Raw genomic sequence first — 115,343 nt, 5'->3', positions numbered from 1 at the left:
TAAGCCCGCCTGAAGGCGGGCTGTTAAAGCGAAGTAACGATAATTCTGTTACTTAGCGCCTTTACACATCGCGTGCATACGGCTGTCGCCGACTTTACGCCATACGCCCCATTCACCGTCTGCGCCTGGCTGGTTATTCTGCGTCCACCAGCCGTTCATCCATTCGGCGCCGTTCCAGGTCACTTTATTACATGGCGTGGCATACGTTTTATTTTTATCCCATGAGCCACCTGGCTGCTCAACCACCTCTTTCTTCGCGTTCAGTACCAGCGTAGTTTCACCGCTGTTATTCTCCGGGTCGGTGGCTTTCAGCTGCACAACCACATCGAAATCTTCGGTTGCCGCTGCTTTCAGACGCACACGCGTGGCGATGCCACGGTCGCTTTCCAGCTCCACCTTGTCGGCGTTACGCTCGACGGACCACACGAAGTCCAGCTGGTGCACCGGGGTACCATCCGCATCCTGTGACTGATCCGCACCCAGGTTAACCCAGTTATTATGCGTGATGGTGGTGGTAGAAGGCGTGATGACCGCCAGTGGCGGCGTGCCAGTTCCCGGTTTTTCAACCGCTTTAACATCAATGGTGTAGTTGTAATTTTTGCTCTTATCAATGGCATACACGTTGTAGTTATTTTTCACCGAGGTGATTTTAACCTGACCGTTTTCCAGCGTATCGCCAATCTTCACCGGCATATTTTGCTGGTTAACTTTGCGAGCAAGATCATACAGCCAGTTGGCCGCAGAACCCCATTGATCCTCGGCGATCTCATGGGTGAAATCGCCTGCCGAGTCGCCATTGCTGAACAGGCGGAAGGTAACCTTATCACCCGCTTTCAGATTCTGCTGCGCCTGCACACCGTTGCCAATCGCGCCCCAACCCTGCTCAGGATTTTCGCTGCCCTGGATATCCACGTCACTACAGGAGACAAAGTTTTCGCTGGTACCATGTGAGCGGGCTACCGGCCACATTGATACAATGGTGTGCTTGCCGCTGGTCCCCTGTGGTAATTTAACCGTTTCACGCCACTGCACAAACTCGCCATTGCCAGGCTGCGCGACCGCAGGATAGTGGGCTATCTCGACCAGATCGCTCCATTTGATCGCCTGCATATTGTCCGTTTCGTTTTTGGTGATGTAGTAACGAATATGGTCAGTCGTATGATGGCGGGTGAAATAGTAAATAATCGGGATTTCGCCGTTTTCATTTGGTGTTATCGCCTTACGCGCCCAGTAGTTAGCCGGCAGATCCAGTTTGGTGTTCGCCGCATTGGCGCTACAGATACGACCATCCGGTAAAGAGCGAGTATAATCCTGGTAATCATTGAAATTAACATAGACGTTCTGCTGTGGAGTGGTGATGGCGCTGCTCTGATTGTTATCTCTTAGCGCATCACATCCCTGTGAGTTATCGGTTTGACACAAAAATCCACGTGCAGGCGGATCCATTAAATAACCATGAGCAGAGGCAATCTGTACATGAGCAGCGCTGCCTGCCAGAGCCATGAGTACAAGTAATGTCTTTTTCTTAAAAGAACGCATAATTTATCCAGTTGCTATGAAATATCACATAAAGTTGAAGTGTTTTATTGGCGCGAGCGGGCGCGGAAATAAAAACGCACTTATCGCGAAGTGAGTAAATTCCACCCGGGAATTTGTATCGCGAAGTGGGGGATATCATAATTACTGCATAATGCATTAGAATCGGAAGATTCTTGTCGCCGCTAAGAGCGCTCTTTTTAATCTGCCCGTTATTGGCGGGGTTTTTCTGTGACGGTAATTATTGTTCTTAATCAGCAGCAGAATTGTCCGCTGTTAAATAATCCTCTGCTATACGATTATTTATTCCGTGATGTTAAATATGTTATTTACAGGGGCCTGTTAATGAAGGTTAAATTTATTTTATTATTACTGGTATCAACCATTTCTTCACTGTCATTTGCCCATGAAGGACATGACGAGAGTGAAAATACCGAACTACATGTGTTTCATACCGCAGAAGGACAGCAGCCGGAAAATAGCGACGATGAGCAGTCGCAAGCCGATGCGGCCCATAATTGTGACGGTGCCGGGTCTGCTGATGAGCAGCAGGAGTCGCTAGATTAGCCACCGCTAAGCAGTCGTCAGGAGATAACCCATTGATAATAATCAGTGGGTTATCTCCGTGCCGGCTGCGCTGCAAAGTGAATAATCACAGTTTAATATCAAACAGGCCGGAGCGGCTGAGCAGAAAATAGAGCTGACAGTCGCTCTCTACCGCCAGTTTATCCATCGCCCGCAGTTTATGGGCGCTGACCGTCTTGATGCTCAGATTCATCCTGCCAGCGATTTTGGTTAAACTTAGTCCCTGGCATAACAGGCGCAATACTTCAGACTCCTTCGGTGAGATCTCGTTAGTATTATTATTGGCATTAAGCAGGCTGCGCATTAAGTCATTTTCCACATAGACTTCGTTGTTCAGCACGCTGCTCATCACGCGCTCCAGCGTTTTTTCACAAATATCCATACTGATATAACCGGAAATGCCGGAACCGAGCATCATGCGCACCAGACTGGCATGACGGTGCGGTGACATCACCACAATTTTGATATGCGGATATTTGTTACGCAACCACTTCACCAGGTTATAACCGTCCATCGAAGCCAGTGGGCTGCTTTTACGCTCATCCGTATTGAGCGTATATCCCAGTAACAGCAGATCGATATGATTGCTGTTTAAGGTGCTTACCAGCTCGGCTGGAGTGGAAACATCATTAATAATCGAATAGCTGGCATCATCATCCCCGGTAGAAAGTTTTTTCCCGGTCATATTTTTAATCAGCGATTTAATACCGCAGCGAATCAGCTTATGTTCATGGGCAATAGCAATATTAATGGTCATTCGGTCTGTCCTGATAAAATTGAGTGATGAGTAAACAGGGCGGATAATAACCATAAATCTGTTGCGTCAGCGAGAAAACTCTTGCTGATTAAGAAAAACTCATTTTATAAAAAAATTGTTATCGGGGGGAGGAGATTTTCTGACCAGTCAGATTTAATTGCGCAGGCTTTGCCGTTAAGATTTATCTCGTGAATTAACGATATTTTACCTGTAAATTTTCCGGGGACGAAGATGAGAGCGGGATTTAAAAAAATTAATGCTTTTCTTACCGTTGTCGATACCGGCAGTTTTGAAGAAGCGGCACGGCAACTCTATATTACACCTTCAGCTGTATCATTGCGTTTAAGCTCACTGGAAGATGAGATGGGCGAGAAACTGGTGGTGCGTCGCCGCCCCTGCATTCCAACCGCGAAAGGCAAAATATTCTATCAGCACGCCCTTGAGCTGCAGAATGTGAAAACCCAGTTAGAGCGCGCTTTTGCGCAATAATTACTCAGATATTACCCGCTGCACCGCACCGGCAGCGGTGCGGCTGGATCCTCTTCCACTTTAAACTGCCAGTCGGCATAGCTGGCCGCCTGTTTAAAACGGCTATACGGTTCACTGAAACCCTGCTGTTTAAGTGGTCTGCCGCTGCCTTTACTGTAAACCCCGATCCAGCGTTGCTGTTCATCATAGATCATCCCCCATTCACGCTGCTGGCTAAACGGATCGGGATAGATCTGTCGCAGCAGGTGCTGCACCTGGTTACCGCGCGTATCACTGATCAACTGCCGGAAAGCGGTCGGAAAGCATTTATTGCCCGCCGGGTTTTCCCGATACTGGCGGATTGCCTGACGAATCTGATCGCCAGCGAACAGCAGCTGCTCTTCGCGCTCCTGCCGCCACTGGGTCTGACGGTGGTCATAACTACGCAGCAGCAGCAGCGACAGCACACTTAACCACGCCAGTAGCAGCAGGTAGCTGAAGCCCGCCTGGCGATTACCAGTCGGCATAGGGCACTCCATCCAGCGATGTCTGCGGCGAACCACTGCGAATATCAATAATCTGCCCATGCTCGTCCTGGCGGCTGACCCAGCTATTGTACTTATCCGTCAGCGGATCGAGCGGCAACTGACGCAGATAGCCTTTTTCCACCAGTTCCTGCAACCGCGCCGGGCCCTCAATATGGTCGTGGCGATAGTGATCAAGCGAAACCCGCAACGTATTCAGATTGTGTTTTAGCACCACCTCTTTGGCGCGCTCGGTTTGCTGGAAATAGCGCGGCGCCACCATTGTCACCAGCGTGGCGATAATCGCCATTACCACCAGCAGCTCAATCAGGGTAAAGCCTTTTTCACCATTGCGCATAAGGCACCCCGTTTAATCCGCGGGCTTCGCTAAACGAGGCCACATCATAGATATCCCCTTTGCGGGTAAAATTACCCGGTTCACTATTACTGCTGCGGATGCGCCAGCTCTCATGGTCGGCTTTGCCGGCGCAATCACACATCGGATCGCGCGGAATACGCCGCAGAAAATAGATTTTGCGCTGATTCGGCGAGGTTTTATCCACCACCCCGTCGGTCAGCGCCTGTAACGTTGGCGGATAGCCGGATTCATCGCTGCGCTTCTCAATCAGCCCCTGCTGGCTGGCGTGCTGATAGCGATCCAGCGCCTGGCGGATCTGACGCAGCGCCTGTTGCAGCTGCTCCTCTTTATTGCGCTGTGCCTGTTTCTCAATTAGCGGCAGCGAGGCCGCCGCCAGCGAAGCCAGCAGGCTGAGCGTCACCATCATCTCCACCAGGGTAAAACCCTGTTGCCGCCGCTGACTCATGGCGCGCTTCTTGCGGCATTATCATGGGCCGGATTGGGTGACGGCAGTTCACCACGCTGCTGCGGGAAGTGCGCTGGTGGCGCCAGCGGTGGCGCCACTGCGGCTTCTTTGCCGACCTGGATGCGGCCCGCTGCGCGCAAACGCATATCCTGATCGCCAGGCAGATCTTCGGTCCCTACAGCGATCGCATTGATATGAGATCCCGGCAGATCGATGCTGCGGGCAATACGCGGTGTGATCAGTAACACCACTTCGGTGCGCTTCTTCTCTTTGTCCGAGGTGCTGAACAGTGATCCGATTAAGGGCAGATTGCTGAGTCCTGGTATGCCGCTTTTGTCATTTTTCTGGTTCATGCTGATCAATCCGGCCAGCATCTGGGTTTCGCCATCGAGGCTACTGAGGATGGTTTTCGCCATCCGGTTGTTGGTGCTGTAATATTTCAGGCCATCCTTGCTCTCCTGTGCGAGGCCAAGACTGCTGAGGCTGAACTCCACATCCATGCTGATCTCACCGTCGAGACTGATCTCTGGCGTCACCTGCAACTTCAGGCCAACGTCCTGATACTCCACCTTCTGATTGGTCACGCCGTCATTGGTGGTATTGGTTAATACCGGTAGTTTTTCGCCAATTTCGATCAGCGCCTGCTTGCTGTTTTTCACATGAATGCGTGGATTGGCCAGCACTTTGGCATGACTGCGGATTTTACTGATATCGAGTTTAAGTCCGCGACTGCTGCCAAGGTTGATAAACATATTGTCGCGACCAAAAGCATTCAGCGGGATATTGCTGGATGCGTCGGCGCCGCCGTTAAAGCCAATACCGATCTCACCCGGATAACGAATACCCAGTTTGGTGGCGTCATTGCTGTTGATCTCCAGCACTTCCACTTCCAGCGTGACTTCCGCTTCCGGGCGATCCAGCGTCATCAGCAGGCGTTCAATCATCTCGATACTTTCACGCGGACTGCGCACTGTCAGTGAGTTAGTACGTTCGTCGACGTGAATATCTTTTATCTTCATCAGGTTACGCAGCGCCACGTTGACATCTTTCGCTTTGGCGTAACCGAGGAAAAAGGTTTTCACCATAATGTCGCGGTAGATTTTCTCTTTGTTCTGGCTGGCCGGATAGATCAGCAGGGTGTTGCCATTCAGCACCTTTTTCCGCAGCTGATTGGAGATCAACAGCAAGTTGATCGCGTCTTCCGCCGTGGTTTTGTTGGCAATAATGCTGGTGGAGATATTACGTGACACATCGTTATCAAAGATAAAATTCACGCCGGTGATCTTCGAAATGGTATTGAAGATCTCCATCAGATTATGCGAGCGGAAATTGAGTGATACCGGCTTTTGCAGCTCAGCGCTCATCCGCTGCGATGGCTGGGTGCTGGACGACAGCTGGCGCAGCAGATGATCGCGCAGCGCGGTGGCCTGCGGCCAGCCCGGCTCCTCTTCCAGCACTTTCTGGATTTTTTCCAGCGCCGCCTGCGGGTTGTTAGCTGCCAGCTTGCTGGCCTGCTGATACATCATATCCAGTGAACGCCAGGCATTGATGCGACGCAGCCCCTGCTGGGCGCGCATATTGCCCGGCTGATATTGCAGAGCGGTGCGCCACAGACGTGCCGCGTCCTGATGGTTATTCTGTGCGACGGCGCGTTCCGCTTGTTTCAGGTACAGGTCTACCAGCTGGCTGCTCTCCAGCTGTTCACGGCTTTTCAGTGTCAGATCCTGCGGGTCGGCCAGACGCTGTTGTTTCAGCTTATCCAGCGAGTGGATAAGCTGCTGTTGATGATCTTGCGGCTGCTCGTCAGAGCCAGGTGACTGCTGATTAGCACAGCCTGCCAGCAGCAAAGCGGCGATTAATACAGACAGCTTTTTTTTAGTAAACATAGTCAATATCGTTAGAATTTAGGTTTTGATGTCATATCGCCCAGCGACAGGCGCTGGTCGTTTTCCAGTGGCAGCCAGCGGAAAACCAGATGGTCAGGTTCGATCGCTTTTAACTGCCAGTTCTCATTTAATTTTTCGCCGCTGCGGATACTGTCGGCGATCCTGCACTGATTGCACACGATCCAGCTTTGCTTGCCATCACTCAGCACCAGATAGCGCTGGTTATGGTTCCACCAGGCGCCCACCAGCTTAAACGGCAGACTGGGCGCTTTTGGCGCCGCCGCCGGTTTTGGCGGTGGCGGTGGTGGCGATGGGGCAACCTGCGGTCCCTGAAAGGGAAACAGATTGCTTTCGCTATGGCCGAACGCCGCCGTGACTAAGGAGTCGGTGTTGTGACTGGTAATGCTGGCCGCTGGCTGTTGCTGCGGCAGCAGATCCTGCTGTACGGGCGTCTCATAGGGCTCGCTAAACTGACTCCACAGCACCAGTGCGCCGGTTACACCGAGCGCCAGCTGTAAGTAACGCGGCAGTTTCATGGTGCTTCTCCCGCCAGCGTGACGCGCAGCGACATGCTTAACTGGGTGGTGGCAGGGGTTGTGCGCGCCATCGCCAGCGACTCAAATTGCAGTGGCAGGCTGGCTGTCATTTCACGCAGCGCGTTTTGCAAATTCATATATTCGCCCACTAGCGGAATATCGAGCATCAGCTGAACGCGCTGTGCGCTGCTACTGTCGGTCAGTTGCTGGTAACGGCTCTCCCTGGCCTGCAAGCCATGCTTTTTCAGGATGGCGAACAGCGCTTTAACCTGCTCATATTCAGTCACGCTCAGCGCGCTCTCCGCCGTCTCCTGCTCCGGTGAGATAATCGGCAACGGTACCGCCAGCTGCTGGTGAATCGCCTGCTGACGCTGACTATCAGCAACCAGCGCCGGTCGCAGCTGAGCGCAAAGGTAAAACAGCAGCGTCAGCCACAGCGCGGCAATCAGCAGCGGCAGAGGGCCAAGCAGCTCATAGCACTGACTGGCATACCAGCGCAGACGGGGTTGCCACTCATTCAGCGAGGACAAAATGCCTGAATTAAGGTGCATCGGCGTACTCCAGATTTAACGTGGCGCGAATCTTCCATGTTTCGGGCATAGTCGTTTCCGTTTGATGACTTTCCAGACCGACCCTGGCCGGAAGCCGTTGTAAGCGTGAGACAAAGTCCAGCAATGCATCCAGCGAGCGGCTTAGCACCTCAATGCGCATCCGTTGCTGGCGGGCATCTTTTTCCAGCGACAGCAGGGCAATATCGTCGTGCAGCGCAGGGGCGATCAGCGCCAGCCCATTTAGCTGCGAGGATTCCAGCTGCTGCGGTGCTTTGTCGAAAGCGCGTTGTTTAACGCTAATCGCTTCCGCTGCCTGGCGGTGGGCCTGTAACAGCTTCATCTCCTGCGTCAGCACCTGTGTCAGCTGCTGGTGCTGTTGCCGGGTGATAGCGATCGTCACCAGCGTCGGTGCAATCAGTACCACCAGCAGGGTGAGGCTTATCGTCAGCCGCCCGCGCGTGATAAATTGATGACGATTGATCATGGTGGCGTTTCTCCTGCGGCACGCCGGCCAGGCGGCGTGTCCGGCAGACAATGCAATACATAGCGTTGCAGCGTCGGCAGATTCGCCAGGCGGTTAGCGGTTTCCAGTTGTTGTCTTAATTCGCTGTGTGGCAGATGCAGACTAAATACGCTGTGCCACTGCTGCTGGAAGCGGCAGGCAAAGCTGCTTTGCTGCGGGCCAATACAGGCGAACAGCGCGTTTTCCGGCAGCTGGCGGCCAAAACTGCTCAGCATATTGCTGAATGGCGTGCTGCAACTGTGTAGCCGCAGGCGCTGATCCTTTGCTACTTGTTGCAGCTCGCCCAGCAGTGTCTGGGGCAACAGCGCGGCAAAGGCGTTGCCGCCATAGCCACTGTGCAAAAAGCTCACCGCCATCGGCTGCTGTTCATCCTGCTGCTGCGCCAGTAACAGCGCGGCATACTGGCGCAGTTCCGCCGGTCGCGTGATGCCGTTGCTCCATGGCACCAGCAAATAGCTGAGGTGGGGCGTATCGACCACAAACTCCAGCGTGTCGCGCCAGCGCGGCGCGGGCGGCAGATTAGCGAACAACTGCGCCAGCTGATCCGTCAGCGGCAGCTGCGGCTGCCAGCTGCACTGATATTGCAGCCGGTTATTGAGCCACAGCTGCAGATGCTGCTGTTGCAGGCGGCAACACCAGCGCTTAATTGAGGGAAATAACACGTTTCACCTCCTGCAAACTGGTCAGCCCTTTGCTGGCCGCGTTAATGGCGATCTGCTGCAATGGCATAAAGCCTTCCGCCAGCGCGACTTCACGTAGCTGGCGCAGCGGCGCGCGCGCCAGCAGCGCCTCTTTCATGGCGTCGCTGAAATGCAGTACTTCCGCCAGCGCCAGTCGTCCGTGATAGCCGCTGTGACGGCAGTGATGACAACCCGCGCCCCGGCTCCAGCTGGCCGCGCTCAGCAGTTGCCGATCAAGCTGCCAGTCGGCAATCTCTTCCGCTGTCGGCTGATAAGCCTGCTGACACTGCGGGCAGATCTGGCGCACCAGACGCTGGGCGACAACCCCGTTAAGCGCAGTGATCAGACTCGCTGGTTCTACCTGCATATAGAGAAAACGTTCCAGCACGCTGAACACGCTGTTGGCATGCACCGATGAGAGCACAACGTGTCCGGTCAGCGCGGCCTGCACCGCAATACCGGCGGTCTCACCGTCACGAATTTCTCCCACCAGAATGATATCGGGGTCGTGACGCAGGATGGCGCGCAGGCCACGGGCAAAGCTCAACCCTTTCTTATCGTTGACCGGGATTTGCAGTACGCCTTCCAGCTGATACTCCACCGGGTCTTCAATGGTGATGATCTTGCTTTCACCACTGTTCAGCTCGCTGAGCGCGGAGTAGAGGGTGGTGGATTTACCGCTACCGGTTGGCCCGGTTACCAGCACCATGCCGTGGGGAATCTGTGTCAGCTTGCGTATCGCCTGCAGCGTCGGCACATCAAAGCCGAGTGTTTCCAGCCGCAGCTTTTTATCATGGGATTTATCCAGCACGCGCAGTACTGCATCCTCACCGTGGATGCTGGGCATAATCGAGACGCGGAAATCGACATCGCGCTGCTGAATATGCGCTTTAAAACGGCCATCCTGCGGGACACGACGCTCAGAGATATCCATGCTGCCAAGCACCTTCAGACGCGAGATAATCTGCTCAGCATTCTGCCAGCCGTTGCAGCGCGTAATATTGTGCAGCACACCATCAATGCGGTATTTCACCACCAGGCCATCAGGCACGCTCTCCAGATGAATATCGCTGGCGCGGCTTTGCAGGGCGTCGTACAGCGTGGAGTCGACCAGCCTGATCACCGAGCTTTGCTCCTGATCGATGGTGACCAGCGAGATCTCCAGCGTTGTCTCTTCGCCCTGGCTGGCGAAATCCTGATGATCGATCTGCTCCATGGTGCGCTGCTGACGCGACAGATTATCCAGCTGATCATTGACCCAGCCCGGACGACAGAGCGCCAGACGCTCGGTGTGGCGCTGCGCCCACTGGCGCAGTGGCAGGCTGAAGGGATCGGCCAGCAGCAACCACTCTTTACCGCCCAGCAGGATCGGCAACAGGCGGCGCGCCAGCGCCTGCGGCAGGCTGATACGGCTAAAGTCCAGTTCCGCCGCCGCGAGCTGATCTTCCTGCAGCGGCCAGAGGCCCAGTTCAGTAGCCAGTGACTCCAGCTGCTGCGGCTTTGCGGCCAGCAGCTGCTCCAGCCAGGCAGCACGCTGTTCCGCTGCCAGGCTCTGCCATGCAGAATCTGGCATTTCGCGATGATCGTGAGTCATCAGGCTAACCCTCCCGCCATTTCAAAAATGGGCATATAAAGCAGAAACACCACCAGCCCAACCAGGCCGCCGACGATCAGCATCAGCAACGGTTCAAACACTTTGCTGAAGGTCTCAATCGCGCGTTCCAGGCTCTCGTCATAAAAAGCGGCGATGCGCTCGCACATGGCTGGCAGTTCGCCTCCGCGTTCGCCTACTACCAGCAGACGGCTGGCGACCGGTGTGGTCAGCCCTTGCGCGGTCAGGCAGTGTGATAACGCTTTACCCGCTTGCACTTCCGCCAGAATCTGGCGCAGCCGTGGCTGATAAGTGGCTGGTAACAGGCAGCCGGTCAGCTGCAACGCCTCAACCGCGGCCATGCCTCCCTGCAACAGCAGGCCGAGGGTGCGATAGAAACGCACCAGGATCGCCAGCTGATACTGTTGTTTCAGTTGCGGGATGCACAGCAGCTGTTTAAAACCCGCCTGACGCAGTGCTTTATTGCGCAGCGCGGCAATAATCAGGGCGATCGCACCGGCAGTCAGCAACAGCAGCAGCGGGCCGGAGCTGCTGGTCAGTTCGCCCCACCAGACAATAAAGCGCGCGCTGGCGTTCAGGTTTTGCATGCCGTTAAACACCACGGCAAAGCGCGGAATAATAAATCCCAGCAGAAAGAACAGAATCAGGCAGCCAACGCCAATCACCACGCTGGGGTAGAGCAGGGTGCTGCGAATGCGTTTACGCAGGGTTTCCATGCGTTTTTCGTAATGCAGGAAACGTCCCAGCGCCACCGGCAACTGGCCCGTCTGTTCCGATGAGGCGACGGTGCTGACCAGCAGCGGCGGAAACAGCGCTGGCTGGGCAGCGAGCGCTTGCGACAGCTGCTGTCCACGATAGAGCTCGCGCAGAATGTCACCCAGTACCCGACGCTGCTCTGCCTCACGGCAGCTTTCATTCAGCGCTTCGATGGCTTCGACAATCACCAGTCCGGCCTCCAGCAGGGCAATCAGCTCCTGAATAAATAGCGTCAGGGGAAACGGGCGCGCGCGGCGCAGCCTGGTTTTGGCCCTCACTTCTAATACCAGCGCATCGCTGGCGACTTGCGCTTTTGCTTGTTCGACGCTGTTGGCACAGACCTGCTGCACGCTGCGGACACCGTTGCGCAATAACGTTATCTGATAATTTTTCATCGCTCTTTATTGCTCAGCCGTGCGGCTCTCGTTTTTCAGCCGCGTATAGTGGGGGTGTACGCGCTGGATATAGCGCTGCCGTAAATGTCCCCGGTCCGCCGCATTACCGGCGTTGTAAGCGCCTACTGCTTCCCAGCTATAGCCATAGCTGCGCATAAAGCCCGCCAGCACCCAGGCGCCAGTCATTACGCTCAGGCAGGGGTTGTCGAGCAACGCGCTTTCAGAGATCTGAAAGTTGCGCAGCAGTGGCAGGTGGCGGCTGTTAATTTGCATCAGGCCAATGTCGTAACTGCCGTCACGGTTCTGATTACGTGCTGAACTCTGCAGGTTGGACTCAACGATGGCGATGGCCTGCAACAGCTCCGGCTCGATACCATAGCGTTGGCCAGCCTGTTGCCAGCAGGTCGCCTGTACCGGTAGCTGAATAAGACCCAGCAACAGAAAACAGAGAAATGCACGCACGATCAGAATCCGTAACTCACCGGCTGGTCGCCATTGCCGGTCGCCAGCAGCTCGACTTCATACACCGTATTTTTATTACGCGTCGGGTTATGCCACTGGAACGGGTTGCCCCAGGGATCAGCAGGCACAGCTTTACTCAGGTACGGACCGCGCCAGCTTTTGACGCCATTCGGGCGTTCATTCAGCGCTTTTAGCCCCTGTGCTTCGCTGGGATACTGGCCAACATCAAGACGATACTGACCCAGGGCCTCAGACAGGATTTTCATCTGACTGATAGCGGTTTTCTCTTTTGCCTGGTCCACCTGAGAAAACAGGCGCGGGCCGACAAATCCGGCCAGCAGCGCAATAATCATTAATACCACCAGCAGTTCGAGCAGCGTAAAACCCTGCTGATGACGGTTACGGGGTAATAAGGTCTTTTTCATGATGTTCTCACGGTTATTTCACGACAGCGGTTGGGTAATTGATATGAATATTCTTAAATAACCCCTGAGCAATAAACAGGCTATTGCTCTATGGTTAATTAAGAATTAATGCCAGGCGATCGGGAATTTTCTATATTTAGCACAGGCGGGAATTTATGATGGTATGGCGGGTTATTATCTGACGTGCAATATCTGATAGCCGTAATATATATACTGAGAATATCCTGAACCAGGGTTAAATGAGAGTGTAAATGGAGATGATATGGGCTGCGTTAGCAGGCGCAGTGATTGGCAGTTTCCTTAATGTGGTGATTTACCGCCTGCCGCTCATTATGGCGGGTGAAGCATGTACGTTAAGTTTCCCCGCCTCACACTGCCCCAGCTGTAAGGCGCCAGTGCGCTGGCGCCACAATCTGCCGCTGCTTGGCTGGTTGTTGTTGCGGGGGCATTGTGCCGATTGTCATCAACCTGTCAGCTGGCGCTACCCGCTGGTGGAAGCCGTGATGGCACTGTTGTTTATGCTGGTGGTTTTTCGCTACGGGATGACATGGCAGAGCGGGTTTAATCTTGCGGCGATTTGTCTGCTGCTAGCCCTGGCGGTGATTGACTGGCGCACCATGCTGCTGCCGGATCGTCTGGTATTGCCGCTGTGGGCGCTGGGGATGACAGCGGCGTTGCTGAAGATTAATGCGGTCAGCTGGCGCGATGCGCTCATCGCTTCGCTTATCGGTTTTGCTCTGCCGTGGCTGCTGGATCGTCTGCATTATCTGCTGCGTGGCACCGCCGGAATGGGGATGGGCGATATGAAGCTGTTTGCCGCGCTGGGCGCCTGCTTTGGTGTGGAAACCCTCTGCCATATTATGTTGTTTGCTCCTCTGCTGGCGCTGTTTAGCGCAGTGCTGTTGCTGCGGGTAAAAGCGGGCGAGGCTTTTGCTTTTGGTCCTTATCCGGTGATAGTGGCGATATTCTTCCTGATAGTTGATCCTCGCTATTATCACTTTTAATTATTGCCGGGAATATTCTCAACCATAGCGGGAAGCTGCTGCTGGTTTTTATCGGACAAAGAAAATAGTTTCCTGCGAATAATGATTTTTGTTAATGCGAAATATTACCTGTGAAAAAGCAACTTAAAATAAACCTGATAACGGCATCACTATTGTTGGTGGGCACCCTGAGCAGTGCGATGCTGAGTGCTGCTACATTTGATACGGCGGATAGTTTCCCGGATATCAGTAATAAAAAGATTATGGTGGGCTACTGGCATAACTGGGCGAGTCAATCCGATGGTTTTCAGCAGGGGACTGCCGCCAATATCGATCTGACTGAGATTCCGGCAGAATATAATGTGATTACCGTGGCCTTTATGACCGGCAGCGGCATTCCGACGTTTCAGCCTTATAATATGAGCGATGCCGGGTTTCGTCAGAAAGTGGCCACGCTTAACGGCGAAGGACGCCCGGTATTGATTTCACTGGGAGGCGCGGATGCCCATATTGAGCTGGCGCCCGATGACGGGCAAAAGTTTGCCAGTGAAATTATTCACCTGGCAGACACTTACGGTTTTGACGGCCTGGATATCCATCTGGCAGGCAGTGCGATTGCCGCTGGCGCCAATCAGACGGAAATCCCTGCTGCGCTGAAACGGGTTAAAGCGCAATACCCCAAATTTATTATTAGTCTGTCGCCTGAGTTTCCTGATCTGCGCGATAAAGGCGGCGCATGGAAAAAATTGATCGAAAATCTTGAGGGCTACTACGACTTTATCTCTCCACAGTTTTACAACCAGAACGACGATGGCGTGGAGGGAGAAAATGGCTGGTATGCGCAAAATGATGACAGCAAAAAAGCGGAATTTTTATATACCCTGACCGATTCACTGGTACACGGCACGCATGGTTATCTCTCTGTTCCGGCAGACAAACTTGTTATAGGTCTGCCCAGCAACGAGGATGCTGCTGCTAATGGTTATGTCAAAAATGAAGCTGATGTGCGTAGCGCCTGGGAGCGTCTGGCGGCCCAGGGAACGGCAGTCCGGGGGCTGATGGCCTGGTCGGTTAACTGGGATGCTGGCTATAACAAAAGTGGTAATGCGTATGGCAACGCGTTTATTGAGCGTTTTGCTCAGCTGATTAACGAAGATCTGCCAGGCGCCCCGGATCATGAAGCTCCCGGCCAGCCTGCCAAGCCAGACCTCACCGTGTCAGAGGGGCGGGTGATGCTGTCCTGGCTGCCTGCCAGCGATAATGTTGGGGTGTCACACTACAGTATCTGGCGTAACGGCGCTGAGATTGCCCAGTCGCTGCTGCCGGAGTGGATCGACACGGAGGTAAGCGCCGGCAATCACTATGAGTACCATATTGTGGTGGCAGATAAAGCGGGAAATCTCTCCATGCCTGGGGAGTCCTCTTCAATCCTCGTTGAGGAGGAAGCGCTGGCAGAAGGGAGTGAGAAGCCAGCTACCCCCTCAGAACTGGTCGCTTCTGAGGTGGGTAGCGATCGACTGACGCTGAGCTGGCATGCCGCCGCCACGGATAATATGGCAGTAAAACACTTCCGAATTTATCGCAACGGGGAGTTTATCAGCGAAGCGGCGGAGACCCGCTATACCGATAGCGGACTGGTGGCAGGAAGCATTTATGAATATCAGGTGGCGGCAGTGGGGGCAGCGGAGATGTTCTCGGATAAGAGTCAGCCGCTGATAGTGAAAACCGCTACTGCCATCACCTCGGCATCAGGCAATCCGCAGTAAAGTCAGTCAGGGTGACCGCGACAGCGGTCACTCTTCATTGGCGCGTACGCGATTAGAAGGCTGGACAAACAGCGAGCGATCTTCCCAGCGCAGCAGCGTCAGGGTGCCGCCCCAGCAACATCCGGTATCCAGTCCAATAATCCCTTCCGGCGTGCCGCGTCCTTCCAGTGAGGCCCAGTGGCCAAAGACAATGGTGTAGTCGCGGGCGACAGGACCGGGAATGGCGAACCAGGGTTTAAGCGGCGGCGGGGCTGATTCCGGTGACTCTTTGGCAATCATATCCAGCTGGCCGTTAGGGAAGCAGAAACGCATGCGCGTCAGCGCGTTGGTACTGAAACGCAGACGGGATAGTCCGCTCAGTTCCGGCGTCCAGTTATTCGGCATATCGCCATACATCGCATTAAGAAACAACGGATAGCTGTCGCTGGACAGCACTGCTTCAACTTCGCGCGCGCACATTTTCGCCGTGGCGATATCCCATTGCGGCGTGATGCCGGCGTGGGCCATCACCAGCTTCTTTTCTTCATCAACCTGTAACAGCGGCTGACGGCGTAGCCAGTTAATCAGCTCGTCAGCATCAGGAGCAGTCAGCAGTGGGGTAATGCGATCTTTGGGTTTGTTACGGCTGATACCGGCGTAGACCGCCAGCAAATGCAGATCGTGATTGCCCAGCACCAGGCGTACGCAGTCGCCGAGTGAACGCACAAAGCGCAGCACCTCCAGCGAGCCGGGGCCACGGGCAACCAGATCGCCAGTCAGCCACAGGGTATCTTTCTCTGGATTAAAGGCGACCTGCGCCAGCAATGATTGCAACTCATCATAGCAACCATGAATGTCGCCAATAAGGTATGTACTCATTACGTTTTTTTCTTAGTGAATATGGGTCGGGATGGCAAGGCGGAACACCGGAATATCAACATGAAAGGTTTCCCCTTGTTGATCAACCATCACGTAGTGACCTTGCATGGTGCCCATCGGCGTTTCGAGGATCGCCCCACTGGTATACTGGAATTCGTTGCCAGGCTCGATCAGTGGCTGTTCGCCAACCACACCTTCGCCCTGGACTTCAGTTTCCCGACCGTTACCGTTGGTAATCAACCAGTAACGGCCAAGAAGCTGCACAGGATTGCGCCCCAGATTGCGAATGGTAATGGTATAGGCAAAAACATAGCGATCGTCATGAGGTGCGGATTGCGACTCAATATAGACACTCTGCACCTGTACACATACTCGGGGCGAATCAATCATGCGTTTAGCTCTCCTGCGACTCAGGATGCGCAGTTAACCAGTTAGCTAACTGGCAATATTGTGCGACAGAGATGTTTTCTGCGCGCAGTGTATTGTCGATGCCCAGCTCGGCCAGCGTCTCCAGCGAGAAAATATGGCCCAGGCTGTTACGCAGCGTCTTTCTGCGCTTGCCAAAGGCTTCAGTGGTGATGCGACTCAGGGTGCGAATCTCATCCACCGGGTTCTGCATCTTAGCATGCGGCACCAGGCGCACCACGGCTGAATCCACTTTAGGCGCAGGTGTAAACGATTCTGGCGGCACTTCCAGCACCGGAATGATATTACAGTAATACTGCGCCATCACGCTCAGACGACCATAAGCTTTGCTGCCCGGGCCTGCCACCAGACGGTTAACCACCTCTTTTTGCAGCATAAAGTGCATATCTTTGATGGCACTAGTATAGCTGAAAAGATGGAACATCAGTGGCGTCGAGATATTGTACGGCAGATTGCCAAACACGCGCAGCGACTGACCTTTCTGCTCGGCCAGCTCGGCAAAGTTAAAGGTCATCGCATCCTGCTGAAAAATGGTCAGCTTCGGGCCAAGGAACGGATGCGTTTGCAAACGTGCCGCCAGATCGCGGTCAAGCTCAATGACGGTCAGGGCATCGAGTCGTTCACCTACCGGTTCGGTCAGGGCGCCAAGGCCGGGACCGATCTCCACCAGCGCCTCGCCGGGCTGAGGATGGATAGCGGAAACAATGCTTTCGATGATGTACTGGTCGTTGAGGAAGTTCTGTCCAAAACGTTTGCGGGCAAAATGGCCCTGGTGGACGCGATTATTCATTACTGCTCTTGATCATGGTAATGGCGAGATTAAGCGCCGTGATAAAGCTGCCCGCATCGGCTGTTCCCTGTCCCGCCAGTTCAAGCGCGGTGCCGTGGTCAACAGACGTACGGATAAATGGCAGGCCGAGGGTGATATTCACCGCGCGGCCAAATCCCTGATATTTTAGCACCGGAAGCCCCTGATCGTGATACATCGCCAGCACCGCATCGGCATGTTGCAGATATTTGGGCTGGAACAAGGTATCGGCCGGCAATGGGCCGGTCAGCTGAATCCCTTGCAGGCGTAGCTCGTTCAGGGCCGGGATAATGGTATCAATTTCTTCACGGCCCATATGGCCGCTTTCGCCCGCATGCGGATTAAGGCCGCAGACGAAGATATGAGGGGTGGCAAGGCCAAACCTGGTTTGCAGTTCGCGATGCAGAATACCAATCACTTCATGCAGGCTGTCACGGGTGATAGCCTCCGCGACATCTTTTAGCGGCAGATGAGTGGTGGCCAGCGCCACGCGCAGTTCTTCCGTCGCCAGCATCATCACCACGCGATCGCATGCTGCACGCTCGGCAAAGAATTCAGTGTGACCGGTAAACGGGATGCCCGCATCGTTGATCACCCCTTTATGCACCGGTCCGGTAATCAGCGCGGCAAACTCGCCGTTCAGACAGCCGTCACAGGCGCGCGCCAGGGTTTCCAGCACGTAAGAGCCGTTAGCGACGCAAAGTTCACCGGCTGTCACTGGCTGCGCTGTTGCTATCTCCAGCAGCGTCAGGCTGCCCGCCTGCTGCGGCTGAGCGGCAACGCCGGGCTGATACTCGCGCAGCGTGAGCGGCAGACCGAGTTTCGCCGCGCGCTGGCGCAGCAGTTCGGCGGAGGCGCATACCACCAGTTCAACGGGCCAGTCGCGCTGGGCCAGCTGAACGCAGAGATCGGGACCAATCCCGGCGGGTTCGCCGGGAGTGATCACTACACGCTGATTACTTAGCATTGCTATCCAGAATTTTCACATAAGCACTGGCGCGTTGTTCCTGCATCCAGGTTTGTGCTTCTTCAGCAAACTTACGATTGAACAGCAGACGATAAGCACGCTCTTTCTGCGCCGCATCGGTTTTATCAACCTGGCGGGTATCCAGCAGCTGAATCAGATGCCAGCCGAAAGAGGAGTGGACCGGCTGACTGACCTGGCCTTTATTCAGCTTCAGCAACGCATCACGGAATGCCGGGTCAAACACCTCGGCTGATGTCCAGCCCAGATCGCCGCCCTGATTGGCCGAGCCAGGATCGTCAGAAAGCTGTTTCGCCGCAGTGGCAAAATCAGTTTTTCCGCTCTTGATATCGGCAGCAACCTGCTCCAGCTTCTGGCGTGCCTGCGCATCAGTCAGAATCGGTGACGGTTTCAGCAGAATATGGCGTGAATGCACCTCGGTGACCGAAATATTTTGCGACTCACCGCGCAGATCGTTCACTTTCAGGATATGGAAACCGACGCCGGAACGAATCGGACCGACGATATCGCCTTTTTTCGCCGTGCTCAGCGCCTGCGAGAACAGGGTAGGCAACTCTTCAATTTTACCCCAACCCATATTGCCGCCTTTCAGCGCCTGAGAGTCAGCAGAGTAAGTGACCGCCAGTTTACCGAAGTCAGCGCCGCCTTTGATCTCACCGACCAGCTGTTTTGCCAGGTTTTCCTGCTCATCAACCTGTTGCTGCGTCGGGTTTTCCGGCAGCGGCAGCAGGATATGGCTGAGGTTCAGTTCGGTGCCACGATTGTTCTGGGCGCTAACCTGGGTTGCCAGCGTATCCACTTCCTGCGGCAGGATGGTGACACGACGGCGCACTTCGTTATTACGCACTTCTGCAATCTGCATCTCTTTACGGATCTGCTCGCGGTAGGTGCTGTAATTGACACCGTCATAAGCCAGACGGCTACGCATCTGATCCATCGATATCTTATTCTGCGCCGCAATATTGGCAATCGCCTGATCAAGTTGCTGATCGGTGACCTGCACGCCCATCTGTTTGCCCATCTGCAGCAGGATATTATCCATAATCAGACGTTCAACAATCTGATGGCGCAGGGTACGATCGTCAGGCAGCTGTTGTCCGGCCTGCTGCGCCTGGGCTTTCACCGACTGCATCATGCCATCAACATCACTCTCTAATACCACACCGTTGTTTACGACGGCGGCAACTTTATCAACCACTTGTGGTGCTGCAAACGCGGTATTGGCTGCCAGGGCCACACCAAGAATCAGCGTTCTCCAGTTCTTCATACTTTTTCCATTCTTCTTTCCGCACTGCGGGTTTGCATGCCAAACATTACAACATCAGAAAGCGCGCTGGTAAGGCAGAATACCCTGACGCAGCATTTGACCGGTTCCTAAGCCGTAGTTAGAGCTCAGGCCACGCAGTTCAATGTTGAACGAGATTTGGTTGTCATATTTACTGCTTTCGTTTTCCCAACCGTTGATTTTGCGCTCGTAACCCAGGCGAATGGCATAACAGCATGAGCTGTATTGCAGGCCAACCAGCTGATCGGCAGGCTGTTTAGATTTGGTGTCGTAGTAATACGCCCCCACAACCGACCAGGCATCAGCAATCGGCCAGCTTGCCGTCATCCCAACCTGAGAGATGCCATCTTTATAGATCTCGTTGGTAGAAATATCACGCTGCAGAGCAGACGCCACATACTCCGGGCTGCTGTAACGGTAGTTAAGCTGCACCATGCGGTCAGCGTCACGACGATACTCCAGCACCGCATTCCCCTGCGAAACGTTATCCAGTCGCGTATCGTACTGAATGCCGCCGCGCGTGCTCCAGCGATCGCTAATTTTCCAGTATGTATCACCGGCCCACACCAGGCTGCCAGTGTCATCTTCATCGCTCGTTGTTTCCAGTCCGGTGCGAGAAGGGGTAAACGAGTAGATTTGACCCACAGAAACGTTAAAACGTTCAACCAGATCGGTATCATAAATTCGCGAAGTGACACCGGTGGTCATCTGATTGGCGGATGCGATGCGATCCAGACCGCTATAGGTGCGATCGCGGAACAGTCCGGTGTAGTCAGATTGCAGCAGTGTGGAGTCATACGCGTTGATATGGCTCTGGTCGCGATACGGGATATACAGGTACTGCGTACGCGGTTCCAGCGTCTGGGTATAACCCTCCGCCCAGTTCATATCGCGTTCAAACACCATTTTGCCATCAACTTTAAATTGTGGCATTACGCGGTTGACCGACTCTTTCAGCTGGTTAGTTTTATCGGTATCGACGCTGGTATTGTAATACTCCACATCACTCTGCTGATAGTGGGTTGCCAGCAGCTTCGCTTCGGTATTCAGGCTGCCCCAACCATTGGCCAATGGCAGATTAATGGTTGGTTCAAGATGCAGACGCGTCGCTTCAGGATAGCGGGAGTCGACGTTGGTAAACTTCACCGCCTGACCATACAGGTGGGTATCAAACGGCCCGACATCGTTCTGATAGTAGTTAACATCCAGCTGCGGCTGCGCACGATAGACATTACGCACCGAGAACACCTGGAAGTCTTTACTCGACAGGGTGGCGTTCCAGTTGCTTTCCGCATAGCCGACGCTGAATTTCTGCGTCAGATAACCATCCGTCGACGAGTAGTACGGCGAATCGAGGTCGTTAAAATAGTAATTGTCGCTGACTTTCGAGTAGTCAGCATTGAAGCGCCAGTTCTGATCGTAGACGCCAGCATGGCGCCAGTAGAAGAACCAGCGATTCGAATCTTTCTCTTCAGGATGATCTTTATTGAACTGATCGTCTGATGCCAGATAGTCGAACTCCACCAGACCGGTACCCGCGGTGGTCAGATAGCGGAACTCATTCTGATACTGGATGCCGCGCTTGCTCATATAGTGCGGCGTCAGGGTAGCGTCAAAGTTCGGCGCAATATTCCAGTAATACGGCAGAATAAATTCAAAGCCGTTGTTACTGCCATACTTGGCATTCGGGATCAGGAAACCAGAACGACGGCGATCGCCGATTGGCAATTGCAGATACGGGCTGTAAAACACTGGCACCGCACCAATCTTAAAGCGCGCATTCCAGATCTCAGCCACCTCTTCCTCGCGATCCTGAATCACTTCAGAACCGACTACGCTCCAGCTGTTATCGCCGGGCAGACAGGAGGTAAAGGTGCCATTTTCCAGAATGGTGTAACGATTTTCACCGCGCAGCTTCATCTGATCGGCGACGCCACGCCCCTGGCGGCCGACCATTTGATAGTCACCGTTCCAGACGTTAGTGTCTTTGGTATTCAGATTCGACCAGCCTTTCGGACCTTTCAGGATGACCTGATTGTCGTCATAGTGCACATTACCCAGCGCATCAACCGTACGGGTAGGTACAGTTTGCCCAGGCATGGTTTTCTGATGCAGCTGAACTTCATCAGATTGCAGGCGGCTGTTACCCTGTTGCACATCGACATTGCCGCTGAAAACCGCATCGTCGGGGTAGTTGCCTTTCGCGTTATCAGCGTTAATCGTTACCGGCAGTTGATTGGTTTGTCCCTGGACCAGAGGTCGGTTATAACTCGGCACGCCAAGCATGCACTGCGACATTAAATCGTCGGCAAGCACATGCTGACTGTAAAGTGCTGAACCAATCAGAGTGGCCAGCAAAGTAGGAATATGTTTTTTCATACGCGGTATCGAGAATTCCGTGATAACTGGCATCATGCCGACAAACGGTCAGAGACTAACTTACTCAACTGCGTTGCGCTAGTGTTAATCCTGCTCGTTTACCCGCGTTGCCGTTAGGCTCTGAGATAAATGACAGGTATGATAATGCAATTTTTAGCCTTCAGCATGGCGAATTGAGGAGTATATGCGCTATTGGGGAAAAGTACTTGGCCTTGTGCTGGGTTTGTTGTCTGGAGCAGGCTTCTGGGGCCTGGCGATTGGCCTGATTATTGGTCATATGGTTGATAAGATTCGCGGCGCGCAGGGGCGGGGCTATTTCGCTAATCAACAAACGCGGCAGACGCTGTTTTTTCGCACGACTTTTCAGGTGATGGGGCATCTGACCAAATCGAAAGGGCGTGTGACCAATGCTGATATTCAGATGGCTTCGCTGCTGATGGAGCGGATGCAGCTGCATGGCGTGGCGCGTACTGCGGCGCAGCAGGCGTTTCGTGAAGGTAAGCAGGGTGAATATCCGCTGCGCAGCAAGCTGCGTGAACTGCGTAGCGCCTGTTTCGGCCGTTTCGATCTGATTCGGATGTTTCTGGAAATTCAGATCCAGGCGGCGTTTGCCGATGGTTCACTGCATCCCAATGAGCGCCAGGTACTGTATGTGATTGCTGAAGAGCTGGGTATTTCCCACGGCCAGTTCGATCAGTTCTTACGTATGATGCAGAGCGGTCAGCAGTTTGGCGGCGGCGGTCAGTCGTGGAACGGCTCATCTTCGCAGGGTGGTTTCCAGCAGGCGCCGCGTGGGCCGACGCTGGAAGATGCCTGTAGCGTACTGGGGGTGAAAAGCAGTGACGATGCGGTCACCATTAAGCGCGCCTATCGCAAGCTGATGAGTGAACACCATCCCGATAAGCTGGTGGCGAAAGGTTTACCGCCGGAAATGATGGAGATGGCGAAGCAAAAAGCGCAGGAAATCCAGTCGGCATATGATTTGATTAAGCGCGAAAAGAATTTTAAATAGCCGTGAATTGAAAAAGGGCGGCTCGCCGCCCGTGCCGATGATTGGCACCGCGCCGCCATTCATAACGGGAGCCGAAAACGGCTCCCCGACAAAAAAATCAGTGTTTCCGTTAGGGTCGGCGTACTCGCCGCCCGCTGCAAAATTAAAAATCCGCCGGCTGACGAAAGGTCATTGGCGTTTTATATTGCGGATGGGTAATTGTCAGCATCTCTGCATGCAGCTGCAACCTTGGCGCCATGGCTCTGGCTTCATCATGGGCATAAAAGCGGTCGCCGAGAATTGGATGGCCCAGCGCCAGCATATGTACGCGCAGCTGATGCGAACGTCCGGTAATCGGCTTTAAACGGATGCGCGCGCTGTTATCAGCGGCATACTCCAGCACTTCATAGCCGGTCTGCGCCGCTTTGCCGGTTTCAAAACAGACTTTCTGCTTTGGCCGGTTCGGCCAGTCACAAATCAGCGGTAAATCGACCAGTCCGGTCTCCGGCTGCGGATGTCCCCAGACGCGCGCCACATAGGTCTTTTGCGGCTCGCGTTCGCGAAACTGCCGCTTAAGCTCACGTTCCGCGGCTTTGTTCAACGCCACAACCATCACACCGCTGGTTGCCATATCCAGCCGGTGTACCGATTCGGCCAGCGGGTAATCACGCTGAACGCGCGTCATCACACTGTCTTTATGCTCTTCCAGACGACCAGGCACCGACAATAAACCACTCGGCTTGTTGACCACCATAATATGCTCATCCTGATACAGGATATGCAGCCAGGGATCTTGTGGGGGATTGTAGGGTTCCATCATATGTCCAACGGGTACTCAGGCAATACCCGCCACCACTAAAGTGGCGGCGGGCTGGGGTGGGGAAGCAACGATTAACGCTTACTGGTGCGTCACCACAATCAGGCGCAGCGCATCAAGACGCCAGCCCGCATCGTTAAGGCTGGCCAGTACCTGCGCACGATTGCTCTCCAGCGCATCGACCTCGTCATCACGAATATTCGGATTGACCGCTTTCAGCGCTTCCAGACGCGACAGCTCAGCGCTCAGCTTCTCATCCGCTTCCTGACGTGCCGCATCAATCACCAGACGCGCTTCCGCCGCGGCCTGCTCTTCGGATAATTTCAGGATCTCATGCACATCCTGCTGTACCGCATTGACCAGCTTGCTGCCGGTATGGCGGTTCACCGCGTTCAGCTGACGGTTAAAGCTTTCAAATTCGACTTTGCCCGCCAGGTTGGTGCCTTTACGATCAACCAGCATGCGGATTGGTGTCGGCGGCAGGAAGCGGGTCAGCTGCAGGTGCTTCGGCGCCTGCGCTTCCACCACGTAAATCATCTCCACCAGCAGGGTGCCGACGGGCAACGCTTTATTTTTCAGCAGCGACAGCGCACAGCTACCGGTATCGCCGGAGAGGATCAGATCCAGACCGTTGCGAATGATCGGATGCTCCCAGGTGACATACTGGGCATCTTCGCGCGACAGCGCCAGCGCACGATCAAAGGTAATGGTGCAGCCATCTTCCGGCAGACCCGGGAAGTCAGGCACCAGCATATGATCGCCTGGCGTCAGCACGATCATATTATCACTGCGATCTTCCTGATTGATGCCGACAATATCGAACAGGTTCAGCGCAAAGTTAACCAGTTCGATATCACTATCCTGCTCGCCAATCAGTTCGGCCAGCGCCTGGGCCTGCTCGCCGCCATTGGAGTTCAGCTCCAGCAGACGGTCGCGACCCTGCTCCAGCTGGCTTTTCAGCGCATCATGCTGGCTGCGGCACTGATGGATAAACTCCTCCAGCCCTTGCGGATTCTCCGGCGCCGCCAGGTACTCAATCAGCTGCTGATAAACGCTGTCATAGATGGCGCGGCCGGTCGGGCAGGTATGTTCAAACGCGTCCAGACCTTCGTGATACCAGCTGACCAGCACTGCCTGCGCGGTTTTTTCCAGGTAAGGCACCATAATCTGAATGTCGTGCGCCTGACCGATACGATCGAGACGGCCAATACGCTGCTCCAGCAGATCCGGGTTAAACGGCAGATCGAACATCACCAGACGGCTGGCGAACTGGAAGTTACGGCCTTCGGAGCCGATTTCCGAGCACAGCAGCACCTGGGCGCCGCCCTCTTCGGTGGCAAAGTAGGCCGCCGCACGGTCGCGCTCAATAATTGACAGACCTTCATGGAACACCGCGGCGCGAATACCTTCACGCTCGCGCAGCACCTGCTCAAGTTGCAGGGCTGTGGCGGCTTTGGCGCAGATCACCAGCACCTTCTCGTCGCGGTTGCTGGTCAGATAACCCAACAGCCATTCAACGCGGGGATCGAAGTTCCACCAGGTGCCGCTGTCGCCTTCAAATTCCTGATAAATCTGCTCCGGGTAGAGCATATCGCGTGCGCGCTCATCGGCGGATTTACGTGCGCTCATAATCCCGGAGACTTTAATCGCTGTCTGATATTGCAACGGCAGCGGCAGGCGAATCTGGTGCAGTTCGCGTTTCGGGAAGCCTTTCACGCCGTTACGGGTGTTACGGAACAGCACACGGCTGGTGCCATGGCGATCCATCAGCATGCTGATCAGCTCCTGACGCGCCTGCTGCTTGCCTTCACGGTTGCTGTTAGCCACCTGCAGCAGCGGCTCGATATCCTGCTCGCCCACCAGGTCGTTCAGCATATTCATCTCATTCGTGGAGATGGTTTTATCTGCCAGCAGCATGGTAACGGCATCGGCGATCGGGCGGAAATTCTGTTGTTCTTCCACAAACTGGGCGAAATCGTGGAAACGATCCGGATCCAGCAGGCGCAGACGGGCAAAGTGGCTCTCCATACCGAGCTGTTCCGGCGTGGCGGTCAACAGCAGCACGCCCGGGATCTGCTCAGCAAGTTGCTCAATCACCTGATATTCGCGGCTTGGCTCGCCTTCGCTCCACGCCAGGTGGTGGGCCTCATCGACAATCAGCAGATCCCACTCGGCCTCGGCCATTTTCTCCAGGCGCTGCTTATTGCGGCGCACAAAGTCCAGCGAGCAGATCACCAGCTGTTCGGTTTCAAAGGCGTTGTCGCTGTCATGCTGCGCTTCGGCATAGCGGTCGTCGTCAAACAGCGCAAAGCGCAGGTTAAAGCGACGCAGCATCTCGACCAGCCACTGGTGTTGCAGGGTTTCCGGCACCACGATTAATACGCGTTCGGCACGGCCTGCCAGCAACTGCTGATGGATAATCATGCCTGCTTCGATGGTTTTGCCCAGACCGACTTCATCGGCCAGCAATACGCGCGGCGCATGACGACGGCCAACATCATGGGCAATATGCAGCTGGTGAGGGATAAGGTTGGTGCGCATGCCGCGCAGGCCGCTGATCGCCAGACGATACTGTTCACTGTGATATTTGCGTGCGCGGAAGCGCAGGGCAAAACGATCCATACGATCGAGCTGACCGGCAAACAGGCGATCCTGCGGTTTGCTGAACACCAGTTTGCTGTCCAGCATCATTTCGCGCAGCGTCACGCCACTCTCGTCGCTGTCCAGACGCTTACCGACATAGGTCATCAGACCTTTATCGCTGAGGGCTTCTTCGACTTCCAGCTGCCAGCCTTCATGACTGGTCACAGTGTCGCCCGGATTAAAGATAACGCGGGTAATTGGAGAATCATTTCTGGCATAGAGACGGTTTTCACCCGTGGCGGGGAACAGCACTGTCACCATACGTGCATCCAGTGCAACAATGGTTCCCAATCCCAGTTCGCTTTCCGTATCGCTGATCCAGCGTTGACCAAGTGTAAAAGGCATAGATAGTTGGCTCGATTCTCGTAAAAATGTTTTTTTGAACGCGCTCCAGGCAATAGCATTGCGGCCGGACAACAAGAGAGTGTCTGGCTGAAGGTGCGGAGCGCTGAAGTTCAGGAAGGGCGCTATGGTACTGGAAGGTAACGCGTTCGTCACCTGTCAAAACAGCCCTAACTGTCCTGTTATCAGTGTAGCAAAGTCATCCTGCATAAATGGCAGAATGCCGTCCGCCACCGGTTGCAGCTGACGTGAGAGATAGTGATCATAGTCGAGGGGCGTGATTCTCGCCTCCAGCGGTTCCGGGCCTGAGGTCGCCATCACATAGCGAATATAACCGCCGTTCTGGTACTGCAATGGACGGCCCAGCTTGCGGTTGTGCTCATCGGCCAGCCGCGCGGCGCGCACATGGGGCGGTACATTACGCTCATACTCTTTCAGTGGTCGGCGTAACCGCTTTTTAAATACCAGCCGATCGTCAAGTTCGCCGTCCAGCAGCTGACGCACGGTTTCACGAATAAAATCCTGATAAGGCTGGCGCTGAAAAATGCGCTGATAAAGTTCCTGCTGAAACTGCTGCGCCAGCGGCGTCCAGTCGGTGCGCACGGTTTCCAGCCCTTTAAACACCATGCGCTGCTGACCGTCCTCGGTAATTAAACCGGCATAGCGCTTTTTGCTGCCCTGTTCGGCGCCGCGAATGGTTGGCATTAAAAAACGGCTGAAATGGGTTTCATATTCCAGTTCCAGCGCGCTTTCCAGACCATATTGCTGGCTGAGATGCTGCTGCCACCAGAGGTTAACTTTCTCCACCAGCCGCTGGCCAATCTCCCTGGCCTGCGCGTCATCGTGCGGTGATTTCAGCCAGACAAAGGTGGAGTCGGTGTCGCCGTAAATCACATCATAGCCTTCCGCTTCAATCAGTTCGCGAGTCTGGCGCATAATTTCGTGGCCGCGCAGGGTGATCGAAGAGGCGAGGCGGGGATCAAAGAAGCGACAGGCGCTGGTGCCAAGCACGCCATAAAAGGCATTCATAATAATTTTCAGCGCCTGTGACAGCGGCTTATTACCCTGCTTTTTCGCCGCTTCACGTCCCAGCCAGATCTGCTTAACGATTTCCGGCAGGCAGTGTTCGCTGCGCGAGAAGCGCGCATGGCGGAATCCGGGCACGGAGTGCTGGTCGTCAGGGGTTGCCAGCCCGGCCACCAGACCGACCGGATCGATCAGAAAGGTGCGGATAATCGACGGATAAAGGCTTTTATAATCCAGCACCAGCACCGAGTCATACAGACCGGGACGTGAATCCATTACATAACCGCCCGGGCTGGCTTCCGGGGCGATTTCGCCGAGATTCGGTGCCACATAGCCAGCGCGATGCATACGCGGCAGGTAGAGATGGCTGAAGGCGGCGACAGATCCACCATGGCGATCCACCGCCAGGCCATTGACCGAGGCGCGTTCCAGTAAAAACGGCATCAGTTCGGTGTGCTGGAAAATGCGCGTCACCAGTTCGCAATCTTTCAGGTTGTAGCGCGCCAGCGCCGGTTTGTCGTTGGCAAAGCGTTCATTGATCTCTTCCATACGCTGCCATGGATTATTAATCGCTTTGCCTTCACCCAGCAGCTCGCGCGATACCGCTTCAAGGCTGAACGAGGAGAAGTTCCAGAAGGCGGACTTTAGCGCTTCAATGCCGTCAATAATCAGCCGTCCGGCAGCTTGCGCGAAAAATACGCCAGGTTTAAATCCATGCTCGCGCCACTCCAGCGGCTGGCGGTCACGACCCAGACGCAGCGGTATGCCATAACGGTCGGCATGTTTTTGCAGCACGCGCAGATCAAACTGCACCACGCTCCAGCCGATCACCACATCGGGATCGTGCTGCTGGAACCAGGCGTTCAGTTTTTCCAGTAGTTGCGGACGGCTGCTGACATACTCCAGATTAAAATCCAGCTGGCTGGCATCGCCATTTTCCGGGCCGAGCATAAATACGTCGCGCTGACCGCAGCCCTCAAGACCAATGCAGTAAAGTTCACCATGCTGGGTGGTCTCGATATCCAGTGATACCCACTTTAGCGGCGGCCGATAGTCAGGATGCGGCTTCAGGCGGGCATTGATCAGGCTGTCACCGGCAGGCTGGCCGCTGAACCATACCGGCGCAGTAATAAAGCGCTCCATTAAAAAGCGCTCCGGTGGCCGGATATCGGCCTCGTACAGAGGGATCTGCTGTTCACTTAGCCGCTTTTCGAGCCGCTGTAGCTGGCGATACTGCCGGCAATAGAGCGCAAACACCGGGCGATGACGAAAGTCTTTCAGTTCGAGGGGCGTAATACGGCAGTGCTGTTCAGCGGCCAGCAGCTGTTCTGTTTGTTGCTGATATTGCTGCGGAATAAAGGCCACCGACTCCTGCTCCGGCAGTACCAGCCGTTGCGGCCCGGTATCGGTTGCCAGCCACAGCACCACTTCCGTGCCGTTCGCGGTGTCCCGCCAGTGGCGAGTAAGTAAAAAGCCTGCGCGTGCGTTGTCCACCCGGAACCCTTATTGCGTTAACTGTAATCAATAATAGCATGTTTATTTATACAGTTCTTGCGTAGCGATTAGCGCGATTTTAATTCAGCTGCTAAACCTTTTGGGTAGCATAAAACGTCATCGATGACCTGTGCCAGGCTGGCGCTGTAACAACTAAAAGGATGTTTCCATGGATCGTGTAATCGTAGCCCATACCCCACTGGGTGATGGTCAGCTGCTGTTCAAATCACTGAGCGGCACTGAACAGCTCTCCGCACTCTACGCTTTTGAAGTCGAACTACTTAGCCACAACAATAATATTGCGCTAAAAACTTTACTTGGTGGTGATCTGGCGGTTGAGTTAAAAGATCAGCAGGCGCCATCGCGTTATTTAACCGGGAAAATTACGCAAATCACCCATGCCGGGCAGGCCACCGGCGCTGAACGCTACACCCTCTATCGCGCCATTATCCGACCCGCAGTATGGTACCTGACGCAAAATCGTGATTTCCGTATCTGGCAGGAAAAAACGGTGCCTGAAATCCTGCATGATGTGTTTAAAGCCCACCATATTTTGTATGAAAACCGGCTGAGCTGGCGTTATCGCCAGTGGGATTACTGCGTCCAGTACCAGGAGAGCGATTTCGATTTTATTAGTCGCCTGATGGAGCATGAGGGGATTTATTACTATTTTTCGCATCAGGCGGATGGGCAGGTGTTAATTCTGGCCGACGGGCCGCAGGCGCATAGCGTCCTGGCGGGCCATGAAAATATTCCGTGGAGCACTGATGAGCATCACTCCGCAGGGATTAGCGGCTGGAGTGCTACCGACAGCATTACCCCGGCGCTTTACAGTATGGATGACTACGACTTCCGTCAGCCACGCGCGCGGCTGCTGGAGGCGCGGCAAAATCCCCATTCCGGCGCCATCGGCAGAGCAGAAGTCTTCGACTGGCCGGGCCGTTTTAACGACCGTCAGCAGGGGGAGTTTTATACACGCGTACGCCAACAGGAGTTTGCAGCGCAGCATCAGCAGATGGCCGGCAGCGCCAGCGCCTGCGGAATCGCGCCCGGTTATCTGTTTCGTCTTTGCGGCGCGCCGCGTCGTGAGGATGAGCGGCAATATCTTACCGTTAGCACCAGCTGGTTGCTCAGCGCCAGCCCCTACAATAGCGGCGCAGCAGGCGGAGGCGATCGGCTGGTAAGCTTTACCCTGGTGCCGGATGATATCAACTGGCGCCCGCTGCGGCAGACGCGCTGGCCAAAGACCCATGGCCCGCAAACTGCCGAGGTGGTTGGACCGTATGGCGAAACGATCTGGACCGATAAATATGGCCGGGTAAAGCTAAAGTTCCGCTGGGATCGCCATGGCTGCGGCGATGACAGCAGTTCGTGCTGGGTACGCGTCTCCAGCAGCTGGGCAGGCTGGAAATATGGCGCCTTGCAGGTGCCGCGCGTTGGTGAAGAGGTGGTGGTGGATTTTATTAATGGCGACCCGGATCGACCGATTATCACCGGGCGTGTCTATAACCAGCAGAGTATGCCACCCTGGGATCTGCCCAGCGCCGCCACCCGCATGGGCTTTATGTCGCGCAGTAGCGGCGGCACCATGGACAACGCCAGCTATCTGTTTCTCGACGATGCCGCCGGTAACGAATCTTTTACCATGCATGCTGAACGCGATATGACGATTTCGGTGGAGAATGATCTCCATATGCGGGTTGGCGGCAACAGGCAGGAGCATACCGGAGGGGATCTGATGGTTTCGGTTGATGGCCGCTGGCAGCAGCAAGTGACCGGCGGTGAAATCCTGATCTCGTCGCCACATAAAATTACGCTGAAAAGTGATACCACTATTGAAATGGATGCCCCGGTCAGTACCGTCAATGCACGCAGTCACGCTTATACCACCACCGGTTTTAATGTCAGCATCAACGGGCTGGATATTAAGATGAACGCCATGTCCGTGGGCACCACCATCTCCAGTAATGAAATTAAGAGTCTGGCCTGTACTTTTACCGGATTAAGTCTGTCGAAAACCGGCATTACCATGCAAACCAATACCATCAAATACAGCGGAACGCAGCTGATGGTCGATCTTTCGACCGTGCGTACTTTGATGAGTGGTCTGTTTTTATATATGTGATAACGACGGGCTAAAGGCCATCGGCTGCTGACATTGACATAAACCCAACACTCCCATACAAAACAAGCCTTGACGCTGTTGTGACGGGTCAGGACAATCCAGCATTCGAAATACCAGAATGGAACGTTATGGAAGCCTGGCTGGAACAATTAATTACGCAATCGCTGGCGTGGTCGCTGTTTGCGGTGATGCTGGTGGCTTTTCTGGAGTCGCTGGCGCTGGTGGGACTGTTATTACCCGGCACGGTGCTGATGGCGACACTCGGCGCGCTAATCGGTAGCGGCCAGATGGGACTCTATCCGGCCTGGGGGGCAGGGATTATCGGTTGCCTGCTGGGCGACTGGATCTCCTACTATATTGGCTGGCAGTTTAAAGGGCCGCTGCATCGCTGGTCCTTCCTGCAACGGCACAAGTCGATGCTGGATAAAACCGAGCATGCCCTGCATCAGCACAGTATGTTTACCATTCTGGTCGGCCGCTTTATTGGTCCGACCCGTCCGCTGATCCCGATGGTTGCCGGTATGCTGGAGCTGCCGATAAAGAAGTTTCTGCCGCCTAATATTATTGGTTGCCTGCTATGGCCGCCGCTCTACTTTATGCCGGGCATTCTGGCGGGTGTGGCGATTGATGTGCCGAAGGATGCGGAGAGCGGCATGTTTAAATGGCTGCTGCTGGCGGTGGCGCTACTGCTGTGGCTGGGCATCTGGTTATGCTGGCGCTGGAAGCGCGCCGCGAAGCAGAATGACTGGGCGACGCCCATGTTGCCGGTCAGTCGTCTGCGCTGGCTGGCACCGACTGCGTTTGTGATCGGTGTCGGCAGCTTTATTGCCATCCAGTTCCACCCGATGATGCCGATATTTCGTCATTTGCTGTGGCAGGTGTTTGTCGGGCGTTAAGCCTCGGCAAATCACCGGCGGCGAGAACGCCGCCCCTACAGTTGTCTGAGGCTTTTCCCAGGGGCGGCGGGTTTAACCTCAACCCCCAGAATTGCCGCTTCCTGTATTTCTCCCCTGGCCAGCGACACAGTCGCGCCATCCCAGTAAACCCGCCCGTCGACAATCAGCACGCTGCGTGCGGCGATCTGCTGCGCATCTTCGAGGCTGTGCGACACCATCAGTAAGGTGATTTGCCGCTCGCGACAGACTTCATCGACCAGCTGCAGCATCTCTTTGCGCAGCGCCGGGTCGAGGGCGGAAAACGGCTCATCCAGCAGCAGCAGCGGCTGTTGCCGCACCAGGCAGCGCGCCAGCGCGGCACGCTGGCGCTGGCCGCCGGAGAGTTGTGATGGCAGGCGTTCGAGATACTCACTGAGGCCGACGCGTTGCGCGATAGCGTTAATGGTCTGTTTCTGCTGCGCACTGAGTTTTAAGCCGGGATGCAGACCCAGCCCGATATTTTGCGCCACGCTCAGATGGGGAAACAGATTGTTTTCCTGAAACAGCATCGACACCGGGCGTTGCGCCGGGGCGCTGTAGGTATGGTCATCGCCGTTAAGCGCGATGTTGCCGCTACTGGCAGGCAGAAAACCGGCAATCAGACTCAGCAGCGTGCTTTTACCGGCGCCGCTCGGGCCAAGAATTGCCAGCCGCTCGCCCGCCTGCATCGACAGAGAAAAGCGCATCGGCAGATGCTGATAGAGATAGGTTAAATTATTCAGCGTAAGCATGGCGTCCCGGCAGTTTTTCAATCACAGTGAACAACAGAAAACAGAGTAATAACAATAGCAACGCGGTGACGGCTCCCTGTTCGCTGCGATAAGAGCCAATCTGCTGATAAAGCCAGAAGGGCAGGGTGCGGAAATCTTCATTGCCAAACAGCGCGACTACGCCAAAATCGCCAATCGATAATACACAGGCAAAGGCCAGCGCCTGGGCCAGCGGGCGCTTCAGCGCTTTCAGTTCAATCAGTTTCAGCCGGTTCCAGCCCTTAATATCCAGCGACAGACACAGCAGATTGTAGCGCTCGGCAATATCCCGCAGCGGGTTTTCCAGTACCTTCATCGCATAGGGAATGGCCATCAGCGCATTGGTGAACATCACCAGACCCTCTGCCGACTGTGGTAAACCGATGGTGCTGTTGAATAACAGGAAGAAACCGGTGGCCAGCACAATGCCCGGCATGGCGAGGATCAGCATGCCGCTGAGTTCCAGCATCTGGCCCGCCAGCTGTCGCTGACGCAGACGCAGTTCGCGGCTGGTCCACAGCAGCATGGTGGTCAGCACCACGCACAGCAGACCGGCTCCCAGCGCGATGCGCAGCGACGTGGCGGTTGCCTGCCAGAGCGCCGGTTGCATCAGTACGCTACTGAAACCCTGATTAATGCCATCAACCACTACCGCCAGCAGCGGCGGCAATAACAGGATTAACGCCAGAGCGATGATCAGGGTATCGGTGAAGCGTGCCTGCAGGCTCTGTTGCGGATTACGCCAGCCGCCCAGCGTGGCGTTGCCCGCCGGAATCACTTTGCTTAAACGCTGGCTAAGCATCACCAGTCCGAGACAACAGACCATCTGTAGCAGCGCCAGCAGCGCCGCCCGGCCAGGATCGTAGTCGTAACTAAGCGCCTGGAAGATGGCCAGCTCAATGGTGGTGGCTTGCGGTCCGCCGCCCAGCGACAGCACGGTGGCAAAGCTGGCGAAGCAGAGCATAAAAATCAGCGCGCCGGCGGGCAGGATCTGCCGCCGCAACCACGGCCACTCCAGCAGGCGAAAGTGATACCAGCCGCCCATACCCAGCTGTGCTGCCAGCTGACGCTGTTCAGTGGGAATATTCTCCAGCGCCTGCAACAGCAGGCGGGTGGCGAGCGGCAGATTAAAGAACACATGCGCCAGCAGAATGCCCTGCAGGCCATAGGGCGAGAAACGGTAGTCAATGCCAATCAGCTGACAGAGATGCGCCAGCCAGCCTTCGCGACCATAGACGCTCAGGATGCCAAATACCGCCACCAGAACCGGCAGCACCAGCGTCATGGCGCACAGGCGTAGCAGCGCGCGACGTCCGGGGAAGCGGCGACGCCAGAGCGCGCGCGCCAGCGGGATTGCCGGGATCACGGACAGCAGCGCCGATAACAACGCCTGCCAGAACGAGAAGCCCAGCACATGCCAGAGATAGCTATCCTGCCAGATCGCGCGCCAGTCGGTTGCCGGCGCGTTAAACCATAATGCGGCAAACGCCAGCAGCGCCACGGCGACCAGCAGCAGGGCCGCCAGGCCGCCGGGGACCATCCAGCCGGCAATTAGCGGCTGACGGCGCGTTGCCATTCACTGATCCACTGACTGCGTTTATCGGCGACTTGCTGCGGGCTGAACTCCAGCGCGGTTTTCGGTACGCTAAGGGTACTGAAGCCGTCCGGCAGTTTGCTGTCGATCACCGGATACATCCAGTTGCCGGTCGGAATGGTCTGCTGGAATGGCTGGCTGACAATAAACTGCATAAAGCGCTGCGCCAGTTGCGGTTGTTTACTGCTGGCGAGCTGACCGGCGACTTCTACCTGCATATAGTGGCCTTCGGCAAAGTCGGCGGCGGCATACTGATCTTTTTTCTCTTCAATCAGATGATAAGCCGGGGAGGTGGTGTAACTCAGCACCAGATCGCTTTCGCCTTTCAGGAACAGGCCGTAGGCTTCGCTCCAGCCTTTAGTCACGGTAACGGTTTTCTTCGCCAGCTTCTGCCAGGCTTGCGGCGCATCAGCGCCATACACTTTCTGCATCCACAGCAGCAGGCCGAGGCCCGGGGTGCTGGTGCGCGGATCCTGATAGATCACTTTCCAGTTTTGATCGCTGTCGACCAGTTCTTTCAGGCTTTTCGGCGGATTTTTCACTTTGGTCTTGTCATAGACAAAGGCGAAGTAGCCGTAGTCGTACGGTACAAAGGTGCTGTTATGCCAGCCACCCGGAATGTCCAGCGTGCTGGTATCCACCTTACTCGGGCTGAACAGGCCGGTTTTTTCCGCAGCCTGTAGCAGATTGTTATCGAGGCCAAGCACCACATCGGCTTTACTGTTTTTGCCTTCCATCCGCAGACGATTAAGCAGCGATACGCCATCTTCCAGCGCGACGAATTTCAGTTCGCAATTGCAGTCGGCTTCAAACGCTTTTTTGATCGCCGGGCCCGGACCCCACTCCGCAGAGAAAGAGTCATAGGTATAGACCGTCAGGGTGGGTTTCGCTGCAAAAGCTGGTGCAGCCAGCAGCAGTAAAAAGGGCAGGGTTTTCTTTAACACTTTGCGCTCTCCTGGAGAGAAATTTTATCAGTCGCAAAGGATCTGAGTGATGCGCAATCTCAAATCCCTACGCCGGTATAAGCCGGATCAGGTTCGACGGGTTTTTCTCAGCGGAAAAACTTGCTGCGCTGCATTGATCCTGCGTCGGGCAGTGCTCACACTCCTCACATACTTATGTATGCTGCGGGTGTTGCGCGCTGGCCGACTTCGGCTGAATGCTTGCTCGCGGCGTTTTTACATTGGCGCCACATAAGATTTTTCCGCACCCCGTTGAGAACTGCCTATTCTAGTGATTTATGCTACATAGCGAAAGCATCACGACTCGGGTGGCGCAAACCAGGCGGATTTAAAATCAAACCAGCCGAGGGTATTCATCCGCACCCCGCGCATACTGCGCTGACCTTCCAGCAATAACCAGTGATGGAACAACGGATGCAGGCTGTAACTGTCGACCAGCTGTTTACTCCAGTCCGCCAGCGACAGTTGTTGCTGACGCCACAGTTGCGCATCGCCTTCCCAGTCAATCTCCACGCAGTGATGGATCAGCGGAATTTCATACAATAACGAAAACAACGAGAACTCTAATGGCAAGGTGAAATTGGCGCTGCCCAGCCAGATATCACTCTCGGCTTCACCGCGATACCAGCTGTTGTAATCCACCTCCTGGGTCACCAGTTTTACGCCATGGGCCGCCAGAATCGGCTCCAGCGCATTGGCAATGCCCTGATGCTCAATATGATCGCTGTACCAGGTGAGGGTTAATGTTTCCAGCCCTTCGGGTTTGCTGGCTGGCGTCATATTGCGCCGGTGATGCCAGCGCGGCAGCAACCCATAAGCGGGGAACCAGTAGCGCTGATAGCCAATGCCGGAGTGGTTAAGCATCGCAATCGGGTTAAAGATGGTGCTGATCCAGCGCCGCACCTGCTCGTTGCGTCCCTGTTCCGAGCGCTGGTCGAAGAGCAGAAAATAGCAGCCCTCCTCAAGGCGGCTCTCTTCCGAGGTTTCATCCTGCTTTCCCCCCTGCAGTTTGACGCCGGAATAGACCAGTTCGTCAGAGATCTCCGGCAGTACCCAGATTGCCACTTCATCGATTAGCGCGCGGTAACCAAAGTAGGCGTCAAATGCCTCAATCTTTAACTGTGACTGCTGATTGCGTACCACCGAATAGGGACCGGTGCCAATCGGCTCGCGCGCGAAGTCCGCCAGCGTTGACCATTCACGCGGCAGGATCATGGCGCTGACACTGCCCAGTAACCACGGCAGCCAGTTATCCGGCTGGCTGAGATGGATATCGAGCGCCCAGGGTGTCGGGGATTCAATACGCGTCAGATGGCTGAACAGCGGCTGAGCGTTAAGGCGTTGCAGGGTGCTGATAACATCTTCCATCTCCAGTTCGCGACCGTGATGAAAATGGATCGCCGGACGCAGATAGAAGCGCCAGTGGCTGGCGGAAATCTGCTGCCAGTGATGAGCAATATCGGGTTCCAGTTCCCCGTTTGCCTCATTTATGCGGGTCAGGCTGCTGAATATCTGTCTGGCGAGGTGGGTTTCGGAGCGGCGCAGCGGTGAACCGGGCAGTAAATTCAGCAGCGGGCGGTAATAGAGCACGCGCAGGATATGTTTCCCCTGACGAAAACTGCGCCCGAGGTGCGAGCTAATCATCTGACGCACCTGATTTTTATCACCAACCAGCTGCACCAGCTGGTCGATGCGATCCTGCTCCAGCAAGTCTTCGGCACGCTGCTGCTGGAGCGCGAGGCCGGTATAGAGGAAACTCAGCGTCGAGCGCTTGCCACGGCCGGCTTCCGACTGCCACTGCAGCCAACCTTCAGCCTGCATGGCATTCAGCAGGTTACGCATATGTCGCCGCGAGCAGCTGAGCTGCAGCGCCAGCTCATTAAGGGTGGTTTCTTGTGGCTGGCCGTTACAGCTCTGCCACAGCCGAATAAATTGCTGCCGCAAGCGGGGAGAGGACATAAAAGGGGAACTCCGCAGTGAAAGCCATCAGTTTTTCATTTCCTGTATTATGGCGATAATAGCGGCAGATGGAAGAGCGGGAGGCATCGTTATGATGCGCTTAACCATCCTTAATTTCACGCAATGACCTGGCTCACTGGTGATTTTCCCCCCGGGCAGTGCTCAGAATCCTCACGTACTTTAGTACGCTGCGGTTCTTCCGCGCTGTCCGGGAGCAAACTCACTGCGCCGCCAGACGGTCATTGGTTGAAATTAGCTTTCTGAGTATGGTGCTTTCACCAGCCAGCGGATTAATGTCTGCTGGCTTTTTTCTTTTCCCTGTGGTTTCTTCTACGCTTCTTACTCTGTCGACTTTTCGATGACTCCTTTTTCATCCTGCAAGGATTAAGGCATGAAATCGCTGCTTACCCGCCGTCGCCGTATCAATCCGGTTTATATCGCCTTTATGGCGGTCTCTTTTATGGTTGGCGTGGCCGGTGCGCTCCAGGCGCCAACGCTGAGTCTGTTTTTATCGCGTGAAGTGGCGGTGCGTCCGTTCTGGGTTGGGTTGTTTTATACCGTTAATGCGATTGCCGGAATTGTGGTGAGTCTGCTGCTGGCGAAACGTTCCGACAGCCGTGGCGATCGGCGGATGCTGATTCTGTTCTGCTGTGTGATGGCGCTGCTGAACGCGCTGCTGTTTGCTTTTAACCGAGATTATCTGACGCTGATTACGCTTGGAGTGTTTCTCTCGGCGCTGGCCAGCGTGGCGATGCCGCAGATTTTCGCGCTGGCGCGTGAGTATGCCGACAGTTCAGCGCGCGAAGTGGTGATGTTCAGTTCGGTGATGCGTGCGCAGCTGTCGCTGGCGTGGGTTATCGGGCCGCCGCTGTCGTTTGCACTGGCGCTGAACTATGGTTTCACCACTATGTTTCTGGTGGCCGCCGGGCTGTTTGTCGTCTGTCTGGGGCTCATCTGGCTGGCTTTGCCTTCGGTGCCGCGCGTTGAGCAGTCGCCGGAAGTGCTGCTGACGCAAATCAGCGCATGGAAAAATCGCGACGTGCGCATGCTGTTTTTCGCCTCAATGATTATGTGGACCTGCAACACCATGTATATCATTGATATGCCGCTGTATATCAGCAGCGTACTTGGCTTACCGGACCGGCTGGCGGGGTTGCTGATGGGAACCGCCGCCGGACTGGAGATCCCGGCGATGCTGCTGGCCGGGCATTACGTGAAGCGTTTCGGTAAACGCAATATGATGCTGTTCGCGATTGCTTCCGGGGTGCTGTTTTATCTTGGACTGGTGCTGTTCCAGTCGCGCACTGCGCTGATGCTGATTCAGATTTTTAATGCTATTTTTATCGGCATTATTGCCGGGATTGGCATGCTCTATTTTCAGGATTTGATGCCGGGGCGTCCGGGGGCGGCCACCACACTGTTTACTAACAGTATCTCTACCGGGGTGATCCTTGCCGGGGTGTTGCAGGGGGCGCTGTCGGAAACCTGGGGGCACTATGCGGTGTACTGGCTGGCGTTATTGTTATCGATAGTGGCGCTGGGGCTGTCGCTAAAAGTTAAAGATGTCTGAATAAAAAGGGCGGCGATAACGCCGCCCCTACAGGATAATGGCGGCGTTATTGCCGCCCGAATTCCTCTGTTACAGGAATGTCGGCTGCCGACTCTCAAAAGCGTCAATATCAGCAGCATGCTCAAGCGTCAGGCCAATGCTGTCGAGGCCATTCAGCATGCAGTGGCGACGGAAACTGTCCAGTTCAAAGCTATAGCGCTTATCGCCGGCTATCACTGCCATATTCTCCAGATCAACGGTAAAGCGGATACCTGGCTCGGCGGCCACAATCGCAAACAGCTCATCAACCTGCTGCTCGCTGAGGGTGACCGGCAGCAGCTGATTATTAAATGAGTTACCGTAAAAGATATCGGCAAAACTCGGCGCAATCACCGCCTGAATACCGTAATCGGTAATCGCCCAGGGCGCGTGCTCGCGTGACGATCCACAACCAAAGTTTTCACGCGCCAGTAAAATACTGGCGCCCTGAAATACCGGTTTGTTCAGGATAAATTCCGCATTCGACTGCGTGCCTGCCGCGTCCAGATAGCGCCAGTCATGGAACAGATGCACACCGAAACCGGTACGTGTCACTTTCTGCAGAAACTGCTTTGGCAGGATAGCGTCGGTATCGACATTGGCCGCATCGATCGGCACCACCACTCCGCTATGCCGGGTAAATTTTTTAGCCATAATCTTGTCCTTAATGCAGTTCGCGAATGTCAGCGAAGTGACCACTGATGGCTGCTGCTGCTGCCATTGCCGGGCTCAGCAGATGCGTACGTCCATCGCGTCCCTGACGGCCTTCAAAGTTACGGTTGCTGGTGGAAGCGCAACGTTCGCCAGGATTCAGACGGTCATTGTTCATCGCCAGACACATCGAGCAGCCAGGCAGACGCCATTCAAAACCGGCATCGAGAAAGATCTTATCCAGACCTTCCGCTTCCGCCTGCGCTTTTACCGGGCCGGAGCCGGGCACCACAATCGCCTGCACGCCCTGCGCCACTTTACGCCCTTTGGCGATGGCGGCGGCGGCGCGCAGATCTTCAATACGTGAGTTGGTGCAGGAGCCAATAAACACCTTATCAATGCGCACATCGGTCATTTTGATGCCGGGCTTTAAGTCCATATAAGCCAGCGCTTTCTCGGCGGAAGCGCGCTCAACTGGATCGCTAAATGAGGCCGGTTCCGGGATCAGCTGATTGACCGCAATCACCTGGCCTGGATTGGTGCCCCAGGTTACCTGTGGCGCGACATCGGCGGCATCAAGGGTCACCACGCGATCAAACTGCGCATCGCTGTCGGATTTCAGGCTGCGCCAGTATTCCAGCGCCTGCTGCCATTTTTCCCCTTTCGGCGCAAACTGACGACCTTGCAGATAAGCAAAGGTGGTGTCGTCCGGCGCCACCAGACCGGCTTTCGCCCCCATCTCAATCGCCATATTGCACAGCGTCATGCGGCCTTCCATGCTCAGCGCTTCAACCGCTGCGCCACAGAATTCCACCACATGACCGGTGCCGCCGGCGCTACCGGTTTTGCCAATTACCGCCAGCACGATATCTTTGGCGGTGATACCGGGCGCAGCAGTGCCGGTGACTTCGATTTTCATCGCTTTGGCGCGGCTCTGTTTCAGGGTCTGGGTCGCCAGCACATGTTCCACTTCCGAGGTGCCGATGCCAAACGCCAGCGCACCAAAGGCGCCATGGGTCGAGGTATGGGAGTCGCCGCACACTAGCGTGGTGCCCGGCAGGGTCAGCCCCTGTTCCGGGCCGACCACATGCACGATGCCCTGAAACGGGTGGTTCAGATCATACAGCTGCACGCCAAATTCGGCGCAGTTCTTGATCAGTTCCTGCATCTGAATGCGTGCCATTTCGCCGGACGCATTGATATCTTTGGTCTGGGTCGAGACATTATGATCCATAGTGGCGAAAGTCTTTGACGGCTGGCGTAGCGGACGACCGTGCGCGCGCAGGCCATCAAACGCCTGTGGCGAAGTGACTTCATGCACTAAATGGCGATCGATATACAGCAGCGGCGTCTCGTTCGGCGCTTCGCGTACCACATGAGCATCAAATAATTTCTGGTATAATGTCTTACCCATTTTCTACTTTTCCTCAGTGATAAAGCGGGCAATGATCGAGCCCATCTCATCGGTACTGATTGCCTGTCCGTCACCGGCTAAATCACTGGTGCGGAAACCTTCTTCCAGCGCCCGGTTAATTGCGCGCTCAATGGCGTCAGCCGCCTCATCTGCTTCCAGGCTGTAACGCAGCAGCAGCGTCAGCGAGAGAATCTGGGCAATCGGGTTAGCGATATTTTTACCGGCAATATCTGGCGCGGAGCCGCCTGCCGGTTCATACAGACCAAAACCCTGTTCATTCAGGCTGGCGGAAGGCAGCATGCCCATGGAGCCGGTGATCATCGCGCACTCATCGGACAGAATGTCACCAAAAAGATTAGAGCAAAGCAGTACGTCAAACTGTGACGGATCTTTAATCAGCTGCATGGTGGCGTTGTCGATATACATATGGCTCAGCGCCACATCCGGGTACTCTTTGCCGATTTCGCTCACGATTTCACGCCACATCACCGAGGTCGCCAGCACATTGGCTTTATCGATGGAGGTCACTTTGCTGCGACGCTTGCGCGCTGATTCAAAGGCGATACGCGCAATGCGCTCAATCTCGAAACGATGATACACCTCGGTATCAAATGCCCGTTCATGCATACCGCTGCCTTCGCGTCCCTTCGGCTGGCCGAAATAGATGCCGCCGGTCAGTTCGCGCACGCAGAGGATATCGAAACCGCGGTCTGCGATATCGCGACGCAGAGGACAATATGCCTCCAGACCTTTATACAGGCTGGCCGGACGCAGGTTACTGAACAGTTTGAAATGCTTGCGCAGTGGCAGCAGCGCACCGCGCTCAGGCTGTTCGGCAGGCGGTAAATGTTCCCATTTCGGACCGCCAACCGAGCCAAACAGAATCGCATCCGCCTGCTCACAGCCGGCAATAGTCGCGGCGGGCAAGGGCACGCCGTGACGATCGATGGCGATACCACCAATGTCATATTCGCTGGTGGTAATCCGCATCGCAAAACGCTGGCGAATCGCATCCAGCACTTTGGCTGCCTGCGCCATCACTTCCGGGCCAATTCCGTCACCCGGCAACACCGCGATATGATAAGTTTTCGACATGATTACACCGTTTCCTTCTGGTCTTTATTCTTGAATTTGCGTTGCAGTTCTTGCTCAACCTGACGGGCGCGCCAGATATTGTTCAGCGCGTTTATCATCGCTTTGGCGGAAGACTCAACGATATCGGTCGCCAGACCGACGCCGTGGAATTTGCGGCCATTATAGTTGACCACGATATCCACCTGACCCAGCGCATCTTTGCCGTGGCCTTTGGCGGTCAGCTGGTATGTCACCAGTTCGGTATCAAACTCGGTGATACGGTTAATCGCCTGATAAACCGCATCCACCGGGCCGTTACCGGTTGCCGCTTCTGATTTCTGCTCTTCGCCGCAGTGCAGATGAACTGAGGCGGTGGCGGTGATGCTGGAACCCGACTGCACATTGAAATCCTGCAGCTGGAAGTGTTCCGGCTCTTCATTCTGTTTGTTGATAAACGCCAGCGCTTCCAGGTCGTAATCGAATACCTGGCCTTTCTTGTCGGCCAGCTTCAGGAAGGCGTCATACAGCGCATCCAGACTGTAGTCGGTCTCTTTGTAACCCATCTCTTCCATACGGTGTTTCACCGCCGCGCGGCCAGAACGGGACGTCAGGTTCAGCTGGATTTTATGCAGGCCGATTGATTCCGGCGTCAGGATTTCGTAGTTTTCGCGGTTTTTCAGCACGCCATCCTGGTGAATGCCGGAGGAGTGGGCAAAGGCGTTGGAACCGACAATCGCTTTATTGGCCGGAATCGGCATATTGCAGATCTGGCTGACAATCTGGCTGGTGCGGTAGATTTCCTGATGCTGAATGTTGGTATGCACATTCATTATCTGGCTGCGGGTTTTAATCGCCATAATCACTTCTTCCAGCGCACAGTTACCGGCGCGCTCGCCCAGACCATTCAGCGTGCCTTCTACCTGGCGAGCGCCAGCCTGAACGGCAGCGATTGAGTTGCCAACCGCCATCCCCAGGTCATCATGGGTATGGACTGACAGAATAGCTTTATCGATATTCGGTACGCGGGCAATCAGCTGCGAGATAATATTGCTGTATTCATCCGGCAGCGTGTAGCCAACGGTGTCCGGGATATTGATGGTGGTGGCGCCGGCGTTAATCGCCGCTTCAACCACGCGACACAGATCGTCAATCGGCGTGCGTCCGCCATCTTCGCAGGAGAATTCCACATCGTCGGTATAGTTACGCGCACGTTTGACCATGCGTACCGCACGCTCAATCACTTCCGGCAGGGTGCTGCGCAGTTTTGTGGCGATATGCATTGGCGAGGTAGCGAGGAAGGTGTGGATACGATAGGCATCAGCAACGCGCAGCGCTTCATAAGCGGCGTCGATATCTTTCTCGACGCAGCGCGCCAGTGCACAGACGCGGCTGTTTTTAATCTGGCGCGCAATGGTCTGCACCGATTCAAAGTCACCCGGTGAGGAGATCGGGAATCCGACTTCCATCACGTCAACACCCATGCGCTCCAGCGCCAGCGCGATTTGCAGTTTTTCTTTCACACTCAGGCTGGCCTGTAACGCCTGTTCGCCATCACGCAGAGTGGTATCGAAAATAAATACTTGTGAGCTCATCGTTATCGTCCTTCCCGTTAGTGCTATATCAGCGCCTGTTCCGCGAGCATAAAAAAACCCGCGCATCGGCGCGGGTTTCTTTAGTTTTGCGAGTCTGAATCAGTGATTGATTCCGCCCACAAGCCTACCGCGCAAATAAGATGCGTTTAGTAGTAGACCGAGTAGACGGAAGTTGCCAATCATTGAATCAAACCCCATAAAATTTCTGTTGCCAATATTGATACGTGTTTCAGCCAGCGTTGTCAACCTTGATACCCGCATCAACCGGCAGGCTTATGTTTCAAACCTTCCGGCTTAATTTTAATAACTATCAGATCACTCTGTTGATGGGGATTCAGACAGAATAAACCGCTTTTATTTCGCCGCTCACTCAGTGAATTTGTCGAAGCTAATCCCACTGCTCCAGATGCTTAATTTTAGCTGTTAATCGCGAAGCTGCGTTTGTCGTTTGCCTGCCAACTTTTTCGCGGTTATGGTAAATACACAACTCTAACGAGAAATTAGCAAGGGCATTACTTCCCCTGTACCTGGGTTGTGGAAATGATTTCCATAACCTGAGCATAAAACCCAAAGGTCTGCCTTCTGATGGCATCGTCTGTGCGACGCTTTACGTTGTTGCGCAGCGCAAATGGCAAGCGAACAGAGTCAGCAGAATCAGTACCTTAAGCCTGGAGGCAAAGATGGAGATGTTGTCAGGAGCCGAGATGGTCGTCCGGTCGTTAATCGATCAGGGCGTAAAGCATGTGTTCGGTTATCCGGGCGGAGCGGTACTCGATATTTATGACGCTCTGCAAACGGTCGGCGGCGTCGACCATGTGCTGGTGCGTCACGAGCAGGGCGCGGTGCATATGGCTGATGGCTATGCGCGCGCAACTGGTGAAGTCGGCGTGGTGCTGGTGACTTCCGGTCCGGGCGCCACCAATGCGATTACCGGTATTGCCACCGCTTATATGGATTCGATCCCGATGGTGGTGTTGTCCGGGCAGGTGGCTTCATCGCTGATTGGTTACGATGCGTTCCAGGAGTGCGACATGGTGGGGATCTCCCGCCCGGTGGTCAAACACAGCTTCCTGGTGAAGCATACCGAAGATATTCCTGGCGTGATTAAGAAAGCCTTCTGGCTGGCGGCCAGCGGTCGTCCGGGGCCGGTGGTGATCGATCTGCCAAAAGATATCCTCAATCCGGCGAATAAACTGCCGTACGCCTGGCCGGAGTCGGTGAGCATGCGCTCATATAATCCGACCACCCAGGGACATAAAGGCCAGATTAAACGTGCGTTGCAAACGCTGTTAGCGGCGCAAAAACCGGTGATTTACGCCGGTGGTGGGGTGATCAACTCCGTCTGTCACGATCAGCTGCGTAGCCTGGCGGAAAAACTGAATCTGCCGGTGACCACCTCGCTGATGGGGCTGGGCGCGTTTCCTGGCACCCACCGTCAGTGCGTTGGCATGCTGGGCATGCACGGCACCTATGAAGCCAATATGACGATGCATAACGCCGATGTGATTTTCGCGGTCGGTGTGCGTTTTGACGACCGTACCACCAACAATCTGGCAAAATATTGCCCGAATGCCACGGTGTTACATATCGATATCGATCCGACATCGATCTCGAAAACGGTGCCGGCGGATGTGCCGATTGTCGGCGACGCGAAGCAGGTGCTGGAGCAGATGCTGGAACTGCTGGATCAGTCTGACGCCAGCCAGAATTTCGACAGTCTGCGCGACTGGTGGCAGAGCATCGATCAGTGGCGTTCACGCAAGTGTCTGGAATTTGACCGTACCAGCAACACCATCAAACCGCAGGCGGTTATCGAAACCATCTGCCGCCTGACTCATGGCGAGGCGTATGTGACTTCCGATGTCGGACAGCATCAGATGTTCGCGGCGCTCTACTATCAGTTTGATAAACCACGTCGCTGGATCAATTCCGGCGGTCTCGGCACCATGGGCTTTGGCCTGCCTGCCGCGCTGGGCGTGAAGTTAGCGCTGCCGGAGGAAACGGTGGTGTGTGTTACCGGCGATGGCAGTATTCAGATGAATATTCAGGAGCTGTCCACCGCGCTGCAATACGATATTCCGGTGCTGGTGCTGAACCTGAATAACGGCTATCTGGGGATGGTGAAGCAGTGGCAGGATATGATCTATTCCGGTCGCCATTCACAATCCTATATGCAGTCGCTGCCTGATTTTGTGCGCCTGGCAGAAGCTTATGGCCACGTTGGCGTATCGATTAGCCACCCGGAAGAGCTGGAAGAGAAGCTGACGTACGCGCTGGAACAGTTGGGCAAAGGGCGTCTGGTGTTTGCTGACATTAACGTCGATGGCACTGAGCACGTCTACCCGATGCATATTCGTGGTGGTGGTATGGACGAGATGTGGCTGAGCAAAACGGAGAGGACATAATTATGCGGCGTATTTTATCAGTATTACTGGAGAACGAATCCGGCGCATTGTCCCGCGTAGTCGGGCTGTTTTCGCAGCGCGGTTACAATATCGAAAGCCTGACGGTCGCGCCGACCGACGATCCAACGTTATCGCGGATGACGATTCAAACCGTCGGCGATCAGAAAGTGCTGGAGCAGATCGAAAAACAGCTGCATAAGCTGGTGGACGTGCTGCGCGTCAGCGAGCTGGGCCAGGGCTCTCACGTTGAGCGTGAGATTATGTTGGTAAAAATCCAGGCCAGTGGTTATGGCCGTGAAGAAGTGAAGCGCAGCGCGGAAATTTTCCGTGGTCAGATTATTGACGTTACGCCAACGCTTTACACGGTTCAGCTTGCCGGGACCAGTGACAAGCTGGACGCTTTCCTCAATACCGTGCGCGAAGTGGCAGAAATTGTCGAAGTGGCGCGTTCCGGGATTGTTGGCGTGTCGCGTGGCGACCGCATTATGCGCTGATAAACTGCCGCCGGACGCCTTACGCGTCCGGCGGCCAGGTTTATTTGCGTTGCGCTTTGGGAATGCGACTTTCAGCAATATTCCCCAGCCAGTCTGCCTGTTGCAATCTTTGATTGGCTTGTTTGGCAAGCTGAGCTTGTTCAGCAAGCTTCACTCTTGCAAAAACGGTGTTACTTCTCCGTCCTGCTCTTTCATCACTCCATACCGAATTAACTACCATCTCGTGATGTGACTTAAGCGCATTCGCGGCTTCTTGTTGTCTGCGGGTTAATGAGCGGATCCTTAAGGTGGGAAACGGCTGTCGCTCATCTGCTTTTGCCGGGCTTTGATTCGCTGTCACACTGCGAATTCTCAGCGTTGGCTGGCGCTGAGAACCCTCAGATGGGAATACGTTTTGGCGCGCTGCAATCTCAAGAAACGACATAAAATTTCCACGGCCACCGCTGGCGCGAGGTAAATGTGGGATGCGGCTATTGCCAGACGCTTGCGGCTGGATTGTCCTCGCCGGTGATTGCAGCAGTGTGACACTACTACTGCCACTTCTGTTGATCATTATGCCAGCCGCTAAGTGTGATGCCGCTGGCTGAGATTCTGCAACACTCACCTGCGGATGAACGCTGGTTGCTGCTTCTACCTCGTCTTCTGCAGCCGCTACGGTCGTTATTTTGCTGTCGCTCTGTGCGCTGGAATTATTACCCTCGTCGCTGTAATCGTTGCTGTCGTATAGCGGCGGCATGGGTTGCTGCTTTCGTTGTAATTGCGCCGCCTGCAGCTCCTCAAGTTGTTCTGTCAGGGATTCCAGTTGATCCTTTAACTGTTGGTTATATTCATCACGTTCTGCGCGATCGACTTGCCAGACAAAGTCTCGTTCCCTGTCACGCTGTTGGTGTTCCTGACTGAAGGTTGGAGTGGCGACCATTATTTCAGCGATGGCGAGAAGCAGGCCGTCTGTTATCGCAGATGAAGAGACTGCAGATCTGTTTTGCCGGCGCTGGATATGGAGCTGGAAGTCGGTATAGTTGCCGCCGCCAGTCAGATCATAAATAGCTGCATGAGTTTGATTCGTATATTTTATGCTTTTACGGGCGCTCTCTTTGATCTGGCTGGCATGTGTTATTAACGTTTTATCCTGCAATACCCGGTTTCTTAACCTGTTAAGAATATATTCCGTATCAGAGTAGAGTGACTGCAAATAACGGGAGAGAGACGTTAAATTTTTTAATTTTTTGTCTACTCCCTGATTTTCTTTGATTATTGCAATGATTTCATTGATAGTATCGATATTCGCTAAGATAGCGATGATTATTGCTTCGTGTAGCGTATCTGCCGCCGCGGTTTTTATATTATATCCTGCGGTAGTTATCCGCGTTATGGGCGATTCTTGCTTTATATGTAAGATATGGCTTTTTTTTCCCTCATTCAGATGATGCAGGAGCTTATCAAGTTTATTTATTATTTTATCAGCATGTTTATTCACTTTGTCGGTGTGGTTTAGATGGTTAAATATTCCTGGCTTTTCTGTCGTATTACGCTTAGCAGAAGATTTTTGGGAGGGGCCTTGCAGTGCCAGTACGGCATCAAACAGTCTGCTATTGGTGTCAGGTCTCTCTGTGCTGTGGATGATATAAAATCCTTCAGCCGTCTGTTGATTAAGCGTTAACTGATCCGCCGTAACCACTAACACTAGCTCATTGTTTACCAGAATCTGATGCTGCTGGCTGATATCATTTCCTTGTGGATCGAAGTAATTTATCGTATCGCCATCAGCGTTTTCGTGGGCAATATACCATCCCCGTAATCTTGCCAGCCCGGATAATAACTCTTTAATTGTGAGCGCGTCAGGGGGAGAAGAAAATATCGGATGAGCGATCGCCGCCAGCGTGGATTTAAGTGTGATAGCATCAACCGAACCTGCTTTTAGCTGAGAGGTTAATTTCCTGCTGCGTAACCCAACTTCATAATTCGCCGGGATGATTCCTTGTTTTAACATATTATCAAGGGTGCGTATTATTGGCGTAAAATGCTGCGGTTCACGTTCAACAACCCCAAGTTGCGCATCTAATTGTTGCAGGAAAGTGATTCCTTGCGCCGAGCGGAGGAAGTTTTTAAGATATATTTTTTGCTCGGTTTTATCTATTTGATCAAAGCAGCGTCGTATCAACTGCTGCCAGACGATTATTTTATGACTGCGCCAAAATGGTTCAGCGACAGCATTGCACAGCGGGGTATCCAGCGTTGAGTCTTGCGCCAGAATAATTTTTAATATTTCTTTTGCACTCAGCTCTTTGTCTCTTAATGCCTGGTCGAGTATAAGCAGAAATAGCAGGGTGTTATTATCGGACATTATGCCCGGAGTGGTAGTGGCAAAATGGAACAGGGTTTGCGCCATTTTAGCGGCGTTTTCTTTCAGGAATTGCTTAAGGATTGATGTATCGCCCGGCATAGCGGGAGGGACAGAGATATCAATTATTTCCCTTGTGTCAGTACTGACAGCAAAATCAGCAAGATCTTGCAGGCACAGGTGAAATTGAAAAACGGTAAGAGATTCTGCATCTTTCAGCGCGAGATAATCAAGCTCAGGCGTTGAACTTACATCAGATAATAAGCTAAATGTACTATTACTCCGGGTGCAGATATGCTCATAATGATGGCTGTCGAAATGGTCACGGATAACATCCTGACCGCAGACAAACAAAAACAGAATAAATGAATCTGCATTTTGCAGCAGCAGCTTCCACATCGCGGTCCTGTCAGCATAAATATTGTGAAGCAACTGTCGCGGGGTGGTGTATTCCACCCCTGATAACTGTGATATTAAACGCCAGGTTGGTGCTTTATCAATTATCCTTCTGAATACGCTCAGGTCTTGTGCGGTTATGTTGTGTTGTTTTATCGCAAGCGCACAAAAGGCAGCCCATTTTTCATTATCCAGCACACTGGCTATCGCGCTTTCCCATAGTGAGATATCATCGCCAGAGAGCGGTATTTTAAGCATACGTTTGATACTTGAAATATGAATGGGATTAAAGCGCGCAAGGATTATCGCTTCAAAACCGGCCTGGTCGAATGCCTGCCGATTTTCTTCTTGCATTGCTGCAAACATCTCAGAACTTCGGGATATATCATCTACCAACCCATGCTGCAGCACATAAAAAATATCACTGGTGCCGTAAGTCTCCATCATATGACTTTTTTCGTGCGCGACGGCTATTAGCTTCTGCAGAAATGGCGCCGTTTTTAGTGATGAATTAAAAATGATTCTGCGGTGTTCATCTTCAGTAAATGCCTGGGCAAGCGATCCCGGGTCTGCATTTTCCCCCAATAAAAATTGGTTGGCATTAGTGGTCAAATAGCTTTTGATTACCTGTTGGTACTCGAGAAAAACGCTGTGGGTCTGTTCAGTCATTGCAGCAGTGACTTCAGCAATATCAATACCGAGATATTGAGCAATAATCGGTTGCAGTGCTGATGGATTGACATGTTTATCTGCTAAAACGTTGGATAACATTTTATCGATTAACTTTAAGCACTCGCGTAGCTGTGGTAGTTGATGATGAACTTCCCGACCCCGTGCTGTAATAGTGAAACCCACTCGGGGTAACTGGTGATATTCAAGATGATCGCCTGTGCCGCGGTAGGGAAAAACTTCAATCCCACTTCTGGTTATCCAGTGGCGGAAATGCTGTCTGATATAGCCCAGGCAATCGTCGCCATTATTCAGCTCAGCGGCTAAGATCCTGCGCATTTCGGCTATCTCACTGCAGGAAATTTGATCAGGTGCAATACCATATCTGGCAGCTTCCAGCGCAATAAACAGACTGTTGTTAGCGCAATCGGCACTGACGGGGATAAAAAGCCCCTGAATAGCGGGCGTATAGCTTAGTAGTCCATCTTCATTTACCGACTGGCAAATGGTGATTACATTTTTTGCATGTCCTGAGGGCGCAGTAAGAAACAGGACCTCATGTCCGTCGCTATCCTCAATGCGCAACGCATAATTACCCAGCCTGTTTTCATAAACATAAATAAACGGGGCCAGCTCCATGGCATCCAGATTCCAGCAACCTGGCTGACTTAACTCAGTAATGATGAGCTGGAGTTGTTGCGCGGTTAAACTATCCCAATAATCACTCGCCAGCGGCGCGGCGGGCGGCGGAGGATTATTATAAACAGCGGAAGTCGCGGCACTGACAGGGTTGGAATGCAACATATCATCTCCTTATGATTGTTCTTTTGTCGGTTTACAGCTTGCCGATCTGTTTGCAGGCTGCATTAGCGAATAAGCATCGATTTTAATATTGCAAAAATCCGCCAGCTGGCAGGGCAACTCTCGCGCTTAGCTGAAACGGTTACTCAAATTATAAACATCATCACTTCAGTTGATGTGCGTTGTGCCAAATTTTGCTTAACAACTGCGCTAAGCCGATGAAAAGCGGTTGCTCACCACTCTTTTCTGCTGTTAGATGTTAAAAGAGACTTATCCATAACTACGACAGGGCTATTCTTCGCGCGGTCGTGGTATCTGAAGTGTGGGGTTATTGTGAAACTGGATGAAATTGCGCGCCTCGCCGGTGTTTCGCGCACCACTGCCAGCTATGTCATTAATGGCAAAGCCAAGCAGTATCGTGTCAGCGATAAGACCGTCGAGAAAGTGATGTCGGTGGTGCGTGAGCATAATTACCATCCTAATGCAGTGGCAGCGGGGCTGCGTGCCGGGCGTACGCGCTCGATTGGCCTGGTTATTCCCGATCTGGAGAATACCAGCTACACGCGTATTGCTAACTATCTTGAACGTCAGGCGCGTCAGCGTGGCTATCAGTTATTGATCGCCTGTTCGGAAGATCTGCCGGAAAATGAGATGCGCTGTATTGAGCATCTGCTGCAACGTCAGGTGGATGCAATTATTGTCTCTACTGCATTGCCGCCGGAACACCCGTTCTATCAGCGCTGGATCAACGATCCATTGCCGATTATTGCCCTCGACCGCGCGCTGGATCGTGAACACTTCACCAGCGTGGTCGGCGCCGATCAGGATGATGCGGAAATGCTGGCGGCGGAACTGCGTAAGCTGCCGGTGAATAACGTGCTCTATCTTGGCGCGCTGCCGGAGCTGTCGGTCAGCTTCTTACGTGAGATGGGCTTCCGTCAGGCGTGGGAAGGCGACGAACGTAATATTGATTATATTTACGCCAACAGTTACGAACGTACGGCGGCGGCGGCGCTGTTTGAGAACTATCTTGAGGACCATCCGATGCCGGAGGCGCTATTCACGACCTCCTTTGGACTGCTGCAGGGCGTGATGGATGTGACGCTGAAACGAGAAGGCCGTCTGCCGGTTGACCTCGCGATTGCCACCTTTGGCGACCACGAACTGCTTGATTTCCTTGAGTGCCCGGTGCTGGCGGTAGCGCAGCGTCATCGCGATGTGGCGGAGCGGGTGCTGGAGCTGGTGCTGGCCAGTCTCGATGAACCGCGCAAACCAAAACCGGGTTTAACCCGCATTCGGCGCAACCTGTTTCGCCGCGGAAAATTAAGCCGCAAAAGCAGTTAAAAAAAATGACAGGCAGCGCAAGCTGCCTTTTTTACATCTATTAATATTTTTACTGAATTTTAACTGCCGCGAAAAATTGATGGTTAAATTCAATGCGACGCGCGCTGTTTACGTAAATTAAAGTAAGTATTGTCTCTGCCGATGTTTAAGTTTAAAACCGATATTGCGTTGTCACCGTCAGATTTTGCCCTCAGTTCAGGCCCCGTCAGGCGCTGACGCCCTGTGCATTCCTTCAGAAATACCTTAAAATGCAAGCCGGCTCGCAAAGTTTGCAGCTTAATTTTGTCCGCTTTTAGCTGCTATATTTTTGAGCATAGTTAAAATTAATGTGAATTTTTTGTCACTATTCATCGGCTTATTTTTTTGTTTTGTATCAGGCAGGCTTTATTTTTAACTCTCCTCCCTTTTTCCCCCTCAGAAATAATGTCTTCAGGCCCGTACTGCGGCTTGACAATGTTTTCCTTCGCTCCGTAAACTCTTTTGGTGGGAATTTGTGGTGTAAAGTGGTGTAACGGGGTAATCAGGGGGTGAGGCTGGCATGTTCCGTGGGGCAACGTTAGTCAATCTCGACAGTAAAGGGCGGCTCGCCGTACCTACGCGTTATCGCGAAACGCTGATCGGGGAATCACAGGGGCAAATGGTATGTACCATTGACCTCCACCAGCCATGCCTGTTGCTTTACACCTTACCCGAATGGGAAATCATTGAACAAAAGCTGTCTCGCTTGTCCAGCATGAATCCCGCCGAACGTCGCGTACAGCGACTGTTACTCGGGCATGCCAGTGAGTGTCAGATGGATAATGCAGGTCGTTTATTGCTGGCGAACACCCTTCGTCAGCATGCGAGCCTGAGCAAAGAAGTGATGCTGGTTGGACAGTTCAATAAGTTTGAGCTGTGGGATGAACAGACCTGGTATCAACAAGTCAGGGAAGATATTGACGCTGAGCAGTCGACCCGGGAACCGTTGTCCGATCGATTGCAGGATTTGTCGCTATAGCTATGCAGGATAATTTTAAACATACCACGGTGCTGTTAGATGAGGCGGTTAATGGCCTCAACCTCAAGGATAACGGCATCTACATTGATGGCACTTTCGGGCGCGGTGGACATTCGCGCCTGATTCTTTCCCAGTTGGGAGAGCACGGCCGTCTGTACGCCATCGACCGCGATCCACAAGCGATCGCCGCTGCCGCAGAGATTACCGATCCACGTTTCAATATTATTCATGGCCCGTTTTCAGCGCTGGCTGAGTATGTGGAAGAGCTGGGACTGACCGGCAAGATCGACGGCATTCTGCTGGATCTTGGCGTATCGTCACCGCAGCTTGATGATGCCGAACGCGGATTTTCGTTTATGCGTGACGGACCGCTGGATATGCGTATGGATCCATCGCGCGGCCACTCCGCGGCTGAATGGTTGCTGCACGCTGAAGAGAGCGACATCGCTTTTGTGCTGAAGACTTTCGGCGAAGAGCGTTTCGCCAAGCGCATTGCGCGCGCCATTGTTGAACGCAACCGCGAACAGCCGATGACGCGCACTAAAGAGCTGGCCGATGTGATCTACGTGGCGACACCGGTAAAAGACAAGTTTAAGCATCCGGCCACCCGCAGTTTCCAGGCGATCCGTATCTGGGTAAACAGTGAACTGGAAGAGATTGAACTGGCGCTAAAAGGTGCGCTGATTGCGCTGGCTCCGGGCGGACGCTTATCGGTGATCAGCTTCCACTCGCTGGAAGACCGCATTGTGAAGCGTTTTATGCGCGAACAGAGCCGCGGTCCGCAGGTTCCGCATGGCATCCCGATGACTGAAGCACAGCTGGCAAGTCTTGGTGGTCGTCAGCTGAAAGCGCTCGGCAAGATGATGCCGGGTGAAGCCGAAGTAGCGGAAAATCCACGCGCGCGCAGTTCAGTGCTGCGGATTGCTGAAAGGACCGCCTCGTGATTGGCAATGAGCGCCACAGCTTACCCGGGGTTATCGGCGGCGATCTGCTGCGTCATGGCAAGATGCCGTTAATCCTGGTGGTGGCGGTGCTGGTTTCGGCGGTGCTGGTGGTGACCACCGCGCACAAGACCCGTCTGTTGACCGCGCAGCGGGAGCAGCTGGTGCTCGAACGTGATGCGCTGGATATCGAATGGCGCAACCTGATTCTGGAAGAAAATGCCCTCGGCGATCATAGCCGGGTCGAGCGTACGGCAACCGAGAAGCTGCAAATGCAGCATGTCGATCCGGCGCAGGAAAATATTGTGGTACAGCAATAAGGAACCACGGACTCAATGAGAGCCGCAGCTAAAACGCTTAAATTGAAAAAACCGGAAAATAAGGCCAGCTTTGTCAGCTGGCGTTTTGCGTTGCTGTGCGGTTGTATTTTACTGGCGCTGGCAGGTCTGCTGTTGCGTGTGGCGTATCTGCAAGTCATCAACCCTGACAAACTGGTACGTGAAGGCGATATGCGCTCGCTGCGCGTGCAGGCGATCCCTACCGCACGCGGCATGATTAGCGATCGCGCCGGTCGTCCGCTGGCGGTTAGCGTGCCGGTTAACGCTATCTGGGCCGATCCGAAAGAGCTGCATGAACACGGCGGCGTCACCCTCGACAGCCGCTGGAAAGCGTTGTCTGATGCGCTCTCTATTCCACTCGATCAGCTGGCGGCGCGGGTTAACGCCAATCCGAAAGGGCGCTTTGTCTATCTGGCGCGTCAGGTTAATCCGCAGATTGGCGACTACATCAAAAAACTGAAGCTGCCGGGCATCTATCTGCGTGAAGAGTCGCGCCGTTACTATCCGGCGGGTCAGGTCACCTCGCATCTGATTGGTTTTACCAATATCGATGGTCAGGGCATTGAAGGCGTAGAGAAGAGCTTCGATAAGTGGCTGACCGGTCAGCCTGGCGAACGTACGGTGCGTAAAGACCGCTATGGCCGGGTGATTGAAGATATCTCCTCGGTGGATAGCCAGGCGGCGCATAACCTGGCGCTAAGCATCGATGAACGCTTGCAGGCGCTGGTCTATCGCGAGCTGAACAACGCCGTGGCGTTTAACAAAGCCGAATCCGGCACCGCGGTGCTGGTGGATGTGAATACCGGCGAAGTGCTGGCGATGGCGAACAGCCCGGCCTATAACCCGAACAACCTGACTGGTACGCCGAAAGAAGTGATGCGTAACCGTGCGATTACTGACATCTTCGAACCGGGTTCGACGGTGAAACCGATGGTGGTGATGACCGCGTTGCAGCGTGGCGTAGTGAAAGAAAACAGCGTACTGAATACCGTTCCGTATCGCGTAAACGGCCATGAAATTAAGGACGTAGCGCGCTACAGCGAGCTGACCCTGACCGGGGTTCTGCAGAAATCGAGTAACGTCGGCGTGTCTAAGCTGGCGTTAGCGATGCCATCCTCAGCGTTAGTAGATACTTACGCGCGCTTTGGACTGGGAAAGGCGACCAATTTGGGGTTGGTCGGAGAAAGCAGTGGCTTATATCCTCAAAAACAACGGTGGTCTGACATAGAGAGGGCCACCTTCTCTTTCGGCTACGGGCTAATGGTAACGCCGTTACAGTTAGCGCGAGTCTACGCAACCATTGGCAGCTATGGCATCGCCCGTCCGCTGTCGATTACCAGAGTTGACCCGCCAGTCTCTGGCGAACGCGTCTTCCCGGAAGAACTGGTGAAGACGGTAGTGCATATGATGGAAAGTGTCGCCCTGCCGGGCGGCGGTGGCGTAAAAGCCGCAATAAAAGGCTATCGCATTGCGATTAAGACCGGTACCGCTAAAAAAGTCGGGCCGGATGGTCGCTACGTCAATAAATACATTGCTTACACCGCAGGCGTTGCGCCTGCCAGCCATCCTCGTTTTGCTCTGGTGGTACTGATTAACGATCCGCAGGCCGGTAAATATTATGGCGGGGCAATATCAGCACCGGTGTTTGGCGCCATCATGGGTGGTGTATTGCGCACCATGAACATCGAGCCGGATGCGCTGCCGACGACTGATAAAAACGATATGGTAATTAACAAGAAAGAGGGATCAGGTGACAGATCGTAATTTGCGCGACCTACTGGCTCCGTGGGTGCCTGGCGCACCGGAGCGACCGCTTCGTGAAATGACACTGGATAGCCGCCAGGCGGCATCCGGCGATCTGTTTGTGGCGATTGCTGGTCATCAGGCCGACGGACGACGTTTTATTCCGCAGGCTATCGCCCAGGGCGTGGCGGCAGTGATTGCTGAAGCCGAAGGCGAAGCGGCGGATGGCCATATCAGCGAAATGCACGGCGTGCCGGTGATTTACCTGTCACAGCTGCCGCAGCGTCTGTCGGCGCTGGCGGGGCGTTTCTGGCAGCAACCGGGCGAAAAACTGCGCCTGATTGGCGTCACCGGCACCAATGGTAAAACCACCACCACGCAGCTACTGGCGCAATGGTCCAACCTGCTGGGTGAAACCGGCGCGGTGATGGGCACCGTCGGCAACGGCCTGTATGGTCAGCTGGTATCTGCTGAGAACACCACCGGCTCGGCGGTTGATGTGCAGCACGTTCTACATTCACTGGTGCTACAGGGCGCGACCCTCGCCGCGATGGAAGTCTCTTCTCATGGTCTGGTGCAGCATCGTGTGGCGGCGCTGCCATTTGCTGCGGCGGCTTTTACCAACCTCAGCCGCGATCATCTCGATTATCACGGTGATATGACGCGCTATGAAGCGGCCAAATGGCTGCTGTTTTCTGAGCACCAGGTTGGCCAGATCATTATCAATGCTGACGATGAAGTGGGCCGCCGTTGGTTAGAGAATCTGCCGGATGCGGTAGCGGTGACCATGGAAAACAACCTGCAACCAGGTTGTCGTGGCCGCTGGTTAAAAGCCAGCGACGTGGTTTACCACGATGGCGGCGCCAGAGTACGTTTCGAATCGAGCTGGGGCAATGGTGAAATCGACAGCCGCCTGATGGGCGCCTTCAATGTCAGTAACCTGCTGGTGGCGCTTGGCACCTTACTGGCGCTCGATTATCCGCTGGCATCACTGATTGCCACCGGTAATCAGCTGCAGCCGGTGTGTGGCCGCATGGAAGTATTTAACGCGCCAGCGAAGCCGACGGTGGTGGTGGATTATGCCCACACCCCGGATGCGCTGGAGAAAGCGCTGGAAGCCGCGCGCCTGCACTGCAAAGGCAAACTGTGGTGCGTCTTTGGCTGTGGCGGCGATCGCGATAAAGGTAAGCGCCCACTAATGGGCGCGATTGCCGAGCAGTTCGCCGATGTGGTGGTAATCACGGATGATAATCCGCGCAGTGAAGAGCCTGCGGCGATTGTTGACGGCATTCTTTCCGGCTTACTTGATGCCGGCCGCGCGCGGGTAGTTCATGGACGTGCGCAAGCGGTCACTAACGCCGTAATGCAGGCGCAGCCTGACGATCTGGTGCTGGTGGCCGGTAAAGGCCATGAGGATTATCAGCTGGTTGGCAATCAACGCCTTGATTATTCCGATCGTGTAACGGTTGCCCGTTTACTGGGAGTGGTCGCATGATCGCGCTGTCATTAGAGCAACTGGCGACGGTAACCCGCGGTCTGCTGGTGGGCGCAGACCTGACGATTGCGGCGGTCACTACCGATACACGTAAAGTCAGCGCCGGTGCGCTGTTTATCGCCCTGCAGGGTGAACGTTTTGATGCCCATGATTTTGTCAGCGACGCCATTGCAAACGGTGCTTCTGCATTATTAGTGAGTAAGCGCTTACCTGTCGCTGTACCTCAAGTGGTGGTGAAGGATACCCGTCTGGCGCTGGGGCAGCTGGCGGCGTGGGTACGTCAGCAGAGCAGCGCCCGCGTGGTGGCGTTAACTGGCTCATCCGGTAAAACCTCGGTAAAGGAGATGACCGCTGCGATCCTGCGTGAGTGCGGTGAAACCCTGTATACCGCAGGTAACCTGAATAACGATATCGGTGTGCCTTTGACGCTGCTGCGTCTGAGCGCTGAACACCAGTATGCAGTGATTGAACTGGGCGCCAACCACCAGGGCGAAATTGCTTACACCACCGATTTGACCCGGCCGGAAAGCGCGCTGGTTAATAACCTCGCGGCAGCGCATCTGGAAGGGTTTGGTTCGCTGGCCGGCGTGGCAAAAGCCAAAGGCGAGATTTTTAACGGTCTGCCCGCCAACGGCACCGCGATTATCAATGCTGACAGCCATGACTGGCCGCACTGGCAGCACCATCTGCACAATAAAACCGTCTGGCGCTTTGCTCCTGATCAGCAGCCAGACAGCGATTTCTGGGCCAGCGAGATTCGTTTCGCCACCCAGGGCACCGAATTTACCCTGAATACGCCAGCCGGTGCGGTGGCGATTACGCTGCCGCTGCCGGGCCGCCACAATATTGCTAATGCGCTGGCCGCTGCAGCGCTGGCGCTGTCGGTGGATGCGCCACTCAGCGCCATTCAGCAAGGGCTGGCCACATTGCAGGCGGTACCGGGGCGTCTGTTCCCGATTGTGCTGAACCGCAGCCAGCTGCTGCTGGATGACAGTTATAACGCTAACGTCGGTTCGATGACCGCTGCCGCACAAGTACTGGCCGATATGCCGGGCTATCGCGTGCTGGTGGTCGGCGATATGGCTGAACTGGGCGATGACGCGGTTGAGTGCCATCGCGAAGTGGGTGAAGCGGCGCGTCTGGCAGGAATTGATAAAGTATTGAGTGTCGGCTCGCTAAGCAAAGGCATCAGCGATGCCAGCGGTGTGGGTGAACACTTTGTCGAAAAAGCAGCAGTGACTGAACGTTTGTTGTCGCTGTTGTCGGAACATCCAGAGATCACCATTTTAGTTAAAGGTTCTCGTAGTGCCGCCATGGAGCAGGTAGTACAGAGCTTACAGGAGAAAGGAACATGTTAGTCTGGCTGGCCGAGCATCTGGTCGCTTTTTATTCTGGCTTTAACGTCTTTTCCTACCTGACGTTTCGCGCCATCGTCAGCCTGCTGACTGCGTTGTTCCTCTCACTGTGGATGGGGCCGCGCCTGATTGCTTATCTGCAAAAATTACAGATTGGTCAGGTGGTGCGTAACGACGGTCCTGAGTCGCACTTCAGCAAACGCGGCACGCCGACCATGGGCGGCATTATGATCCTGACTTCCATCACTATCTCAGTGCTGATGTGGGCGTATCCGTCAAATCCGTACGTCTGGTGCGTGCTGTTTGTACTGGTGGGCTATGGCATTGTCGGCTTTGTTGATGATTACCGCAAAGTGGTGCGCAAAGATACCAAAGGGCTGATCGCGCGCTGGAAGTATTTCTGGCAGTCGGTGATTGCGCTGGCGGTGGCGTTTGTGATGTATGCCATCGGCAAAGACACTCCGGCGACCGAGCTGGTGGTGCCGTTCTTCAAGGACATTATGCCGCAACTGGGACTGCTGTACCTGTTGCTGGCGTACTTTGTGATTGTCGGCACCAGTAACGCGGTTAACCTTACCGACGGTCTTGATGGCCTGGCGATTATGCCAACGGTATTTGTTGCTGCGGGCTTTGCGCTGGTGGCCTGGGCGACCGGTAACGTTAATTTCGCCGCCTACTTACATATTCCTTATTTGCGTCATGCCGGTGAGCTGGTGATTGTCTGCACGGCAATTGTTGGCGCCGGACTGGGCTTCTTATGGTTTAACACTTATCCGGCGCAGGTGTTTATGGGGGATGTCGGCTCGCTGGCGCTGGGCGGCGCGCTCGGCACTATCGCCGTACTGCTGCGCCAGGAGTTCCTGCTGGTGATTATGGGCGGCGTATTTGTGGTGGAAACGCTGTCGGTGATCCTGCAGGTCGGATCATTCAAGCTGCGCGGTCAGCGTATTTTCCGCATGGCGCCGATTCATCACCACTATGAACTGAAAGGCTGGCCGGAACCGCGCGTGATTGTGCGCTTCTGGATTATTTCGCTGATGCTGGTGCTGATTGGCCTGGCAACGCTGAAGGTACGGTAACCATGACAGACTATCAGGGTAAAAAAGTCGTCATCATCGGACTGGGCCTTACCGGGCTCTCTTGTGTTGATTTCTTTTTAGCGCGGGGCGTTACGCCACGCGTGATGGATACCCGACTGTCGCCGCCGGGCCTCGATAAGTTGCCGGAGGCGACAGAGCGTCATCTGGGGTCGCTGAATGACCGCTGGTTGCAGAGTGCTGATCTGATTATCGCCAGCCCGGGTATGGCGCTGGCGCATCCCTCACTTTTGGATGCGGCTGAGCAGGGCGTGGAAATTATTGGCGATATTGAGCTGTTCTGTCGTGAAGCCAAAGCGCCGATTGTGGCGATTACCGGTTCTAACGGTAAAAGCACCGTCACCACACTGGTGGGTGAAATGGCGCAGGCGGCGGGCTGGTCTGTGGGCGTCGGCGGCAATATCGGCCTGCCCGCGCTGACGCTGTTACAGCATCCGGCGCAGCTGTATGTGCTGGAACTTTCCAGCTTCCAGCTGGAAACCACCCATAGCCTGAAAGCGGCGGCCGCCACTATCCTCAATGTGACCGAGGATCATATGGATCGCTACCCGCTTGGCCTGCAACAGTATCGTGCCGCGAAGTTAAAGATTTATGAAAATGCGGAAGTTTGCGTGGTCAATGCGGATGATGCCCTGACTATGCCGGTACGCGGCGCGGATAAGCGCTGTATCAGTTTTGGCGTCGATGTCGGTGACTATCACCTGAATCGTCAGCAGGGCAACATCTGGCTGCGGGCTGACGGCGAAAAAGTATTAAATACCGACGAGATGAATCTGGTCGGTCAGCATAACTACACCAATGCGCTGGCGGCACTGGCGCTGGCGGATGCGGTCGGTTTACCGCGCGCCACCAGCCTGAAGGCGCTAACCACCTTTGGCGGCCTGCCGCACCGTTTTCAGCTGGCGTATCAGCACAACGGCGTGCGCTGGATTAACGATTCTAAAGCCACCAATGTTGGCAGCACCGAAGCGGCGCTGAATGGCCTGAAAGTGCAGGGCACGCTGTGGCTGCTGCTGGGTGGCGACGGTAAATCCGCTGATTTCACCCCGCTGGCCAGCTACTTACAGGGCGACAACGTGCGGATTTACTGCTTTGGCCGTGACGCGGCTGAACTCGCTGATTTACGGCCGGAAATTGCGGTACAGACTGAAACCATGCAGCAGGCAATGACGCAAATCGCTGCGCAATTGCAGCCAGGCGATATGGTGCTGTTGTCACCCGCCTGCGCCAGCCTCGACCAGTTCCGCAATTTTGAACAGCGCGGCGACTGCTTCGTGCAACTGGCTAAGGAGCTTGGCTGATGCGATTTCCTGGTCTGAGCCTCGCAGGTGGCATTTCCGGTCGCCTGAAAGAGTGGGTAATGGGGCCGCGTGAAAACGATGCGACTTCGATGGTGCTGTATGACCGCACCCTGCTGTGGCTGACTTTTGGCCTGGCGATTATCGGTTTTGTGATGGTGACCTCGGCATCCATGCCGGTGGGGCAGCGTCTGTCAGACGACCCGTTCTTCTTCGCCAAGCGCGAGGGCTTCTATATGGCACTGGCGTTTGGTATGGCGCTGCTGACTCTTCGGGTGCCAATGGATGTCTGGCAGCGTTACAGCAATATTATGCTGCTGGCATCGGTGCTGATGCTGCTGATTGTGCTGGTGGTGGGTAGCTCGGTAAACGGTGCCTCGCGCTGGATTGCCCTTGGACCGCTGCGTATCCAGCCAGCGGAGCTGTCGAAGTTGTCGCTGTTCTGCTATCTCGCCAGCTATCTGGTGCGCAAAGTGGAAGAGGTGCGTAACAACTTCTGGGGCTTCTGCAAGCCGATGGGTGTGATGGTGGTGCTGGCGGTGTTACTGCTGGCGCAGCCGGACCTCGGTACGGTGGTGGTGCTGTTTGTCACCACGCTGGCGATGCTGTTCCTTGCTGGCGCGAAATTATGGCAATTTCTGGCGATTATCGGCTCGGGTATTTTTGCCGTCTGCCTGTTGATTGTCGCCGAGCCCTATCGTATGCGCCGTGTAACTTCCTTCTGGGATCCGTGGGAAGATCCATTCGGTAGTGGTTACCAGTTAACCCAGTCGTTGATGGCTTTTGGCCGCGGCGAATTCTGGGGGCAGGGACTGGGTAATTCAGTGCAAAAACTGGAGTATTTACCCGAAGCGCATACCGACTTTATTTTCTCGATTATCGGGGAAGAACTGGGTTATATCGGTGTGGTTTTTGCACTGTTAATGGTATTCTTCGTCGCTTTTCGTGCGATGTCGATTGGCCGACGTGCATTAGAGCTTGACCAGCGATTTTCCGGCTTTCTGGCCTGTTCAATTGGCGTCTGGTTTAGCTTCCAGGCACTGGTTAACGTCGGTGCCGCAGCGGGTATGCTGCCGACCAAAGGCCTGACGCTGCCGCTGATCAGTTACGGTGGTTCCAGTCTGATTATTATGTCGACGGCTATCGTGCTGTTATTGCGTATTGATTACGAAACGCGTCTGGCAAAAGCGCAGGCGTTTACACGAGGTGGTCGATGAGTGGTAAGCGACTGATGGTGATGGCTGGCGGAACCGGTGGACATGTTTTTCCCGGGCTGGCGGTAGCGCACCATCTGATGGCGCAAGGCTGGCAGGTGCGCTGGCTGGGCACCGCTGACCGTATGGAAGCGGATTTAGTGCCGAAGCACGGCATCGAAATTGATTTTATTCGCATCTCTGGCTTGCGCGGCAAAGGTGTAAAGGCGCAGCTGCTGGCGCCGATGCGCATTTTCTCCGCCTGGCGACAGGCACGCGCGATTATGAAGGCGTATCAGCCGGATGTGGTGCTGGGAATGGGCGGTTATGTTTCCGGTCCCGGCGGCCTTGCGGCCTGGAGCTGCGGCATTCCGGTGGTGCTGCATGAGCAGAATGGCATTGCTGGCCTGACTAACAAGTGGCTGGCGAAAATTGCCAAAAAAGTGATGCAGGCATTTCCGGGCGCGTTCCCGCATGCCGATGTGGTCGGCAATCCGGTACGTACCGATGTGCTGGCGCTGCCATTACCGGCACAGCGTCTGGCAGGGCGGGAAGGCCCGGTCCGTGTGTTAGTGATTGGCGGCAGCCAGGGCGCGCGGGTACTGAACCAGACGTTGCCAGAGGTGGCGGCCAAAATGGGCGACAGCATCAGTTTATGGCATCAGGTTGGCAAAGGCGCGCTGGAGACGGTGCTGCAGGCCTATCAGGATGTCGGCCAGCCGCAGCATAAGATCACCGAGTTTATCGATGATATGGCTGCGGCCTACGCCTGGGCAGATGTGGTGGTATGCCGTTCCGGCGCCCTCACCGTCAGCGAAGTGGCCGCCGCAGGTTTACCGGCAATTTTTGTGCCGTTTCAGCATAAAGATCGTCAGCAGTACTGGAATGCGCTGCCGCTGGAGCAAGCGGGCGCTGCCAAAATTTTCGAACAGCCGCAGTTTACTGCGGAGGTAGTAGCAGCAACGCTGGCAGGCTGGGATCGCCCAACCCTGCAGCAGATGGCAGAAAAAGCGCGTGCGGTGTCGATTCCTGATGCTACCGAACGTGTTGCTGTCGCGGTAAGCGCCGCTGCAGGTAAATAAATGATTGTCGGGGACGGATCACTCCGGCCCGGTATTAGCAGGCAGAAGAGATGAATACACAACAATTAGCGAAACTGCGTTTAATCGTGCCCGAGATGCGTCGCGTCCGGCACATTCACTTTGTCGGCATCGGTGGTGCTGGCATGGGCGGTATTGCTGAAGTGTTGGCTAACGAAGGTTATGAGATCAGTGGTTCGGATTTAGCGCCGAACCCGGTTACCCAGCATCTGACGGCGCTGGGCGCGACGATCTTCTTTAACCATCGCCCGGAAAACGTCAGCGGCGCCAGCGTAGTGGTGGTGTCGACGGCGGTTTCCCAGGATAACCCGGAGATCGTTGCCGCGCGTGAAGCGCGTATTCCGGTGATTCGCCGTGCAGAGATGCTGGCTGAGCTGATGCGTTTCCGTCACGGCATCGCCGTTGCCGGCACCCATGGCAAAACCACCACCACGGCGATGGTGTCCAGCATTTATGCCGAAGGCGGACTGGATCCGACTTTTGTTAACGGTGGTCTGGTCAAAGCGGCGGGCACGCATGCGCGCCTTGGCAGCAGCCGTTATCTGATTGCGGAAGCGGATGAGAGCGATGCGTCGTTCCTGCATTTGCAACCGATGGTGGCGATTGTCACCAATATCGAAGCCGATCATATGGATACCTACCAGGGCGACTTCGAGAACTTAAAGCAGACGTTTATTAACTTTCTGCACAACCTGCCGTTTTACGGTCGTGCGGTAATGTGTGTTGACGATGTGGTCATCCGTGATTTGCTGCCGCGTGTCGGGCGCCAGATTACCACTTATGGTTTCAGCGATGATGCCGATGTACGTATCGAGGATTATCAGCAGCAGGGCGCGCAGGGGCACTTTACCCTGGTGCGCCATGACAAGCCGCTGATGAAAGTGACGCTGAATGCGCCAGGCCGTCATAACGCGCTGAATGCCGCGGCGGCGGTGGCGGTCGCGACCGAAGAGGGGATCGAAGATGAAGATATCCTCAGCGCGCTGGAGAGTTTCCAGGGTACCGGACGCCGTTTCGACTTCCTGGGCGAGTATCCGCTTACCAACGTTAATGGCGTCGCGGGCAGCGCGATGCTGGTGGATGACTATGGTCACCATCCGACCGAAGTAGACGCTACCATTAAAGCGGCGCGCGCGGGCTGGCCGGACAAAAAGCTGGTGATGGTTTTCCAGCCGCACCGTTATACCCGTACCCGCGACCTGTATGACGATTTCGCCAATGTGCTGTCACAGGTTGATGTGTTGCTGATGCTGGATGTGTATGCCGCCGGGGAATCGCCGATTCCGGGCGCTGACAGCCGTTCGCTGTGTCGCACTATTCGTGGACGCGGCAAGGTGGATCCGATTCTGGTGTCGGATCATGACGCGGTGCTGGAGACGCTGGCGCCAACGCTGACCGGTAACGATCTGATTCTGGTGCAGGGCGCCGGTAATGTCGGCAAAATCGCGCGCAAGCTGGCGGACCAAAAGCTACAACCACAGGTTACTGAAGGAGGGGATCATCATGGCTGAGAAAGTGGCTGTATTGCTGGGTGGAACCTCCGCTGAGCGTGAAGTCTCGCTGATGTCCGGAACAGCGGTGCTGGCGGGGCTGATTGAGGGCGGCATTGATGCCCATCCGGTTGATATCCGTGATTTCCCGGCGACGCAGCTAAAAGAGGCCGGTTACGACAAAGCCTTTATCGCGCTGCATGGTCGCGGTGGTGAAGACGGTACGTTACAGGCGCTGCTTGAATATCTTGATATTCCTTATACCGGCAGCGGCGTGATGGCTTCGGCGATCACCATGGATAAGATGCGCACCAAGCTGCTGTGGCAGGGCGCTGGTCTGCCGGTGTCGCCTTATGTGGTGATTAACCGTCAGCAGATGAGCGCCGGCATCCACGGTGAGCTGGCTGAACGTATTGCTGAACTGGGAATGCCGCTGTTTGTAAAGCCAAGCTGTGAAGGCTCCAGCGTTGGTATCTCGCGGGTTAATCAGCCTGCCGATCTGCCGGCGGCACTGATCGAGGCTTTCCGTCACGACGACGAAGTGTTGATTGAGAAGTTTTTAAGCGGTCCGGAGTACACCGTGGGCATTGTTGGCGACGATATTTTGCCTTCAATTCGCATTAAACCGGCCAGCGACTTCTATGACTACCAGGCAAAGTATATTTCTGACGACACTGAATATTTTTGCCCAAGTGGATTAAGCGCTGGGCGCGAAGCCGAATTAAGCAAGCTGGTTGTCGACGCATGGCGTGCGCTGGGCTGCAGTGGCTGGGGCCGGGTGGATGTGATGATGGACAGCGATGACGGGTTTTACCTGCTGGAAGTTAATACTTCGCCAGGCATGACCAGTCACAGTCTGGTGCCGATGGCGGCAAAACAGGCGGGAATGAGCTTCTCGCAGCTGGTAGTGCGCATTCTGGAGCTGGCGGACTGATATGTCCCAGGCGGCTCTGAATGTACGTAACCGGGAAGCGCAGCAGGAGAAAGCGCGCAACGGACGCAGCAATGGTTCGCGCCTCGCGGGGATTATTTTCCTGCTGATGGTGGTCGGCACCATGGCTTTTGGTGGACTGGTGGTGCTGAAGTGGATGAATGATGCGTCGCGCTTACCGTTATCGACGCTGGTGGTGACCGGGAAAACCCATTACACCACCAACGATGATATCCGTCAGGCGATTCTGTCGCTGGGTTCACCGGGCACCTTTATGTCGCAGGATGTGAACATTATCCAGCAACAGATTGAACGTCTGCCCTGGATCCAACAGGTCAGCGTGCGCAAACAGTGGCCGGACGAATTAAAAATTCATCTGGTGGAGTATGTACCGGTCGCGCGCTGGAACGATCTGCATATGGTTGATGCCGAAGGCAAATCGTTTAGCGTACCGGCAAGCCATATCGGCAAAGAAGAGATGCCTTTGCTGTACGGCCCGGAAGGTAGCGAGCAGGAAGTGCTGAGCGGCTATCACCAGATGAGCCAGACGCTGGCAACAGGCAAGTTTAAGTTGAAGATGGCATCGATGACAGCACGTCGTTCATGGCAGTTGGTGACGGCAGATGATGTCCGCATCGAACTTGGCCGCAACGATGATATGAAGCGTTTGAAGCGTTTTATCGAGCTCTATCCTTCACTGCAACAGCAGGCGACGGCGGAGAATAAGCGCATCAGTTACGTTGATCTGCGTTATGACTCTGGCGCGGCAGTAGGATGGGCACCGGCCTTAATTGAGCCGCAGGACAGTAATCAGCAACAGAATCAGGCACAGGTTAAACAATAATGATCAAGTCGACGGACAGAAAACTGGTAGTTGGACTCGAGATTGGCACCGCGAAGGTCGCCGCTTTAGTAGGGGAAGTTCTGCCCGATGGCATGGTCAATATTATCGGGGTCGGTAGCTGTCCGTCCCGCGGTATGGATAAAGGCGGTGTAAACGATCTGGAATCGGTAGTGAAATGCGTGCAGCGCGCTATCGACCAGGCGGAACTGATGGCGGATTGCCAGATTTCTTCGGTTTACCTCGCATTATCGGGCAAACACATCAGTTGCCAGAATGAAATCGGGATGGTTCCGATTTCCGAAGAGGAAGTGACACAGGAAGATGTAGAGAATGTGGTACATACCGCTAAGTCGGTCCGCGTTCGTGATGAGCATCGTATCCTGCATGTTATTCCTCAAGAGTATGCAATCGATTATCAGGAAGGGATCAAGAACCCGGTGGGTTTATCCGGTGTGCGCATGCAGGCTAAGGTGCATTTGATCACCTGCCACAATGATATGGCGAAGAACATCGTTAAAGCCGTTGAACGTTGTGGTCTGAAAGTTGACCAACTTATTTTCGCCGGTCTGGCATCGAGCTTTGCGGTGCTGACCGAAGATGAGCGCGAACTGGGCGTCTGCGTCGTGGATGTTGGCGGCGGCACCATGGATATCGCGGTTTATACCGGCGGTGCGCTGCGCCACACTAAAGTGATCCCGTATGCCGGGAACGTGGTGACCAGCGATATCGCGTATGCGTTTGGTACGCCGCCAACCGATGCCGAAGCGATTAAGGTACGTCACGGTTGTGCGCTGGGTTCGATTGTTGGTAAAGATGAAAACGTTGAAGTACCGAGCGTCGGCGGACGCCCGCCAAGAAGTCTGCAACGACAGACACTGGCTGAAGTGATTGAACCACGCTACACCGAACTGCTGAATCTGGTAAATGAAGAGATTCTGCAGTTACAGGAACAGCTGCGTCAGCAGGGTGTAAAACACCATCTGGCGGCAGGGATTGTTCTGACGGGCGGTGCGGCACAAATTGAAGGGCTGGCGGCCTGTGCGCAGCGTGTTTTCCACACGCAGGTGCGTATCGGGCAGCCACTGAATATTACCGGATTAACGGATTACGCGCAGGAGCCGTACTACTCAACGGCGGTAGGCTTACTGCACTACGGAAAAGAGTCTCACCTGAACGGTGAGGCTGATGTGGAAAAAAGAGCCTCAGTTGGCAACTGGTTTAAACGTATCAATAGCTGGCTGAGAAAAGAGTTTTAATTTTAGTAAAGGGGATCTGGCACCATTTTTTATCCCCAGGCGACAGGCACATAACGGAGAGAAATTATGTTTGAACCTATGGAATTAACCAATGACGCGGTGATTAAAGTCATCGGCGTCGGTGGTGGCGGCGGTAATGCCGTTGAGCATATGGTGCGCGAGCGCATCGAAGGCGTGGAGTTCTTTGCAGTGAACACTGACGCGCAGGCGTTACGTAAAACTGCTGTCGGTCAGACTATCCAGATCGGTAATGGTATTACTAAAGGTCTGGGCGCGGGTGCAAACCCGGAAGTCGGCCGTAACTCCGCTGAAGAAGATCGCGAAGCACTGCGTTCCGCGCTGGAAGGCGCCGACATGGTGTTTATCGCAGCGGGCATGGGCGGCGGTACCGGTACCGGTGCAGCGCCTGTGGTGGCTGAAGTAGCTAAAGAGTTAGGTATCCTGACGGTTGCTGTGGTGACCAAGCCTTTCAATTTTGAAGGCAAAAAACGCATGGCATTCGCCGAGCAGGGTATCGCGGAGCTGTCCAAGCACGTTGACTCATTAATCACCATTCCTAACGACAAGCTGCTGAAAGTGCTGGGTCGTGGCATCTCTCTGCTGGACGCGTTCGGCGCGGCTAACGACGTACTGAAAGGTGCGGTGCAGGGTATTGCCGAGCTGATCACCCGTCCGGGTCTGATGAACGTCGACTTCGCTGACGTGCGTACCGTGATGTCTGAAATGGGTTACGCAATGATGGGTTCTGGCGTTGCCTGTGGTGAAGACCGTGCTGAAGAAGCGGCCGAAATGGCGATCTCCAGCCCACTGCTGGAAGATATCGACCTGTCTGGTGCGCGCGGCGTACTGGTCAACATCACTGCTGGTTTTGACCTGCGTCTGGATGAGTTCGAAACCGTGGGTAACACTATCCGTGCGTTTGCTTCTGACAACGCAACAGTGGTTATCGGTACCTCACTGGATCCGGAAATGAACGACGAACTGCGCGTGACCGTGGTTGCGACCGGTATCGGCATGGACAAACGTCCGGAAATCACGCTGGTGACCAACAAGCAATCCAGCCAGCCAGTGATGGATCATCGCTACCAGCAGCACGGTATGGCTCCACTGCCTCAGGAGCAGAAACCGGCAGCGAAAGTGGTTAACGATCCAGGCGCGCCAGCCAGCAAAGAACCTGACTATCTCGATATTCCGGCCTTCCTGCGTAAGCAGGCGGACTAAGAATTTCCTGAGAATTGGGTTCCTCCGCTCTTTGTGCTAAAATGTTCGTCCGCTGGTGATATACACTGGCGGTCGGATGAGTAATTTTGCGAGATAATACGATGATCAAACAACGGACATTAAAACGTATTGTTCAGGCGACTGGTGTCGGTTTACATACCGGCAAAAAGGTCACACTGACGCTACGCCCTGCGCCGGCTAATACCGGGGTCATCTATCGTCGCACTGACTTGAATCCACCGGTCGATTTCCCGGCTGATGCCAAATCCGTGCGTGATACTATGCTCTCTACTTGCCTGGTAAATGAGCATGGCGTGCGTATTTCAACGGTCGAGCACCTGAACGCGGCACTTTCTGGTCTGGGTATTGATAACATTGTGGTTGAAGTCGATGCGCCTGAAATCCCGATTATGGACGGCAGCGCAGCACCCTTTGTTTATCTGCTGATGGACGCAGGTATTGAAGAGCTGAACAGCGCGAAAAAATTTGTCCGCGTCAAACAATCTGTCCGGGTTGAAGATGGCGACAAATGGGCTGAAATCAAGCCATTCAATGGTTTTTCGCTGGACTTTACCATCGATTTTAACCATCCGGCGATTGATTCCAGCGCGCAGCGCTACAGCATGAATTTCTCTGCTGAGAACTTTGTGCGCCAGATCAGCCGTGCACGTACTTTCGGCTTTATGCGTGAAATCGAGTATCTGCAGTCTAAAGGCCTGTGCCTGGGCGGCAGCTTCGATTGTGCAATCGTGGTGGATGACTACCGCGTATTGAACGAAGATGGTTTACGCTTTGAAGACGAATTTGTGCGTCACAAAATGCTTGATGCGATCGGTGACCTGTTTATGTGTGGCCATAATATTATTGGTGCGTTTACCGCATTCAAATCGGGTCATGCATTAAATAACAAACTGTTGCAGGCGGTGATGGCTAAACAGGAAGCGTGGGAATGGGCAACGTTTGAAGACGAAGCTGAACTTCCGCTGGCATTCAAGGCACCTAATCTGGTTCTGGCGTAAGCCATAATCAGACTATAACGACTGGTTGAGCTGGCACTCTCTCCGGCCAGTGAGACCAGTCGTTCTATTATTTCCTTCTCTCTCTCCCGCGTTTGAATGCTGCTTTCCTGGTCAGTTCAGGGCACTTTTCCTGCACGCGATAGATTTATCCTGATGTCGGCCGCCACTAATAATGGTAAGATTTGCCCTCAGAAAAATCAGTAACTGGCGAGTAATGGCAGAATAAAGTGACAGGCATTCTTGATCGTTGGCGACAATTTGGCAGACGTTACTTCTGGCCGCATCTCCTGTTGGGGATGGTCGCGGCGAGTCTTGGCCTGCCTGCCGCCCATGCCAGCGAACAAAGCAATTTACCTGAAGCCTCTTCCCGTAGCCTGACTATCGGCAATGTGGTGCGTTTCGACAGCCTTGCGCTGTTGCAGGAGAGCGCCCGTCGTCCGAACTTTACTGTCGACTACTGGCACCAGCACGCTATCCGTACGGTTATTCGCCATCTCTCTTTTGCGCTAACGCCAACGCACTTACCGAGTGCTGAGCAGGCGTTACCGCTTGAAGTACAGAAATTCGCGCTGCTCGACACTCTTAACGCGCTGTTGACCCACGAATCTCGTCCCCCGGTTATTACCCGTGACTCGTCACACCCCGGCATTACGTCACGCACAGCGCATCAGACCGGCTTATGGCTGGCTCAGGTTCAGGGCATCCGTGCCGGACCCGCGACTCTCGCCTGAAAAAACTCAGAGCACAGCTCTACACCTTTATAAGCAATAACAATGCTGTAGGCCGACATTTACGGCTGGAGAGAAGTATTTATTATGTTGACGAAAATTTTAACCAAAGTCTTTGGTAGCCGTAACGACCGTACGCTGCGTCGTATGCGTAAAGCGGTTGAACAGATTAATAAGATGGAGCCGGAGTTCGAAGCGCTCTCTGACGATCAACTGAAGGCGAAAACCGATGAATTCCGCGCGCGTCTGGCGAAAGGCGAAGAAGTAGAAAGCCTGATCCCGGAAGCGTTTGCCACGGTGCGTGAAGCCAGTAAGCGTGTGTTTGGCATGCGTCACTTCGACGTGCAGCTGCTGGGCGGTATGGTACTGAACGACCGTTGTATCGCCGAGATGCGTACCGGTGAAGGTAAAACTCTGACCGCAACCCTGCCTGCCTACCTGAACGCGTTAAGCGGCAAAGGTGTGCACGTGGTAACCGTCAACGACTATCTGGCACAGCGTGATGCCGAGAACAACCGTGCGCTGTTTGAGTTCCTTGGTCTGAGCATCGGTATTAACCTGCCAAATATGCCCGCCCCGGCCAAGCGCGCTGCGTATGCCGCCGATATTACCTACGGCACCAACAACGAATACGGTTTTGACTACCTGCGCGACAATATGGCGTTCAGCCCGGAAGAGCGTGTACAGCGTAAACTGCACTATGCGCTGGTGGATGAGGTTGACTCCATTCTGATTGATGAAGCGCGTACACCGCTGATTATCTCGGGTCCGGCTGAAGACAGCTCCGAGATGTATATCAAAGTGAATAAAATCATCCCGCACCTGATCCGTCAGGAGAAAGAAGATTCCGACACCTTCCAGGGTGAAGGTCACTTCTCAGTGGATGAAAAAGCGCGTCAGGTGCACCTGACCGAGCGCGGTCTGGTGAATATCGAAGAGCTGCTGGTCAGTCAGGGCATTATGGATGAGGGCGAATCACTCTACTCGCCAACCAACATTATGCTGATGCACCATGTGACTGCCGCACTGCGTGCGCACGTGCTGTTTGCCCGTGATGTCGATTACATCGTGAAAGATGGCGAAGTGATCATCGTTGATGAACACACCGGCCGTACCATGCAGGGGCGTCGCTGGTCTGATGGTCTGCATCAGGCAGTTGAAGCGAAAGAAGGCGTGGACATTCAGAACGAAAACCAGACACTGGCTTCGATCACCTTCCAGAACTACTTCCGTCTGTACGAGAAACTGGCCGGTATGACCGGTACTGCCGACACCGAAGCGTTTGAATTCAGCTCGATTTACAAGCTGGATACGATTGTGGTGCCGACTAACCGTCCGATGGTGCGTAAAGATCTGCCGGATCTGGTCTATATGACCGAGGCGGAAAAGATCGACGCGATTATCGAAGATATTCGTGAGCGTTCTGTTAACGGTCAGCCGATTCTGGTCGGTACCATCTCGATTGAAAAATCCGAAGTGGTTTCAGCTGCGCTGGATCGCGCCGGTGTTAAGCACAGCGTACTGAACGCCAAGTTCCACGCCCGCGAAGCGGATATTGTGGCGCAGGCAGGCCAGCCGGGTGCGGTAACTATCGCCACCAATATGGCCGGTCGTGGTACCGATATCGTGCTGGGCGGTAGCTGGCAGGCGGAGATCGCAGCGCTGGAAGATCCAACCGCTGAGCAGATTGACGCGATTAAAGCCGCGTGGACTCTGCGCCATGATGCGGTACTGGCATCAGGTGGTCTGCATATTATCGGTACCGAGCGTCACGAATCACGCCGTATCGATAACCAGCTGCGCGGCCGTTCCGGTCGTCAGGGTGACCAGGGTTCATCCCGCTTCTACCTGTCAATGGAAGATGCGCTGATGCGTATTTTCGCCTCAGACCGCGTCTCGAATATGATGCGTAAACTGGGTATGAAGCCGGGCGAAGCCATTGAGCACCCATGGGTGACTAAAGCGATTGCCAATGCGCAGCGCAAAGTAGAAAGCCGCAACTTTGATATTCGTAAGCAGCTGCTGGAATATGATGATGTTGCTAACGATCAGCGTCGTGCGATCTACTCGCAGCGTAACGAACTGCTGGACGTTTCTGACGTCAGCGAAACTATCCACAGCATCCGTGATGACGTGTTTAAAACCACCATCGACAGCTATATTCCGCCGCAGTCGCTGGAAGAGATGTGGGATGTGGCCGGTTTACAGGAGCGCCTGAAAAACGATTTCGACCTCGACATGCCGATCAGCGAGTGGCTGGACAAAGAGCCAGAGCTGCATGAAGAGACGCTGCGTGAGCGCATCATGGAGCAGGGCAAAGCGGTCTACCTGGCGAAGGAAGAAGTGGTTGGCACCGAAATGATGCGCAACTTCGAAAAAGGCGTGATGTTGCAAACGCTGGATTCCTTGTGGAAAGAGCACCTGGCGGCGATGGACTATCTGCGTCAGGGTATCCACTTACGTGGTTACGCGCAGAAAGATCCTAAGCAGGAGTACAAGCGCGAGTCGTTCGCTATGTTCGGCGCCATGCTGGAATCACTGAAATATGAAGTGATCAGCACCCTGTGCAAAGTTCAGGTGCGTATGCCGGAAGAAGTGGAGGCGATGGAAGAGCAGCGCCGTCTGGAAGCTGAGCGTCTGCAACAGCAGCAGCAGCTGAGCCACGTTGATGCCGATAGCGGAGCGGCAGCGTCAATGGCAAGTCAGACCGGTGAGCGCAAAGTGGGTCGTAACGATCCTTGCCCATGCGGTTCCGGTAAGAAATTTAAACAGTGCCATGGTCGGTTAGCCTGACATTTGTAACGGGAGGCGAGAACGCCTCCCCTACAATTTTTCAGTCAATCCTTCCCAGGGTGGCGTTCTCGCCGCCCTTTTTTATGGAGATAAATCATGAAACATCTGCAAGTTGCGGTAGGCATTATCCGTAATGCCAGCAAGGAAATTTTCCTCGCACAGCGTTCTGCCAGCTCGCATATGGCGAATATGTGGGAATTTCCTGGCGGTAAGATTGAAGCGGATGAGAGTGCGGCAGAGGCCTTAAAACGTGAGTTGCTGGAGGAGACCGGGATTGAGGTTACGGCGGCCGAGCCTTTTGAAATCGCGGATCATACCTACGATGATTTACGCGTTACGCTGCACTTTTTTATTGTTGAAGGCTGGAACGGCGAACCTTATGGCCGTGAAGGACAACCGATGCGCTGGGTGCCGCAGGCGCAATTAGTCGCGGCAGAGTTTCCACCCGCGAATATTCCGATTGTTAGCCGTCTGCTGGCGGAAATTAACCGCTGAATATCCGGGCGGCGAGAACGCCGTCATCGGTATCGTGCAAATTCGTGACACGGGCGGCGAGAACGCCGCCCCTACAGAAAAAACGGTGATCTTTTGTAGGGGCGGCGTTCTCGCCGCCCACTCTTAATGACGATCGATCTGCTCTTCGCTCCAGTCGTCGCTGTCGGACAGATCGCCGCTGCTGGGGATACGCTTCTCTTCTGCGGCCCATTCGCCGAGATCAATCAGCTGGCAGCGCTTGCTGCAAAATGGCCGCCACAGGCTCAGCTCATCCCAGATCACCTCTTTGCCACAGGTCGGGCAGTTCACACTTACTATTTCTTCTTTCATAACCACAAACCTTTAACAACAAGCCAGTTCAAAATCGAGTCGGGCAGGAACGTCACCGTTCTCACTGTCCAGCGGCAAAAAACGAATCGCATAGCGGCTCTTATGCCCCGACACTTGCGGATAAAGCGAATCTTCCAGCATCAGTTGCAAACGCAACAGATCGGAACCCTCCGCGTTATCCTGGAAAAAACCATTCAGGCTGGTCTGATTACGGAAAATGCCCGACTGACGGATCAGATCGAGGATCAATGTCAGCGCTTCGCGCACTGCTGCCAGCGACGCCAGCCACTGCGCCACCTGGTCATCACGTAGCTGCTGATCCTGGTGCAGCCAGATATGCAGAGTAGGCAGATCGAAGCTGCAACAGCCGCCGGGAATGCTGAGGCGCTGACGCACCAGACCGATCAGGCGATCCTCACGTAGCTGTTGCCCCATACGTGGCGCGGCCATCAGAACCGTTGAGCAGCGCTTAAGACGCTGGCTTAACGCATTAATCAGTTCCATATCGACGCCAGGGACTTCAGTCCAGGATCGCAACTTTAGCTGCTGACGCTCCAGTTCTTTCAGGATGTCGGTGCGCAGTTCGCCACGCTCAAAGACATCGAGTAATTCAGCGGCGTTGCGAAAAAATGTCAGCGCGCCAAGATGGTCGGTAATGCTTTTGCTGGCCTCTAACTGCTTGAGTAAAAACTCGATACGCAGCCAGGTACGCATTTTTTCATTCAGTGGATGCTCAAAAAGTATCGTTGTGCTCATGCTTTTTATCCTGTTCCGCTAGCGTCGCCAGCGCGCAATAGCGCTGATGTAACGCAGCCACAAGTGGTAATACCGCTGCGGGATCGCCACTGTTATCGATAACATCATCAGCTACGGCCAGGCGAGCTTCTCGCGTCGCCTGGGCAGCAAGAATATTGTTGGCTTGTTCACGACTGATATTGTCGCGCGCCATGGTGCGCGCCAGCTGAGTCGCCGGGTCAACATCGACCACCAGCACACGATCTGCCAGCTTATGCAGATTGTTCTCAACCAACAGCGGCACGACCCATAAGCACCATAAAGAGCGGCTTGCCGCCAGCTGACGGCGTGTCTGCTGGTGAATTAAGGGGTGAAGCAAGTTATTCAGCCACTGTTTATCCGCGGGCGAACTGAAAATCATCTGGCGCAGGCTGGCCCGGTTGAGCGATCCGTCAGCACTGATCACTGTATCACCGAACTTATCGGCAATAGCCTGCAGTGCCGGCTGACCCGGTTCGACCACCTGGCGGGCAATCACATCCGCATCCACCACATCAACACCGAGCGCGGCAAAGGCATTGGCGATGGTGCTTTTTCCGCTGCCGATGCCACCGGTCAGCGCGACGGTATAGCGCATAAGCCTGATCCCAGATTAACTTGCGAGAATAAACAGAATTTTGGCGGTTTTATCGCAACAACTGCACTCAATTCTGTGGCATAGATCACAAGTAAGATTTTCAGATAAATTTAAGCGATTGTAGCGTAAATAAAGCCACTTTCGCAGTCTTGTAGTCGCGATTTTAGTGCGTATGATAGCTTCACTGGAGCTGGGCAGCAGCACCCGATCGTCAGATCGTCGCCACTAACCAGGAAAACTGTCATGCGTATCGAAGAAGATTTAAAACTCGGTTTCAAAGATGTTCTTATCCGGCCTAAGCGTTCAACGCTGAAGAGCCGCTCCCAGGTTGAACTCGAACGTCAGTTCACTTTCAAACATTCCGGCATTGCCTGGTCAGGTGTTCCGATTATTGCCGCTAACATGGATACCGTTGGCTCTTTCCGCATGGCAGAAGCGCTGGCGTCGTTCGATATTCTTACCGCCGTCCATAAACACTACAGTGTTGAGCAGTGGCGCGCCTTTGTCGCCAGCGTACCGGAAAACGTGCTGCGTCATGTGATGGTCTCCAGCGGCACCTCTGAAGCTGACTTTATTAAAATGCAGCAGATTCTGGCGCTGTCACCGGCGCTGAACTTTATCTGTATTGATGTGGCTAACGGCTACTCAGAACATTTTGTTGAGTTCTTAAAGCGCGTGCGCGAAGCCTGCCCGGATAAAACCATTTGCGCAGGCAATGTGGTTACCGGCGAAATGGTTGAAGAGCTGATTTTGTCCGGCGCTGATATTGTTAAAGTGGGAATTGGCCCGGGTTCAGTCTGTACTACCAGGGTGAAAACCGGTGTCGGCTATCCACAGCTTTCCGCGGTCATTGAGTGTGCCGATGCCGCTCATGGCCTTGGCGGTCAGATTGTCAGTGACGGCGGCTGTGCCGTGCCGGGCGATGTAGCCAAAGCGTTTGGCGGCGGCGCTGACTTTGTGATGCTGGGCGGGATGCTGGCGGGCCACAACGAGTGTGAAGGCACCATTGTTGAAGAGAATGGCGAGCAGTTTATGCTGTTCTACGGTATGAGCTCCGAATCCGCGATGAAGCGTCATGTGGGCGGCGTAGCCGAATACCGTGCCGCAGAAGGGAAAACCGTGAAGCTGCCGTTGCGTGGCGCGGTGGAAGATACCGCGCGTGATATTCTCGGCGGTCTGCGTTCTGCCTGCACCTATGTTGGCGCCGAACGACTGAAAGAGCTGACCAAGCGCACCACCTTTATTCGTGTGGCCGAGCAGGAAAACCGCGTATTTAATCGTTAAACGCCGGGAGCCGATAACGTCTCCCCTGCAAAACCGGCACGGGCGACGTTGTCGCCGCCCGTGCCGTTAATTTGCACCAGCCGTTACCCCAACGCATCCCCCAGACCAAATATCGGCAGGTACATTGCTACCACCAGGATGCCGACAATCAATCCAATCACCACCATCATTAGCGGCTCCAGCGTGGCGGCCAGCGTATCCGCCAGCTCATGGGTGTGCTCTTCATGCCATTGCGCCAGTCGTGCCAGTAAGATATCAAGTGAACCGGCCTCTTCACCCACTTTAATCAGCTGATGGCAGAGCGGCGTAAAAAGTTGATGCTGCGCCAGTGCCTGATGCAGCGGTTTACCCGCGGCAATATGCTGCTGTAACTCACGGATGGCTTCGCACCACAAACAGTCACTCAGGGTTTTCTCTACCGCCTGCAAGCTTTGCAGCAGGGTCAGACCGGCCTGCTGGGTTAAGGTCAGGGTAGTGAAAATCTGGCTAAGCTGGCTGCCGCGATACAGGGATGAAATCAGCGGCAGGCGCAGCAACAGTTGTTGTTCTTTGCGCTGCCAGCCAGGGCGTTTTTTACGCTGGCTGCGCCATAGCAGCAGCGGTATAACGGTGATGACGGCCAGTGGGATAAAGCCCTGTTGCAGCGTTTCAGATAACGCCATCACCGCCGCAGTAAACGCCGGCAGCGGGGCGTCAAACGCCGCGTAAATCGAGACAAACTCCGGTAAGACCAATATCAGCATACCCAGAGTTACCGCGAGGGCGACCAGCAGAATAAATAGCGGGTAGCGCAACGCTTTCATCACTTTCTTTTGCAGCTGCAGCTGACGCGCCAGCTGAAAGCAGCACTCATCCAGCTGGCCGGTCACTTCGCCGATATGCATCAGCGCCGGAAATAACGGCGGAAAAATCTCCGGCCAGCGGCCCAGCACTGCCGAAAAGGGTTCGCCCTGTTCGATTTGCGCCTGAATTTCCAGTAACAGCGCCTGCCAGCCGGGATGAGGATGGCCTTCGGCCAGTAGCCTGATGCCCTGCGCCAGCGTCATCCCCGCTTTCAGCAAGGTTGCCAGCTGACGAATCAGCATAATCTTTTGCTGCCATTGCCATTCATATGGACGCCAGCTTTTACCGCGTTTAATCGACACTGGCGAGCAGCCGTCATCAATTAAGCGTTGCATCACTGCCAGCGAACTATTGCCAAGAAGGCTGCCGCTAACAAAGTCACCGCGGGCATCAATCGCCTGCCAGTGGAACAGCGTATGGTTAGCCATCACCGACACCTACAATGCGATTGATCTCCTCCAGTGAGGTATCACCACGGTAAACCGCATGCAGGCCTTCGGTAAACAGTGAGTTCATGCCTTGCTGCTGCGCCAGGCTGGCCAGTTCATCGGGAGTGGCATTGGCGGCAATCGCCTGTTGTAGCGGGTCGCTGATCGGCAGCAGCTCGAATAGCGCCAGGCGGCCGTAATAGCCGGAAAAGCAGTGATCACAACCTGTGGCGCGCCAGCTTTGCAGCGCGCCCGGCCACAGGGCGGGCGGGAAGTGGGTCAGCGCGGCGGCAGGCTGGCGGCAGCGCTGACATAAACGACGCACCAGACGCTGGGCGATCACCAGCTTGAGCGCTGATGCCAGCAGATAGCCGGGGATCCCCATCTGACCCAGACGGGTCAGGGTTTCGGTGGTTGAATTGGTATGCAGGGTCGATAACACCAGATGGCCGGTTTGCGCCGCTTTAATGGCAATTTCAGCGGTTTCACCGTCACGGATCTCCCCCAGCATAATCACATCCGGATCCTGGCGTAACAGCGCACGCAGTACGCGATGAAAATCGAGCCCGGATTTACTGTTGATTTGCGTTTGATTGATTCCCGGCAAAGGGATCTCGACCGGATCCTCGACGCTGCACAGATTTTTCCCCGGCTGGTTTAACGCGCTTAAGCCACTATAGAGGGTAAACGTTTTGCCGCTGCCGGTAGGGCCGGTGACCAGGATCAACCCCTGCGGACGCGCCAGCGCGGCGCGATAACATTGCAGCGCGGCGGCAGGCATGCCGAGTTTATCGAGGTCAATCGCCTGGGCTTCACTCTGCAGCAAACGAATCACCGCTTTTTCGCCAAAGCGCACTGGCAGGGTGGAAAGGCGAAAGGACTCGGCTTTACCATTAATCTGCTGACTAAATTGCCCGTCCTGCGGCATTCGCCGCTCCGCGATATCCAGGTTGCCGAGAATTTTCAGGCGCGCCAGCAGCGAGGCGCTGATATTGTCATAACTGCCTTGCAGCGGATGCAGTACACCATCAATGCGCAGACGAATGCGTAATCCATTAGCCTGCGGTTCAAAATGAATATCGGAGGCGCGCCGCTGGACAGCGATTTGCAGGGTCTGCTCCACCAGCTCAACCGTCGAAGCACCCTGCGCCTCGTCAGGGCGGCTTTCGCGCGCTACCGGGCTGGCTGAAGGCTGCTGACTATATTGCTCGATACGCGCCTGCGGCCAGCACTCGATCTCAACATGACACTGACTGGCGAAGCGTAATGCTTCAATCATCTGCGGCGCAGGGTTTTCACTCACGGCAAGCAGCAGGCGGTGAGCATTATGTTCCAGAATAATCGCCTGATAGCGCTGACAGAGCGCCTGAATAGTGCGCTGATTTGCCGTCTCCATTATAACGCTCCCACGGCAGCATCAAACCGGAACACATCGTTGCAGGCATCGACCAGGCCACTCTGGGTGCTGTTACAGCTGCGCTGCCAGCTAATACGACCATCAGCCGCGGCCCAGACCGGGGTTAATATTACGGTTAAGCCATCCAGGCTCTCCTGACCGACCAGCGTAATCACCCCGGCGGTAATTGCCACACTGCGCACATAGCGCGAGCCGCTGCCGGTTGGCACGCCATTGCTGCCAGCGTTACAGTTAGTGGTAGCGCCACGCTCAATGGTGCAGAGTTCCACCGCCGTTTTATACGGCACCATGGTCTGTAACATATCGGTGAGTGCGGCTTTCTGCAGGTAGTTTTGATACGCCGGTAAGCCAATCGCGCTGAGAATAGCGACGATGCCGACCACGATCATCAGTTCAATCAGAGTAAATCCGCGTTGCTTATGCTTGTTCATTACTGCTGCTCTCCTTGAGGTGTCTGACGGCACCTTATGCAGACGGCCAGCGGGAGACCAGTGGCAAAGCGGCAATCTGCGCGGGATCACGTAAAGGTTTTAGCGGCCAGGCAACAGCTGACAAACAGAATGGAAGCGGGGACACAGAACGGGCGGCGAAAACGCCGCCATTACGGGTATTGTAGGGGAGCCGTTATCGGCACCCGTGTTTCACTTAAAGCGCATCGACAGATCCAGCGCCCGCACATGCTTGGTGAGTGCGCCAACAGAGATATAGTCCACACCGGTTTCGGCAAAGGTACGCAGCGTTTCATTGGTCACATTGCCGGACACTTCCAGCAGCGCACGTCCTGCGGTTAAGGCCACGGCTTCGCGCATCTGGTCGACGCTGAAGTTATCCAGCATCACGATATCAGCACCCGCGGCCAGCGCCTGCTCCAGCTCATCAAGAGATTCCACTTCCACTTCAACCGGGACATCAGGATGCAGCCAGAAGGCTTTTTCCACCGCCTGTCGAATCGAACCGGTAGCGATAATATGGTTCTCTTTAATCAGAAAAGCATCGGACAGTCCCAGCCGGTGGTTGCTGCCGCCACCGCACAATACGGCGTACTTCAGCGCGGTACGCAGGCCAGGCAGGGTCTTGCGCGTGTCAAGCAACTGGGTGTTAGTCCCTTCGAGCAAGGCGACATAGCGGCTGACTTCAGTTGCCACGCCAGACAGAGTTTGCACAAAGTTCAGCGCGGTGCGTTCGGCGGTCAGAATCAGCTGCGCCGGGCCGCTAATTTCAAATAACAGCTGATCAGCGCTAATCGCATCGCCGTCGTTCACATGCCAGGTCAGTTGCGTGCGGTTGCCGAGCTGGATAAACACCTCTTCAACCCAGCGTTTACCGCAGAAAATACCTGGCTCGCGGGTAATCACTGTGGCATGAGAATGGGTATCGGCAGGCAGCAGGCTGGCGGTGATGTCGTTGCTGGCATCCACTTCGCCCCCTAAATCTTCCTGAAGCGCATGGGCAACCGCCGCAGGAATATCGTTCTCAATACGGCCCAGCAGTTCAGCACGGCGGCTGTCAGAGTCGTAGCGACGCGTCGTCATATTCAAGCTCCGAAGGTTCGGATAATAGAGTGCGGACACTCTAGCGCGTTTGCTAAAAGCTTGCCAGACAGTGGTTGACGTAACGCAGTGGGCGGGTAAAGGTATCGGTGTCAGCAATCACTAATCGAATAAGGAACAGCATGCAGGTGATATCGATTCGGGAAAAAGGGCAGCCGGTAAACGGCAAACAGTTGCTGCGGGATGTCTCCCTGCCTGCTCTGGTATTACACCAGTCGGCGTTACAACATAATCTGCACTGGATGCAGCAGTACGCCACGGCGCATGGCGCTGAGCTGGCGCCGCACGGTAAAACCACCATGACCCCGACGCTGTTCCGTCGTCAGATTGATGCGGGCGCCTGGGGGATTACCCTGGCGACTGCGACCCAGTGCGTTGTCGCGGCTCAGCACGGTATCCGGCGGATTCTGCTGGCGAATCAGCTGTTGGGCCGCCCTGATATGCAGCTGGTGGCCGATCTGCTGCGCGCGGGCGATATCGAATTTCACTGCCTGGTCGACAGCGCGGTTAATGTGCATCAGCTGGGAGCGTTTTTCCGGCAGCAGGGACTTACGCTGAATGTGATGCTGGAAGTGGGCGTGGTTAACGGGCGCTGCGGTTGCCGTACCGGGCAGCAGATTAATGAGGTGACTGAAGCGATTGCCCGGTATCACTCGCTGGCGCTCAGCGGCATTGAGGGCTATGAAGGGGTGATCGCCAGCAACAATGAACAGCATGACGTTGCCGCCTTTATCAGCATGCTGGTGAAAACCGCGCTGGCACTAAAAGCGGCCGGAAAGTTTGCCACTGAACGGCCAATTATTACCGCCTCTGGTTCAGCCTGGTATGACCTGGTTGCCGACGCTTTTGCCCGTGAGGATGCGCGCGAGGCTTTTATTACCCTGATGCGTCCCGGCTGTTATCTGGTTCACGATCACGGTATCTATAAGCAGGCACAGAATGCACTGCTGGTGCGCCATCCGCAAATGCACAGCGCTTTGCTGCCAGCAATGGAAGTGTTCGCTTATGTGCAGTCGGTGCCGGAGCCTGGGCGGGTAATTGCCGCGCTGGGTAAACGCGATATCGCCCATGACAGCATGCCGGTGCCGCTGCGGGTCTATCCGCAAGGTCAGCATAATGCACTGGCGCTTGATGAGCATTACCAGGTGATCCGCCTGATGGATCAGCATGCTTTTATTGACGTTCCCGATAATCATCAATTAACGCCAGGTGATATTATCGCCTTTGGCGCCTCGCATCCCTGTCTGACCTTTGATAAGTGGCGTCGTCTCTGCGTGGTGGATGAGCAGCTGGAAGTGATTGAGACGCTGGAAACCTTTTTCTGAACTCGCAGCAAAAAAAACCATGCTACTCTGGAGAAAAGGTGATGACAGGAGGAAAGGGGATGCAGTTGCAGGATGGCTGGATAGTGGGTGTGAAGCAGGTGCCATCGCCACATTTTAATTTACGCCCGGTGGATGAAGCGCCGTCATTGCTGGTGGTGCACAATATCAGCTTGCCGCCTGGCGAGTTTGGCGGCCCGTATATTGATGCGCTGTTTACCGGTACGCTGGATGCCAGCGCCCATCCCTTTTTTGCTGAAATCAGCCATCTGCGCGTCTCGGCCCACTGCCTGATTCGCCGCGACGGGGAAATTGTGCAATACGTTCCTTTTCATCTGCGCGCCTGGCATGCGGGCGTTTCTCTGTGGCAGGGCCGCGAAAACTGTAATGATTTTTCGATCGGCATTGAGCTGGAAGGTACGGATATTCTTCCCTATACCGATGCGCAGTATCTGGCGCTGAAGGATGTCACACAGCTGTTAATGCAGCACTATCCGCTGACCGTGGAGCGTATTACCGGCCACAGCGATATTGCGCCGGTGCGCAAAACCGATCCCGGACCGGCATTTGACTGGGATAAATTTCGCCACGCCTTAGGCCCGGCGAGGGACGCCACTCCGAAGGAGCGCAATGCATGACCTTGTTTAGCTTATTGCTGGTGTTAGGTTGGGAACGCCTGTTTAAATCGGGTGAGCACTGGCAACTGGATCACCGACTGGAACCGTTATTCCGCCGGCAACGGCGCTTTTCGCTGCTGCGTACTTTACTGATGACGCTGATCGCGATGGCGATGGTTATGGTGGTAATCGGGTCGCTAAAAGGACTGTTCTTTGGCGTGGTGCAGCTGATTTTCTGGATTCTGGTGGGCCTGCTCTGTATCGGCGCCGGTTCGGTGCGCCTGCATTATCATGCTTATCTGAAGGCGGCCAGCCATAACGACGCTAACGCGCGTGATGCGATGGCGGAAGAACTGACGCTGATCCACGGTATCCCGGTGGATTGTGACGAGCGCGAATACCTGCGTGAACTGCAGAATGCCTTGCTGTGGATTAACTACCGTTTTTATCTGGCGCCGATGTTCTGGTTTGTGGTGGGTGGCCCGTGGGGGCCGGTGCTGCTGGTGGGTTATGCCTTTTTACGCGGCTGGCAGAGCTGGCTGGCGCGACATCATACGCCACTGGAGCGTTCGCAATCCGGCATTGATGCGGTATTACACTGGCTGGACTGGATCCCGGTGCGTCTGGCCGGGGTGGCCTACGCTCTGCTGGGGCACGGTGAGCGCGCGCTGCCAGCCTGGTTTGCTTCGCTTGGCGATCGCCACAGTTCGCAATATCAGGTGCTGACGCAACTGGCGCAGTTCTCGCTGGCACGCGATCCCCATCTGGATAAAACTGAAACACCGCGCGTGGCGGTGTCTCTGGCGAAAAAAGTGTCGTTAGTGCTGGTGGTGGTGGTAGCGATACTGACGATTTACGGCACCCTGGTGTAACTACTCTTCGGCTGGCGGTACGCCAAAGTTGGGCATACCGTCAGCATCCCAGCTAAAGCTTTTGATGCGCGTGTGGCGGTTCGGATCCCATAACGGGTCGCCCTCGATTTCCGTGTAGTTACGCGCATGATAAACCAGCACATCCTCGCCATTTTCCGCCGTCGTAAAGCTGTTATGTCCCGGGCCATATTGCCGGTGCAGCCAGTGGGTGGTAAACACCGGACGCGCCGATTTAGACCAGTTGGCCGGGCGCAGCGGATCCGCCCCGGCATCAATCCACAACAATCCCATGCAGTAGTTTTCATCGGTCGCACTGGCGGAATAGCTGATAAACAACTTGTTGCCGTGACGGATCGCTGCCGGTCCTTCGTTAACGCTGAAACCGGCGCACTCCCACTGATATTGCGGACGGCTGAGCATTACTGGCGGGTTTTTTAACGTCCAGGGATTTTCCAGCTCGGCCAGATAGAGGTTGGAGTTGCCGGGGATTAGCGGATCTTTCTGCGCCCATAAATACCAGTTCTTGCCCTGATGCTGAAATACGGTGGCGTCCAGCGCAAAGCTGTCGATCGGCGTACGGATCTGCCCGCGTTGCTGCCAGTTGCCGCTGAGGGGATCGCTGTCAGTACACTCCAGCGCGAACATGCGGTGCTGAAACAGCCCGTCTTTAATCGCTCTGCTGGGGGCCGCGGCGAAATAGATCATCCAGCGTCCCTCGATATAGTGCAGCTCCGGCGCCCAGATCAGTTCACTCATCGGGCCGCTGTCCGGTTTACGCCACACGACCACGGCGCTGGCCTCACGTAGTCCGTTCAGCGTATCGGCGCGGCGGATCTCCAGACGGTCATATTCGGGTACTGAGGCGATAAAGTAGTAGTGATCTTTATGGCGCAGGATAAAGGGGTCAGCGCGCTGCTCAATAAATGGGTTAGGCCAGCTCTGGTTCTGCATTACGCCACTCCTTCAGGTTTGATATCAACAGGTTTGCCTTCACGATAGTCGCTCAGTTCGCGATAGTTTTCGCGTCGTTTAGCCAGATCGATCTGAATGGTCTGCATCAGCTGGCGGTCAACTTTTAGCAGACGAATAACGCCTGCGGTAATCAGATAGCCGATACCCGGGATCACGGTAAACAGCAGCATAATACCGTTAATCGCCGTGGCGCTTTGCTGTCTGGCGCCTGCGTCGTAGCCGTACCATGACAGCAGAAAACCGACCATCGCCCCGGCTACCGCCAGTCCCACCTTCAGGAAAAACAGGTTGCCGGAGAAGCTGATGCCGGTACTGCGCTTACCGGTTTTCCATTCGCCGTAATCATCGACATCGGCCATCAGCGACCAGTGCAGCGGCGATGGGATCTGATGGAAGATATTCAGCAGGAAGTACATCACCAGAATTAATACCGTGGCATGCGGATCGAGGAAGTAAAAACCGGTTGAGAAGATCGCCAGCACGATATTGGTCCAGAAAAACACTTTCAGTTTGCACCAGCGGTCGGTCAGCGGTTTCGCCAGCGTACTGCCAATCATCATGCCGACCACCCCAAGGCTGATAAACAGTGTGGCGAAGCTGGTCGACTGCTGCATCACCCAGGTCACGTAGTACATAGTGGCAGCCATGCGGATAAAACCAGGGCAGACGTTGCAGAAGGTCAGCAGCAGAATGCGCACCCACTGATCGTTTTTCCACACATCTTTCAGGTCAGCTTTCAGATCGTCATTACTCGGCACCGCCGGAGTGATGCGCTCACGCACCGTGGCAAAGCAGAACAGAAACATAAACAGCCCGATGGTCGCCAGAACGCCCATCGCCATCTGATAGCCGCGCGCCCGGTCTGCGCCGCCAAACCACTCTGCCAGCGGCAGCAGCGACAGGGACAGAATCAGCGTGGCGATGCCGACCATGACAAAACGGTAAGACTGACAGGAGACGCGTTCGCCAGGATCATTGGTAATCACCCCGCCGAGTGAACAGTAAGGAATATTAATCGCGGTATAGGCCAGTGACATCAGGAAGTAGGTGACAAAGGCATAGATCACCTTGCTCTGATAACTCCACTCGGGGGTGGTAAACATCAGTACGCTAAACAGCACATAAGGTACCGAAACCCATAACAGCCACGGACGAAAACGCCCCCAGCGGCTGCGCGTGCGGTCGGCAATCGCTCCCATAATCGGGTCGGTAACCGCATCCAGCACCCGCACCGACAGCAGCAGGATGCCGACCATCGCTGGCGCCAGGCCAAACACATCGGTGTAAAAGTAACTGAGGAACAACATGATGGCGCCGCCGATCATATTGCAACCCGCATCACCCATGCCGTAGCCAATTTTTTCTTTAACCGAAAGCGCTGTTGCCTTCATTGTCTGTTCTCCCGCCCCTGGATGGTCATCCTGTGTTGTGGGAAACATTATTGATGTTTATGTCTGCGCCTGCGCAGCAGGAAAGCGTCGCACAGATGGACAAAATAACTGAGCAGGGAAAAGTGTGAGGGAGATCATTAAAACGGGCGGCGATAACGCCGCCCTTACGACAGGCTTCATGTAGGAGCGGCGTTATCGCCGCCCGCCGACAATATTACGCCTTCTGCGCTTTGCTCTTAATCAAGTAGCCGATAGCAAGGATCAGCACCCATACCGGGATCAGCCATACCGAGATCGCCATACCTGGTGTCATCGCCATAATCACCAGAATACCGGCGAGGAACACCAGGCAGATCCAGTTACCGATCGGATAGAACAGCGCTTTAAAGCGCGTGGTCACACCCTGCTGATCTTTCTTACGACGGAATTTCAGGTGAGCAAGGCTAATCATTGCCCAGTTGATCACCAGCGCAGAAACCACCAGCGCCATCAGAATGCCGAACGCTTCACCAGGCATCAGATAGTTAACCAGCACGCAGATGGCGGTGGCCAGTGCGGAGACGCCAATCGCGATTACCGGCACACCACGCGCATCTACCTTCAGCAGCGCTTTCGGGCCGTTGCCCTGTTTCGCCAGGCCGTAGAGCATCCGGCTGTTGCTGTAAACGCAGCTGTTATACACCGACAATGCAGCGGTCAGAATCACCACGTTTAATGCATTCGCCACCAGGCTGTCGCCGAGATCGTGGAAAATCATCACAAACGGGCTGCCGCCTGCGACCACTTTGGTCCATGGATAGAGCGAAAGCAGCACGGCCAGCGAACCAATATAGAAAATCAGAATACGATACAGCACCTGATTGGTCGCTTTTGGAATGCTTTTTTCCGGATCATCTGCTTCGGCCGCGGTAATACCGATCAGTTCCAGGCCACCAAAGGAGAACATAATCACCGCCATCGCCATCACCAGCCCGGTGACGCCGTTCGGGAAGAAGCCGCCAATATCCCAGATATTGCTGACCTTCGCTTCCGGTCCGGCAGTGCCGCTGAACAGCAACCAGCCACCGAAAACGATCATCCCGACCACTGCCACCACTTTAATGATGGCGAACCAGAACTCCATTTCGCCATACACTTTGACGTTGGAGAGGTTAATGGCGTTGATCACTAAGAAGAACACGGCGGCAGAAACCCAGGTGGGGATCTCCGGCCACCAGTACTGGACATAAATCCCGACCGCGGACAGCTCAGCCATCGCCACCAGCACATACAGTACCCAGTAGTTCCAGCCGGAAGCAAAGCCGGCAAAGTCACCCCAGTATTTGTAAGCGAAGTGGCTAAAGGAACCGGCTACCGGCTCTTCCACCACCATCTCACCCAGCTGACGCATAATCATAAAGGCAATAAAGCCGCCAATAGCGTAACCCAGCAGTACGGATGGACCGGCCATTTTGATCGTTTGCGCGATCCCCAGAAACAAGCCGGTACCGACAGCGCCACCCAATGCAATAAGCTGGATATGGCGATTTTTTAATCCCCGCTTCAGCGCATCGCCTTGTTGTTGTTCCATATAAACCTCGTGATGTCGTTATTTTTATTGGCATTTTTTGCGCCGCTGCGTGAGCCGTTGTAAGCAAAATATGACAGATAACGTATTGATTATTTTACAGTAACAGCATCACAAAAACCGGCGTGATGCTTTCTCCGCGACAAGAATAGTGGTAAGCGCTGGCCTTTGCACATGCTTTCTCTTTTCGTGCGGCGAAGTGGCGAAAAATTAGTCACTTACATCTGCCGCGCAACTTCCCTCTTCTGGCATAGATTGGCCCGAAAGACGAATAGTTTTGCCTTATGGGTAAGCGCCAGAAACCCCACTAACCCCGTGTAAGGTTTCGTAAAAGTTAGCGTTATTAACAATTCTGTCGCCCGCGTTTGGTACGCTTTCCGGTGGCTAATCAGTATCTTTACAACGTGAGCCAGCCCCGGTTTCGGGCTTATGCCATATAGACACAAGGTGAATACTTTGTTACTTTACGGTCACCTTTTTGCAATTGGTATTACCAATTTACTCCGGACAAATGGCAGAAGAAGGGAAGATGGCCTACAGTAAGATTCGCCAACCAAAGCTATCCGATGCAATCGAGCAACAGCTCGAGTCTCTGATTATGGAAGGGACCCTGCGTCCGGGCGAGAAGCTGCTGCCAGAGCGCGAGCTCGCCAAACAGTTTGATGTTTCCCGCCCCTCTCTACGTGAAGCTATCCAGCGTCTGGAAGCAAAAGGCCTGCTGCTGCGCCGTCAGGGCGGTGGCACATTCGTACAACAAAGCCTGTGGCAAAGCCTGAGCGACCCGCTCGTAGAACTGCTTGCCGAACATCCTGAATCTCAGTTCGATCTGCTGGAAACCCGTCATGCACTGGAAGGCATTGCTGCCTACTACGCGGCGTTACGCGGCACAGACGAAGATTTGCATCGCATTCGCGAATGTCATCAGGTTATTCAGCTGGCACAGGATAGCGGCGATTTAGACGCCGAAGCCGATGCGGTTATGCAGTATCAGATTGCTGTCACCGAAGCGGCGCACAATGTGGTGCTGTTGCATCTGTTGCGCTGTATGGGACCAATGCTGGAGCAGAACGTACGGCAGAACTTTGAATTGCTCTACTCACGCCGGGAAATGTTGGCGAAAGTGAGCGGTCACCGCGCCAGCATCTTTGCGGCGATTGTGGCACGCGAGCCGGAACAGGCCCGTGAAGCGTCACACCGCCATCTGGCGTTTATCGAGGAAATATTGCTGGACAGAAGTCGGGAGCAGAGTCGTAGAGAGCGCTCCTTACGACGTTTACAGCAACGTAAGGAATAACGCGTCGAGAAAACGCGGCTATATACCCGACACCATTCGCGTTGCAGCTAAGTCAGCGGCAGCCTGAAGGATGAAAGGGATAAACGACGAGCCTGTCTCCTTGCGCTCCATCAGCAGGCAGAGTGCAACGAGACAGGCTCCAGACAATTCAACGTATTAGACACAGATAAGGAATACCCCCCATGTCAGAACGTTTACACAATGACGTGGATCCGATTGAAACTCGCGACTGGCTACAGGCGATCGAATCGGTCATCCGTGAAGAAGGTGTTGAGCGCGCGCAGTATCTGATTGATCAGGTATTAAGCGAAGCACGTAAAGGTGGCGTTAAAGTGGCTGCGGGTACCGGTGCAAGCCAGTACATCAACTCCATTGCCACCGAAGACGAGCCGGAATACCCGGGCAACGCCTCTCTGGAGCGTCGTATCCGTTCCGCGATCCGCTGGAACGCAATCATGACGGTTCTGCGTGCATCGAAGAAAGATCTGGATCTGGGCGGTCATATGTCCTCCTTCCAGTCTTCCGCCACCATCTATGAAGTGTGTTTTAACCACTTCTTCCGTGCGCGTAACGACAAAGATGGCGGCGATCTGGTTTACTTCCAGGGTCATATCTCCCCAGGCGTTTACGCCCGTGCCTTCCTTGAAGGCCGTCTGACTGAAGATCAGATGAACAACTTCCGTCAGGAAGTGGATGGTAAGGGTCTCTCTTCTTACCCGCATCCAAAACTGATGCCTGATTTCTGGCAGTTCCCGACCGTATCGATGGGTCTTGGCCCGTTAGGCGCGATCTACCAGGCGAAATTCCTCAAGTATCTTGAGCACCGTGGTCTGAAAGAGACCGCCGCGCAGACCGTTTACGCCTTCCTCGGCGACGGCGAAATGGATGAGCCAGAATCAAAAGGCGCGATCACTATCGCGACCCGTGAGAAGCTCGACAACCTGTGCTTTATCATCAACTGTAACCTGCAACGTCTGGACGGCCCGGTCACCGGTAACGGCAAGATTATCAACGAACTGGAAGGCATTTTTGCCGGCGCCGGTTGGGAAGTGATCAAAGTTATCTGGGGCGGTCGTTGGGATGAACTGCTGCGTAAAGATACCAGCGGTAAACTGATCCAGCTGATGAACGAAACCGTTGACGGCGACTATCAGACCTTTAAATCACGTAACGGCGCGTATGTGCGTGAACACTTCTTCGGCAAATATCCGGAAACCGCTGAGCTGGTTAAAGATATGAGCGACGACGAGATTTGGGCGCTGAACCGTGGCGGCCACGATCCGAAGAAAGTCTATGCGGCGCTGAAAAAAGCGCAGGACACCAAAGGCAAACCGGTGGTGATTCTGGCGCATACCATTAAAGGTTATGGTATGGGCGACTCCGCAGAAGGTAAAAACATTGCTCACCAGGTGAAGAAAGTGAACATGGATGGCGTGCGCTATATCCGTGATCGTTTCAACGTACCGGTTGAAGATGCAGAGCTCGAAAAACTGCCATACGTGACCTTTGCCGAAGGTTCAGAAGAGCACACCTATCTGCACGCCCAGCGTCAGAAACTGGGTGGCTATCTGCCAACCCGCCAGGCGAAGTTTAGCGAGAAGCTGGAAATGCCCGCGCTGTCTGATTTCCAGTCACTGCTGGAAGAGCAGAACAAAGAGATCTCCACCACTATCGCCTTTGTGCGTGTGCTGAACGTGATGCTGAAGAATCAGTCGATCAAAGATCGTCTGGTGCCAATCATCGCCGATGAAGCGCGTACTTTCGGTATGGAAGGTCTGTTCCGTCAGATCGGTATTTACAGCCCGAACGGCCAGCAATACACCCCGCAGGACCGTGAGCAGGTTGCTTACTACAAAGAAGACGAAAAAGGTCAGATCCTGCAGGAAGGTATTAACGAACTGGGCGCAGGCGCATCCTGGCTGGCGGCGGCAACCTCTTACAGCACCAACAATCTGCCGATGATTCCGTTCTACATCTACTATTCGATGTTCGGTTTCCAGCGTATCGGTGATCTGTGCTGGGCGGCCGGCGATCAGCAGGCGCGCGGCTTCCTGGTTGGCGGCACGTCCGGTCGTACCACCCTGAACGGTGAAGGTCTGCAGCACGAAGATGGCCACAGCCATATTCAGTCACTGACTATCCCTAACTGTATCTCTTACGATCCGGCTTACGCCTATGAAGTGGCGGTCATTATGCATGACGGTCTGGTGCGTATGTACGGTGAAGCACAAGAAAACGTCTACTACTACATCACCACGCTGAACGAAAACTACCATATGCCTGCGATGCCGCAGGGTGCGGAAGAGGGTATCCGTAAGGGTATCTACAAGCTGGAAACGGTAGAAGGCAGCAAAGGTAAAGTTCAGCTGCTGGGTTCAGGCTCTATCCTGCGTCACGTTCGTGAAGCAGCGCAGATTCTGGCGAAAGATTACGGCGTCGGTTCTGACGTTTACAGCGTGACTTCATTTACCGAGCTGGCGCGTGATGGTCAGGATTGTGAGCGCTGGAACATGCTGCACCCGGCTGAAGAAGCGCGCGTACCGTACATTGCTCAGGTGATGAGCGAAGCACCGGCCGTAGCGTCAACCGACTATATGAAACTGTTCGCTGAGCAGGTTCGCAGCTATGTACCGTCAAGCGATTACCGCGTGCTGGGCACCGACGGCTTTGGCCGTTCTGACAGCCGCGAAAATCTGCGTCACCACTTCGAAGTGGATGCGTCTTACGTTGTTGTTGCAGCACTGGGCGAACTGGCCAAACGCGGCGAAATCGAGAAGAAAGTCGTGGTGGATGCCATTGCGAAATTCAATATCGATGCTGATAAAGTCAACCCGCGTCTGGCATAAGAGGTAAAGTTTAATGGCTATCGAAATCAAGGTACCGGATATCGGTGCAGACGAAGTTGAAGTCACCGAGATTATGGTGAAAGTTGGCGATAAAGTTGAAGTTGAACAGTCGCTGATCACCGTGGAAGGTGACAAGGCCTCGATGGAAGTCCCTTCGCCAGAAGCTGGCGTAGTGAAAGAGATCAGAGTGGCCACCGGTGACAAAGTGGAAACCGGTAAACTGATTATGATTTTCGAATCCGCCGACGGTGCAGCAGAAGCTGCGCCTGCTCCGGCAGAAGAGAAAAAAGAAGCAGCGGCGCCAGCTGCTGCGGCCGCACCGGCAGCCAGCGAAAGCAAAGAAGTTGCCGTGCCGGATATCGGTTCTGACGAAGTTGAAGTCACCGAAATCCTGGTAAAAGTGGGTGACAGCGTTGAAGCTGAGCAGTCACTGATCACCGTGGAAGGCGACAAAGCGTCCATGGAAGTGCCTGCGCCATTCGCCGGTACGATCAAAGAGATCAAAATCGCTACTGGCGATAAAGTCAGCACCGGCTCGCTGATTATGGTGTTCGAGACCGCCGGTTCCGGCGCTGCGGCTCCGGCTGCGGCAGAAGCGCCAGCGGCTGAGAAAAAAGCAGAAGCGGCTCCGGCGCCAGCGAAGAAAGAAGACGCTAAACCCGCCGCTGCTGCTGAAGCGAAAAGCGATTTTGCGGAGAACGACGCTTACGTGCACGCCACGCCGGTTATCCGTCGTCTGGCGCGTGAGTTCGGTGTTAACCTGGCGAAAGTCAAAGGCACTGGCCGTAAGAGCCGTATCCTGAAAGAAGACGTTCAGTCTTACGTGAAAGATGCCGTGAAACGCGCCGAGTCTGCACCTGCTGCAGCGGGTGGCGGTATCCCGGGCATGCTGCCGTGGCCGAAAGTTGATTTCAGCAAATTCGGTGAAATCGAAGAAGTCGAACTGGGCCGCATCCAGAAAATTTCTGGCGCCAACCTGAGCCGTAACTGGATCGTTATCCCGCACGTTACCCAACACGACGAAGCGGATATTACCGAAGTGGAAAACTTCCGTAAGCAGCAGAATGACGAAGCGGCGAAGAAGAAACTGGATCTGAAGATCACCCCACTGGTGTTCCTGATGAAAGCGGCTGCCAAAGCGCTGGAAGAGTTCCCACGTTTCAACAGCTCACTGTCGGAAGATGGCCAGAAACTGACGTTGAAGAAATATATCAATATCGGTGTGGCGGTTGATACGCCAAATGGTCTGGTGGTTCCGGTGTTCCGTGACGTCAACAAGAAAGGTATTGTTGAGCTGTCGCAGGAACTGGCGGTGATCTCGAAGAAAGCGCGTGACGGCAAGCTGACGTCTTCTGATATGCAGGGCGGTTGCTTCACCATTTCCAGCCTTGGCGGCATTGGCGGTACGGCATTTACCCCAATCGTCAACGCGCCGGAAGTGGCGATCCTCGGTGTGTCTAAATCATCGATGAAACCTGTCTGGAACGGTAAAGAGTTCGTACCGCGCCTGATGCTGCCTCTGTCACTCTCCTTCGACCATCGGGTTATCGATGGCGCGGCGGGTGCGCGTTTTGCCGCTTACATCGGCACCATCATGGCAGATATTCGCCGTCTGGTGATGTAAGTTAAGAGGCCGGCATTTTGCCGGCCTTATTACAGGCTCCTGGATTGAGAAGTTAACATCTAAGGAAACCAAGCGGTTTGCAGTCTGTTAACAATTCTGTAAACTCTTGCGATGAATATGTCCCGGTGGAACAAGGGCAATAACCAGAAAGTCTGACCCGCCGGAACGCCAATCAAAGAGGTCATGATGAGTACAGAGATTAAAACTCAGGTCGTGGTACTTGGGGCTGGCCCTGCAGGCTACTCTGCAGCCTTCCGTTGCGCTGATTTAGGTCTGGAGACCGTCATCGTTGAGCGTTTCAGCACCCTTGGTGGTGTTTGTCTGAACGTCGGTTGTATCCCTTCGAAAGCGTTGCTGCACGTCGCGAAAGTGATTGAAGAAGCCAAAGCGCTGGAAGAACACGGTATCGTATTTGGTAAACCTACCACTGATATCGACAAGATTCGTTCCTGGAAAGAGAAAGTCATCACTCAACTGACCGGTGGTCTGTCAGGTATGGCGAAGGGCCGCAAAGTTAAAGTGGTCACTGGTCTGGGTAAATTTACCGGTGCTAATACGCTGGTGGTTGAAGGTGAAAATGGCGCCACTACCATTAACTTCGACAATGCGATTATTGCTGCTGGCTCACGTCCGATCGAACTGCCATTTATTCCACATGAAGATCCACGCGTCTGGGACTCAACCGATGCACTGGAGCTGAAAGAAGTTCCTGAGCGTCTGCTGGTGATGGGCGGCGGGATTATCGGTCTGGAAATGGCGACCGTCTATCACGCGCTGGGTTCACAGATTGATGTGGTTGAAATGTTTGACCAGGTCATTCCGGCAGCGGATAAAGACGTGGTTAAAGTCTTTACCAAGCGTATCAGCAAGCAGTTTAACCTGATGCTGGAAACCAAAGTGACAGCGGTAGAAGCCAAAGAAGACGGTATCTATGTCACGATGGAAGGCAAAAAAGCGCCGGCAGAACCACAGCGTTATGATGCGGTGCTGGTGGCAATCGGTCGCGTACCAAACGGTAAGCTACTGGATGCGGGTCAGGCGGGCGTGGAAGTGGATGAGCGCGGCTTTATCCGTACCGATAAGCAGATGCGCACCAATGTGCCGCATATCTATGCGATCGGCGATATTGTCGGTCAGCCAATGCTGGCGCATAAAGGCGTGCACGAAGGCCACGTAGCGGCAGAAGTGATCTCCGGTAAGAAGCACTACTTCGATCCGAAAGTGATTCCTTCCATCGCTTACACTGAGCCAGAAGTTGCCTGGGTTGGTCTGACTGAGAAAGAAGCGAAAGAGAAAGGCATCAGCTATGAAGTTTCCACTTTCCCGTGGGCAGCTTCTGGTCGCGCCATCGCTTCCGATTGTGCAGACGGTATTACCAAACTGATTTTCGACAAAGAGACGCATCGTATTATCGGTGGCGCGATTGTCGGCACTAACGGCGGCGAGCTGCTGGGTGAGATCGGTCTGGCGATTGAGATGGGGTGTGATGCTGAAGATATCGCCCTGACCATTCATGCGCACCCAACGCTGCATGAATCTGTTGGCCTGGCGGCTGAGATCTTTGAAGGTAGTATTACTGACCTGCCAAACCCGAAAGCGAAAAAGAAATAAGTTTTCGTACTTCAGGTTGGATAAAAACGGCTCCTGAGTTCAGGAGCCGTTTTTTTAAATCTGGTAAATTAAAACCACTGTCCAAATTTGCGTATATAGAGCTGTTTCATCCCCTGGCTTAACAGGCAGTAACCCAGCAGGGTCGCCAGCAGCCATGGGAAGTAACTTACTGGCAGCGACTGCAAACCAAACCAGCTATTTATCGGTGAGAACGGTAAACCAATACCCATAATCACCACCAGCGCGGTGGTTAACATAATCGGCCAGGTCGCGCGCGCCTGAATAAAAGGTATCTTCTGAGTGCGCAACATATGCACCACCAGCGTTTGCGATAACAGCCCTTCAATAAACCAGCCGGACTGGAACAACGCCTGATGATCGGCACTGTTGGCGCCAAAAATATGCCACATCAGCGTAAAGGTGGTGATATCAAAGATTGAGGAGGTTGGCCCCATCCACAGCATAAAACGCCCGATATTTTTGGCATCCCATTTGCGTGGCTGGCGGACAAACTCCTTATCCATTTTGTCCCACGGTAGCGCCAGCTGCGAGATATCGTAAATCAGGTTCTGCAACAGCAGCTGAATCGCCAGCATCGGTAAAAACGGAATAAAGGCGCTGGCCACCAGAATGGAAAACACATTACCAAAGTTTGAACTGGCGGTGATATTCAGATACTTGATGATATTGCCAAAGGTCTGGCGGCCGATCAGTACCCCTTGCTCCAGCACCATCAGACTCTTCTCCAGCAGAATAATATCGGCGGACTGTCTGGCGATATCGGTCGCGCTGTCGACAGAAATCCCGACATCCGCCGCCCGCAGCGCCGCAGCATCATTAATGCCGTCACCAAGGAATCCGACGGTATGACCGTTCTCCTGCAACAGGGTCACCACCCGCTGTTTCTGCGCCGGGGTCAGTTTGGCAAAAATGGTATGCAGCTCCACCCTCGGTTTAAGCTGTTTATCGCTTAACTGCTCAATCTCATCACCCAGCAGCGGCACGCCGGGGTCAAGATCAAGATCACGACAGATTTTGGCGGTGATCAGCGGGTTATCACCAGTCAGCACTTTGATCTGCACGCCATTATCCTGCAGCGCGCGGATCGCTGCCGCTGCACTCTCTTTGGCCGGATCGAGGAAGGTCAGCATGCCGCACAGGGTTACATCGCGCTCATCATCCGGCGTCAGGCGCTGATGCCAGCCGCTGCTATGCAGCTTACGGGTAGCGATCAGCAGCACCCGATAACCCTGCTGATTGAACCCGGCGGCGCGCTGCAGTATTTCAGTACGCCATGCCTCATCCATCGCCACCACCTCAGCGTTGTGTTGCAGATGGGTGGTGATTGCCAGCATCTCTTCCACCGCGCCTTTGCAGATCAACTGATGCTGCCCCTGATCATCGCTGAGGGACACCGACAGACGGCGGCGGGTGAAATCAAACGGCAGTTCGTCGACTTTACGTAAAGTACGCGGTAAGTCGTCGTGCTGGCGTGCAAACGCCAGAACCGCGCGATCCATCAGATTCTTATGCCCGCTCTGGTGAAAACTGTTCAGCCACGCCAGTTCCAGTACCTGACGGCAGGGGCGGCCGAGAATATCCAGATGGTGCTCCAGCGCAATATGATCCTGCGTCAGGGTGCCGGTTTTGTCGGTACAAAGCACATCCATCGCGCCAAAGTTCTGAATAGCATTCAGCCGTTTGACCACCACTTTACGCCGTGCCATCGCCATTGCGCCTTTGGCCAGATTAGTACTGACAATCATTGGCAGCATCTCTGGCGTCAGACCAACCGCAACCGCAACGGCAAACAGGGTCGCATCCAGCCAGTCGCCTTTGGTTATGCCATTCAGCACCAGCACGATCGGCACCATAATGGCCATAAAGCGGATCAGCAACCAGCTGACGCTATTGACGCCACGGTCAAAAGAGGTGGGTGGGCGTTTGCCGATAATATTTTTCGCCAGCGAACCAAACCAGCTCTGAGAGCCAGTGGCGACCACCACCGCGGTGGCGTGGCCGCTGACCACATTAGTACCCATCAGGCAGATATTAACTAAGCCGGGCAGTGCGCCTTCGCCGATGCTGTGCGGCGTTGGCGTCAGCTCAGTCAGACAATATTTTTCCACCGGCAACGCTTCGCCAGTCAGCGCCGCCTGGCTGACCAGCAGGTCGTGTGATTCAATCAACTTGATATCGGCGGGAATAATATCGCCAGCCGACAGTGAGACAATATCTCCCGGCACCAGCTGCTGCTGATTAACGTAGATCCATTGTGGTTTGCTGCTATTGCCATGGCGGCGCAGGGTGGTGACCTGGGTGGACACCAGCGATTTCAGCGCATCGGCTGCCTGATTGGTGCGGAACTCCTGCCAGAAACGCAGTACACCGCTCAGGGTAATCATTATCAGCATAATGGTTACGCCAGTCAGATCGGTCTCTTCACCCTGCTGCGCCGGCAGCCAGTAGTCGGTGAAAAAACTGATACCGGCGAGACCCATCAGTACGAAAATAAACGGATTATTAAAAGCCATCAGCAGCTGAATCAAGGCGTGTGGCGCTTTCTCCTCTGCCACCTGGTTCAGGCCAAACTGTTGCAGACGCGCTGCCGCCTGGCGGGCGTTCAGCCCCTGCGGGCTGCTGTTAAGCGTGGCAAATGTGCTGTCGAGGCTCACCTGGGCCTCACTGGCAATTGGCCATACTTTAATGGGGCGGTTTTTACTCTGGCGGCGCGCTTGCTGCGCGGTATCGATCATTTGAGTCATCTGTTGCTACTCCAGATTCTATGCACGGCAATCTCTCTCAAATTGAGAGTGTCGTGAAAAAAAGAGTGCGTTGCAGATGGGAAAGGAACTAGCTCACTGCTCCCTTGCAACGCGGATTACGTTGCGTACTGGGGTGCTCGTCCATAGGGACTCCTTAACTGACAATGGTAATAACCTGAATAGCAGGATCGGAAACAGACAGCCGCGCGTCAGGCGCAGCCGATCGCAGGATGGGCATCAGCCCGGAGGAAAAAGGGTATGGTTAAATTTCAGTATCATAATGACTCGTCCGGGTAACAGTGGAGAAGCAGACGAGTTAACCGATCGCTGCTTGCCAGGGTGGCAAGCAACAGGCTTGCCTTAATGGGTTCGGTAATGGTCCAAAAAGGTTGCTCCACGTGATTAAACGACAGGCACTATACTCCCGACGTTTTGTGCTGTAAATCTCACTTCCTCAACCGCCAGTCAACGCATTGTCATTAATAACTGGCCGCCTTTGCGGCCAGGAACAGTGAAATTTACGGCTGTAGCAGATATTTCGGAAGCATTTCCGGCGTCAGTCCGGTTATACAATTAATATCATTTTGTGTAATGCCGGGAATGTCATGCAGGCGTTCATGCCATGTTGTCCACGGTTCACCAGGGCGGAAAGCATAATATCCCTCTGTCGATGAGTTAATCGCATCCCGGGTCATTTGCCCCGTGGGCGTTAGCTGTTTTCGCAGCGCTAAATGGGTATCAATTAACGAGCTGGTCTGGCCGCTTATTAGTACGCTTATTTGCAAAAAATCGTTTCCGTTCAGGCCGGCATCCATATCTGCCAGACGTTCTATCCATTTGAAAGGGGGTCGTTACCATAGGGCTTATGGGGACTCCATGCCTCTGAATTTAGCCTTTCCAGTAATTTTTTTCCGCTGTCCGATAAACCTGCTTTATGTGCCTTCCAAAGCCTTCTCAGCCAGAAACCATTGCCGCCGGTAATCAGTATCAAATCTTCTGTCGTAAGTTCCGGTTGTTGCTGGATTAACCTGCCTGCCCATTGATAACTGGTTTCACTCTCTTTCCAGGCATAATGACCCGGAGCGGTTGAGTCGAGAATTTGTATAATTTCCAGCCCGTGAGAACTAAGCGCGGTACTAAAATTCTTTGGGAAATCGCGTATTTCATCTTCAGTAACACTTACCAGCGCTATAATATCGGTTTCTGTTAGCAGTAATGCATATTTGCGTGCCATGAGCAGCAGTTCTCTGATTCTTATAATCGGCATCGATGAGCTATTGAGTTTTATTTTTTTGCTGTTGATTAAATTTTCCATTTTCTCACCATCGCCGGAAAGATCGCGTAGCGTGATAACAACGGGCTTTGTCGGGGGGCGGGAAGGCTTAGCGGTAAGCTTAAGCGGTCGCACAGGGGGGGGATTTGCCGCCCGGGATGGCCCGGCAACCGCGGGGAAATTATCGCACGGGGGCGGCAGGCGCGGTAGCGGTAATAGCGCTGAAAAATGGTGACCAATATTCAGGATATGTACCTCGCGCGCATTGTCGTCAAAGGAACCCAGAGTATCCTGAGATGATATGCCGGGGAGAAAGCGATAATTGATGACGCGTAATGGCTGTCTTTGACGCGCGATTAAATCCTGATTAAGCATATCCACGAATGCCGCCGCCGCGCCCGAAGGCTTGAATGCGATAATGCCGTCGGCAAGAAACCCCTGTGCATGCCCCAGCCAGCCTCGCTGTACCAGCCGCTGACGATATTTGTTTACCTTTGCGCTTAGCCGGAAGCTTTGTGAGTAATCATGTGTTGCCAGCTGTAGCAAGGCGATCAGCAGCGAATTGTTATAATCAGTGCCGGTTTTGGCGTCGTTAGGCAACTGACTCCAGCCATTGCCGTTGAGAAACTGCTCGACGCGCATATCATTCGCTGGCCGGACAAGATCAAGTTTTTGCTGGAGAACCTGAATGGCGCCCCGGAGGTTTGCCACCGGTCGCGGGGCGGGCAACGAAGTGGTGGAAATTCGCTTTGGGCGCGGGTTGAACAGGAGATCGTCCTGTAAAAGTTTATTCGCCGGATAGCCTTGCTCAATCGCTGGCGTAAAACCAGTAAGAGTTCTGACCTCCTTTTCTGAAAGATAGTATGCATTCTCTGCCAGCCGGGAAACCCAATCCGGCCACTCTTCGCCTTGCTGATAACTTAATTCCCCCGAGGCCTTTGAGTGGATAAAATTCATCACTCGCCGCGCCGCATCAGATAATGGCTCCCTCGCCATTGTCTGAGTTTTTACCATTTCTTCGTTGCATCCTGTCAGCCTGCTGACGTCTCTATCGGTCAGAAGATGATTCATATTGCTAAGGCGTCGCGCCCATTCAAGGGGCGTTTCCCCGGCTAATTGTTTATAGGGATTCCAGCCAGAGGAGTCGTGCCATACTTTCAGCGCGATACCCGCCGCCGTCAGATGCTTATTCTCCAGCGGGGCTATTGCGCCTATATGGCGATAGAAATGAAGCGTTTGATTCCACGTTTGAGGCGCAAGTCCCGATGGGTGTTGCCGCAATTCCTGCTCAATGGTTGACAGAACGGGCGGTTCAGGCCGGGCGTCAGCCGCTAAAGGGAAGGCCGCGTATGACCGATGCTCGCTGTTTTGCAACACTGGCTCCGCATAGCCAGCTGCTGTCACTGCGCCTGGTGTTGGGACGGAAAAATCCTGGCTGCGTGGCGAAGGTGGCGGCGTAAACCACCGCGTCATATTTAACGAACTTTGACTCACCTGTGATGGTAGATGCCGCTGCGCTATATCAGCGGCAGAACGTGGGATATAAGTGCTTGACGCGATACTCCAGATATCAGGATTCCGGGTGATTTGGTTATTATTCATCGCAATGGCTCCCTGCCAGTTGTTACACAATCAAGTAAGATAGTTCTGAGTGCAAAGTGTAAACAGCTATCGGTAAAGCAGCGGAAACATCAGCAAAAGTGAGCGATTTTTGATGGTAAGGTGAAATTGGTAATGAAATGCCGTCGTTCTGACCGTGAAAAATGGCATTTTGCCCGGCTGTGGCCCGCATTCAGCAGGTTTATCCGGTGAATGTTGCAACCCGCCGAATAATGTTGCTTTTTTGTAAACAGATTAACAAGCAAACTAATTCCTGATATGCTGGCACCCGCGAAACCGGGCACCTTACCCTATGCAAAACCCGTACATGGATGGTTAATCACGTCGACGTGAAAAAGGTGGCCGGAAAGCCAAATACAATGAGAGCGAGGAGAACGTCGTGCTAGAAGAATACCGTAAGCACGTTGCCGAGCGTGCTGCCCAGGGGATTGTTCCTAAACCGTTAGATGCTTCCCAAATGGCCGCGCTGGTTGAACTGCTAAAAAACCCACCCGCAGGTGAAGAAGAATTTCTGTCCGATCTGCTAATTAACCGAGTCCCGCCCGGCGTTGATGAAGCGGCCTATGTCAAAGCGGGTTTCCTCGCGGCCATTGCCAAACGTGAAGCAACCTCTCCTCTGGTTTCGCCTGAAAAAGCGGTGGAACTGCTGGGCACCATGCAGGGTGGTTACAATATCCATCCGCTGATTGATGCCCTCGATGATGAAACGCTGGCACCGATTGCCGCCAAAGCGTTGTCCCACACGCTGCTGATGTTTGATAGTTTCTACGATGTTGAAGAGAAAGCCAAAGCGGGTAACCCGCACGCCAGACAGGTTGTACAAGCCTGGGCTGATGCTGACTGGTATCTCTCGCGTCCGGAACTGGCGGCAAAAATCACCGTCACCGTCTTTAAAGTCACCGGCGAAACCAATACCGATGATCTCTCTCCGGCACCAGATGCCTGGTCGCGCCCGGATATTCCACTGCATGCGCTGGCAATGCTGAAAAACGCCCGTGAAGGCATCGAACCTGACGAGGCGGGTAACGTCGGCCCGATTAAGCAGATCGAAGCGCTGAATCAGAAAGGTTTCCCGCTGGCTTACGTCGGTGACGTGGTCGGTACCGGTTCATCACGTAAATCCGCCACCAACTCGGTGCTGTGGTTTATGGGTGATGATCTGCCGTTTGTGCCGAACAAAAAAGGCGGCGGCGTGGTGCTGGGCGGTAAAATTGCGCCGATCTTCTTTAACACCATGGAAGATGCCGGTGCACTGCCGATTGAAGTGGATGTCGATAACCTGAATACCGGCGACGTCATCGATATCTATCCGTATAAGGGCGAAGTGCGTAGCCATGACACCGATGAGGTGCTGGCGAACTTCGAACTGAAAACCGAAGTGCTGCTGGATGAAGTGCGTGCCGGTGGCCGTATTCCGCTGATTATCGGTCGTGGTCTGACGACCAAAGCGCGTGAATCACTGGGCCTGCCGGTAAGCGACGTATTCCGCATCGCGAAAGACGTGGCAGAGAGCAGCCGTGGCTTCTCGCTGGCACAGAAAATGGTTGGCCGCGCCTGCGGTACCGACGGCGTGCGCCCTGGTCAGTATTGCGAACCGAAAATGACCTCGGTAGGCTCGCAGGATACAACCGGCCCGATGACCCGTGATGAACTGAAAGACCTCGCCTGCCTCGGTTTCTCCGCCGATCTGGTGATGCAGTCGTTCTGTCATACCGCAGCCTATCCGAAGCCGGTTGACGTCAGCACCCACCATACGCTGCCTGACTTTATTATGAACCGTGGCGGTGTTTCACTGCGTCCGGGCGACGGTATTATCCACAGCTGGCTGAACCGTATGCTGCTGCCGGACACCGTCGGCACCGGCGGTGACTCCCATACCCGTTTCCCAATTGGTATCTCGTTCCCGGCGGGGTCAGGTCTGGTGGCGTTTGCTGCTGCCACCGGCGTCATGCCGCTGGATATGCCGGAATCGGTGCTGGTACGCTTTAAAGGTAAAATGCAGCCGGGCATCACCCTGCGCGATCTGGTGCATGCGATCCCGCTGTACGCGATCAAAGCGGGTCTGCTGACGGTTGAGAAGAAAGGGAAGAAAAACATCTTCTCTGGCCGCATCCTTGAGATCGAAGGCTTGCCGGAGCTGAAAGTTGAGCAGGCATTTGAGCTGTCCGATGCTTCCGCTGAGCGTTCTGCGGCGGGCTGTACTATCAAGCTCGGCAAAGATCCGATTATCGAGTATCTGAACTCCAACGTAGTGCTGCTGAAGTGGATGATCTCCGAGGGTTATGGCGATCGCCGTACGCTGGAGCGTCGTATCCAGGGCATGCAGAAATGGCTGGAAGATCCACAGCTGCTGGAAGGCGATGCCGACGCGGAATACGCTGCGGTGATCGATATCGATCTGGCTGAGATCAAAGAGCCTATTCTCTGTGCGCCAAACGATCCTGATGATGCGCGTCTGCTGTCTGACGTGCAGGGTGAGAAGATCGATGAAGTGTTTATCGGTTCCTGCATGACCAACATTGGTCACTTCCGTGCAGCCGGTAAACTGCTGGATGCCCATAAAGGCCAGCTGCCAACCCGTCTGTGGGTGGCTCCGCCAACCAAGATGGATGCGGCGCAGCTGACCGAAGAGGGTTACTACAGCGTGTTTGGTAAGAGTGGTGCGCGTATTGAGATCCCGGGTTGCTCACTCTGTATGGGTAACCAGGCGCGCGTATCCGATGGTTCGACGGTGGTCTCCACCTCGACGCGTAACTTCCCGAACCGTTTGGGTAATGGCGCTAACGTCTTCCTGGCGTCAGCAGAGCTGGCTGCGGTAGCCTCACTGCTTGGCAAACTGCCAACGCCGGATGAGTATCAGCAGTTTATGGAGCAGGTGGATAAGACGGCGGTAGATACTTACCGTTATCTGAACTTTGACCAGCTTGGCCAGTACACCGATAAAGCTGATGGTGTGATTTTCCAGACCGCAGTGTAATCGGTTGTGGCGGGCGGCGAAAACGCCGCCGCTACAAAAGACCCCAGCCTGTAGGGGCGGCGTTCACGCCGCCCTTTGTTATTTCAAACCATTGCCCTCTCGATACTGCCAAAATTGATAAGTTTAGCTGCACATATTCTTTCCCAGAATAATCCATAATCCCCGCCTCGTTGCACTTCCTTACTTTAAAATTGTAATTATCGTGTTTATTCTATTAGGGTTTGTTAACGTACGTATCAATCACAACTTCATGGAAGGAGAAGAATAATGAATATTCCCGGTCAATCTGTGGAAATTAGCATGTTGAGTTATGATTTCGCGCACTGGATGGGAAAAGCAACAGGTGGTGATATCAATTTTAAAAAGCTTGCTGAGCAGCTGGATTGTAGCCGTGATTTCTTTCAGGTTGGCATTATCTATGATGATGGCGCGCAGCGCTGGATTAAAAAGTACCCTGGAAACTTATAAGATTATGAAGGCGGTGTCCGCTAAAAATGTCACTGAATGGTTTAAGGGGCTAACGCGTGCTGAGCGTAAGCGACTGACTGAAGAAATCATCCGTGCCCAAAATCCGGGTATATCAAATGCGGGGATTAAGGCTGCAATGATAGCAGGCCGTTATCCCAAACGTTTTCCTTCAGAATCAATTCTACGTCAGCTACAAAAAGAATTGTTAATTGCTATGAATAATACCGTCACTTTCGCGGGTAGTGCTGCAACAGGTACCATTCGTAATCCGCAAAACCTTAACAAGACCGGCCGCTATATCATTTCCACTATCCAGTCTTTCTCGTTTTAAAAGGATGATAATGTTATATAAAGCATTTCAGCAACGATTACATCATTGCCAGAAAAATGAGCTGGCCATCAGGGAGGCTAAGCCTGACAGGCTAAGGCAGATACAGGATGAGCTGAATAACAGCATTCATCAGTCGACTGGAATGTTCACCTTTACCATACCGCTGGTGCTCAGTACCTTTTTTATGATCCTCAGCCTTGCTATTGCACAGTATTCACTATGGGAAATGGTAACTCGTTTTCTGCAACTACCGTCAACCACAACGCTGATATTGGTAGTGATCAGCTCAGTGGTTTGCGCCATACTCTATATTATCCCACTTTTTGTTATGACAAAGGGGTATATGATCGGAGTTAAAGTCCATATCTGGTTGGCATGGTTCACGCTACTGATGGCTGGAGTGTATTTTGTAAATTATCTGCTTTGCGCAATAACCTCTGAAACTGGCTTTATCGCGCCGCTATTATCACTGGCATTTATCATTTTCAGCTTTGTAATAATTTGCTCTGAGCGCTTTTATTACTCGCTGCTGTTTGCACTCTGGTGTCGGGTAATGCGTAAGCTCGCCATAGTCCAGCGCTATGCCTGAGTCAGTGATGCAATTAAGCACGGCGAAAGACCCCAGCCTGTAGGGGCGGCGTTCACGCCGCCCTTTGCTTCAAACCATCATCTTCCGCAAAAATCCCAGACCACTTTCCTGCTGTAAATTCTCCAGCCGTTGCCAGATCTGATCATATCCGCGTAAACCTGCGCAGCAGTCAGCGAACTTCTGCTGCTTATCCGCAGCACTAAAGGGTTCTGCCAGTGAGCCTTTGGCGCTCAGGCGCTGAGCCGTTAACGTGCGGCCATCTTTTAGTATAATGGTGACTATATGCGGCAAATTACCCTGTTCGGCTTCTTCGTCGGCGCTCCAGCTGCTCATCGACACCCTTGCCAGCCTGGTGGCATCGGCCTGACGCTGCACCTGCTGTGGTGTGAAGTCAGCGACGCTGAGCATGCCTTTCTCCAGCATCACCGCCACGCAGTAATTCATCGAGAAACGCGCCTGCATCTCATCCTCTGGCTGCGCATAAGCCAGGTTGCGCAGATTGGAGATGCCGACTTTGGTGGTCACCGACTCGACATCTTCCGCGCTAAAAGCATGCAGCGCCTGCAAATCGGCAATCGCATCCAGAATCCGGTGCGTCGATCCGCAGCAGGGATGTTTTTTCGGCATCACACCAACGGTTTCGATCACATGCTGTGGCAGTGTTAACCAGCGCTGGATGCTTTCCGGCTGAAAACCGGCGCCATCAAACAGCTGATAAAATCCCATATCGCATTCGATAATATCCAGCCGCCCGGTCATCTCGCAGGCTGCCAGCTGAGCGGCATCTATCGCGTTACGTGCCGCCATGCCAGCATGAAACGGTTTTAACGGCGTGCCAAACTGGCCTTTAATCCCGCTGGCGAGGCTGACGGCAATCGACAGCGTGCGCGCAATACCGGCCTCATCAAGCCCTTTTAGCCAGGCGACGCCAGCCGCAGTGCCAATACAACCGATGGTCGAGGTGCCATGCCAGCCCGCCGTATAGTGCGCATTGCTGACCACTTCGCCGACAAACGCCTGCGCCTGTAAGCCGATCAGATAGGCTTCAGTCAGCGCTTTACCATCGCAATTCTCTTCCAGCGCTACCGCCAGCAGGGAAGGGACCAGTACTGCCGAAGCGTGGCTCATCCCTGGGCCAAAGTTGTCATCGTAATCAATCGCATGGGCGGCGGTGCCATTCAGCAGGGCAACAATCGCCGCTGGCTGACTTTCATAGTGCGCCCAGGCGCGCTGCACCGCTTGTGTGGAGAAATCGTCGCGTCCGGCATACAGACAGCCCAGCGTATCGGCGATCGCATCCTGCGCCAGCTGGCGCGCCTGTTCGCTAAACGCCGGGTGACGAACGCACCAGGCGGCAATGGTTTCAATCACACTCATACAACACCTCCGTTGTCACATTCATCCAGCAACAGCTGCAATAATTTTCCGATCTGAAAACGGTTTACTTCACGACCCGGCTGGTCAGTGTCGACCCGATGCACCACCACCATATCCAGCGTCGGTAGCACCAGGCAGAAGTGGCCGCCAGCGCCGCGCGCCGAATAGCTGCCCGCCGGTAATATCGCTTCCGGCCAGGCGACGCTATCGCGCGTCACCCACCACATATAGCCATAGGCGCCGCGATCGCCGGCGTGCGAAATCGGTGCGGTACTGGTGTTAACCCACGCCGCCGGAATAATGCTTTCTCCCTGCCATTGCCCCTGCTGCAAAAAAAGCTGGCCGAAGCGCGCCAGATCGCGCGTTGACAGGCGGAACGGGTAAGCCGCATGTTGCGATGACTCTCCCGGTTCCATCCAGCCATCCTGTTCCACGCGGAAATCTTCCATACCCACTGGTCGTGCAATACGCTGATCAAACGCCTGATGGATATCCTCGCCGGTCAGCTGCAACCAGGCCGTGCCAAGAGCATTAAAATCCCAGTTGCTGTAGCACCAGTTTTCCCCCGGCGCATGACGGTGACGCGCTGGTTTGATGCGCTTCATCCATGCGGTTTCATAATTGGCCGGATGATAGATGCCGGAACGCGCCGTCAGCAGGTCATACAGACAGGCCTGTTTTTCCACTGCCGATAAACCTTCACGATCGTCAATGCCCAGCGCCTGCAAGGTCAGCGACAGATCAATACGATCTTCCGCCACCGCCGGGCCATACAGCGCGCTGAGAAAGCTTTTGCGCATTGAGTGGCACTGAAAACGGTGGCTGAGATCGCCGACGGCAAACTGGCACTCGCCGTGTTGCAGCACCATCATCGCATCGGTATTAATGGTTTCCAGATAACGACGCAGCTTGATAAACATGCTTAAAGCTTCTCCTTAGCATTCACTGGCAGCAAGAAAACGCTGCGTATAGGCTTCGCGCGCATTGCCCTGACGCAGGGCATCGGCGCTTAACTCTTCCAGCAGCACGCCCTGATGCATAATCGCCACTCGCTGGCAGAGATGGGTCACCACCGCCAGGTCATGGGTGACCATCAGATAGGTCAGCTGGCGCTGTTTGCGCATCGTGGCAAGCAGGTTAAGGATCTCCGCCTGCACTGAAACGTCGAGCGCTGATGTCGGTTCATCAAGCAGCAGCACGGACGGCTCCATAATCAGCGCACGGGCAATCGCTACACGCTGGCGCTGGCCGCCGGAAAGCTGGTGCGGGTAGCGATAACGGAAAGCATCGCTCAGGCCGACCGCATGCAGCACATCGCTGATGCGCGACTCATGGCGATCGAGGCCGTGCAGCTGCAATGGCTCACGCAGCGCATTCCATACCATTTTGCGCGGATGCAGCGAGGCGTAAGGATCCTGAAATACCATCTGCACCTGGCGATAAAAGGCTTTATCGCGCACCGGCTGCTGCTCTTTGTTATCAAACAGAATGGCGCCCTGATAGTCGCTATTCAGACCGGCGAGGGCGCGCAGAATGGTGGATTTACCGCAGCCGGATTCACCAATCAGGCCATAGCTTTCACCTGCCGCCAGCGTAAAGCTGACATCGCTCACCACCTGGCGGCGCTGGCTGCCTTCACCAAAGGCGATATTCAGGCTGACCGCTTCAACACTGCGCTGTTGCGTGGGGATCGGGGTATTCATACGGCAACTCCATCACGCCAGGTCGGGCCGTTCAGCCAGGCGGCGTCACGGGTCGGCACACTGAGGGTTTCCACCGGCTGATGCAGCCGTGGCTGACTGGCAAGCAGCGCGCGGGTGTAGGGATGACAGGCATGTTCCAGCTGGCTGGCCTGAATCTCCTCAACTACGCGACCGGCATACATCACCAGCACGCGGTCGCAGAAGCGCGACACCAGATTAAGATCGTGAGTGATAAACAGCATGCCGGTATTACGGCGCGCCAGCAGTTCATCGAGGATACTCAACACCTGCTGACGCACGGTCACATCCAGCGCCGAAGTGGGTTCATCGGCGATAATCAGATCCGGCTCCGGGATCAGCATCATGGCGATCATCACACGCTGTCCCATACCGCCGGAAATCTCATGGGGATAGAGTTGATAAACTTTCTCCACCTCGCGAATATGCACCGACTCCAGCATCGCCAGCGCCCGATCGCGCGCCACGCTTTTGCTCGCCTGGGTATGCAGGCGATAAGCTTCGCTGATCTGATCGCCGATACGCATCAGCGGATTCAGCGAGAATTTGGGATCCTGCAGAATCATCGAAATGCGCCCGCCGCGGATCCCACGCATCTGCTTCTCACTGGCGGCCAGCAGATCGATATCGCCAAACTGCATTTTATCGGCGCTGACGCGCCCGATTTTCGGCGTCAGCTTCAGCAGCGCGCGGCAGGTTTGTGATTTGCCGGAGCCGGATTCGCCGACAATTGCCAGTTTTTCGCGGCCGACGCTGAAAGAGACATTGCGCACCGCATGGTGATCCTGATGCGCGCCCTTAAAAGTAATATTCAGGTTTTCCACCTGCAGCAGGGTGTCATTCATGGCGGAGATCCATTACGTCGCGCAGGCCGTCGCCAAGCAGGTTAAAGGCCAGACTGGTAAAAAGAATCGCTAAACCGGGGATGGCGGCAATCCAGCCATTGTTCAGCATAAACTCACGGCCGGAAGCCAGCATCGCGCCCCACTCCGGGCTGGGTGCTTGCGCGCCGAGTCCAAGGAAGCCGAGTCCGGCAGCGGTGAGGATAATCGCCGCCATATTCAGCGTGACGCGCACCACCACGGACGGCAGACACATCGGCATAATATGGCGCAGGATAATGTGCCACGATGATGCCCCCTGCAAACGTACTGCCGCGATATAGTCCATCTTGCGGATCGACAGGGTTTCGGCGCGCGCCAGCCGGGCAATCGGCGGCCAGGAGGAGAGTGAAATGGCGATAATCGCGTTATCAATGCCCGGACCCAGCGCGGCGACAAACGCCAGCGCCAGAATCAGGCTGGGAAAGGCGAGAAAAATATCCACCAGACGCATCAGCACGGTATCCACCCAGCCACCGAGGTAGCCCGCAGTAGTGCCGATAATCAGTCCCAGTGGGGTAATAATTACCGCCGTCAGTGCGGCGATATACAGTGTAATACGTGCGCCATGCAGCAGGCGGCTGTAGATATCGCGCCCCAGCTCATCGGTGCCGAGCCAGTGCTGCGCCGTCGGCGGCTGCAGACGGTTGGTCAGATCCTGGTTAAAGATATCGTGGGTGCTGAGCCAGGGGGCAAACAGCGCCGCCGCCAGCACCACCAGCAGCACCAGCAGACCAAACAGCGCCGAGTGGTTAGCGCAAAAACGCAGCCACTGTAGCCATATTTGCTGCATATGTGCCTGGAACGGTGAAGCTGGTATTGGCGCGCTAAGCCAGCTGCGTAACGCCGAACGCTGGCGCGTTGGCAGTGATTTATTTACCGAGTCGGTCATTGTCCCTCCTGACGCGTGCGGGGATCGAAAATACGGTACAGCAGGTCACAGATCAGATTGAGCACCACAAAGATCGCGCCGATCAGCAGCGTACAGCCGACCACCGCATTCATATCACCGGCCAGCAGCGCATTGGTGAGGTAGCGGCCAAAACCAGGCCAGGCAAACACCGTCTCGGTCAGCACCGCGCCTTCCAGCAGGGTGGCCCAGGAGAGCGCCACCACGGTCAAGGTCGGCACTGCAATATTGCGCAGCGCATGCACCCAGACGCAGCGCGCCCATGACAGTCCCTTTACGCGCGCGGTGATAATATATTCCTGTGAAAGCTGCTCAATCATAAAGCTGCGCACCATGCGGCTGATATAAGCCAGTGAGCTGAGGCCCAGAATCGACGCCGGCAAAATAATATGGCCGAAGACGTTCTTAAACACTTCCCAGTTACCGGCCAGCAAGCTGTCAATCAGCCAGAAGCCGGTCACCGGTTGCAGATCGAACTCATACATAAAGTCGATACGGCCTGGTCCGCCGATCCAGCCGAGTGAGGCATAGAACAGCAGCAGTCCCATCAGCCCCAGCCAGAAGTGCGGCGTGGAGTAACTCAGCAGGCCGATAAAGCGGATCACATGGTCAAACCATGAATTACGGTACATCGAGGAGAGCACCCCGGCCGGAATACCGAGGCCGACGCCAATGATTGCCGCCAGCGTCGCCAGCTCCAGCGTGGCCGGAAAGACGCGGGCGATATCCTGCGCCACTGGCTGGCTGGTGGTCAGGGCGGTGCCAAAGTTGAGATGGGCCAGCTGCCAGACGTAATCAATAAACTGTTTCCACAGCGGCTGATCGAGGCCCAGCAGATGGTACATCTTGTCATAAGCTTCCTGACCGGCGTTGTCGCCGATCACCGCGACTACCGGGTCGATCGGCAGCAGACGGCCAATAAAGAAGGTCAATGCCGCCAGCCCCAGCAGCGTACAGAAGATGGAGAGCGTGCCTTTCAGCAGCGCCCGCAGGCGGCGCCAGATCGGTGACGGTTCCAGGGTCATGTGTTGTTGCGGTAAAAGCTGCGACATGGGCGGCCTCCGTTATTTGCTTGCGGCGTTGTACCAGACGCGGAAGCCATTCCAGGTCCAGTTTTTCACCGTCGGGCTGATGCCGGCGGTGTTGTACATCTGGAACATAATCGCCATCGGTCCTTTCTGCATCACTTCACGTTGCAGATCGGCGTACATGGCGGTGCGCTTGCTGTCGTCCGGCTCCAGCAGTGCGGCTTCAACGGCTTTATTCATCTGCGGGTCGTAGTAAGCGGCGCGCCAGCTTGGATACTGCGTTGCACGCGCTTCTTTGCTGTTGTCCGGGTTAAACACCAGCCGCGAGGCGTTGCCGTAAGCATCCGGCACCGAGGTTTGCCATGCCATCATCACGCTCTGGAATTCACGCCCGCGTGCGCGGCTAAACAGCTGGGCATTGGCCATCCGCTCCAGTTTCAGCGTGACCCCGACTTTGGCGGCGTTCTGCTGAATGCTCTGGGCGATAGGTGCCGAGTGCGGCAGGGTGCCGAAAAAGACGGTGGAGGTGAAACCATTCGGATAACCGGCTTCGGTCAGCAGCTGTTTAGCTTTGGCCAGATCCAGTTTAAACGGCTGGCCCTCTTTGGCGTCCAGCGCGCCGAAAGCGCCGAGTTGCGCAAAACTGGCGCGCGGCACGCCGAGGTATGGCATGACGCTGTTGGCCAGACCGTCGTAATCGATCAGGTAGCGCATCGCCAGACGCACTTTCTCATTTTTGAAAATCGGGTCTTCGTTGTTAAAGCTCCAGAAGAACAGCTGCGGCTTGAGGGTTTTCTCCACTTTCACCTTGCCGCCTTCATCCAGCGTTTTCAGATCGTCCGCCGACAGGTCACGGGCAATATCGACATCGCCCTGCGTCAGCAGCAGGCGCTGGGTGCCGGTTTCCGCCACATGGCGGATCAGAATGCGCTTCAGTTTCGGCTGCTCACCCCAGTAGTTTGGCGTCGCCTGTAATACCACGCCCTCACCGGCGTTCCAGCGCGCCAGCTGATAAGGTCCGACGCAGGCGGTATGGGTGGAGAGATATTTATGACCGAAATCGCCATCCACCGCCTGCTTCTCCAGCAGTTTGCGATCGACCAGCGAGGAGACGTTATTGGCGGCAATCGCCTGTAGCACCAGATTGGTTGGATAGGCTTTGTCGAAGGTCAGCACCAGTGTGTTGTTATCCGGCGCGGTAATCACCTGATCGACGTTCTCTTTGGTAAAGCCGTACTCTTTGATCGCCGCGGCATTGCCATAGCCGAGTTTAACCACGCGTTGCAGTGACCACGCCAGGTCGCCCGCCGTTGCCGGAGATCCATCGGCAAACTTCATATTTTTTTGCAGATGAAAGGTAATGGTTTTACGGTCATCAGAGACATCCCAGCTCTGCGCCATATTCGGCACCACTTTCTTCTCATCTTTGACGTCAAAGTCCACCAGCGTATCGCAGGTGTTGGTATAGATTTCATTGGTGACCACTTCACCAATTTGCGCCGGATCCCAGGTGCTGATGGCGTCGATATTCCACGCCATTACCAGTGAGTCAGGCGGTGTTGCGGCCTGGCTGGCCGCGCTAAACGTGCCCGCCAAAACCAGTGCGGCGGCAATTGCATTCAGTTTGGTCATTATTATGCTCCAGAGGAAAAAGGAATCAGACTTCAGTTGGACGCGGTTGCACCGGTGGCTTCACTTCCGCCGGGATTGGGCATTGATAAGGGGTCTCACTGACCTGCTCGTAGTGGGCTTTTTTCACCTGCGCCAGCAGCACTTTGTCGGTCAGCACATCAATGGCGGTGGAGGCCATCACTTTGGCGACATGGGCCAGGCCTTTATGCGCGGCAGGCATTTTGCCCTGTGCGGTCAGCTGCCAGGAGTGGCCCGGCGTGGCAATCGCCATCGTCGGCACATGGGCCTGCACTGTCGGGATCACCCAGCTGACATCGCCAACGTCAGTGGAACCCATCATCACTTCACCCTGGGTATCAAGCGGGATGATAAAGTCGCTGAGCGGCTTAGGACTGGCGCGTTTTATGCCGGTTTTGCGGATATCGCTGGCGATCTCTTCCGCGCTTAGCGTCGCCTGAATCTCGGCGGCAAAGGCGAGGTCGGCGTCATCAAACTTGACGGTGCCCAGCTGTTCCAGATTGCGCTGCATCGCTTCTTCCAGCGGGCGGTTGCCCAGCAGATTGGAGACGGCGCTCATAATGCTGATTTCAACCTGGGTATCGGTCATCATCGCCGCGCCCTGCGCCACGCGTTTGACGCGCTCATTCAGATCGAACATCGCATGCACATCGCGTGAACGGATGGCGTAACGCACTGCGGCTTTCGCCTGCACCACGTTAGGCGCGATACCGCCAGAATCGAGCATCGCGTAGTGGATACGCGAATCCTGCGGCACATGCTCACGCAGGAACTGGACGCCGACATTCATCAGCTCGGCGGCATCCAGTGCGCTGCGGCCCAGATGCGGCGACGCGGCGGCATGCGAGGAGCGGCCGGTAAAGAAGAAGTCCATACGGGTATTGGCAAGGGATTGCGGTTTTGCTACTTCGTGATGGGCGCTGGGGTGCCAGGTAATTGCCACATCAACATTATCGAAAGCGCCTGCGCGCGCCATAAACGATTTTGCCGCGCCGCCTTCTTCGGCCGGACAGCCGTAGTAGCGTACGCGGCCTGGCGTGCCGGTCGCCGCCAGCCACTCTTTTAGCGCGGTGGCGGCCAGCATGGCGGCGGAACCTAACAGGTTATGGCCGCAACCGTGGCCCTGACCATTGCCTGGCAGCGGTGACGGATAAGCGACACCGGACTCCTGGCTCAGGCCGGGCAGGGCATCATATTCCCCCAGAATGGCGATAATCGGGCCGCCTTCACCGGCTTCGCCCATCACCGCCGTCGGGATCTCAGCGATATTCTCGGTCACGCGAAAACCCTGCTGTTTCAGCATCGCGGTATGTTCGGCCACTGAGCGGTACTCGGTATAACAGATCTCCGGCATGCCCCATACGCGGTCGCTCAGATCACAGAATTCAGTTTTATGCTCATCCACCAGATTCCAGACTAACTCTTTGTTTTGCATAATTGTCCCCAGAAATCGTTGTCAGGCGCGTGCGCGGCCCAGGACATTCAGAATGCGCGTGGGCGGCGGCAAAATACCAATGAGCTTTTCGCCTGTCCCATTCCAAAAATGCATAGTTTGCGGCTGGATTTGCGGGCGGCGATAACGCCGTCATTATAAATCGTGCCAATCATTGGGACGGGCGGGGAGAACGCCGCCCCTACATTCTTTTTGTCGGGGAGACGTTTT

97 protein-coding genes are annotated in these 115,343 nt (G+C 54.6%); 42 read left to right on the top strand and 55 right to left on the bottom strand.

The window, feature by feature from the left end:
* Positions 1-48: 48 nt before the first annotated feature.
* A complete protein-coding gene (locus N5923_RS12310; protein ID WP_267142108.1) occupies positions 49-1,446 on the bottom strand; it encodes a lytic polysaccharide monooxygenase in 1,398 nt (465 codons plus the stop codon).
* Between the two features lie 435 nt (positions 1,447-1,881).
* Between N5923_RS12310 and N5923_RS12305 the strand changes: the two genes are divergently transcribed.
* Positions 1,882-2,103 carry a hypothetical protein gene (locus N5923_RS12305; protein ID WP_267142107.1) on the top strand — a complete coding sequence of 74 codons (222 nt, stop codon included), beginning with the start codon at positions 1,882-1,884 and terminating at the stop codon, positions 2,101-2,103.
* 85 nt (positions 2,104-2,188) lie between these two features.
* On the opposite strand, the gene N5923_RS12300 is transcribed toward N5923_RS12305, so the two are convergent.
* Entirely contained in the window at positions 2,189-2,878 is a 690-nt protein-coding gene (locus tag N5923_RS12300) for a response regulator transcription factor (RefSeq protein ID WP_267142106.1), read from the bottom strand.
* Between the two features lie 231 nt (positions 2,879-3,109).
* Between N5923_RS12300 and N5923_RS12295 the strand changes: the two genes are divergently transcribed.
* Entirely contained in the window at positions 3,110-3,367 is a 258-nt protein-coding gene (locus N5923_RS12295; protein WP_267142105.1) for a LysR family transcriptional regulator, read from the top strand.
* Positions 3,368-3,378: 11 nt separating this feature from the next.
* Here the strand turns inward: N5923_RS12295 and N5923_RS12290 are convergent, their stop codons facing one another.
* Genes N5923_RS12290 through gspG form a run of 12 tightly spaced genes read right to left on the bottom strand, consistent with a single transcriptional unit; the run spans position 3,379 to position 12,520 of the window.
* Complete coding sequence (locus N5923_RS12290) at positions 3,379-3,873, bottom strand: hypothetical protein (RefSeq protein WP_267142104.1); 495 nt, start codon at positions 3,871-3,873, stop codon at positions 3,379-3,381.
* A complete protein-coding gene (locus N5923_RS12285) occupies positions 3,860-4,228 on the bottom strand; it encodes a type II secretion system protein (RefSeq protein ID WP_267142103.1) in 369 nt (122 codons plus the stop codon). The genes N5923_RS12290 and N5923_RS12285 overlap by 14 nt, the downstream gene beginning before the upstream one ends.
* Positions 4,215-4,694, bottom strand: coding sequence for a type II secretion system protein (locus N5923_RS12280; protein ID WP_267142102.1), 480 nt, complete (start codon positions 4,692-4,694; stop codon positions 4,215-4,217). Before N5923_RS12280 ends, N5923_RS12285 begins: the two co-directional genes overlap by 14 nt.
* The gene (locus N5923_RS12275; protein WP_267142101.1) at positions 4,691-6,580 is read right to left on the bottom strand and encodes a secretin N-terminal domain-containing protein; all 1,890 of its coding nucleotides are present in this window, start codon (positions 6,578-6,580) and stop codon (positions 4,691-4,693) included. Before N5923_RS12275 ends, N5923_RS12280 begins: the two co-directional genes overlap by 4 nt.
* 11 nt (positions 6,581-6,591) lie before the next feature.
* The gene (locus N5923_RS12270; protein WP_267142100.1) at positions 6,592-7,116 is read right to left on the bottom strand and encodes a hypothetical protein; all 525 of its coding nucleotides are present in this window, start codon (positions 7,114-7,116) and stop codon (positions 6,592-6,594) included.
* Positions 7,113-7,667, bottom strand: coding sequence for a hypothetical protein (locus N5923_RS12265; RefSeq protein WP_267142099.1), 555 nt, complete (start codon positions 7,665-7,667; stop codon positions 7,113-7,115). The genes N5923_RS12270 and N5923_RS12265 overlap by 4 nt, the downstream gene beginning before the upstream one ends.
* Positions 7,657-8,151: a hypothetical protein gene (locus N5923_RS12260; protein ID WP_267142098.1), complete on the bottom strand. Its 495-nt coding sequence runs from the start codon at positions 8,149-8,151 to the stop codon at positions 7,657-7,659. Before N5923_RS12260 ends, N5923_RS12265 begins: the two co-directional genes overlap by 11 nt.
* Entirely contained in the window at positions 8,148-8,852 is a 705-nt protein-coding gene (locus N5923_RS12255) for a hypothetical protein (protein ID WP_267142097.1), read from the bottom strand. The genes N5923_RS12260 and N5923_RS12255 overlap by 4 nt, the downstream gene beginning before the upstream one ends.
* Positions 8,833-10,464, bottom strand: coding sequence for a GspE/PulE family protein (locus tag N5923_RS12250; RefSeq protein ID WP_267142096.1), 1,632 nt, complete (start codon positions 10,462-10,464; stop codon positions 8,833-8,835). The genes N5923_RS12255 and N5923_RS12250 overlap by 20 nt, the downstream gene beginning before the upstream one ends.
* The gene (locus N5923_RS12245; protein WP_267142095.1) at positions 10,464-11,633 is read right to left on the bottom strand and encodes a type II secretion system F family protein; all 1,170 of its coding nucleotides are present in this window, start codon (positions 11,631-11,633) and stop codon (positions 10,464-10,466) included. The genes N5923_RS12250 and N5923_RS12245 overlap by 1 nt, the downstream gene beginning before the upstream one ends.
* Before the next feature lie 6 nt (positions 11,634-11,639).
* Positions 11,640-12,095 carry a lytic transglycosylase domain-containing protein gene (locus tag N5923_RS12240; protein WP_267142094.1) on the bottom strand — a complete coding sequence of 152 codons (456 nt, stop codon included), beginning with the start codon at positions 12,093-12,095 and terminating at the stop codon, positions 11,640-11,642.
* A gap of 2 nt (positions 12,096-12,097) precedes the next feature.
* On the bottom strand, positions 12,098-12,520 hold the full coding sequence (gene gspG, locus N5923_RS12235) for a type II secretion system major pseudopilin GspG (RefSeq protein ID WP_267142093.1): 423 nt from the start codon (positions 12,518-12,520) through the stop codon (positions 12,098-12,100).
* Positions 12,521-12,771: 251 nt separating this feature from the next.
* Here gspG and N5923_RS12230 point away from each other — a divergent pair, with 251 nt between their 5' ends.
* Both N5923_RS12230 and N5923_RS12225 read left to right on the top strand, forming a co-directional pair.
* Complete coding sequence (locus N5923_RS12230; RefSeq protein ID WP_267142092.1) at positions 12,772-13,524, top strand: prepilin peptidase; 753 nt, start codon at positions 12,772-12,774, stop codon at positions 13,522-13,524.
* A gap of 110 nt (positions 13,525-13,634) precedes the next feature.
* A complete protein-coding gene (locus tag N5923_RS12225; protein ID WP_267142091.1) occupies positions 13,635-15,269 on the top strand; it encodes a glycosyl hydrolase family 18 protein in 1,635 nt (544 codons plus the stop codon).
* 27 nt (positions 15,270-15,296) lie between these two features.
* Here N5923_RS12225 and apaH read toward each other — a convergent pair whose 3' ends face one another.
* From apaH to lptD, 6 genes are read right to left on the bottom strand one after another with little or no spacing between them, the layout of a single operon-like run.
* A complete protein-coding gene (apaH, locus tag N5923_RS12220; RefSeq protein WP_267142090.1) occupies positions 15,297-16,127 on the bottom strand; it encodes a bis(5'-nucleosyl)-tetraphosphatase (symmetrical) ApaH in 831 nt (276 codons plus the stop codon).
* 12 nt (positions 16,128-16,139) lie between these two features.
* On the bottom strand, positions 16,140-16,517 hold the full coding sequence (apaG, locus tag N5923_RS12215; protein ID WP_267142089.1) for a Co2+/Mg2+ efflux protein ApaG: 378 nt from the start codon (positions 16,515-16,517) through the stop codon (positions 16,140-16,142).
* Between the two features lie 4 nt (positions 16,518-16,521).
* The gene (gene rsmA / locus N5923_RS12210) at positions 16,522-17,343 is read right to left on the bottom strand and encodes a 16S rRNA (adenine(1518)-N(6)/adenine(1519)-N(6))-dimethyltransferase RsmA (RefSeq protein WP_017800498.1); all 822 of its coding nucleotides are present in this window, start codon (positions 17,341-17,343) and stop codon (positions 16,522-16,524) included.
* Complete coding sequence (gene pdxA, locus N5923_RS12205; RefSeq protein ID WP_267142088.1) at positions 17,336-18,328, bottom strand: 4-hydroxythreonine-4-phosphate dehydrogenase PdxA; 993 nt, start codon at positions 18,326-18,328, stop codon at positions 17,336-17,338. Before pdxA ends, rsmA begins: the two co-directional genes overlap by 8 nt.
* On the bottom strand, positions 18,318-19,613 hold the full coding sequence (surA, locus tag N5923_RS12200) for a peptidylprolyl isomerase SurA (RefSeq protein ID WP_267142087.1): 1,296 nt from the start codon (positions 19,611-19,613) through the stop codon (positions 18,318-18,320). Before surA ends, pdxA begins: the two co-directional genes overlap by 11 nt.
* 54 nt (positions 19,614-19,667) lie before the next feature.
* Positions 19,668-22,010, bottom strand: coding sequence for an LPS assembly protein LptD (lptD, locus tag N5923_RS12195; protein ID WP_267142086.1), 2,343 nt, complete (start codon positions 22,008-22,010; stop codon positions 19,668-19,670).
* A 184-nt stretch (positions 22,011-22,194) separates the two neighbouring features.
* Between lptD and djlA the strand changes: the two genes are divergently transcribed.
* Complete coding sequence (gene djlA, locus N5923_RS12190) at positions 22,195-23,022, top strand: co-chaperone DjlA (RefSeq protein ID WP_267142085.1); 828 nt, start codon at positions 22,195-22,197, stop codon at positions 23,020-23,022.
* Between the two features lie 142 nt (positions 23,023-23,164).
* Here the strand turns inward: djlA and rluA are convergent, their stop codons facing one another.
* The 3 genes from rluA to polB all read right to left on the bottom strand — a co-directional run bounded on the left by rluA (position 23,165) and on the right by polB (position 29,323).
* Entirely contained in the window at positions 23,165-23,818 is a 654-nt protein-coding gene (gene rluA / locus N5923_RS12185) for a bifunctional tRNA pseudouridine(32) synthase/23S rRNA pseudouridine(746) synthase RluA (protein WP_267142137.1), read from the bottom strand.
* A gap of 81 nt (positions 23,819-23,899) precedes the next feature.
* Positions 23,900-26,806: an RNA polymerase-associated protein RapA gene (rapA, locus tag N5923_RS12180; RefSeq protein WP_267142084.1), complete on the bottom strand. Its 2,907-nt coding sequence runs from the start codon at positions 26,804-26,806 to the stop codon at positions 23,900-23,902.
* A 156-nt stretch (positions 26,807-26,962) separates the two neighbouring features.
* On the bottom strand, positions 26,963-29,323 hold the full coding sequence (polB, locus tag N5923_RS12175; RefSeq protein ID WP_267142083.1) for a DNA polymerase II: 2,361 nt from the start codon (positions 29,321-29,323) through the stop codon (positions 26,963-26,965).
* A gap of 169 nt (positions 29,324-29,492) precedes the next feature.
* Between polB and N5923_RS12170 the strand changes: the two genes are divergently transcribed.
* Both N5923_RS12170 and N5923_RS12165 read left to right on the top strand, forming a co-directional pair.
* Positions 29,493-31,448 carry a type VI secretion system Vgr family protein gene (locus tag N5923_RS12170; protein ID WP_267142082.1) on the top strand — a complete coding sequence of 652 codons (1,956 nt, stop codon included), beginning with the start codon at positions 29,493-29,495 and terminating at the stop codon, positions 31,446-31,448.
* Between the two features lie 128 nt (positions 31,449-31,576).
* The gene (locus N5923_RS12165; protein WP_267142081.1) at positions 31,577-32,344 is read left to right on the top strand and encodes a DedA family protein; all 768 of its coding nucleotides are present in this window, start codon (positions 31,577-31,579) and stop codon (positions 32,342-32,344) included.
* Positions 32,345-32,379: 35 nt separating this feature from the next.
* On the opposite strand, the gene thiQ is transcribed toward N5923_RS12165, so the two are convergent.
* From thiQ to sgrR, 4 genes are all read right to left on the bottom strand, one after another.
* On the bottom strand, positions 32,380-33,114 hold the full coding sequence (gene thiQ, locus N5923_RS12160) for a thiamine ABC transporter ATP-binding protein ThiQ (RefSeq protein WP_267142080.1): 735 nt from the start codon (positions 33,112-33,114) through the stop codon (positions 32,380-32,382).
* Entirely contained in the window at positions 33,098-34,708 is a 1,611-nt protein-coding gene (thiP, locus tag N5923_RS12155) for a thiamine/thiamine pyrophosphate ABC transporter permease ThiP (RefSeq protein WP_267142079.1), read from the bottom strand. The genes thiQ and thiP overlap by 17 nt, the downstream gene beginning before the upstream one ends.
* Positions 34,684-35,670, bottom strand: coding sequence for a thiamine ABC transporter substrate binding subunit (gene thiB / locus N5923_RS12150; RefSeq protein ID WP_267142078.1), 987 nt, complete (start codon positions 35,668-35,670; stop codon positions 34,684-34,686). The genes thiP and thiB overlap by 25 nt, the downstream gene beginning before the upstream one ends.
* A 315-nt stretch (positions 35,671-35,985) precedes the next feature.
* The gene (sgrR, locus tag N5923_RS12145) at positions 35,986-37,647 is read right to left on the bottom strand and encodes an HTH-type transcriptional regulator SgrR (RefSeq protein ID WP_267142077.1); all 1,662 of its coding nucleotides are present in this window, start codon (positions 37,645-37,647) and stop codon (positions 35,986-35,988) included.
* Between the two features lie 391 nt (positions 37,648-38,038).
* On the opposite strand from sgrR, the gene N5923_RS12140 reads away from it, so the two are divergent.
* A complete protein-coding gene (locus N5923_RS12140; RefSeq protein WP_267142076.1) occupies positions 38,039-39,217 on the top strand; it encodes a sugar efflux transporter in 1,179 nt (392 codons plus the stop codon).
* 69 nt (positions 39,218-39,286) lie between these two features.
* Here the strand turns inward: N5923_RS12140 and leuD are convergent, their stop codons facing one another.
* The 5 genes from leuD to leuL form a co-directional block, all read right to left on the bottom strand.
* Positions 39,287-39,889: a 3-isopropylmalate dehydratase small subunit gene (gene leuD / locus N5923_RS12135; protein ID WP_267142075.1), complete on the bottom strand. Its 603-nt coding sequence runs from the start codon at positions 39,887-39,889 to the stop codon at positions 39,287-39,289.
* 10 nt (positions 39,890-39,899) lie between these two features.
* A complete protein-coding gene (leuC, locus tag N5923_RS12130; protein ID WP_267142074.1) occupies positions 39,900-41,300 on the bottom strand; it encodes a 3-isopropylmalate dehydratase large subunit in 1,401 nt (466 codons plus the stop codon).
* A gap of 3 nt (positions 41,301-41,303) precedes the next feature.
* Positions 41,304-42,395, bottom strand: coding sequence for a 3-isopropylmalate dehydrogenase (gene leuB, locus N5923_RS12125; RefSeq protein ID WP_267142073.1), 1,092 nt, complete (start codon positions 42,393-42,395; stop codon positions 41,304-41,306).
* A gap of 2 nt (positions 42,396-42,397) precedes the next feature.
* Complete coding sequence (leuA, locus tag N5923_RS12120; RefSeq protein ID WP_267142072.1) at positions 42,398-43,966, bottom strand: 2-isopropylmalate synthase; 1,569 nt, start codon at positions 43,964-43,966, stop codon at positions 42,398-42,400.
* Positions 43,967-44,065: 99 nt separating this feature from the next.
* Positions 44,066-44,149 carry a leu operon leader peptide gene (gene leuL / locus N5923_RS24800; protein WP_407704461.1) on the bottom strand — a complete coding sequence of 28 codons (84 nt, stop codon included), beginning with the start codon at positions 44,147-44,149 and terminating at the stop codon, positions 44,066-44,068.
* Between the two features lie 497 nt (positions 44,150-44,646).
* Here leuL and ilvI point away from each other — a divergent pair, with 497 nt between their 5' ends.
* On the top strand, positions 44,647-46,371 hold the full coding sequence (ilvI, locus tag N5923_RS12115) for an acetolactate synthase 3 large subunit (RefSeq protein WP_267142071.1): 1,725 nt from the start codon (positions 44,647-44,649) through the stop codon (positions 46,369-46,371).
* Between the two features lie 2 nt (positions 46,372-46,373).
* Positions 46,374-46,865, top strand: coding sequence for an acetolactate synthase small subunit (ilvN, locus tag N5923_RS12110; protein WP_017800478.1), 492 nt, complete (start codon positions 46,374-46,376; stop codon positions 46,863-46,865).
* 40 nt (positions 46,866-46,905) lie between these two features.
* Here ilvN and N5923_RS12105 read toward each other — a convergent pair whose 3' ends face one another.
* Positions 46,906-51,075, bottom strand: coding sequence for a hypothetical protein (locus N5923_RS12105; protein ID WP_267142070.1), 4,170 nt, complete (start codon positions 51,073-51,075; stop codon positions 46,906-46,908).
* Between the two features lie 330 nt (positions 51,076-51,405).
* Between N5923_RS12105 and cra the strand changes: the two genes are divergently transcribed.
* From cra to mutT, 20 genes are all read left to right on the top strand, one after another.
* Positions 51,406-52,416, top strand: coding sequence for a catabolite repressor/activator (cra, locus tag N5923_RS12100; protein ID WP_267142069.1), 1,011 nt, complete (start codon positions 51,406-51,408; stop codon positions 52,414-52,416).
* Positions 52,417-52,954: 538 nt separating this feature from the next.
* Complete coding sequence (gene mraZ, locus N5923_RS12095; protein WP_017800475.1) at positions 52,955-53,413, top strand: division/cell wall cluster transcriptional repressor MraZ; 459 nt, start codon at positions 52,955-52,957, stop codon at positions 53,411-53,413.
* 2 nt (positions 53,414-53,415) lie between these two features.
* Entirely contained in the window at positions 53,416-54,357 is a 942-nt protein-coding gene (gene rsmH, locus N5923_RS12090) for a 16S rRNA (cytosine(1402)-N(4))-methyltransferase RsmH (protein WP_267142068.1), read from the top strand.
* Entirely contained in the window at positions 54,354-54,674 is a 321-nt protein-coding gene (ftsL, locus tag N5923_RS12085) for a cell division protein FtsL (RefSeq protein ID WP_267142067.1), read from the top strand. Before rsmH ends, ftsL begins: the two co-directional genes overlap by 4 nt.
* Before the next feature lie 15 nt (positions 54,675-54,689).
* A complete protein-coding gene (locus N5923_RS12080) occupies positions 54,690-56,456 on the top strand; it encodes a peptidoglycan glycosyltransferase FtsI (protein ID WP_267142066.1) in 1,767 nt (588 codons plus the stop codon).
* A complete protein-coding gene (gene murE, locus N5923_RS12075; protein ID WP_267142065.1) occupies positions 56,443-57,930 on the top strand; it encodes a UDP-N-acetylmuramoyl-L-alanyl-D-glutamate--2,6-diaminopimelate ligase in 1,488 nt (495 codons plus the stop codon). Before N5923_RS12080 ends, murE begins: the two co-directional genes overlap by 14 nt.
* On the top strand, positions 57,927-59,288 hold the full coding sequence (gene murF, locus N5923_RS12070; RefSeq protein ID WP_267142064.1) for a UDP-N-acetylmuramoyl-tripeptide--D-alanyl-D-alanine ligase: 1,362 nt from the start codon (positions 57,927-57,929) through the stop codon (positions 59,286-59,288). The genes murE and murF overlap by 4 nt, the downstream gene beginning before the upstream one ends.
* Entirely contained in the window at positions 59,282-60,364 is a 1,083-nt protein-coding gene (gene mraY, locus N5923_RS12065) for a phospho-N-acetylmuramoyl-pentapeptide-transferase (protein WP_017800469.1), read from the top strand. The genes murF and mraY overlap by 7 nt, the downstream gene beginning before the upstream one ends.
* 2 nt (positions 60,365-60,366) lie before the next feature.
* Positions 60,367-61,683, top strand: coding sequence for a UDP-N-acetylmuramoyl-L-alanine--D-glutamate ligase (gene murD / locus N5923_RS12060; RefSeq protein ID WP_267142063.1), 1,317 nt, complete (start codon positions 60,367-60,369; stop codon positions 61,681-61,683).
* The gene (ftsW, locus tag N5923_RS12055; RefSeq protein WP_267142062.1) at positions 61,683-62,897 is read left to right on the top strand and encodes a cell division protein FtsW; all 1,215 of its coding nucleotides are present in this window, start codon (positions 61,683-61,685) and stop codon (positions 62,895-62,897) included. The genes murD and ftsW overlap by 1 nt, the downstream gene beginning before the upstream one ends.
* The gene (gene murG / locus N5923_RS12050; RefSeq protein ID WP_267142061.1) at positions 62,894-63,955 is read left to right on the top strand and encodes an undecaprenyldiphospho-muramoylpentapeptide beta-N-acetylglucosaminyltransferase; all 1,062 of its coding nucleotides are present in this window, start codon (positions 62,894-62,896) and stop codon (positions 63,953-63,955) included. The genes ftsW and murG overlap by 4 nt, the downstream gene beginning before the upstream one ends.
* A 50-nt stretch (positions 63,956-64,005) precedes the next feature.
* Positions 64,006-65,484, top strand: coding sequence for a UDP-N-acetylmuramate--L-alanine ligase (gene murC, locus N5923_RS12045; RefSeq protein WP_267142060.1), 1,479 nt, complete (start codon positions 64,006-64,008; stop codon positions 65,482-65,484).
* On the top strand, positions 65,477-66,397 hold the full coding sequence (locus N5923_RS12040) for a D-alanine--D-alanine ligase (RefSeq protein WP_267142059.1): 921 nt from the start codon (positions 65,477-65,479) through the stop codon (positions 66,395-66,397). The genes murC and N5923_RS12040 overlap by 8 nt, the downstream gene beginning before the upstream one ends.
* A 1-nt stretch (position 66,398) precedes the next feature.
* Entirely contained in the window at positions 66,399-67,238 is an 840-nt protein-coding gene (ftsQ, locus tag N5923_RS12035; protein ID WP_267142058.1) for a cell division protein FtsQ, read from the top strand.
* The gene (gene ftsA, locus N5923_RS12030; RefSeq protein ID WP_017800462.1) at positions 67,238-68,494 is read left to right on the top strand and encodes a cell division protein FtsA; all 1,257 of its coding nucleotides are present in this window, start codon (positions 67,238-67,240) and stop codon (positions 68,492-68,494) included. Before ftsQ ends, ftsA begins: the two co-directional genes overlap by 1 nt.
* Positions 68,495-68,560: 66 nt before the next feature.
* On the top strand, positions 68,561-69,715 hold the full coding sequence (ftsZ, locus tag N5923_RS12025) for a cell division protein FtsZ (RefSeq protein WP_017800461.1): 1,155 nt from the start codon (positions 68,561-68,563) through the stop codon (positions 69,713-69,715).
* 101 nt (positions 69,716-69,816) lie between these two features.
* Positions 69,817-70,734, top strand: a complete 918-nt coding sequence (gene lpxC / locus N5923_RS12020; protein WP_017800460.1) for a UDP-3-O-acyl-N-acetylglucosamine deacetylase — start codon at positions 69,817-69,819, stop codon at positions 70,732-70,734.
* Between the two features lie 227 nt (positions 70,735-70,961).
* Positions 70,962-71,465 carry a secA translation cis-regulator SecM gene (gene secM, locus N5923_RS12015; RefSeq protein WP_267142057.1) on the top strand — a complete coding sequence of 168 codons (504 nt, stop codon included), beginning with the start codon at positions 70,962-70,964 and terminating at the stop codon, positions 71,463-71,465.
* Between the two features lie 84 nt (positions 71,466-71,549).
* On the top strand, positions 71,550-74,255 hold the full coding sequence (secA, locus tag N5923_RS12010; protein WP_267142056.1) for a preprotein translocase subunit SecA: 2,706 nt from the start codon (positions 71,550-71,552) through the stop codon (positions 74,253-74,255).
* Between the two features lie 96 nt (positions 74,256-74,351).
* The gene (gene mutT, locus N5923_RS12005; RefSeq protein ID WP_267142055.1) at positions 74,352-74,750 is read left to right on the top strand and encodes an 8-oxo-dGTP diphosphatase MutT; all 399 of its coding nucleotides are present in this window, start codon (positions 74,352-74,354) and stop codon (positions 74,748-74,750) included.
* A gap of 123 nt (positions 74,751-74,873) precedes the next feature.
* Here mutT and yacG read toward each other — a convergent pair whose 3' ends face one another.
* The 3 genes from yacG to coaE are packed head-to-tail and all read right to left on the bottom strand — an operon-like array spanning position 74,874 to position 76,452.
* A complete protein-coding gene (yacG, locus tag N5923_RS12000) occupies positions 74,874-75,080 on the bottom strand; it encodes a DNA gyrase inhibitor YacG (RefSeq protein ID WP_017800456.1) in 207 nt (68 codons plus the stop codon).
* Positions 75,081-75,092: 12 nt separating this feature from the next.
* Positions 75,093-75,836: a cell division protein ZapD gene (gene zapD / locus N5923_RS11995; RefSeq protein WP_267140912.1), complete on the bottom strand. Its 744-nt coding sequence runs from the start codon at positions 75,834-75,836 to the stop codon at positions 75,093-75,095.
* The gene (gene coaE / locus N5923_RS11990; protein ID WP_267140911.1) at positions 75,814-76,452 is read right to left on the bottom strand and encodes a dephospho-CoA kinase; all 639 of its coding nucleotides are present in this window, start codon (positions 76,450-76,452) and stop codon (positions 75,814-75,816) included. Before coaE ends, zapD begins: the two co-directional genes overlap by 23 nt.
* A 243-nt stretch (positions 76,453-76,695) precedes the next feature.
* On the opposite strand from coaE, the gene N5923_RS11985 reads away from it, so the two are divergent.
* The gene (locus N5923_RS11985) at positions 76,696-77,736 is read left to right on the top strand and encodes a GMP reductase (protein ID WP_267140910.1); all 1,041 of its coding nucleotides are present in this window, start codon (positions 76,696-76,698) and stop codon (positions 77,734-77,736) included.
* An 83-nt stretch (positions 77,737-77,819) separates the two neighbouring features.
* Here N5923_RS11985 and hofC read toward each other — a convergent pair whose 3' ends face one another.
* The 4 genes from hofC to nadC all read right to left on the bottom strand — a co-directional run bounded on the left by hofC (position 77,820) and on the right by nadC (position 81,956).
* A complete protein-coding gene (gene hofC / locus N5923_RS11980) occupies positions 77,820-79,007 on the bottom strand; it encodes a protein transport protein HofC (protein WP_267140909.1) in 1,188 nt (395 codons plus the stop codon).
* Complete coding sequence (gspE, locus tag N5923_RS11975) at positions 79,000-80,403, bottom strand: type II secretion system protein GspE (protein WP_267140908.1); 1,404 nt, start codon at positions 80,401-80,403, stop codon at positions 79,000-79,002. Before gspE ends, hofC begins: the two co-directional genes overlap by 8 nt.
* The gene (ppdD, locus tag N5923_RS11970; protein WP_267140907.1) at positions 80,403-80,855 is read right to left on the bottom strand and encodes a prepilin peptidase-dependent pilin; all 453 of its coding nucleotides are present in this window, start codon (positions 80,853-80,855) and stop codon (positions 80,403-80,405) included. The genes gspE and ppdD overlap by 1 nt, the downstream gene beginning before the upstream one ends.
* 210 nt (positions 80,856-81,065) lie before the next feature.
* A complete protein-coding gene (nadC, locus tag N5923_RS11965) occupies positions 81,066-81,956 on the bottom strand; it encodes a carboxylating nicotinate-nucleotide diphosphorylase (RefSeq protein ID WP_267140906.1) in 891 nt (296 codons plus the stop codon).
* Positions 81,957-82,096: 140 nt separating this feature from the next.
* Here nadC and N5923_RS11960 point away from each other — a divergent pair, with 140 nt between their 5' ends.
* Genes N5923_RS11960 through ampE form a run of 3 tightly spaced genes read left to right on the top strand, consistent with a single transcriptional unit; the run spans position 82,097 to position 84,785 of the window.
* The gene (locus tag N5923_RS11960; RefSeq protein WP_267140905.1) at positions 82,097-83,299 is read left to right on the top strand and encodes an amino acid deaminase; all 1,203 of its coding nucleotides are present in this window, start codon (positions 82,097-82,099) and stop codon (positions 83,297-83,299) included.
* Positions 83,300-83,358: 59 nt separating this feature from the next.
* Positions 83,359-83,934, top strand: coding sequence for a 1,6-anhydro-N-acetylmuramyl-L-alanine amidase AmpD (ampD, locus tag N5923_RS11955; protein ID WP_267140913.1), 576 nt, complete (start codon positions 83,359-83,361; stop codon positions 83,932-83,934).
* Positions 83,931-84,785: a beta-lactamase regulator AmpE gene (ampE, locus tag N5923_RS11950; protein WP_267140904.1), complete on the top strand. Its 855-nt coding sequence runs from the start codon at positions 83,931-83,933 to the stop codon at positions 84,783-84,785. The genes ampD and ampE overlap by 4 nt, the downstream gene beginning before the upstream one ends.
* Here ampE and N5923_RS11945 read toward each other — a convergent pair whose 3' ends face one another.
* From N5923_RS11945 to aroP, 3 genes are all read right to left on the bottom strand, one after another.
* Entirely contained in the window at positions 84,786-85,736 is a 951-nt protein-coding gene (locus N5923_RS11945; RefSeq protein ID WP_267140903.1) for a glycoside hydrolase family 43 protein, read from the bottom strand.
* On the bottom strand, positions 85,736-87,148 hold the full coding sequence (locus N5923_RS11940; protein ID WP_267140902.1) for a glycoside-pentoside-hexuronide (GPH):cation symporter: 1,413 nt from the start codon (positions 87,146-87,148) through the stop codon (positions 85,736-85,738). The genes N5923_RS11945 and N5923_RS11940 overlap by 1 nt, the downstream gene beginning before the upstream one ends.
* Positions 87,149-87,362: 214 nt before the next feature.
* Positions 87,363-88,718, bottom strand: coding sequence for an aromatic amino acid transporter AroP (gene aroP, locus N5923_RS11935; protein ID WP_267140901.1), 1,356 nt, complete (start codon positions 88,716-88,718; stop codon positions 87,363-87,365).
* Between the two features lie 526 nt (positions 88,719-89,244).
* Here aroP and pdhR point away from each other — a divergent pair.
* The 4 genes from pdhR (at position 89,245) to lpdA (ending at position 96,090) form a co-directional block, all read left to right on the top strand.
* Complete coding sequence (gene pdhR, locus N5923_RS11930) at positions 89,245-90,009, top strand: pyruvate dehydrogenase complex transcriptional repressor PdhR (RefSeq protein WP_267140900.1); 765 nt, start codon at positions 89,245-89,247, stop codon at positions 90,007-90,009.
* Positions 90,010-90,191: 182 nt separating this feature from the next.
* Positions 90,192-92,855 carry a pyruvate dehydrogenase (acetyl-transferring), homodimeric type gene (gene aceE / locus N5923_RS11925; RefSeq protein ID WP_267140899.1) on the top strand — a complete coding sequence of 888 codons (2,664 nt, stop codon included), beginning with the start codon at positions 90,192-90,194 and terminating at the stop codon, positions 92,853-92,855.
* Between the two features lie 13 nt (positions 92,856-92,868).
* Complete coding sequence (gene aceF, locus N5923_RS11920) at positions 92,869-94,479, top strand: dihydrolipoyllysine-residue acetyltransferase (RefSeq protein WP_267140898.1); 1,611 nt, start codon at positions 92,869-92,871, stop codon at positions 94,477-94,479.
* Positions 94,480-94,665: 186 nt separating this feature from the next.
* Complete coding sequence (gene lpdA, locus N5923_RS11915) at positions 94,666-96,090, top strand: dihydrolipoyl dehydrogenase (RefSeq protein ID WP_267140897.1); 1,425 nt, start codon at positions 94,666-94,668, stop codon at positions 96,088-96,090.
* Between the two features lie 68 nt (positions 96,091-96,158).
* On the opposite strand, the gene mgtA is transcribed toward lpdA, so the two are convergent.
* From mgtA to N5923_RS11900, 3 genes are all read right to left on the bottom strand, one after another.
* The gene (gene mgtA / locus N5923_RS11910; protein WP_267140896.1) at positions 96,159-98,855 is read right to left on the bottom strand and encodes a magnesium-translocating P-type ATPase; all 2,697 of its coding nucleotides are present in this window, start codon (positions 98,853-98,855) and stop codon (positions 96,159-96,161) included.
* Positions 98,856-99,373: 518 nt separating this feature from the next.
* Positions 99,374-99,670, bottom strand: coding sequence for a hypothetical protein (locus N5923_RS11905; RefSeq protein ID WP_267140895.1), 297 nt, complete (start codon positions 99,668-99,670; stop codon positions 99,374-99,376).
* 14 nt (positions 99,671-99,684) lie between these two features.
* Entirely contained in the window at positions 99,685-101,730 is a 2,046-nt protein-coding gene (locus N5923_RS11900; protein ID WP_267140894.1) for a hypothetical protein, read from the bottom strand.
* A 397-nt stretch (positions 101,731-102,127) separates the two neighbouring features.
* Here N5923_RS11900 and acnB point away from each other — a divergent pair, with 397 nt between their 5' ends.
* The 4 genes from acnB (at position 102,128) to N5923_RS11880 (ending at position 106,113) form a co-directional block, all read left to right on the top strand.
* Positions 102,128-104,725 (top strand): bifunctional aconitate hydratase 2/2-methylisocitrate dehydratase, encoded by a 2,598-nt coding sequence (gene acnB / locus N5923_RS11895; protein ID WP_267140893.1) that lies wholly within the window; start codon positions 102,128-102,130, stop codon positions 104,723-104,725.
* A 267-nt stretch (positions 104,726-104,992) separates the two neighbouring features.
* Positions 104,993-105,193 carry a hypothetical protein gene (locus N5923_RS11890; protein ID WP_267140892.1) on the top strand — a complete coding sequence of 67 codons (201 nt, stop codon included), beginning with the start codon at positions 104,993-104,995 and terminating at the stop codon, positions 105,191-105,193.
* Positions 105,144-105,524, top strand: a complete 381-nt coding sequence (locus N5923_RS11885) for a hypothetical protein (RefSeq protein WP_267140891.1) — start codon at positions 105,144-105,146, stop codon at positions 105,522-105,524. Before N5923_RS11890 ends, N5923_RS11885 begins: the two co-directional genes overlap by 50 nt.
* A 10-nt stretch (positions 105,525-105,534) precedes the next feature.
* On the top strand, positions 105,535-106,113 hold the full coding sequence (locus N5923_RS11880) for a hypothetical protein (protein ID WP_267140890.1): 579 nt from the start codon (positions 105,535-105,537) through the stop codon (positions 106,111-106,113).
* Positions 106,114-106,182: 69 nt separating this feature from the next.
* Here N5923_RS11880 and N5923_RS11875 read toward each other — a convergent pair whose 3' ends face one another.
* The 9 genes from N5923_RS11875 to N5923_RS11835 all read right to left on the bottom strand — a co-directional run.
* Positions 106,183-107,490 (bottom strand): MmgE/PrpD family protein, encoded by a 1,308-nt coding sequence (locus N5923_RS11875; RefSeq protein ID WP_267140889.1) that lies wholly within the window; start codon positions 107,488-107,490, stop codon positions 106,183-106,185.
* Positions 107,487-108,410, bottom strand: coding sequence for a serine hydrolase domain-containing protein (locus N5923_RS11870; protein WP_267140888.1), 924 nt, complete (start codon positions 108,408-108,410; stop codon positions 107,487-107,489). Before N5923_RS11870 ends, N5923_RS11875 begins: the two co-directional genes overlap by 4 nt.
* Before the next feature lie 15 nt (positions 108,411-108,425).
* Complete coding sequence (locus N5923_RS11865; RefSeq protein ID WP_267140887.1) at positions 108,426-109,193, bottom strand: ABC transporter ATP-binding protein; 768 nt, start codon at positions 109,191-109,193, stop codon at positions 108,426-108,428.
* Positions 109,190-110,056: an ABC transporter ATP-binding protein gene (locus tag N5923_RS11860; RefSeq protein WP_267140886.1), complete on the bottom strand. Its 867-nt coding sequence runs from the start codon at positions 110,054-110,056 to the stop codon at positions 109,190-109,192. The genes N5923_RS11865 and N5923_RS11860 overlap by 4 nt, the downstream gene beginning before the upstream one ends.
* Positions 110,049-110,984, bottom strand: a complete 936-nt coding sequence (nikC, locus tag N5923_RS11855) for a nickel transporter permease (protein WP_267140885.1) — start codon at positions 110,982-110,984, stop codon at positions 110,049-110,051. Before nikC ends, N5923_RS11860 begins: the two co-directional genes overlap by 8 nt.
* The gene (locus tag N5923_RS11850; protein WP_267140884.1) at positions 110,981-112,054 is read right to left on the bottom strand and encodes an ABC transporter permease; all 1,074 of its coding nucleotides are present in this window, start codon (positions 112,052-112,054) and stop codon (positions 110,981-110,983) included. The genes nikC and N5923_RS11850 overlap by 4 nt, the downstream gene beginning before the upstream one ends.
* A gap of 12 nt (positions 112,055-112,066) precedes the next feature.
* Entirely contained in the window at positions 112,067-113,662 is a 1,596-nt protein-coding gene (locus N5923_RS11845; protein WP_267140883.1) for an ABC transporter substrate-binding protein, read from the bottom strand.
* Between the two features lie 25 nt (positions 113,663-113,687).
* Positions 113,688-115,115: a M20 family metallopeptidase gene (locus tag N5923_RS11840; RefSeq protein WP_267140882.1), complete on the bottom strand. Its 1,428-nt coding sequence runs from the start codon at positions 115,113-115,115 to the stop codon at positions 113,688-113,690.
* A gap of 47 nt (positions 115,116-115,162) precedes the next feature.
* Positions 115,163-115,343 (bottom strand): hypothetical protein (locus tag N5923_RS11835; protein ID WP_267145236.1); only part of this gene is annotated, 181 nt, incomplete at its 5' end.

It is taken from the genome of Winslowiella arboricola (genome assembly GCF_025527015.1).
GTDB classification, from domain to species: Bacteria; Pseudomonadota; Gammaproteobacteria; order Enterobacterales; family Enterobacteriaceae; genus Erwinia; species Erwinia arboricola.
Note: the sequence above shows the minus strand (reverse complement) of the source record. Positions and strands in the feature narration are given on the sequence as shown.

Coding starts and splice junctions, on each gene's coding strand:
- ftsZ (WP_017800461.1), top strand. CDS start 68,561: ATGTTTGAACCTATGGAATTAACCAATGACGCGGTGATTAAAGTCATC.
- rapA (WP_267142084.1), bottom strand. CDS start 26,806: ATGCCTTTTACACTTGGTCAACGCTGGATCAGCGATACGGAAAGCGAA.
- N5923_RS12285 (WP_267142103.1), bottom strand. CDS start 4,228: ATGCGCAATGGTGAAAAAGGCTTTACCCTGATTGAGCTGCTGGTGGTA.
- N5923_RS12270 (WP_267142100.1), bottom strand. CDS start 7,116: ATGAAACTGCCGCGTTACTTACAGCTGGCGCTCGGTGTAACCGGCGCA.
- N5923_RS12165 (WP_267142081.1), top strand. CDS start 31,577: ATGGAAGCCTGGCTGGAACAATTAATTACGCAATCGCTGGCGTGGTCG.
- N5923_RS12105 (WP_267142070.1), bottom strand. CDS start 51,075: ATGTTGCATTCCAACCCTGTCAGTGCCGCGACTTCCGCTGTTTATAAT.
- murC (WP_267142060.1), top strand. CDS start 64,006: ATGAATACACAACAATTAGCGAAACTGCGTTTAATCGTGCCCGAGATG.
- N5923_RS11870 (WP_267140888.1), bottom strand. CDS start 108,410: ATGTTTATCAAGCTGCGTCGTTATCTGGAAACCATTAATACCGATGCG.
- N5923_RS12300 (WP_267142106.1), bottom strand. CDS start 2,878: ATGACCATTAATATTGCTATTGCCCATGAACATAAGCTGATTCGCTGC.
- N5923_RS11865 (WP_267140887.1), bottom strand. CDS start 109,193: ATGAATACCCCGATCCCCACGCAACAGCGCAGTGTTGAAGCGGTCAGC.
- ftsW (WP_267142062.1), top strand. CDS start 61,683: ATGCGATTTCCTGGTCTGAGCCTCGCAGGTGGCATTTCCGGTCGCCTG.
- mraZ (WP_017800475.1), top strand. CDS start 52,955: ATGTTCCGTGGGGCAACGTTAGTCAATCTCGACAGTAAAGGGCGGCTC.
- rluA (WP_267142137.1), bottom strand. CDS start 23,818: ATGGAACCCTACAATCCCCCACAAGATCCCTGGCTGCATATCCTGTAT.
- thiQ (WP_267142080.1), bottom strand. CDS start 33,114: ATGCTTACGCTGAATAATTTAACCTATCTCTATCAGCATCTGCCGATG.
- ilvI (WP_267142071.1), top strand. CDS start 44,647: ATGGAGATGTTGTCAGGAGCCGAGATGGTCGTCCGGTCGTTAATCGAT.
- N5923_RS12250 (WP_267142096.1), bottom strand. CDS start 10,464: ATGACTCACGATCATCGCGAAATGCCAGATTCTGCATGGCAGAGCCTG.
- N5923_RS11885 (WP_267140891.1), top strand. CDS start 105,144: ATGATGATGGCGCGCAGCGCTGGATTAAAAAGTACCCTGGAAACTTAT.
- ppdD (WP_267140907.1), bottom strand. CDS start 80,855: ATGAACAAGCATAAGCAACGCGGATTTACTCTGATTGAACTGATGATC.
- N5923_RS11845 (WP_267140883.1), bottom strand. CDS start 113,662: ATGACCAAACTGAATGCAATTGCCGCCGCACTGGTTTTGGCGGGCACG.
- leuL (WP_407704461.1), bottom strand. CDS start 44,149: ATGATTGGCAACTTCCGTCTACTCGGTCTACTACTAAACGCATCTTAT.
- mutT (WP_267142055.1), top strand. CDS start 74,352: ATGAAACATCTGCAAGTTGCGGTAGGCATTATCCGTAATGCCAGCAAG.
- N5923_RS11985 (WP_267140910.1), top strand. CDS start 76,696: ATGCGTATCGAAGAAGATTTAAAACTCGGTTTCAAAGATGTTCTTATC.
- N5923_RS12310 (WP_267142108.1), bottom strand. CDS start 1,446: ATGGATCCGCCTGCACGTGGATTTTTGTGTCAAACCGATAACTCACAG.
- lptD (WP_267142086.1), bottom strand. CDS start 22,010: ATGAAAAAACATATTCCTACTTTGCTGGCCACTCTGATTGGTTCAGCA.
- N5923_RS12260 (WP_267142098.1), bottom strand. CDS start 8,151: ATGATCAATCGTCATCAATTTATCACGCGCGGGCGGCTGACGATAAGC.
- rsmA (WP_017800498.1), bottom strand. CDS start 17,343: ATGAATAATCGCGTCCACCAGGGCCATTTTGCCCGCAAACGTTTTGGA.
- murD (WP_267142063.1), top strand. CDS start 60,367: ATGACAGACTATCAGGGTAAAAAAGTCGTCATCATCGGACTGGGCCTT.
- gspG (WP_267142093.1), bottom strand. CDS start 12,520: ATGAAAAAGACCTTATTACCCCGTAACCGTCATCAGCAGGGTTTTACG.
- N5923_RS12230 (WP_267142092.1), top strand. CDS start 12,772: ATGGAGATGATATGGGCTGCGTTAGCAGGCGCAGTGATTGGCAGTTTC.
- N5923_RS11945 (WP_267140903.1), bottom strand. CDS start 85,736: ATGCAGAACCAGAGCTGGCCTAACCCATTTATTGAGCAGCGCGCTGAC.
- N5923_RS12245 (WP_267142095.1), bottom strand. CDS start 11,633: ATGAAAAATTATCAGATAACGTTATTGCGCAACGGTGTCCGCAGCGTG.
- ilvN (WP_017800478.1), top strand. CDS start 46,374: ATGCGGCGTATTTTATCAGTATTACTGGAGAACGAATCCGGCGCATTG.
- murF (WP_267142064.1), top strand. CDS start 57,927: ATGATCGCGCTGTCATTAGAGCAACTGGCGACGGTAACCCGCGGTCTG.
- pdhR (WP_267140900.1), top strand. CDS start 89,245: ATGGCCTACAGTAAGATTCGCCAACCAAAGCTATCCGATGCAATCGAG.
- ftsQ (WP_267142058.1), top strand. CDS start 66,399: ATGTCCCAGGCGGCTCTGAATGTACGTAACCGGGAAGCGCAGCAGGAG.
- N5923_RS12265 (WP_267142099.1), bottom strand. CDS start 7,667: ATGCACCTTAATTCAGGCATTTTGTCCTCGCTGAATGAGTGGCAACCC.
- N5923_RS12290 (WP_267142104.1), bottom strand. CDS start 3,873: ATGCCGACTGGTAATCGCCAGGCGGGCTTCAGCTACCTGCTGCTACTG.
- lpxC (WP_017800460.1), top strand. CDS start 69,817: ATGATCAAACAACGGACATTAAAACGTATTGTTCAGGCGACTGGTGTC.
- gspE (WP_267140908.1), bottom strand. CDS start 80,403: ATGGAGACGGCAAATCAGCGCACTATTCAGGCGCTCTGTCAGCGCTAT.
- leuC (WP_267142074.1), bottom strand. CDS start 41,300: ATGGGTAAGACATTATACCAGAAATTATTTGATGCTCATGTGGTACGC.
- surA (WP_267142087.1), bottom strand. CDS start 19,613: ATGAAGAACTGGAGAACGCTGATTCTTGGTGTGGCCCTGGCAGCCAAT.
- N5923_RS11860 (WP_267140886.1), bottom strand. CDS start 110,056: ATGAATGACACCCTGCTGCAGGTGGAAAACCTGAATATTACTTTTAAG.
- zapD (WP_267140912.1), bottom strand. CDS start 75,836: ATGAGCACAACGATACTTTTTGAGCATCCACTGAATGAAAAAATGCGT.
- N5923_RS12275 (WP_267142101.1), bottom strand. CDS start 6,580: ATGTTTACTAAAAAAAAGCTGTCTGTATTAATCGCCGCTTTGCTGCTG.
- hofC (WP_267140909.1), bottom strand. CDS start 79,007: ATGGCTAACCATACGCTGTTCCACTGGCAGGCGATTGATGCCCGCGGT.
- yacG (WP_017800456.1), bottom strand. CDS start 75,080: ATGAAAGAAGAAATAGTAAGTGTGAACTGCCCGACCTGTGGCAAAGAG.
- N5923_RS11900 (WP_267140894.1), bottom strand. CDS start 101,730: ATGAATAATAACCAAATCACCCGGAATCCTGATATCTGGAGTATCGCG.
- djlA (WP_267142085.1), top strand. CDS start 22,195: ATGCGCTATTGGGGAAAAGTACTTGGCCTTGTGCTGGGTTTGTTGTCT.
- N5923_RS11890 (WP_267140892.1), top strand. CDS start 104,993: ATGAATATTCCCGGTCAATCTGTGGAAATTAGCATGTTGAGTTATGAT.
- N5923_RS12305 (WP_267142107.1), top strand. CDS start 1,882: ATGAAGGTTAAATTTATTTTATTATTACTGGTATCAACCATTTCTTCA.
- N5923_RS11840 (WP_267140882.1), bottom strand. CDS start 115,115: ATGCAAAACAAAGAGTTAGTCTGGAATCTGGTGGATGAGCATAAAACT.
- nadC (WP_267140906.1), bottom strand. CDS start 81,956: ATGACGACGCGTCGCTACGACTCTGACAGCCGCCGTGCTGAACTGCTG.
- N5923_RS11880 (WP_267140890.1), top strand. CDS start 105,535: ATGTTATATAAAGCATTTCAGCAACGATTACATCATTGCCAGAAAAAT.
- leuB (WP_267142073.1), bottom strand. CDS start 42,395: ATGTCGAAAACTTATCATATCGCGGTGTTGCCGGGTGACGGAATTGGC.
- N5923_RS11940 (WP_267140902.1), bottom strand. CDS start 87,148: ATGAAGGCAACAGCGCTTTCGGTTAAAGAAAAAATTGGCTACGGCATG.
- ampE (WP_267140904.1), top strand. CDS start 83,931: ATGACCTTGTTTAGCTTATTGCTGGTGTTAGGTTGGGAACGCCTGTTT.
- thiP (WP_267142079.1), bottom strand. CDS start 34,708: ATGGCAACGCGCCGTCAGCCGCTAATTGCCGGCTGGATGGTCCCCGGC.
- ampD (WP_267140913.1), top strand. CDS start 83,359: ATGCAGTTGCAGGATGGCTGGATAGTGGGTGTGAAGCAGGTGCCATCG.
- mgtA (WP_267140896.1), bottom strand. CDS start 98,855: ATGACTCAAATGATCGATACCGCGCAGCAAGCGCGCCGCCAGAGTAAA.
- aroP (WP_267140901.1), bottom strand. CDS start 88,718: ATGGAACAACAACAAGGCGATGCGCTGAAGCGGGGATTAAAAAATCGC.
- N5923_RS11875 (WP_267140889.1), bottom strand. CDS start 107,490: ATGAGTGTGATTGAAACCATTGCCGCCTGGTGCGTTCGTCACCCGGCG.
- N5923_RS12280 (WP_267142102.1), bottom strand. CDS start 4,694: ATGAGTCAGCGGCGGCAACAGGGTTTTACCCTGGTGGAGATGATGGTG.
- murG (WP_267142061.1), top strand. CDS start 62,894: ATGAGTGGTAAGCGACTGATGGTGATGGCTGGCGGAACCGGTGGACAT.
- N5923_RS11850 (WP_267140884.1), bottom strand. CDS start 112,054: ATGTCGCAGCTTTTACCGCAACAACACATGACCCTGGAACCGTCACCG.
- leuD (WP_267142075.1), bottom strand. CDS start 39,889: ATGGCTAAAAAATTTACCCGGCATAGCGGAGTGGTGGTGCCGATCGAT.
- aceF (WP_267140898.1), top strand. CDS start 92,869: ATGGCTATCGAAATCAAGGTACCGGATATCGGTGCAGACGAAGTTGAA.
- N5923_RS12140 (WP_267142076.1), top strand. CDS start 38,039: ATGAAATCGCTGCTTACCCGCCGTCGCCGTATCAATCCGGTTTATATC.
- N5923_RS12080 (WP_267142066.1), top strand. CDS start 54,690: ATGAGAGCCGCAGCTAAAACGCTTAAATTGAAAAAACCGGAAAATAAG.
- rsmH (WP_267142068.1), top strand. CDS start 53,416: ATGCAGGATAATTTTAAACATACCACGGTGCTGTTAGATGAGGCGGTT.
- coaE (WP_267140911.1), bottom strand. CDS start 76,452: ATGCGCTATACCGTCGCGCTGACCGGTGGCATCGGCAGCGGAAAAAGC.
- N5923_RS12170 (WP_267142082.1), top strand. CDS start 29,493: ATGGATCGTGTAATCGTAGCCCATACCCCACTGGGTGATGGTCAGCTG.
- N5923_RS12040 (WP_267142059.1), top strand. CDS start 65,477: ATGGCTGAGAAAGTGGCTGTATTGCTGGGTGGAACCTCCGCTGAGCGT.
- pdxA (WP_267142088.1), bottom strand. CDS start 18,328: ATGCTAAGTAATCAGCGTGTAGTGATCACTCCCGGCGAACCCGCCGGG.
- mraY (WP_017800469.1), top strand. CDS start 59,282: ATGTTAGTCTGGCTGGCCGAGCATCTGGTCGCTTTTTATTCTGGCTTT.
- N5923_RS11960 (WP_267140905.1), top strand. CDS start 82,097: ATGCAGGTGATATCGATTCGGGAAAAAGGGCAGCCGGTAAACGGCAAA.
- secA (WP_267142056.1), top strand. CDS start 71,550: ATGTTGACGAAAATTTTAACCAAAGTCTTTGGTAGCCGTAACGACCGT.
- apaH (WP_267142090.1), bottom strand. CDS start 16,127: ATGAGTACATACCTTATTGGCGACATTCATGGTTGCTATGATGAGTTG.
- leuA (WP_267142072.1), bottom strand. CDS start 43,966: ATGAGCTCACAAGTATTTATTTTCGATACCACTCTGCGTGATGGCGAA.
- apaG (WP_267142089.1), bottom strand. CDS start 16,517: ATGATTGATTCGCCCCGAGTATGTGTACAGGTGCAGAGTGTCTATATT.
- N5923_RS11905 (WP_267140895.1), bottom strand. CDS start 99,670: ATGGATGCCGGCCTGAACGGAAACGATTTTTTGCAAATAAGCGTACTA.
- aceE (WP_267140899.1), top strand. CDS start 90,192: ATGTCAGAACGTTTACACAATGACGTGGATCCGATTGAAACTCGCGAC.
- sgrR (WP_267142077.1), bottom strand. CDS start 37,647: ATGTCCTCTCCCCGCTTGCGGCAGCAATTTATTCGGCTGTGGCAGAGC.
- lpdA (WP_267140897.1), top strand. CDS start 94,666: ATGAGTACAGAGATTAAAACTCAGGTCGTGGTACTTGGGGCTGGCCCT.
- N5923_RS12295 (WP_267142105.1), top strand. CDS start 3,110: ATGAGAGCGGGATTTAAAAAAATTAATGCTTTTCTTACCGTTGTCGAT.
- ftsA (WP_017800462.1), top strand. CDS start 67,238: ATGATCAAGTCGACGGACAGAAAACTGGTAGTTGGACTCGAGATTGGC.
- nikC (WP_267140885.1), bottom strand. CDS start 110,984: ATGACCGACTCGGTAAATAAATCACTGCCAACGCGCCAGCGTTCGGCG.